Annotated in this window: 98 protein-coding genes, 2 pseudogenes, 3 riboswitches and 3 other annotated features (1 of these 106 running past the window's edge); of the genes and pseudogenes, 79 read left to right on the forward strand and 21 right to left on the reverse strand. The window is 29.2% G+C overall.

The annotated features are described in order from the left end of the window. Positions 1-16 precede the first annotated feature (16 nt). The gene (locus AAT22_RS00370) at positions 17-394 is read right to left on the reverse strand and encodes a hypothetical protein (protein ID WP_046999899.1); all 378 of its coding nucleotides are present in this window, start codon (positions 392-394) and stop codon (positions 17-19) included. 519 nt (positions 395-913) lie between these two features. Here AAT22_RS00370 and AAT22_RS00375 point away from each other — a divergent pair. The 3 genes from AAT22_RS00375 (at position 914) to AAT22_RS00385 (ending at position 3594) form a co-directional block, all read left to right on the forward strand. After that, positions 914-2308, forward strand: a complete 1395-nt coding sequence (locus tag AAT22_RS00375) for an NCS2 family permease (protein ID WP_046999900.1) — start codon at positions 914-916, stop codon at positions 2306-2308. Between the two features lie 203 nt (positions 2309-2511). Then, on the forward strand, positions 2512-3297 hold the full coding sequence (locus tag AAT22_RS00380) for an SDR family oxidoreductase (protein ID WP_046999901.1): 786 nt from the start codon (positions 2512-2514) through the stop codon (positions 3295-3297). 9 nt (positions 3298-3306) lie between these two features. After that, positions 3307-3594, forward strand: a complete 288-nt coding sequence (locus AAT22_RS00385) for a hypothetical protein (protein ID WP_046999902.1) — start codon at positions 3307-3309, stop codon at positions 3592-3594. Between the two features lie 70 nt (positions 3595-3664). Here AAT22_RS00385 and AAT22_RS00390 read toward each other — a convergent pair whose 3' ends face one another. Genes AAT22_RS00390 through AAT22_RS00400 form a run of 3 tightly spaced genes read right to left on the reverse strand, consistent with a single transcriptional unit; the run spans position 3665 to position 5812 of the window. After that, positions 3665-3859: a hypothetical protein gene (locus AAT22_RS00390; protein ID WP_016206947.1), complete on the reverse strand. Its 195-nt coding sequence runs from the start codon at positions 3857-3859 to the stop codon at positions 3665-3667. A gap of 44 nt (positions 3860-3903) precedes the next feature. Then, on the reverse strand, positions 3904-5088 hold the full coding sequence (locus AAT22_RS00395; RefSeq protein WP_046999903.1) for an ABC transporter permease: 1185 nt from the start codon (positions 5086-5088) through the stop codon (positions 3904-3906). Beyond that, the gene (locus tag AAT22_RS00400) at positions 5081-5812 is read right to left on the reverse strand and encodes an ATP-binding cassette domain-containing protein (protein ID WP_016206945.1); all 732 of its coding nucleotides are present in this window, start codon (positions 5810-5812) and stop codon (positions 5081-5083) included. The genes AAT22_RS00395 and AAT22_RS00400 overlap by 8 nt, the downstream gene beginning before the upstream one ends. A 798-nt stretch (positions 5813-6610) precedes the next feature. On the opposite strand from AAT22_RS00400, the gene AAT22_RS00405 reads away from it, so the two are divergent. From AAT22_RS00405 to AAT22_RS00415, 3 genes are all read left to right on the forward strand, one after another. Beyond that, entirely contained in the window at positions 6611-7660 is a 1050-nt protein-coding gene (locus tag AAT22_RS00405; RefSeq protein WP_046999904.1) for a carbamoyl phosphate synthase small subunit, read from the forward strand. Positions 7661-7672: 12 nt separating this feature from the next. Next, positions 7673-10879 (forward strand): carbamoyl-phosphate synthase large subunit, encoded by a 3207-nt coding sequence (carB, locus tag AAT22_RS00410; RefSeq protein WP_046999905.1) that lies wholly within the window; start codon positions 7673-7675, stop codon positions 10877-10879. A 372-nt stretch (positions 10880-11251) separates the two neighbouring features. Next, complete coding sequence (locus tag AAT22_RS00415; RefSeq protein WP_016206942.1) at positions 11252-11542, forward strand: hypothetical protein; 291 nt, start codon at positions 11252-11254, stop codon at positions 11540-11542. A 223-nt stretch (positions 11543-11765) separates the two neighbouring features. On the opposite strand, the gene AAT22_RS00420 is transcribed toward AAT22_RS00415, so the two are convergent. Both AAT22_RS00420 and AAT22_RS00425 read right to left on the reverse strand, forming a co-directional pair. Then, positions 11766-12839 (reverse strand): HD domain-containing phosphohydrolase, encoded by a 1074-nt coding sequence (locus AAT22_RS00420; protein ID WP_046999906.1) that lies wholly within the window; start codon positions 12837-12839, stop codon positions 11766-11768. 121 nt (positions 12840-12960) lie between these two features. After that, the gene (locus AAT22_RS00425; protein WP_016206940.1) at positions 12961-14856 is read right to left on the reverse strand and encodes a glutamine synthetase; all 1896 of its coding nucleotides are present in this window, start codon (positions 14854-14856) and stop codon (positions 12961-12963) included. Positions 14857-15136: 280 nt separating this feature from the next. Between AAT22_RS00425 and murI the strand changes: the two genes are divergently transcribed. The 8 genes from murI (at position 15137) to AAT22_RS00465 (ending at position 25474) form a co-directional block, all read left to right on the forward strand. Next, entirely contained in the window at positions 15137-15910 is a 774-nt protein-coding gene (gene murI, locus AAT22_RS00430; RefSeq protein ID WP_016206939.1) for a glutamate racemase, read from the forward strand. Between the two features lie 149 nt (positions 15911-16059). After that, entirely contained in the window at positions 16060-16329 is a 270-nt protein-coding gene (locus tag AAT22_RS00435; protein WP_016206938.1) for an STAS-like domain-containing protein, read from the forward strand. A 136-nt stretch (positions 16330-16465) separates the two neighbouring features. After that, entirely contained in the window at positions 16466-16990 is a 525-nt protein-coding gene (locus AAT22_RS00440) for a peptidylprolyl isomerase (RefSeq protein WP_046999907.1), read from the forward strand. A gap of 24 nt (positions 16991-17014) precedes the next feature. Further along, the gene (locus AAT22_RS00445; RefSeq protein WP_046999908.1) at positions 17015-17392 is read left to right on the forward strand and encodes a DUF3783 domain-containing protein; all 378 of its coding nucleotides are present in this window, start codon (positions 17015-17017) and stop codon (positions 17390-17392) included. Further along, positions 17385-18065 (forward strand): helix-turn-helix transcriptional regulator, encoded by a 681-nt coding sequence (locus AAT22_RS00450; protein WP_046999909.1) that lies wholly within the window; start codon positions 17385-17387, stop codon positions 18063-18065. The genes AAT22_RS00445 and AAT22_RS00450 overlap by 8 nt, the downstream gene beginning before the upstream one ends. A gap of 205 nt (positions 18066-18270) precedes the next feature. Next, complete coding sequence (locus AAT22_RS00455; RefSeq protein WP_046999910.1) at positions 18271-21975, forward strand: S8 family peptidase; 3705 nt, start codon at positions 18271-18273, stop codon at positions 21973-21975. Between the two features lie 62 nt (positions 21976-22037). Continuing rightward, on the forward strand, positions 22038-23465 hold the full coding sequence (locus AAT22_RS00460; RefSeq protein WP_046999911.1) for a peptidoglycan-binding domain-containing protein: 1428 nt from the start codon (positions 22038-22040) through the stop codon (positions 23463-23465). A gap of 233 nt (positions 23466-23698) precedes the next feature. Next, entirely contained in the window at positions 23699-25474 is a 1776-nt protein-coding gene (locus AAT22_RS00465; protein WP_016206932.1) for a heme NO-binding domain-containing protein, read from the forward strand. 76 nt (positions 25475-25550) lie between these two features. Here AAT22_RS00465 and AAT22_RS00470 read toward each other — a convergent pair whose 3' ends face one another. Beyond that, complete coding sequence (locus AAT22_RS00470) at positions 25551-26609, reverse strand: transporter (protein ID WP_046999912.1); 1059 nt, start codon at positions 26607-26609, stop codon at positions 25551-25553. Positions 26610-26741: 132 nt separating this feature from the next. Between AAT22_RS00470 and AAT22_RS00475 the strand changes: the two genes are divergently transcribed. The 4 genes from AAT22_RS00475 to AAT22_RS00490 all read left to right on the forward strand — a co-directional run bounded on the left by AAT22_RS00475 (position 26742) and on the right by AAT22_RS00490 (position 30855). Further along, a complete protein-coding gene (locus AAT22_RS00475) occupies positions 26742-27851 on the forward strand; it encodes a hypothetical protein (protein ID WP_046999913.1) in 1110 nt (369 codons plus the stop codon). Between the two features lie 83 nt (positions 27852-27934). Continuing rightward, a complete protein-coding gene (locus AAT22_RS00480; RefSeq protein ID WP_046999914.1) occupies positions 27935-28861 on the forward strand; it encodes a TIGR01212 family radical SAM protein in 927 nt (308 codons plus the stop codon). A 31-nt stretch (positions 28862-28892) separates the two neighbouring features. Continuing rightward, entirely contained in the window at positions 28893-29624 is a 732-nt protein-coding gene (locus AAT22_RS00485; RefSeq protein WP_016206928.1) for a 2-phosphosulfolactate phosphatase family protein, read from the forward strand. A gap of 418 nt (positions 29625-30042) precedes the next feature. Next, the gene (locus tag AAT22_RS00490) at positions 30043-30855 is read left to right on the forward strand and encodes a CAP domain-containing protein (protein ID WP_046999915.1); all 813 of its coding nucleotides are present in this window, start codon (positions 30043-30045) and stop codon (positions 30853-30855) included. Between the two features lie 87 nt (positions 30856-30942). Here the strand turns inward: AAT22_RS00490 and AAT22_RS00495 are convergent, their stop codons facing one another. After that, complete coding sequence (locus AAT22_RS00495; RefSeq protein ID WP_046999916.1) at positions 30943-32118, reverse strand: class I SAM-dependent rRNA methyltransferase; 1176 nt, start codon at positions 32116-32118, stop codon at positions 30943-30945. Positions 32119-32231: 113 nt separating this feature from the next. Then, positions 32232-32420, reverse strand: a complete 189-nt coding sequence (locus tag AAT22_RS18705) for a transposase (protein WP_083935675.1) — start codon at positions 32418-32420, stop codon at positions 32232-32234. Positions 32421-32567: 147 nt separating this feature from the next. Here AAT22_RS18705 and AAT22_RS00500 point away from each other — a divergent pair, with 147 nt between their 5' ends. From AAT22_RS00500 to AAT22_RS00520, 4 genes and pseudogenes are all read left to right on the forward strand, one after another. Then, complete coding sequence (locus AAT22_RS00500; RefSeq protein WP_046999917.1) at positions 32568-33194, forward strand: hypothetical protein; 627 nt, start codon at positions 32568-32570, stop codon at positions 33192-33194. A gap of 673 nt (positions 33195-33867) precedes the next feature. Then, positions 33868-34364, forward strand: a pseudogene (locus AAT22_RS19385) (DUF4355 domain-containing protein). A gap of 45 nt (positions 34365-34409) precedes the next feature. Beyond that, complete coding sequence (locus tag AAT22_RS00515; RefSeq protein WP_052953881.1) at positions 34410-34628, forward strand: hypothetical protein; 219 nt, start codon at positions 34410-34412, stop codon at positions 34626-34628. Between the two features lie 161 nt (positions 34629-34789). Further along, on the forward strand, positions 34790-34972 hold the full coding sequence (locus tag AAT22_RS00520) for a hypothetical protein (RefSeq protein ID WP_046999919.1): 183 nt from the start codon (positions 34790-34792) through the stop codon (positions 34970-34972). A 170-nt stretch (positions 34973-35142) separates the two neighbouring features. Here the strand turns inward: AAT22_RS00520 and AAT22_RS00525 are convergent, their stop codons facing one another. After that, positions 35143-35361: a (2Fe-2S)-binding protein gene (locus tag AAT22_RS00525; protein WP_046999920.1), complete on the reverse strand. Its 219-nt coding sequence runs from the start codon at positions 35359-35361 to the stop codon at positions 35143-35145. Between the two features lie 292 nt (positions 35362-35653). Then, positions 35654-35904 (forward strand) — a binding site (T-box leader). A gap of 166 nt (positions 35905-36070) precedes the next feature. On the opposite strand from AAT22_RS00525, the gene ileS reads away from it, so the two are divergent. Next, positions 36071-39181: an isoleucine--tRNA ligase gene (gene ileS, locus AAT22_RS00530; RefSeq protein ID WP_046999921.1), complete on the forward strand. Its 3111-nt coding sequence runs from the start codon at positions 36071-36073 to the stop codon at positions 39179-39181. A gap of 182 nt (positions 39182-39363) precedes the next feature. Beyond that, positions 39364-40362: a LacI family DNA-binding transcriptional regulator gene (locus AAT22_RS00535; protein ID WP_046999922.1), complete on the forward strand. Its 999-nt coding sequence runs from the start codon at positions 39364-39366 to the stop codon at positions 40360-40362. A 261-nt stretch (positions 40363-40623) separates the two neighbouring features. On the opposite strand, the gene AAT22_RS00540 is transcribed toward AAT22_RS00535, so the two are convergent. Then, positions 40624-40809 carry a hypothetical protein gene (locus AAT22_RS00540; protein WP_016206919.1) on the reverse strand — a complete coding sequence of 62 codons (186 nt, stop codon included), beginning with the start codon at positions 40807-40809 and terminating at the stop codon, positions 40624-40626. A 185-nt stretch (positions 40810-40994) separates the two neighbouring features. Here AAT22_RS00540 and AAT22_RS00545 point away from each other — a divergent pair, with 185 nt between their 5' ends. From AAT22_RS00545 to AAT22_RS00570, 6 genes are all read left to right on the forward strand, one after another. Then, the gene (locus AAT22_RS00545) at positions 40995-41570 is read left to right on the forward strand and encodes a nucleoside recognition domain-containing protein (protein WP_046999923.1); all 576 of its coding nucleotides are present in this window, start codon (positions 40995-40997) and stop codon (positions 41568-41570) included. An 18-nt stretch (positions 41571-41588) separates the two neighbouring features. Continuing rightward, positions 41589-42113, forward strand: coding sequence for a nucleoside recognition domain-containing protein (locus AAT22_RS00550; protein ID WP_016206917.1), 525 nt, complete (start codon positions 41589-41591; stop codon positions 42111-42113). 118 nt (positions 42114-42231) lie between these two features. Continuing rightward, entirely contained in the window at positions 42232-42444 is a 213-nt protein-coding gene (locus tag AAT22_RS00555) for a hypothetical protein (RefSeq protein ID WP_016206916.1), read from the forward strand. Between the two features lie 261 nt (positions 42445-42705). Then, the gene (locus AAT22_RS00560; RefSeq protein ID WP_016206915.1) at positions 42706-43146 is read left to right on the forward strand and encodes an ACT domain-containing protein; all 441 of its coding nucleotides are present in this window, start codon (positions 42706-42708) and stop codon (positions 43144-43146) included. Between the two features lie 15 nt (positions 43147-43161). Continuing rightward, positions 43162-44394 carry an aminopeptidase P family protein gene (locus AAT22_RS00565; protein ID WP_046999924.1) on the forward strand — a complete coding sequence of 411 codons (1233 nt, stop codon included), beginning with the start codon at positions 43162-43164 and terminating at the stop codon, positions 44392-44394. A 78-nt stretch (positions 44395-44472) separates the two neighbouring features. Continuing rightward, a riboswitch (Lysine riboswitch) is annotated at positions 44473-44650 on the forward strand. Positions 44651-44757: 107 nt separating this feature from the next. Then, on the forward strand, positions 44758-46485 hold the full coding sequence (locus AAT22_RS00570) for a Na+/H+ antiporter NhaC family protein (protein ID WP_046999925.1): 1728 nt from the start codon (positions 44758-44760) through the stop codon (positions 46483-46485). Between the two features lie 72 nt (positions 46486-46557). Here AAT22_RS00570 and AAT22_RS00575 read toward each other — a convergent pair whose 3' ends face one another. Further along, complete coding sequence (locus AAT22_RS00575) at positions 46558-47013, reverse strand: DUF5680 domain-containing protein (protein ID WP_016206912.1); 456 nt, start codon at positions 47011-47013, stop codon at positions 46558-46560. A 236-nt stretch (positions 47014-47249) separates the two neighbouring features. Here AAT22_RS00575 and AAT22_RS00580 point away from each other — a divergent pair, with 236 nt between their 5' ends. Together AAT22_RS00580 and AAT22_RS00585 are read left to right on the forward strand one after the other, a co-directional pair. Continuing rightward, positions 47250-49016, forward strand: a complete 1767-nt coding sequence (locus AAT22_RS00580; protein WP_084820702.1) for an aminopeptidase P family protein — start codon at positions 47250-47252, stop codon at positions 49014-49016. Between the two features lie 78 nt (positions 49017-49094). Then, complete coding sequence (locus AAT22_RS00585) at positions 49095-49406, forward strand: hypothetical protein (protein ID WP_046999926.1); 312 nt, start codon at positions 49095-49097, stop codon at positions 49404-49406. Positions 49407-49430: 24 nt separating this feature from the next. Here the strand turns inward: AAT22_RS00585 and AAT22_RS00590 are convergent, their stop codons facing one another. Then, positions 49431-49934: an aromatic acid exporter family protein gene (locus AAT22_RS00590; RefSeq protein WP_046999927.1), complete on the reverse strand. Its 504-nt coding sequence runs from the start codon at positions 49932-49934 to the stop codon at positions 49431-49433. A gap of 129 nt (positions 49935-50063) precedes the next feature. Here AAT22_RS00590 and AAT22_RS00595 point away from each other — a divergent pair, with 129 nt between their 5' ends. From AAT22_RS00595 to AAT22_RS00655, 13 genes are all read left to right on the forward strand, one after another. Continuing rightward, complete coding sequence (locus AAT22_RS00595; RefSeq protein ID WP_040436630.1) at positions 50064-50405, forward strand: SdpI family protein; 342 nt, start codon at positions 50064-50066, stop codon at positions 50403-50405. Positions 50406-50459: 54 nt separating this feature from the next. Next, positions 50460-50696: a binding site (T-box leader), on the forward strand. A gap of 81 nt (positions 50697-50777) precedes the next feature. Further along, positions 50778-52721, forward strand: coding sequence for a methionine--tRNA ligase (gene metG / locus AAT22_RS00600; RefSeq protein ID WP_046999928.1), 1944 nt, complete (start codon positions 50778-50780; stop codon positions 52719-52721). A gap of 134 nt (positions 52722-52855) precedes the next feature. Next, a complete protein-coding gene (gene metG, locus AAT22_RS00605; RefSeq protein ID WP_046999929.1) occupies positions 52856-54484 on the forward strand; it encodes a methionine--tRNA ligase in 1629 nt (542 codons plus the stop codon). A 298-nt stretch (positions 54485-54782) separates the two neighbouring features. Then, positions 54783-56393, forward strand: coding sequence for a Na/Pi cotransporter family protein (locus tag AAT22_RS00610; protein WP_016206905.1), 1611 nt, complete (start codon positions 54783-54785; stop codon positions 56391-56393). 179 nt (positions 56394-56572) lie between these two features. Beyond that, the gene (locus AAT22_RS00615; protein ID WP_016206904.1) at positions 56573-57358 is read left to right on the forward strand and encodes a TatD family hydrolase; all 786 of its coding nucleotides are present in this window, start codon (positions 56573-56575) and stop codon (positions 57356-57358) included. A gap of 258 nt (positions 57359-57616) precedes the next feature. After that, positions 57617-58669: a 3D domain-containing protein gene (locus tag AAT22_RS00620; RefSeq protein WP_016206903.1), complete on the forward strand. Its 1053-nt coding sequence runs from the start codon at positions 57617-57619 to the stop codon at positions 58667-58669. A gap of 193 nt (positions 58670-58862) precedes the next feature. Further along, entirely contained in the window at positions 58863-59417 is a 555-nt protein-coding gene (rnmV, locus tag AAT22_RS00625; RefSeq protein ID WP_016206902.1) for a ribonuclease M5, read from the forward strand. Beyond that, entirely contained in the window at positions 59417-60262 is an 846-nt protein-coding gene (gene rsmA / locus AAT22_RS00630; RefSeq protein WP_046999930.1) for a 16S rRNA (adenine(1518)-N(6)/adenine(1519)-N(6))-dimethyltransferase RsmA, read from the forward strand. The genes rnmV and rsmA overlap by 1 nt, the downstream gene beginning before the upstream one ends. Positions 60263-60565: 303 nt before the next feature. Then, positions 60566-61930, forward strand: a complete 1365-nt coding sequence (locus AAT22_RS00635) for a hypothetical protein (protein WP_046999931.1) — start codon at positions 60566-60568, stop codon at positions 61928-61930. A gap of 89 nt (positions 61931-62019) precedes the next feature. Next, positions 62020-62487: a hypothetical protein gene (locus AAT22_RS00640; RefSeq protein ID WP_242849766.1), complete on the forward strand. Its 468-nt coding sequence runs from the start codon at positions 62020-62022 to the stop codon at positions 62485-62487. A gap of 136 nt (positions 62488-62623) precedes the next feature. After that, positions 62624-63463, forward strand: a complete 840-nt coding sequence (locus AAT22_RS00645; protein ID WP_016206898.1) for a hypothetical protein — start codon at positions 62624-62626, stop codon at positions 63461-63463. A 12-nt stretch (positions 63464-63475) separates the two neighbouring features. Then, entirely contained in the window at positions 63476-64318 is an 843-nt protein-coding gene (locus tag AAT22_RS00650) for an Mrp/NBP35 family ATP-binding protein (RefSeq protein ID WP_016206897.1), read from the forward strand. Between the two features lie 71 nt (positions 64319-64389). Further along, the gene (locus AAT22_RS00655) at positions 64390-64578 is read left to right on the forward strand and encodes a ferredoxin (protein ID WP_016206896.1); all 189 of its coding nucleotides are present in this window, start codon (positions 64390-64392) and stop codon (positions 64576-64578) included. A gap of 33 nt (positions 64579-64611) precedes the next feature. Here the strand turns inward: AAT22_RS00655 and AAT22_RS00660 are convergent, their stop codons facing one another. From AAT22_RS00660 to AAT22_RS00670, 3 genes are all read right to left on the reverse strand, one after another. After that, positions 64612-64812, reverse strand: coding sequence for a hypothetical protein (locus AAT22_RS00660; protein ID WP_016206895.1), 201 nt, complete (start codon positions 64810-64812; stop codon positions 64612-64614). A gap of 77 nt (positions 64813-64889) precedes the next feature. After that, complete coding sequence (locus tag AAT22_RS00665) at positions 64890-65351, reverse strand: PadR family transcriptional regulator (protein WP_016206894.1); 462 nt, start codon at positions 65349-65351, stop codon at positions 64890-64892. Between the two features lies 1 nt (position 65352). Continuing rightward, positions 65353-66198: a DegV family protein gene (locus tag AAT22_RS00670; RefSeq protein WP_016206893.1), complete on the reverse strand. Its 846-nt coding sequence runs from the start codon at positions 66196-66198 to the stop codon at positions 65353-65355. Between the two features lie 328 nt (positions 66199-66526). On the opposite strand from AAT22_RS00670, the gene AAT22_RS00675 reads away from it, so the two are divergent. The 6 genes from AAT22_RS00675 (at position 66527) to AAT22_RS00700 (ending at position 75250) form a co-directional block, all read left to right on the forward strand. Continuing rightward, positions 66527-68644 (forward strand): anaerobic ribonucleoside triphosphate reductase, encoded by a 2118-nt coding sequence (locus tag AAT22_RS00675; RefSeq protein WP_046999932.1) that lies wholly within the window; start codon positions 66527-66529, stop codon positions 68642-68644. A gap of 297 nt (positions 68645-68941) precedes the next feature. Next, a complete protein-coding gene (gene nifV, locus AAT22_RS00680; RefSeq protein WP_046999933.1) occupies positions 68942-70105 on the forward strand; it encodes a homocitrate synthase in 1164 nt (387 codons plus the stop codon). Positions 70106-70127: 22 nt separating this feature from the next. Continuing rightward, the gene (locus AAT22_RS00685; RefSeq protein ID WP_016206890.1) at positions 70128-72047 is read left to right on the forward strand and encodes an aconitate hydratase; all 1920 of its coding nucleotides are present in this window, start codon (positions 70128-70130) and stop codon (positions 72045-72047) included. Between the two features lie 137 nt (positions 72048-72184). Next, positions 72185-73489, forward strand: a complete 1305-nt coding sequence (locus AAT22_RS00690; protein ID WP_046999934.1) for a CapA family protein — start codon at positions 72185-72187, stop codon at positions 73487-73489. 148 nt (positions 73490-73637) lie between these two features. Further along, complete coding sequence (gene nrdG, locus AAT22_RS00695; RefSeq protein WP_046999935.1) at positions 73638-74147, forward strand: anaerobic ribonucleoside-triphosphate reductase activating protein; 510 nt, start codon at positions 73638-73640, stop codon at positions 74145-74147. A 336-nt stretch (positions 74148-74483) separates the two neighbouring features. Continuing rightward, positions 74484-74585: riboswitch (purine riboswitch) on the forward strand. Between the two features lie 92 nt (positions 74586-74677). Next, positions 74678-75250 carry a xanthine phosphoribosyltransferase gene (locus tag AAT22_RS00700; RefSeq protein ID WP_046999936.1) on the forward strand — a complete coding sequence of 191 codons (573 nt, stop codon included), beginning with the start codon at positions 74678-74680 and terminating at the stop codon, positions 75248-75250. A gap of 223 nt (positions 75251-75473) precedes the next feature. Here the strand turns inward: AAT22_RS00700 and AAT22_RS00705 are convergent, their stop codons facing one another. Further along, positions 75474-77486, reverse strand: a complete 2013-nt coding sequence (locus AAT22_RS00705) for a penicillin-binding transpeptidase domain-containing protein (protein ID WP_046999937.1) — start codon at positions 77484-77486, stop codon at positions 75474-75476. Between the two features lie 413 nt (positions 77487-77899). Here AAT22_RS00705 and AAT22_RS00710 point away from each other — a divergent pair, with 413 nt between their 5' ends. The 17 genes and pseudogenes from AAT22_RS00710 to AAT22_RS00790 all read left to right on the forward strand — a co-directional run bounded on the left by AAT22_RS00710 (position 77900) and on the right by AAT22_RS00790 (position 98486). Further along, on the forward strand, positions 77900-79375 hold the full coding sequence (locus tag AAT22_RS00710) for a leucyl aminopeptidase (RefSeq protein WP_046999938.1): 1476 nt from the start codon (positions 77900-77902) through the stop codon (positions 79373-79375). A gap of 259 nt (positions 79376-79634) precedes the next feature. Next, entirely contained in the window at positions 79635-80228 is a 594-nt protein-coding gene (locus AAT22_RS00715; protein WP_046999939.1) for a hydrolase, read from the forward strand. A gap of 173 nt (positions 80229-80401) precedes the next feature. Next, positions 80402-81466: an SIR2 family protein gene (locus tag AAT22_RS00720; RefSeq protein WP_046999940.1), complete on the forward strand. Its 1065-nt coding sequence runs from the start codon at positions 80402-80404 to the stop codon at positions 81464-81466. 100 nt (positions 81467-81566) lie between these two features. Further along, positions 81567-81648: riboswitch (cyclic di-GMP riboswitch) on the forward strand. Between the two features lie 48 nt (positions 81649-81696). Next, the gene (locus tag AAT22_RS00725; RefSeq protein ID WP_046999941.1) at positions 81697-86394 is read left to right on the forward strand and encodes a SpaA isopeptide-forming pilin-related protein; all 4698 of its coding nucleotides are present in this window, start codon (positions 81697-81699) and stop codon (positions 86392-86394) included. A 162-nt stretch (positions 86395-86556) separates the two neighbouring features. After that, the gene (locus tag AAT22_RS00730; RefSeq protein ID WP_046999942.1) at positions 86557-87432 is read left to right on the forward strand and encodes a hydrogenase small subunit; all 876 of its coding nucleotides are present in this window, start codon (positions 86557-86559) and stop codon (positions 87430-87432) included. A gap of 9 nt (positions 87433-87441) precedes the next feature. Then, entirely contained in the window at positions 87442-88833 is a 1392-nt protein-coding gene (locus tag AAT22_RS00735; protein WP_046999943.1) for a nickel-dependent hydrogenase large subunit, read from the forward strand. Next, positions 88830-89273, forward strand: a complete 444-nt coding sequence (locus AAT22_RS00740; RefSeq protein WP_046999944.1) for a hydrogenase maturation protease — start codon at positions 88830-88832, stop codon at positions 89271-89273. The genes AAT22_RS00735 and AAT22_RS00740 overlap by 4 nt, the downstream gene beginning before the upstream one ends. Positions 89274-89287: 14 nt before the next feature. Beyond that, entirely contained in the window at positions 89288-91621 is a 2334-nt protein-coding gene (gene hypF, locus AAT22_RS00745) for a carbamoyltransferase HypF (RefSeq protein ID WP_156174260.1), read from the forward strand. A 33-nt stretch (positions 91622-91654) separates the two neighbouring features. Further along, entirely contained in the window at positions 91655-91900 is a 246-nt protein-coding gene (locus tag AAT22_RS00750; protein ID WP_046999945.1) for a HypC/HybG/HupF family hydrogenase formation chaperone, read from the forward strand. After that, positions 91878-92954, forward strand: a complete 1077-nt coding sequence (hypD, locus tag AAT22_RS00755; RefSeq protein ID WP_046999946.1) for a hydrogenase formation protein HypD — start codon at positions 91878-91880, stop codon at positions 92952-92954. Before AAT22_RS00750 ends, hypD begins: the two co-directional genes overlap by 23 nt. Next, positions 92947-93948, forward strand: coding sequence for a hydrogenase expression/formation protein HypE (gene hypE / locus AAT22_RS00760; RefSeq protein WP_046999947.1), 1002 nt, complete (start codon positions 92947-92949; stop codon positions 93946-93948). Before hypD ends, hypE begins: the two co-directional genes overlap by 8 nt. Positions 93949-94262: 314 nt before the next feature. Continuing rightward, positions 94263-94589, forward strand: coding sequence for a metalloregulator ArsR/SmtB family transcription factor (locus AAT22_RS00765; protein WP_016206875.1), 327 nt, complete (start codon positions 94263-94265; stop codon positions 94587-94589). Between the two features lie 23 nt (positions 94590-94612). Next, positions 94613-94980: pseudogene (gene arsD / locus AAT22_RS00770) on the forward strand (arsenite efflux transporter metallochaperone ArsD). A gap of 20 nt (positions 94981-95000) precedes the next feature. Then, on the forward strand, positions 95001-96746 hold the full coding sequence (arsA, locus tag AAT22_RS00775) for an arsenical pump-driving ATPase (protein WP_046999948.1): 1746 nt from the start codon (positions 95001-95003) through the stop codon (positions 96744-96746). Between the two features lie 15 nt (positions 96747-96761). Continuing rightward, positions 96762-97166, forward strand: a complete 405-nt coding sequence (locus AAT22_RS00780; protein WP_016206872.1) for an arsenate reductase ArsC — start codon at positions 96762-96764, stop codon at positions 97164-97166. A 9-nt stretch (positions 97167-97175) separates the two neighbouring features. Further along, entirely contained in the window at positions 97176-98231 is a 1056-nt protein-coding gene (gene arsB / locus AAT22_RS00785) for an ACR3 family arsenite efflux transporter (protein ID WP_046999949.1), read from the forward strand. A 57-nt stretch (positions 98232-98288) separates the two neighbouring features. Beyond that, positions 98289-98486, forward strand: a complete 198-nt coding sequence (locus AAT22_RS00790) for a DUF4177 domain-containing protein (RefSeq protein ID WP_046999950.1) — start codon at positions 98289-98291, stop codon at positions 98484-98486. 85 nt (positions 98487-98571) lie between these two features. On the opposite strand, the gene asnS is transcribed toward AAT22_RS00790, so the two are convergent. Continuing rightward, the gene (gene asnS, locus AAT22_RS00795; RefSeq protein WP_016206869.1) at positions 98572-99966 is read right to left on the reverse strand and encodes an asparagine--tRNA ligase; all 1395 of its coding nucleotides are present in this window, start codon (positions 99964-99966) and stop codon (positions 98572-98574) included. 53 nt (positions 99967-100019) lie between these two features. Beyond that, positions 100020-100325 (reverse strand) — a binding site (T-box leader). A 93-nt stretch (positions 100326-100418) separates the two neighbouring features. Between asnS and AAT22_RS00800 the strand changes: the two genes are divergently transcribed. Then, entirely contained in the window at positions 100419-100853 is a 435-nt protein-coding gene (locus AAT22_RS00800; RefSeq protein WP_016206868.1) for a cytochrome b5 domain-containing protein, read from the forward strand. Between the two features lie 37 nt (positions 100854-100890). On the opposite strand, the gene AAT22_RS00805 is transcribed toward AAT22_RS00800, so the two are convergent. Then, positions 100891-101589, reverse strand: coding sequence for a metallophosphoesterase family protein (locus AAT22_RS00805; RefSeq protein ID WP_046999951.1), 699 nt, complete (start codon positions 101587-101589; stop codon positions 100891-100893). 169 nt (positions 101590-101758) lie between these two features. Here AAT22_RS00805 and AAT22_RS00810 point away from each other — a divergent pair, with 169 nt between their 5' ends. Further along, positions 101759-102838 (forward strand): Xaa-Pro peptidase family protein, encoded by a 1080-nt coding sequence (locus AAT22_RS00810; RefSeq protein WP_016206866.1) that lies wholly within the window; start codon positions 101759-101761, stop codon positions 102836-102838. A gap of 440 nt (positions 102839-103278) precedes the next feature. On the opposite strand, the gene AAT22_RS00815 is transcribed toward AAT22_RS00810, so the two are convergent. Both AAT22_RS00815 and murC read right to left on the reverse strand, forming a co-directional pair. Further along, the gene (locus tag AAT22_RS00815; RefSeq protein ID WP_046999952.1) at positions 103279-104097 is read right to left on the reverse strand and encodes a purine-nucleoside phosphorylase; all 819 of its coding nucleotides are present in this window, start codon (positions 104095-104097) and stop codon (positions 103279-103281) included. 259 nt (positions 104098-104356) lie between these two features. Next, on the reverse strand, positions 104357-105733 hold the full coding sequence (gene murC, locus AAT22_RS00820) for a UDP-N-acetylmuramate--L-alanine ligase (protein ID WP_046999953.1): 1377 nt from the start codon (positions 105731-105733) through the stop codon (positions 104357-104359). A gap of 280 nt (positions 105734-106013) precedes the next feature. Between murC and purR the strand changes: the two genes are divergently transcribed. From purR to mfd, 9 genes are all read left to right on the forward strand, one after another. Then, positions 106014-106829 carry a pur operon repressor gene (gene purR, locus AAT22_RS00825; protein ID WP_016206863.1) on the forward strand — a complete coding sequence of 272 codons (816 nt, stop codon included), beginning with the start codon at positions 106014-106016 and terminating at the stop codon, positions 106827-106829. A 141-nt stretch (positions 106830-106970) separates the two neighbouring features. Continuing rightward, entirely contained in the window at positions 106971-107255 is a 285-nt protein-coding gene (spoVG, locus tag AAT22_RS00830) for a septation regulator SpoVG (RefSeq protein WP_016206862.1), read from the forward strand. A gap of 224 nt (positions 107256-107479) precedes the next feature. Then, positions 107480-108850, forward strand: coding sequence for a bifunctional UDP-N-acetylglucosamine diphosphorylase/glucosamine-1-phosphate N-acetyltransferase GlmU (glmU, locus tag AAT22_RS00835; protein WP_046999954.1), 1371 nt, complete (start codon positions 107480-107482; stop codon positions 108848-108850). Between the two features lie 49 nt (positions 108851-108899). Then, the gene (locus tag AAT22_RS00840) at positions 108900-109859 is read left to right on the forward strand and encodes a ribose-phosphate diphosphokinase (protein ID WP_016206860.1); all 960 of its coding nucleotides are present in this window, start codon (positions 108900-108902) and stop codon (positions 109857-109859) included. 156 nt (positions 109860-110015) lie between these two features. After that, entirely contained in the window at positions 110016-110702 is a 687-nt protein-coding gene (locus AAT22_RS00845; protein WP_016206859.1) for a response regulator transcription factor, read from the forward strand. Continuing rightward, the gene (locus AAT22_RS00850) at positions 110702-112114 is read left to right on the forward strand and encodes a HAMP domain-containing sensor histidine kinase (RefSeq protein WP_046999955.1); all 1413 of its coding nucleotides are present in this window, start codon (positions 110702-110704) and stop codon (positions 112112-112114) included. The genes AAT22_RS00845 and AAT22_RS00850 overlap by 1 nt, the downstream gene beginning before the upstream one ends. A gap of 39 nt (positions 112115-112153) precedes the next feature. Next, entirely contained in the window at positions 112154-113281 is a 1128-nt protein-coding gene (locus AAT22_RS00855) for a trypsin-like peptidase domain-containing protein (protein WP_046999956.1), read from the forward strand. Positions 113282-113398: 117 nt separating this feature from the next. After that, positions 113399-113974 carry an aminoacyl-tRNA hydrolase gene (gene pth, locus AAT22_RS00860; protein ID WP_016206855.1) on the forward strand — a complete coding sequence of 192 codons (576 nt, stop codon included), beginning with the start codon at positions 113399-113401 and terminating at the stop codon, positions 113972-113974. Between the two features lie 18 nt (positions 113975-113992). Further along, positions 113993-115343, forward strand: partial view of a transcription-repair coupling factor gene (gene mfd, locus AAT22_RS00865; RefSeq protein WP_046999957.1) — the start only. Its footprint extends 2159 nt past the window's final position; 1351 of the gene's 3510 nt are visible here — the first part of the coding sequence; its start codon is at positions 113993-113995; the stop codon falls past the right edge of the window.

Raw genomic sequence — 115343 nt, forward strand, 5'->3', positions numbered from 1 at the left:
AATATTAGCTTGATGGCTATGGCGTTATACGTGTTGCTGAAAAAATTAATTCTCCATTTTCTTCAATTATATCAATAACTAAGGGTCTTATATCAGTAAGCACTATATTACCGTGTATAACAGAACTATGGTTTTCACCATTTAATACGTAATTTAAGATTAAATCTGATTTTTCCATAGTTGGTGAAGGATATATTTCTTCGGCGATATCAGAACTCATTGCTTTTATAGTTCCTAATTTAATAGGATGTCCCCCGGTACCAGTTCTTTCAATAGTAGAATTTTCTAGGTTATAACCTGTGTGATTCTTTATATATATATTTGTATTGTGTCTATTAAAGTCACTACCAAAAATTAATAAAGGAACAGGTATTTTTTGAACTTCTCTTTTCATTATAAGTCCTCCTATATAAATATTTAATAAATGAAATTACTAGGTATTGGTTTTAAATTTAATACTAAACCAGCCTCTTTTTCTGTTAGTTCGACAACTAAAGATCATATAGTGATTATTATAAAACATTATAAATAATTAAAATATAGATAGTTTTATCTAATGAAGCTGTCCCATAGAAAGCTTCAATTGTGATTTATTAGAATATTTATCTTCATGTATATGAATACAGTGTAGTTATATACATATTATACCTGTTCGAAACTTTATTGTAAATATATAGAATAATTCTTGAAATATTATATCAAGCAAAAAGCTGATAATACTAAAAACCATATTGAAGACAAATTATAAATATATATCTTGCATTGAAATGTTCGTGTTGATGAACAGTGAATAAGATGAATCCACCTTAAAAAGCAATATTATATATAAAAAATCAAAAGTAAAAATAAAAATATTGATTAAATACGAATAAAATGATAAAATGAATATGAAATATTCGAAACGGGGGTTATTATGAATAAGTTTTTTAAATTAAAAGAAAACGGAACAAATGTAAAGACAGAATTAATGGCAGGACTAACTACATTTTTAACTATGGCATATATATTATTCGTAAATCCAGCAATGTTATCTATAACAGGAATGGACAAGGGCGCAGTCTTTGTAGCAACAATTCTTGCATCAGCTATTGGTACTTTAGTTATGGGATTAGTAGCAAATGTTCCTTTTGCACAAGCACCAGGAATGGGATTAAATGCATTATTTACATTTACAGTAGTATTAGGTCTTGGTTTTACATGGAACCAAGCATTAGCCATGGTATTTATATGCGGAATTATAAACATAATTATAACTACTACTAAAATAAGAAAAATGATAATACAGGCAATTCCACTATCTCTTCAATATGCTATATCTGGAGGAATAGGACTATTTATAGCTTACTTAGGAATTAAACAAGCTCATTTTATAAATTTTACTGGAGAGGCAGCAAATAAAATTTTAGATACAGGTGATTCTGCGGTATTTGCAGATATAGTACCATCTATTACTAACTTTAAAGATCCAGTAGCTATACTTGCACTAATAGGATTAGTAATAACTGTAGTATTAATGTTACTAAATGTTAAAGGTGCAATTTTAATTGGAATATTAGCAACAACTGTAATAGGTACTTTTAATGGAGTTACACACGTGGCGGATTTTTCAACTATGGATTTTAGTGTGCCAAGCTTAGCACCAACATTCTTTAAATTAGATATTAAGGGATTATTTAGTGATCCATCTAGGATATTATTAGTATTTACAACTATATTTGCTTTTTCATTATCTGATACATTTGATACAATAGGAACATTTTTAGGAACAGGAAGAAAAGCGGGTATATTTGATGAAAATGATGAAAAGTTATTTTCTGAAGGAAATGGTTCTAAATCAAAACTTGAAAGAGCTTTATTTGCAGATGCAATAGCAACTTCAACTGGAGCATTATTAGGTACTAGTAACACAACAACTTATGTGGAAAGTGCTGCAGGTATTGGACAAGGTGGAAGAACAGGATTAACATCTGTAACAGTTGCAGGATTATTCCTAATATCATTATTCTTTTCACCAGTAATGGGTATGGTTCCAGCAGCAGCAACAGCACCAGCTTTAATTGTTGTAGGGGTATTAATGGCAGAATCACTTAAGAATATTGAATGGGGTGATTTTGATATAGCTGTTCCAGCATTCTTTGTTATAGCATTTATGCCATTTACTTATAGCATAACAAACGGTATTGCAGCAGGATTTTTAGCTTATTGTTTAGTTAAGATAATAAAAAAACAAGCCAAAGATGTTCATCCAATAATGTACACTGTAAGCTTATTATTCTTATTAAACTTTGTTATTCAAGCACTAGGATAAGGTTATAATTACTAGCTAATTAAATAATGGGAGTTGTATTTTAAGTAATTAGGATACAGCTCTTATTTTTTACTTTAATGAAAATTATTTATTAATAATTAATATATTAGAGTGTTAATTAATATTTATATATTGAGAGGTATATGGTATATTTAGATATAAATTTATAAATAAAAAAGATTAAGTTTATATGGAGGATTTTTATGGGTAAACCGTATGGTAGGAGCTATGTATTAATAACTGGAGCAACTACTGGAATTGGGTATGAGTTAGCAAAGTTATATGCCAGTGATGGAAATAACTTAATTTTAGTTGCAAGGGATGAACAGAGATTAAGGGAAGTAAAAGAAGAGTTAAGCTTATATAGCATTAAGGTTTATACTATTGTTTTAGATTTATCTGAGGATAACTCTTGTGAAAAAGTATTAGATTTTGTGGATAAAAAAAATATATCTGTGGATATTTTAATTAATAATGCAGGACTAGGATCTTTTGGTTACATAAGCGAAATAGAAATGGAGAAGGAATTAAAATTAATAGATGTAAATATAAGAGCTTTAACGGAGCTAACTAAAACATTTCTACCTATTATGATAGAACATGGAGAGGGAGCTATTATGAATGTAGCTTCAACAGCTGCTTTTTGTGCTGGACCAAAGATGGCTGTTTATTATGCTTCAAAGGCTTATGTACTTAATTTTACGGAAGCTTTACACGAAGAAGTAAAGAATAGTGAAATAAAAATAAGCTGTCTATGTCCAGGGCCTGTAAAAACAAGTTTCCAAGAAAAATCAGGAATAAAGAAAAGTGAAGGAGCTAAAAATACATTAATGTCAGCTAAGGATGTTGCAGAAATAGCTTATAAGGATTTTAAAAAGGGAAAAGTAATAATAATTCCAGGATTTAAAAATAAATTAATAGTTACATTAAATAAATTTATTCCTAGAAGCTTATCTAGAAAGATAATATTAATGATGAACAAAGGATAGGTGAGATTAATGGAAGGGAATATTATAGATGATATTTTAGAGTTATATGAAGTCTTAGTTGAAAATGGAGTTATATTTTTTTATGGGGATGAGTCAATATCTGTAGGAGAGATAACAGAATTTAATATACTAAATACAGAAGTATTACAAATAGAATTAGATGGATCTGAAAAATATGAGGTTAGTATAGAAGATTTTATAGAATATTACTCTAAAGAAGGTGCTAATTATCATACATGGCCCGATATAAGAAAATTAGATAAAAAGCTTGGAGAGCTTTCTGTAATTAGTAATTAATAATGGGAAATGAATAATCAAGAAAAAAATAGCCTATGGGGTACCCCATAGGCTAAAAATATATCATTCTTTATTTAAATCTTTCTATCTTAGTTACTCTTGAATGTACAATACTTCCACATTCGGTACAAATAGTGTGTTCAATAGGGCATCCTAATTTCAATCCGAATGTCTGTGGATACATACTTCCTTGTGCAGTTTGATATCCCTTAGTAAATTCTGTCGCTCCACAATAAGGACAGTTATCTATTTTTATTTCTTTCATAATATAAGCCTCCAAGATAAATTATCAAGTATCCAAGTATAATATTAGTTTCTAAATATAACTTCTTCCTTTGAGAACATAGATTTAGCGAAGATTATGGAAGCAATTATATAAACTATATGCCATCCAACAACCAAAGCAATATGCTTAATATCAAATATACCAACTGTAAATTCCTTCATTAAACAAATTGCATTTGTTATAGGAATATTGAAGAATGCAGGATTTATACCTTTTGCATCCATCATATAAGGTATAAATGATAAAATCATAGTTGGCATAGTAATAGCAGCTAGATAAGAATTAGCTTCTTTAGTTGCCCTTGCATATATACTTACAGATATTTGTAATGCTGATAAAGTAACTAAAACTAGAGCTCCAATTACAAGCATTCCAAGGATTGTTTCAGGAGTAAGTTTAAAATTAACTTCTTCACCAATAACCATAAACTTTTGCATGGATATTACCATTGCTGTAAGGTTGGCTATTAGTGCTATAAATGAGACAGTACATAAAGCAGCTATTTTACCCCAAAGTAATGAAGATCTTTTAGCTGATGTTGATAAAAGTGGTTCAAATGTAAATCTTTCTTTTTCACCAGCACCAAGATCAGCTGCCATACCAACTGTAGAAGATACCATAAGAATAACAATTAGTGTAGGAATCATAGTAAGAAGCATTGTAGCCCCAGCATTAATATCCTCATTATCAGTGTTTATTCCTGATTTAATATTAACTTCAAAAGGTGTTAATATAGATGAATCAATTCCTTTGTCAGCCAAGCGTTGTTCAACTATAGAATTTTTATAGTTTTCATATATTTCACTAATCATACTACTTGCAATCATAGACTTGTTAGATTCTTCATCTATTAAAAGTTCAATAGTATCGTTTTTACCTTGTGCTATATTTGTATCAAAGCTATCAGGAATTTTTACTATAATTTGAATATCTCCATTTTTTAATGATTCACTTGGTGATGATATATCAGGCGTTTTAATATTATCTAAAGATGTTATAGCTTTTGCCATAGCAGAATCCTTATTTCCATCTATATAAATGTTAATTTCCTTTTGAACATCTGATTGAGTTTTTTCCATAGCAGAAGACATAAATTTAAACATTATAGGATATATAAGTATAGGAAGTATTAGAGTGAATACTAATGTTTTTTTATCTCTTACAATGTCTAATAATTCCTTTTTTAATACAGTTAAAAAATTATTCATTACTATGACCTCCTATAAGACCTAAGAAAGTTTCTTCTAAATCATCATTGTTATACTTTTCTTTTAAATGACTTAATGTACAATCTTCCAGTAATCTTCCTTTATTTATAATTACAACTCTATCACAAAGTTTTTCAACTTCTTTCATAGAATGACTAGAGAATAATATGATTTTATTTTCAGCTTTACATTGAAGTATAAAATCTTGAACTATCCTGGCAGCACTTACATCCAATCCAGTAGTAGGTTCATCAAAAAGCATAACGGATGGATTATGAACTATTGACCTAGCAATTGAGATTTTTTGTTTCATACCTCTAGAATATTTACCAACAGGTTTATTTATATAGTCTTCCATTTCAAAGCTTTTTGCCAATTCATCAATTCGCTTGTCAGCTGTTTTCTTGTCCATTCCATAAAGATTGGCAAAGTAACGTATGTTTTCTCTACCACTTAGTCTATCATAAAGCCCAACATCTCCGCCAAACAGTATTCCTATTTCTTTTCTTACTTTTTCAGAATTGGATTTAACATCAATGTCATTTACGTTAATTTCACCTTCAGTTATCTGTAACATAGTAGAAATCATTCTTAATGTTGTTGTCTTTCCAGCACCATTTTCTCCAAGCAGTCCAACAATTTCACCTTTATCTACTGAAAAAGATAAATTATCAACTACCTTTGATTTTTTAAAACTTTTACTTACATTTTTTAATTTAAGCACTTAGTTACCCCTTTCTACAACGGTATAAATTATTTTATTAAGAGTTAATATATACTATATTATATCATTAAAAAGAATAATATCAATATTAATTATGAAAATATTTCCTAATATATTTTTATTATAAGATAATATTTTAAATTTTTATATTGAAATAAGTCACTGTTAGAGTGACTTAAGTAACTATTTAATAATAAGTATATTGATGCTAAATATGATAGGATTATACTATTTAAGGAAAGACAAATTACTTTACAATGCATGAATAAAAATTAGATATTAATGAATTTTTATTCATAATATATATATTTATTTTATATTATAGTGTATTATAGATAGTAGATAATTATTAAATAAATCTACTATCTATAATACAAGTATCAGTAATGTACTAGCCTAAGCTTATGATGAGCAGATTATATTTTAATAGCTATGAATATTTATTTAGATATAATATATATCTATTTATTGCATAATTATTAATATTGTTTAAAAACATTGACATATAGTTATATAAAATATAAAATATTATCAAAAAGATAATTAATTTTGAGTGAAGTTAAAATGTACACTTTAAATTGGTCCTGTGAGGCCAGAAAGGGAGTATGATTATGTTATATTTATATTCACAAAATAATTGCATAACTATGTCAGTAAGGGCATTTTCTAATACTGATACTAAATATATAAGGATAGTAGGAAGAGAACTATAATTTGTTGTCTTCTTATTATCCTTTTGTTTTTGTTTTATGAAGTGTATTTTTAGCTAAATATGTTTAATTTTAAGGAGGGCTAAATATGAAAGCAAAGCTAATATTAGAAAATGGCATGGTTTTTGAAGGAAAAGCTTTTGGTTATTTAAAGGACAGCATAGGGGAAGTAGTATTTACTACTGGTATGACAGGATACCAAGAGGTGTTAACTGATCCATCTTATTACGGTCAAATAGTTACAATGACTTATCCTCTTGTGGGGAATTATGGGATTAACTTAGAGGATATGGAATCAAAGTCTCCAAAGGTTAGGGGATTCATAGTTAGAGAAAAATGTAATCATCCTAATAATTTCAGATGTGAAATAAATTTAGAAGATTACTTAAAACAAAATAAAATAATAGGACTAGAAGGAATAGATACTAGAGCCTTAACAAAGGTTTTGAGAAATCATGGAACAATGAAGGGGATTATTACCTTAGAAGATGTAACTTTAGAAGAAGTTAAAGATAGAATAGCATTATTTACAAATAAAAAAGCAGTTAGCATGGTAAGCACTGAAAAGAAGTATGAAATAGATGGAACTGGAAAGCATGTTGCAATTATAGATTTTGGTATAAAAGAAAATATAATAAGAAATTTTAAAAATAGAAATTGTAAATTAACTATTTTTCCTATGAAAGTAACAGCAGAGGAACTTTTAAAAGTAAATCCTGACTTAGTATTTTTATCAAATGGACCTGGAGATCCAGAAGATTTACCAGATGTGATAGAAAATATAAAGAAGTTAGTGGGAAAGAAACCATTAGTGGGAATATGTCTAGGCCATCAACTTTTAGCATTAACACTAGGTGGTAAGACCGCTAAATTAAAATTTGGACACAGAGGATGTAACCATCCAGTTAAGGATTTAGAAGAAAATAAAGTTCATATTACATCACAAAATCATGGGTATGTAGTTGAAACACTCCCAGAAGATGTTGTAGCAACACATATAAATATAAATGATGGAACTATTGAAGGAATGAAGCATAATAAGCTTCCAATATTTTCAGTTCAATTCCATCCGGAAGCTGCAGCAGGCCCACAAGATAGCGAATATATCTTTGATAAATTTATAAAGTATGCATTATAGGAGGGGTTAGATATGCCGTTAAATAAAGATATAAAAAAAGTTTTAGTAATAGGATCAGGCCCAATTGTTATAGGGCAAGCAGCTGAATTTGATTATTCAGGAACTCAAGCATGCCAAGCACTTAAAGAAGAAGGCATAGAAGTAGTTTTGGTTAATTCTAACCCAGCAACTATAATGACTGATGCAGAGGTTGCGGACAAAGTATATATTGAACCATTAACAATTGAGTTTCTAGAAAAGGTGATAGAAAAAGAAAGACCAGATAGTTTGCTTACAGGAATGGGAGGACAAACAGGACTTAACCTTGCAGTAGATTTACATGAAGCAGGAATACTTGAAAAGTACAGTGTGAAAGTAATTGGAACATCTATTCAATCTATTAAAGAAGGTGAAGACAGAGAGCTTTTTAGAAATATGATGAATAGGATAAATGAGCCAGTTATACAAAGTGAAATAATAACTGAAATGGAAGCTGGAATTAGATATGCAGAACGAATAGGATATCCAGTAATAGTTAGACCTGCTTATACATTAGGAGGAACTGGTGGTGGAATAGCTGATAATGAAGCACAATTAAGAGAAATATTAGCATCAGGATTACAATTAAGCACAATAGGACAAGTGTTGTTAGAAAAATCAGTTAAGGGTTGGAAGGAAATAGAGTACGAAGTAATGAGGGACTCTTATGGAAATTGCATAACTGTATGTAATATGGAAAATATCGATCCAGTTGGTATTCATACTGGAGATAGTATAGTTGTAGCACCATCTCAAACTTTATCAGATAAAGAATATCAGATGCTTAGAACTTCAGCTATAAAGATAATAAATGCAGTAGGAATAGAGGGCGGATGTAATGTTCAATTTGCATTAAATCCAAATTCATTTCAATATGCAGTAATAGAAATTAATCCAAGAGTATCGAGGTCATCAGCATTAGCATCAAAGGCAACAGGATACCCAATAGCTAAACTTGCAGCAAAGATAGCATTAGGATATGGATTAGATGAAATTAAAAATGCAGTAACTCAAAAGACTTATGCTTGCTTTGAGCCAACATTAGATTATGTAGTAGTAAAAATTCCAAAGTGGCCTTTTGATAAATTCTATACAGCAGATAGAACTTTAGGAACTAAAATGATGGCAACTGGAGAAGTAATGGCTATAGGATCTAATTTAGAGGCAGCGCTTTTAAAGGGAATAAGAAGCTTAGAAATAGGTAAGTATTCTTTAGATCACCCTAAGTTCAAAGAATTAAGCATACAAGAATTAAAAACTATAGTAATGAAGCCTGATGATGAAAGACTATTTGCTCTTGCAGAAATGATAAGAAGAGATTATAGAATAGAAAGTATATCTAAAATAACAGGAATAGATATATTTTTCCTAGAGAAGTTTAAATGGATAGTGGAAGAAGAAACTAGATTAAAGCTAAATAAAGTAGATGATTTAGATAAGGAATGGTTATTAGAATTAAAGAAAAAGGGGTTTTCAGATAAAGCGATAGCTGATATGCTGAAGGTTAATCCAGATGATATATATAAGTTGAGAAGTATTTGGAATATAAAGCCTTCATACAAGATGGTTGATACTTGTGGAGGGGAATTTGAAGCATTATCACCATATTATTATTCAACTTATGAACAATATGATGAAGTTCAGGTATCTGATAAGAAAAAGGTATTAGTTATAGGATCAGGGCCAATTAGAATAGGGCAAGGAATAGAATTTGATTATGCTTCAGTACATTGTGTAATGGCATTAAGAAAAATGGGAATTGAAACTATAATAGTAAATAATAATCCAGAAACAGTAAGTACGGATTTTAATATATCAGATAAACTATACTTTGAACCACTTACAGAAGAAGATGTATTAAATATAATAGAAAAAGAAAATCCATATGGAGTTATCCTTCAATTTGGTGGACAGACAGCTATAAAACTTGCGAACTTCTTAAAAGAAAAAGGAATAAAAACTTTAGGAACAACAGCAGATCAAATAGATATGGCAGAAGATAGAGAGAAGTTTGATGAATTACTTGAAAGCTTAGGGATTGATAGGCCAAAAGGCAAAGGGGTTTGGACTGTAGAAGAAGGGTTAGAAGAAGCTGAAAGGTTAGGTTTTCCTGTACTTGTAAGACCTTCATATGTCTTAGGGGGACAAGGAATGGAAATAACTTTTGATGAAGAAGAGTTAAAGTATTATTTAAAGAATGCTTTTTCAAAAGATAAGAAGAATCCTATATTAGTAGATAAATATTTAATGGGTAGAGAAATTGAAGTAGATGCTATATCTGATGGAGAAAATATTCTTATACCAGGAGTAATGGAGCACTTAGAAAGAGCTGGGGTACACTCTGGAGATTCAGTAACAATGTATCCGAGCCCAAATATAAGCAATAAAATAAAAAGTAAAGTTTTAAATTATACAAAAAAGATTGCAACATCAATTGGTATTAAGGGTATGATAAATATTCAGTTTATAGAGTTTGAAGGAAATCTTTATATAATAGAAGTAAATCCAAGAGCCTCAAGAACCGTACCATATATAAGTAAAGTAAGTAAGGTACCTATAGTAGATTTGGCTACAAAAGTAATGCTTGGATACAAGTTAAAAGATTTAGGATACGGAGTAGATATATATAAAGAGCCAGATTTAGTTTCAGTAAAGGTTCCTGTATTCTCAACTCAAAAATTACCTAAGGTTGAAGTATCCTTAGGGCCAGAAATGAGATCTACAGGAGAAGTACTAGGAGTAGGAAGAACTATAAGAGAAGCATTATATAAAGGATTTGTAGCAGCTAGTATGTATCCTTCAAATAAAGAAAAGAAGATATTGGCTACAATAAATAATCATGATAAAAAGGAATTCTTGCCTATAGCTAAAATGTTATCAGAAATAGGATATAAATTTATTGCAACAGAAGGAACAGCTAATCTTTTAAAGGAAGTTGATATAGAAGTTGAAACAGTAAGAAAGCTTCATGAAGATAAGCCTAATATATTAGACATAATAAAAAGTAAGGCAGTTGATTTAGTAATAAATACTCCAACAAAGGGTAATGATTCAAAAAGAGACGGATTTATAATAAGAAGAGCGGCAGTAGAAAGAAATATAGAAGTTATAACATCGTTAGATACATTAAGAGCAATAGCAGAAGTTAAATACTTTGGAATAGAAAATGAGAACTTAGAGGTATTTAATATAGCAGAATAGTTTTAAAATGCGAAGCATTTTTCAGTTTACAGTTCACAAGGCACAGTGCACAGTTATTAATTAGTTGAGAGTTGAAAGTTGAAAGTTATGGATGAAACTACTACGTAGTTTCTAAGATTAGGATATATAAAAACTCTAAGAGTTTTTAATAATAGTTTTCTTAATTCAGCAAAGCTGAATTATTTCCATAACTGTGAACTGTGCACTGTGAACTGTGCACTAAAAAATGCTTCGCAATTTATTATTTTCGACAACAAATAATATATTTATACAAAAAAATAAATTTTTAAATAAAAGTTTATACAAGTATTGACATAAAACGTACGTTCGTATATATTAATATTATAGAACTTATGTTTGGTGGAGGTCAATATGAACAATGATATTTTTGTAAAATTAAATTATAAAACAATAGGTGAATTTAAAAGTTTAATAGTAGATAGACAACATATAAGTAATGTAACAGAAAAGTATTTAATGTGTACAGGAAAATATGATAAAGATGGATGGACGTTTATATTTAAAGCAAATAGTATGAAGGAAGCTGAAGAATTTATAAATAGTAATTCATTAAATAAAAGTAAAAGTATTATAAAAAACGTAATAGGGAATAAATCTTCTATTATTGATAATGAAAAGATAAGTATTCCAGCATGGATATAAAAAAGTCGTCAAGGCGAGCTTGCCGAGCAGTCGACTTTTTTTCGCGCATGTGCATTTCCGAAGCTTGTCTGAGGGAAATCTTGCACGCGCACTTTATTCTATTTTTTTACTCTATAGGAATAACTTTAATAACTTATATTCTATAAACAACGATTTATCCACAGATTTTTAAAATATAATTTCCTATAGAGTAAAAAGGCAGAGATATTCTCTACCTTAAGCTTCATACAACTTTTTCTATATGTGATATAACTATCGATAATTCATTTATTAAACTTATAGTTGTTCCTTCATTTTCTTTTATATTACTTTTTATTATTTTGATATTAGGTCTTAAGGGAAAGTTTGAAAAGGTCTCTTTAACAATACCTAAATCACCATTACTTAACCTAACAACTGTCCCGTATGGGAAAGGAACAATAACTTTAGAAAAGACTTTAACTATATTGAAATCAAAGATAGTACCTGCATGACTCATTATATATTCCAAAGCATCACTGGCGCACATTGATTGTATATAATATTTCTGTGATGTTAACATATCATAAATATCTGCAATTGAAACTATTTTAGCAAGTTTATTTATTTGATTTCCAAATAATCCATTAGGATACCCTAAACCATCAATTCTTTCATGATGCTGTAATACTATCATTTTAATATCATTATTGATAAAAGCATTATTCTCTATATAATTATACCCTTTCTGACAATGATTTTTCATTAATTCAAATTCATCATAAGTTAGTGGAGCATCTTTCATAACTAAACCTTTATATATAAAAGCTTTACCTATATCATGTATCAGTGCACCTGTAGCCAGGTTTAAAAGCTCAGTTCTATTAAGCTTTAAATTTATTCCAACTACTAAGGATATAATAGCAACATTTACACAGTGATTATAAGTATTTAAATTCAGATTTCGTATATCTACTAAATAAGGTAATAAATCATCATTAGACAGTATAGCATCTAGAAGCTCTTCTGCTAATAAATAAACAGATTTCAAATATTCATCATTATCATTAGATAAGCCTGAGATTTCTGCATTTTTAAATGTACTATTTATTAATTCTAAAGCTTTATTCCTAAGATCAGGTTTTATTATATTTTTAATATCATCATTACTTAAATCATCAATAATATATAATAAGTCTATATTGAAACTTCTTAGTTTTTCTATTAAGGCAGTATTGATTTTAGTACCTTCATTTAGTAAAACTCTTCCTTCAATATCGTATAAGGTTTTAGCAAGATATGAATTAATTCGAACACTTTCTAAAGGAACAAGTCTCATATTTTATACCTCTACTTTTTATTTATATTATAACAATTTATGTAATATATTACTAGCAGTCACATATTAATTTATACATAATTAAAGGATTAAGATGTTAATCCTAATCCTTTAATTAAATTTATATATCTAATAAATTTTTAGTGTAGTTATTGTAAAGCTTTCTTAATGAGCTCATTTTATCTTCTAACTCAATTAGTAAGTCGGAAGCAACAGCATAGTTTTCATTAGTTAAAGCTTCTTTTATTCGAGTGAATAACCCCTTATTTGTATAAGTATCTTTCATTATATAATGTCTAAGGTTATCTATAGTCATCCAATTTGATATATCTAAATCTAATGCATTATCAGAATGTAATTTTTTAAATGATCTAACTTCAGAAGCATGGTTTAATATTATTCTGTGAATAATATCTGTAGTCCATCTTTGAATAGTTGCAAGTTTAAAACTATTTATTAATTTATCACTAAAGACATCATTTCTTTTTAATACATTTAGCTTATCAGGATATTTATCTAACTGAAGAAGATTTTCGTACACTGTAGCTGGAGCCTTACTAAAGTATTCATCTCTCTCTAGATCGGAGTAGAACTCAAATACATCTTCTTCACTTCTATAAGCTCTTGTCTTTTCTAAATATTTAGCATCTTCCCCAGGTTTCTTCGATAATTCAACCAAAAGCTCTTCTTCAGTTTTATTATTTTCAAGAGCATATATTATTCCATCAAGCATTGACATATATGAAACTGAAAGAGCTAGATATATATTTGTATGAGGATTAGGTGATCTAAGCTCAAATCTAGTTGCTAACGGATTCATTAAGTCTCTTATTAAACCTATTAATATAGTTCTATTTCTTGATGGATTATCAGGAGATACTCCAAGAGATGTAACTATACATATAGGGGCTTCAAAACCAGGTTTTAATCTTTTAAATGCACCACTAGTTGTAGAAATAAATGGATTCATAATTTCATAATTTTTTAATACTCCCATTATAGCTCCATATCCGATGCAGCTTAAGAAATCCTCCTTAGTTGCGTGGAATAAGTTTATTCTCTTTCCATCCTTAAGTTTTAAGCTAACACCTAGATGGACATGCATTCCAGATCCTGCAACATCATCGATAGGTTTTGCTTTAAAAGAAACATCTAAACCATGTCTTCTAAAGGTTTCTTGAGTAAGGATCTTAACAAAAATTTCATTATCAGCAGCTTGAACAGCATCTGAGTATTTCCAATCAATTTCAAGCTGTTCCATTATATGATTAAATTGTCCATTACTATCTAATTTGGATTTAACTCCTCCAACTTCTTTATGCCCCATTTCAGGCTCAAATCCATATGCTTCCATAAGAAGTAAGGTTTCTTCTAGTGCAGTTCTTACTGTTCCTTTAGTTCTAGTCCAGTATTGCTCTTGTAATACTTGAGATGTAGATAATTCTTCTATATGAGCTTGTTCATTTGGAGTCTTAACCCAAAATTCTAGTTCTGTAGCTGAAGTAATTATAATTTTATCTATATCATCATATTTAATTCCAAATGGATCTAAAGTTTCAGGTTTATTCTTAAAAATATCTAAAAGAGTTGATTTAAAAGTATTTATTGCAGAAGTAAGTATATTTCTTGAACATACTGCCTTATTGTTATGAATTAAAAATGAAGGGATTCTAAGAGTACCAACTGGTTTGTTAGTAATTGGATCAATATAATCGAAGTTATAGTCAACAAACCAATTTGCATTAAGATCTGCCACCATATCAACTTTTGCATCATTTAATGTTGCTATTCCAGGAAGTACAACTGAAGAACCATCTGTCTGAATTGCAACTCCGTTTAAAAATGAGTCAATATCGTCTAGAAATAATCTTGTAGGAATTTTTTCATCGGTGTCATTACCGGATAAGTCTATTCCAACAATAGATACAAATTTTATTTCAGGATGCTCTTTAAGTATTTTAGATAAGTCTTCTTTATTGTGTTTTGATTTAGAAATTGTAAAAATTAAATCTTTCATAAAAAAGTTCCCTTGCGAAAAATAACAAGGAAAATTCACTTCCTTTCTGTTGAAACTCGAATATTTAAGTGGTATAGACATCATAATATTCGTAAATTTTTTTATTTATAAAGCAATTCTATTATATACATCTTATGATGTCAATAATTAATTTGATGAAATAGTATTGGTAAATTATTTCTAATATAAGTAAGTATGAATAAGAATATAAATTTGTAGATTTATATTAAATAAAGGTATAAAATAAAATATAGAATTAAAGAAAATGGAGTGAGAGTAATTGGACAACAAAAATAGGCCAATAGGTTTTTTTGATTCAGGGGTAGGCGGACTAAGTGTAATGAAAGAGGCAATAAAAATAATGCCAAATGAGAACTATATATATTTTGGAGATTCTAAAAATGCACCGTATGGAGTCAAAAGCGTTAGTGAAGTTAGGGATCTAACTTTTAAAGCTGTAGAAATTCTATTAAATAAGGGAGTAAAAGGAATTGCAATTGCATGTAATACAGCAACTAGTGCTGCTGTTGCAGAATTAAGAAAGGTGTACCCAGAACTACCTTTAGTTGGAATAGAGCCTGCATTAAAACCAGCTGTAGAGCTTAATATACAAGGAAATATATTAATAATGGCAACAACAATGACATTAAAAGAAGAAAAGTTTAATAAACTAATGGGGAAATATAAAGATAAGGCATCGATAATTCCAATACCGTGTCCTGGTCTTGTAGAATTTATAGAAAGTGGTAAACTTCAAGGCGAAGAAATTGAAGAGTACTTAAGAAATAAAATAAATACATATAATAAAGGGAAAATAGCTTCTATTGTATTAGGGTGTACGCACTATCCATTTATAACAGATACATTATCAAAAATAGTTGGAAAAGATGTTATTATAATGGATGGGGGATTAGGAACGGTAAAAGAGTTAAGACGAAGATTAGAAAATAAAAACCTATTAACAGAACGTAATAAAAAAGGAGAAATAGAAGTTATAAATTCATATGGTAAAAATGAATTTATAGATTTAAGCAATAAACTTTTAAATATGTAGAAAAGAATTAAGCTTATAATAATATTATTATAAGCTTAATTTAAAAAAATATTTGTTAAATTGTTGACAAAAAAACTAATAATTGATATATTATAGTAAAGAGAGTTTTCAGAAAATTTAAACAATTAATAGATTTGGGGGTATTATATATGGAAATCAGAATAAAAGACGTATTAGGAGAAGATATAACTATAGAAGATGCTATTTTGCTAAGAGAAATTATTAGAAACAATATAAATTTAGGAGTAGTTCTTGATTTTCAGGGATTTAAAAGAATTCCTACAACTTTTTTAAATGTTCTTCTTGGAGATTTAATTAATAAGTTTGGAAGAGAGTTTATTTTTAAGCAAATAAATGTTAAAAATTTATCAAATTATAAAGATTATTCTAGAGTAGTGTTAGGAACTACTTTTCAATAAAGCATAGAGAAATCTATGCTTTTTTTATTAAATAATATATAATTACCATTAAGAAATAATTTATATATCATAATTTTGAATTCAATTATTCAAATATGATAATACTAATAAAAATGAAATCGAAGGGAGATTTATTATGCAAAATCCAATAGTAACTATAAGCATAGAAAATGGAGGAATTATAAAAGCTGAATTATATCCAGAAATAGCACCAAATACAGTAAGAAACTTTATAGATTTAATTAATAAAGGATTTTATGATGGAATTATATTTCACAGAGTAATACCAGGTTTTATGATCCAAGGGGGATGCCCAGATGGAACAGGAATGGGAGGCCCTGGCTATAGTATAAAAGGTGAATTCTCAAGAAATGGATTCAAAAACGATTTAAAACATTCAAGAGGAGTTCTTTCAATGGCTAGAACAATGATACCTGATTCAGCAGGAAGTCAATTTTTTATAATGGTTGCTGATTCTCCACATCTAGATGGACAATATGCATCTTTCGGAAAAGTTATAGAAGGAATGGAAGTAGCAGATAAAATAGTAAATTCAAAGAGAGATTATAATGATAAGCCATATGAAGATCAAAAGATTCTAAAAATGACAGTAGAAACATTTGGAGAAACTTATGCTTCACCAGAAATAATAAAAAATTAGTAATAAAGATTTAGGAGGGGTTATATGCTTGATAATAACAAATGTATCTTAGCTTATAATGTACCGGAGAGGGAAATAAATATATTAAAGGAAGAAGGATTTAAGGTTATATTAATATCTTCTGAAATGACAGAAATGACCATTAGGGATATTTTAGATGGCTTGAAATTTGAAACTTTCAATTCAAGCCTAAGAAATGAGTCTGTTATTCTTTTTAATAATTTTTCAGATGAAGAGCTTAGAGAGACTATAAGAAGTATTAGGCAAAATATCAAAGGTGGAATATTGGCAACAGTAACACCAGTTTCAATTGAATGGAAATTTAATTATTTAGTAGAACATTTAGTTGAAGAAAGAGAATGGTATTTAAAACAACAGAAGGGAAGATCTCAAAGTGAGTAGAGTTGGGGAAAAGATAAAGGAAGCTAGACTGAAAAGTGGAATGAGTCAGAAAGTATTAGCTAAAAAATTAGGTGTAGCTGAAAAGTTTATAAATGAAGTTGAAATGGGAAGAAGAGTAGCTCAGGAATCTTTAATTGAAAAAGCATCAAAGATATTAAATGCTGATTTTAATGATGTTAGCATGGTTGTTACTGATGAAGCTTTAATTGAAGAAAGAAAATCTATGAGTGAAGTTAAGAGTAAGGGATCTAAAGTCAAGGTAGAAAAGGATGAAGTTTGGACAAATGCATTTTCATCTGTACTTAAAAATGTCCCTATATTAGATTATTCTTTAAAAGGTAATAGAGGGTTTAAGGAATTACCTATACATTCAAATAAAGTTGAAGGATATTCCCAAGATAAGGTTATATACTTAGAAATTCAAGATGATGATATGTCTGGATTTAGAATGCTAAAGGGTGATTTAGCTTTTGCTACTTTAGTAAAAGAAGTAAGTAATAATGGAATATTTTTAGTTGAATATAAAGGAAAAAGAGCAATAAGACAAATAAAGAATCTAGGAAATTCTAAAGTTTTATTAGTAAGCAATGCAGGAAGTTTATTAACTGAAACTATGAATCTTAATGAAATCTCTGTCTTAGCTAAGTTAGAAAGAATAGAAATAAAATTATAATAAAGAAAGTTGTTTTGAATTTATTAAGTTCAAAACAACTTTTTTTTTACTCTTTAGGAAATTATAAAAAGTTTTCCTTTTGGATAACTTTGAGTAATTTCCTTTCTTTTTATCAAGAAAGATTATTAATATATAGTACAAATTACAAATTAAGTTCCCACTTTATCAAAAAAATACATATATTGATATAAACAAAATTTGAGAGGTGATAACTATAGAGAACATAAATCCAAATAAAGTAGATGCAGGATTAGGGCTTATACAAAATGTACCAAAGAATATATTGAGTAAATTAGGAATAAGTTACGGTGCTGATTTTTCTGAAGGTAACACTATAGAAGTTACTATAATATCTGGAGATAGTGCTGAAAATGTAGCTAAGATTGTAGAGGATTTAGGTGGGAAATATGAGAATTTAGGTTTTGGATTTGGAATAGTTAATATACCTGTTGAGAACTTATGGAGGTTAGCAAATAGTAATTCAATACAATATATAGAATTACCTAAAAGCTTATATACTACAGATGCTCAAAGTAATAGAGCAGCTTGTGTAAACACAGCTAGGGAGAACTATGGTATTCAAGGTGAAGGTGTTCTAATTGGATTTATAGATTCAGGTATAGATTTTACTCATCCAGCATTTAGAAATGAGGATGGAACAACAAGGATAGATTATATATATGACTTAAGCAATGAAGGGCAGATCTATAATCGTGACAATATAAATACAGCTCTTCAAAGTCCAGACCCATATGCAATAGTTCCCTCTTATGATAATACAGAACATGGAACTCATGTAGCTGGGATTGCTTGTGCAGGAGGGAATATTAATCCATCTTTTTATGGGGTAGCTCCTAAAAGTTCAATTGCCATGGTTAAAAGTACTAGAGGGAGGTTTGCACTTAGCTCTAATATAATGAGAGGGTTGAAGTTTCTAGTTGATATAGGAAAGGAGCTTAATAAACCATTAGTAGTTAATATAAGTTTAAGTACTAATGATGGAGCTCATAATGGCACAAGTTTGCTAGAGCAATATATATCTACTGTAGCGACTTTAGAAAGAATCACTATTGCAATTGCAGCTGGAAATGAGGGGGATGCGGCTCATCATATTGGAGGAGAGTTATCAGGAGAAAAAAGAATATCTATAAATGTAGCAGAGGATGAGCAAGCGGTAGTATTAAATTTATATAAATCGGTTTTATCTAATATAGCTATAAGGATAACAAGTCCTACAGCAGCTACAAGTGGAGAAATAATAATAAGAGAGGGATATACTGAAGGAATAATAGGAAGAGATAGATATCAAGTTTTTTATACTGGGCCTAAGCCTTTTGATTTGATAGGAGAAATATCAATTGCATTATTAACAAATGGTCAATATATATCAGCAGGACAGTGGGAAATCAGGATATCATTACAAAACGAATATAAAGGTATATTTGATATGTGGTTACCTATATCTGAAGGGCTTAATATTAATACAAAGTTTTTACAACCAACAGTTTTAAATACACTTGGAATTCCTGCAACAGTAAGCAATATAATTGCAGTTGGAAGTTACAATTATGTTACTAATAATATATCTTCCTTTAGTGGACGAGGAAGACCGGTAGTATTTAAAGCAGTAAGACCTGATTTAGTTGCACCAGGAGAAAATATTTCAGCACCAACTCCAAATAGATCATTTGATACAAGGAGTGGCACATCTATGGCGACGCCACATGTAGCTGGTATTGCAGCATTGATGATGGAGTGGGGGATTTTAAAAAGAAATGATCCTTATTTGTTTGGTGAAAGGTTGAAATATTACTTAGTAATTTCAGCAAAAAGGCCTAGGACAGATGTAACTTATCCAGATCCAAGTTGGGGGTATGGAGAGGTATGTCTAAGTTCTGCTATAGAAAGTATAATAAATAATATAGGGTTTATTGGTACTAGAAATAGTGGGAATTATAGATATGATGAAGAAAAACAAAGCGATAGCAATGGAATTAATTATAAAGATATCACGGCTGAGGAAAATAACGTTTTTATTAAATTGGAGGAAAAGGAAGTGGATATCAAAAATAATAAGTATAGACAAATGAGTATATACAAGGATCTTCAAAGTGAAGCACTTCAAAATTATCAGAATTACTCAGAGGTTGTAGGTTTTTTAATTGAATATAGTTCTAGGGAGCAAGCGCTAAAAGTAAATGATATACCAGGTGCATCAATTGTGTTAGTAGATAATAACTTTGGAATCGCTTTTATACCATTTAATAGAGTACTAGAACTTGAGCCATATGTTAAAGATGTAGTTTCAATAGAAATACCTGTAATTTATACATTAGAGCAATCTTCACCTGTAGAAGCAAGTGGGGCTCCGTTATTTCATAACAATCCATTTATACAGTTAAATGGTAGAGGAGTTGTAGTAGGAATCATAGATACTGGAATAGATTATTTAAACAATGAATTCATGAGAGAGGATGAGACTACGCGAGTAGTTAGGATATGGGATCAAAGTTTAAATGGAGAGGATAGAATTTATGATGTAAAGTTAGGGATAGAGTATAACAGTGATCAAATAAATCAAGCTATACAAGCAAATAAAAGAGGAGAAGATCCTTATGCTATAGTACAGACTAAAGATGATATAGGGCATGGGACTATGGTAGCTAGTTTAGTTGGTGCTAGAGGAATAAATCCAGAAGTTATGGGAATAGCTCCAGATTGTGAGTTTGCAATAGTTAAATTGAAACAAGCTCCAAGTGTGATATTAGATTATGCAGGTGTTAGTACACCAGGAAGTGGAAGATATACAAGTATAGAACTATCTTTAGCAATACGGTATTTGAATATGTTAGCAAGTGACTTAGGGAAGCCTATGGTTATATGCCTCCCTGTAGGAAGCAATATAGGATCACATGATGGGACCAATGTAGTTGAGGCATATATATCACAAATAAGTATTCAACTAGGAGTAGTATGTGTTACGGGTACTGGAAATGAAGGTGATACAGACACACATACAGAAGGAAGGTTTGATAGACCAGGGCAAATAAGAACTTTAGAAATCAGAATTGGAAAGGGACAAAGAGATTTAAATTTTCAAATATATATTCAACAACCTGATAAGGTTTCAATAGGAGTAGTATCGCCCTCTGGAGAAGTCGTTGAAAGAATACCAGTAAGACTAAATAAAGTTGAAAAGGTAAATTTTATTTATGAAGGAACAAGAATGAGAATTTCATATATATATCCAGATCTTTTTACAGGAGACCAGATAATAAGTATAGAAGCAAGAGGGTTAAAGGAAGGAATATGGCAATTTAGATTATATGGAGATTATGTAGTGGATGGACGATACTGGAGTTGGCTACCACAAAGAAGTTTACTTGATCCAGATACCAAGTTCTTAAGTCCAAGTCAATATACGACACTAACAATTCCTGCAACAGCAAGAAGTGTAATAGCAGCAGCATTTTATAATCAAAACAACAATGCTACTATAGGACAATCTGGTAGAGGATTCACAAGAGATGGGAGAATAAAGCCAGATATTGCAGCAGGAGGAATAAATGCAATAGTTACAACACCAGGCGGAGGAACTAGGATAGTTAGTGGCTCATCTGTGGGGACCTCCATTACAGCAGGATGTTGTGCACTTTTAATGCAATGGGGAATAGTTAATGGTAATGATCCGAGTTTATATGCAACGGAAATAAGAACTTATTTAATAAGAGGAACTAGTATGAGAGTTGGAGATATATATCCAAATGAGCAGTGGGGATATGGAACAATTAACATGAAAGGAGTATTTGATGCTATAAGGGAAAATTTAGCAGGTGGAGTTGATCAAACAAGATCAAATGATGACTATGAGGATAATGATTTTTTTGTAAGTAAGCCTGAAGAAATATAATAGAACTATTTTAACTATAAAAGCATATATTAATTAGAGGAAAAATATTAAAGGAGAAATATATGGCTCAGAAAGGCAGATTAAAGGTACAATGTTTTGTTAATGAAACTTATTTACCTGTTGAAAATTCAAAGATAACTATAAGACCATCATTTGGTGGGCCAGAGACAAAAGATATAGTTTTATCTACCGATTCTATGGGAGAATCCGAAATAATAGAATTAGATGCACCTCCCTTGGAATACTCACAACAACCAACAGGACAGGTGCCTTATAGTATGTATGATGTAAGGGTAGAGAAGGAAGGGTTCCAAAGTATATTAGTAAATAGATGTCAGATTTTCCCTGAGGAATTAGCTATACAGCAATGCAATCTTATTGAATCTTTAAATAGAGCATATAGAACTGAAACTATAAATGTTCCACCGAATACATCAAATATTTCACCAACTGCTCCCAATGCATCGCCAACTGCAGTACAAGGAAATATAGTGGAAATCATAAATATTGGACCAAATGTTTTAAATGGAAATTATCCAGAAAAGATTCCAGAGGAAGAAGATAAGCCATTGCCACCTCCAACAAGTGGAGTTGTTTTACAAAGACCAGTAGTACCTGAGTTTATAGTTGTTCATGCTGGGGGTCCCAATAATGCATCGGCACCTAATTATAGAGTCCCTTATAAAGATTATATAAAGAATGTTGCATCATGTGAAATATATTCAACTTGGCCAGAAAATACAATACGATCAAATGTTTATGCTATAGTATCATTTACATTAAATAGAATATATACAGAATGGTATAGGGGTAAGGGAAAGAACTTTGATATAACAAATTCAACAGCTTATGATCATGCATTTACTTTTGGAAGAAATATATTTGAAAGCATTAGTGCGGTAGTAGATGATATATTTGCAACTTATGTAAGAAGAATAGGAAGAAAGCAACCGTTATTAACACAATATTGTGATGGTAAAAATGTATCTTGTCCAGGATGGATGACTCAGTGGGGAAGTAAATACTTAGGGGATCAAGGCAAGACTCCATATGAAATACTAACGAGCTTTTATGGAAGTGATATAGAATTAGTAACTGCAGATCAGGTTAAAGGTGTACCAAAATCATATCCAGGATATGATTTAATAGTAGGATCATCAGGAGATGCGGTTAGGACTGTACAAGAATTTTTAAATAGAATAGCTCAAAACTATCCATTAATTCCTAAGGTTGCTCAAGATGGGATATATGGTGCGAAAACTGCTGAGGCGGTAAGAGTATTCCAAGGAGTATTTAATTTACCGCAAACAGGAATAGTAGATTATGCAACTTGGTATAAAATATCAGATATTTATGTAGGTGTAACAAGAATAGCAGAATTAAGAAGTAGCACTAGAAATGTTCAAAGGATATTTATACCTCCTAGGTCTTTTGATAACCATTACGATTCAACAGTTCCTAAATTTAATTATATGGATGACATGATATAGTATAAATAAATTAACAATTAAAAATGATTTGATTTTTAAAACTCCTACGGGAGTTTTTTTGTTAAGTTTCCATCTTGTATTATTAATTTTTTATCATGAATAGGTATTTATAAAAAAAATATACATCCTTCGACAGTACTTCTTTTTTTATTATAATAGAGGTATAATAGATATAAATATGTGATAATCTTAACGGTGTTATTATAAATTAAATAAAATTAGGGAGGTAGGTTATGAAAGGCACAGTTGTTTCTACATGGATAAGAACATGTAGAGATTTGTATGGAAATGATATTATAAATAAAAGTTTAAAATCTGTAGATTGGTCGGAAGATATAGTATTTACACCTTTAGAAGATGTAGATGATACTAAAATATTTAAACTTATAGAAATTATAGCTAATAATGTAGATACTCCAATAAATAAATTATGGCAAATTATTGGGGAAAATAATTTAAATAAGTTTTTAGAGGACTATCCTGTATTCTTTAAAAGGGTAAATTTATATAAATTTTTAAATTCCCTTAACTTTATACATGCAATAATAATGAAGAAGATAAAGGGAGCAAAACCACCTAAAATGGTATTGGAACCGGTAACAAATGATAGCATATATTTTACATATAGATCAGATAGAGAACTATTTGATTATTTTTTAGGGTTATTACATGGAAGTGCTAAATATTTTGGAGAAAAAATCGAAGTAAAAGAGATAGAGAGAAAAAAGGGAGAACTTAAAGTACACATAAAATTTGAAAATACTATTCAACATAGTAAAAAGTATAATTTTAGTAAAGCTTTATCAAGTATAGGCTTAAAAAGCTTAGAGTTAAAGATGACTATGCCTATATTTATAATTATGACTTGTGTTGGTATAGCACTTTCAGGATTGGCTAAGGGTCTATTAATTGGGGGCATATCAGGAGTCATTTCAGCTATTGTATCATATATGACAGTGAAGCCTTTAAATGACATAATAGAAAATATAGAAAATAGAAATTTTGAAGATATTGATAGAAGCATTAAAACTAATGATAAGCTTGAAAAAATATATTTAGGAATATCAAAATTAAAAGATAGCATAGGTAAGGATTCAACATCTGCTAATCTTGCAATAAATGAGTTGTCAGTATTTACTAACAATATGTACAATACTACAGAAAAAATGAAGGAAGCAACTAGAGAAATAGCAGAGTACTCCGAACAGGTTTCACAATTAGCTACTCAACAAGAAATAAGCACTGAAACTCTTGTGAAACAAACCAATGAAAATATGGTAGCTTTAAAAGAACTTGTACAATCTGAAAATAAAAATAAAGTAGAGCTAGATAAATCAGTAGAAAAGATAAATCAAAGTCATATTAATGTAGATAAGTCAAGTGAAGCTATAAAGGAATCCTTAAAATCATTTATGAATGTAAAAGAAAAAGGTAAAAATCTTAAAAATAAAACTGAGGATATAACTAATATAGTATCATTAGTTTCAGGAATCGCAGCACAAACAAATCTTTTAGCATTAAATGCTTCAATAGAAGCAGCAAGAGCAGGCGAACAAGGTAGAGGCTTTGCTGTAGTTGCAGAAGAGGTTAGAAAACTTGCTGAGCAATCTCAACAAGCGGTAAAGGATATTAATAGTAATTTATTATATTTTGCAGATGAAATAAATTCATTAGTAGGTAGCATAGAAAGTCAATATAGCGTATTAGAATTAGAAACTACTAACTTAGAAAATGTAAGAAAAATAAGTTCAGAAGCCAATGACCTAATTAAAGTTGTATCAGATGAAACTAATAAATCAATAACTCAATTAAATAGTGAAGTGGAGTCTGTAGAAGAAATGTTTAAAACTATTGATTCATTGGCAGCAATTGCAACAGAGAACGCATCATCATCACAAGAAGTTAACAGGAATATAGAAGAATTTACCAATAATATTCAAGATATGATTGAAACACTTCAAAAGGTTAAGGATGTTGGAGATAACTTTGCAAATGATATAGAAATATAATTGGAAAAAATTACACCTCAGGGGTCCAAAAAATTGGAACTTAGGTGTAATTTTTTTGTTTTATTATTTAGGACTTTTAATTTAACTCATGTTTATGTTTAAAATAAAAATAAATAGTTTGGATTATAAATACTAAACTAAGTAATCCAAAAAAAGGATATAGAGATCCTATTAACTTAGAAAATCCAATTCTTGATATAGGAAAGGCAATAATTATAACTAAGAAAATTGCTTTCTTAAAGTCTATGTTTAAAGTATTATCTAATGTCTTACTTATAGAGTAAACATCAGAAACTTCAGTCGAAAACATTTCCAACCAAATTACAACTAGTAACAATGCTTGAATTATGTTTCCAAAACGCTGAGCCACAAATAACAAAGGTACTTCATATTGATGTATATATGGTTGATTTATCATTAGCAAGAAGTTTATTGCAAAGCTTAAAGCAGCTAAACCTAAAGCTCCTAAAGCTATTCCATAGAACATGGTTTTAGGCTTTCTAACTTGATTACTTAAAGGAACTAAGACTCCTAAACAACAAAGTGTATTATAACCTGAGTATAAAATAGTAGATAAGGTTATCCCTGTTTTTTTAGGCTCAAACTTAGTCAAAAATTCTAATGAAATCATATCTTTGCAAAACATAAAATATAGTATGGTTATTGTAGTGATAGTTATTACCAAAGTTGGAACAATAAAGGAATTTATCTCTATTAATCCATCAGTATCTCTTAAAAGGAAAAATATAGCTAAGGCTATCATTATAAGAGAACCGATTATCTTAGGTATTCCAAAAAATTGATTTATTAAAGCTCCGCTACCAGCTAAAATAATTGATGCACTAGAAATGAGATAAAGAGTAGTGATAACACCAGTTATTTTACCAAGAAGATTTGGGCTAACTACTTTAATTACATCTCCATAAGAGTTTAACTTATACTTAATACTTATTTTGGAAACCATAGTACCCATGATTACATAAAATATGCCACAAGCTATAATTCCTACAAAACTAGATATTCCATATGAAGTAAAAAACTCCTTAATCTCTTGTCCAGAAGCAAGTCCAGCCCCAACTATTGTTCCTATGAAAACAACAGCTATTTGAAAAATTTTAGAAAGTTCCCGTTTCATTTATATATCCCCCTAATTTCTATCTATTAACAAATATATATGTATTGAGTTACTTTTATTCTTCAAAAATGAATAAGGTATATATTCTTAGGGAAAATAAGTTTAAGGACAATATGTAAGGAGGTATTATAAATGAAGAATAGAAAAATAATAATGTGTTATTTATTAGTAATTATGAATCTTTTTTTATTATCATGTTCTAAAAAAGAAATTAACGAAGAAGCTAACATAGATTTATTTAACCCTAAAGCAGCATCAGAAGTAGCAAAGGATTATTTAAGCTATGTGAAAGAGAATAATATTAAAGAAGCAAATAATTTATGTACAGATCAACTTATAAGTAAAAATAAAGAAATATCTATGGGAGGAACAAGAATAATATCTTATGCACCTGATAATTTAATAGAATCCTCAGGATCTGCATATATATTATTTAATGTAGTTAGGAATTCAGAATCAGAATCAAGATGTGATTTAGATAATTATGCAATAAAGGTAGTTAAGATTGGTGATGAATACAAAATAGATGAAATTAAATCTATAAACAAAAAACAAGTTTTTGTTAGAGATAGATCATTAAGAGTTATTGGAGAGGATGGGGGAAAAAGTGATTTAATATTAACATTAAACAACTTACCGAGAGATATTTATTTAAGTGAAAATAAAGTAATGCTTTATAAAGAACAAACACCAAATGAAAAATTTGGGCCTATATCAATAGGATATAGGGGCCAAAAGGTAGCAATTTCAACAATAGGTGATAATAAATCATTTATATCAATTGCATATATGGAAGAAAGTAAGGAAGCCCAAGCCCAAGCACAATCAGAAGAAGCGGGTGGATCAGCAGATAAGGGGATTACAGGAAGTACCAATTTAGAAGAAGTATTAGATAAGCCTATAGCAAAAAAAGTAATATCACTAGATATTTTAGATAACATAAAGTTACAAGACTTGATTTTCTCAAAGGAAGAGGAATATTTAATAGTAAGTTATTTAAATTCTAATTCATTAAATAGAATGAATGTTTATAGCACATCAAAAGGTGATCTTATTAAGCTAAAATTTAATGAGATGTTTCCAGAAGATAAGTATAACATAGCATTAAAGGAATTTGATAAAAATACAATTACCATTGAAGTAACAGGAAAGGCTAAATTAGATAATATAAACAAAGAAGTTATAGGTAATTATAAAGTAAATATGGAAGAGGAAGAAATTGAAAAAATATTTAATTCATAAAAGGCTTAACATATAAAAATATTGTAGTAGAATAAAAGTACAACTTAAAATAAAGTTGTACTTTTACTTTTTAGGAGGAACTTATGAAAACATGGAATGGTAAGAGATATCATAGTTTAAACTATTATCTTAGAAATAAATTTAATGAAAAAGTGTATAAAATATCACTAGATGGAGGATTTACATGCCCTAATAGGGATGGGAAAGTTGCTACGGGGGGATGTACTTTTTGTAGCGCAAGAGGTTCTGGAGATTTTGCAGGAAGTAGAATTTTATCAATAACAAAGCAGTTTGAAGATAGAAAAGATATGATGGAGAAAAAGTGGAAGGATGGAAAGTTAATTGCATATTTTCAAGCTTACACAAATACATATGCTCCAGTAGACGAACTTAGAGAAAAGTATGAGGAAGCTTTAAAGCAAAAAAATGTAGTAGCAATATCAATAGCAACAAGACCAGATTGCATCGATAATGATGTTTTGGAGTTCTTAACAGAGCTAAATAAAAAAACTTATTTAATTATAGAGTTAGGCCTACAAACTATAAATGATGAAACGGCAAGAGACTTTAATAGAGGATATGATTTTGAAGTCTTTGATAATACTTTAAAAAGGCTATTAGAAAGAAATATAGAAGTTGTAGCTCATACAATTTTTGGACTACCAGGAGAAACAAAAGAGGATATGCTAAAGACTGTTGATTATATAGCACATTCAGGAGCCAAAGGTATAAAATTTCATTTGCTTCATTTAATGGAGGGAACAAAGATGGTTAAACAGTATGAAAGCGGAGAGTTAAAATTGTTAAGCCAAGAAGAATATATAGCTTTAATATGTGAAGGAGTCTCTATGTTGCCAGAAGAAATGGTTGTTCATAGGCTAACAGGAGATGCCCCAAGAGAATTATTAATAGGTCCTATGTGGAGTTTAAAAAAATGGGAAGTGTTAAATGCTATAGATAAAGCATTAGAAGATAATGATATTTGGCAAGGGAAAACTTATATCAATTAACAATCAACAATTAATAAGGAGGGGGGTTTTTATGAATATAGATGTTATTATATCAGCGGATCATATTAAGGAAGAATATCTAGAAAATAAAACTGTGGTAGTGATAGATATGCTAAGAGCAACATCTGTTATTATTACAGCCTTAGCCAATGGAGCGAAGGAAGTCATTCCAATGTTGACCGTAGAGGAATCTTTTAAGAAGAAAATGGAACTTTCAAAATTAGGAATACCATCTTTACTTGGAGGAGAAAGAAGAGCGGTAAAAATAGAAGGATTTGACTTCACAAATTCACCATTAGAATATACTAAAGAAAAGATAGACCAAAAGGTAATTATATTAAGCACTACTAATGGGACAAGGGCTATTAATTTGAGTTTAAAGGCAAAGAAAATATTAATAGGAGCAATGATAAACGCTAATGCTGTTGTTGAATTATTAAAAAATCAAGAAGAGGATATAGTATTTATAAATTCAGGAACCAATGGTGAATTTTCTATGGATGATTTTATATGTTCAGGATATATGATAAATTTATTGTGCCAAAGTCATGAACATAACTTATCAGATATAGCAAAGACGGCTAGATATATATATGCTAATAATAGTGATGTGGTACAGTATATAAAAAATGCTAGGCATTATAATGTATTGAAAGCTTTAAATTTAGAAGAGGATTTAAAATATTGTTGTAAAAAAAGTATTGTTGATATAGTTCCCATAGTCAATAAAAGTAGCAAAACTATATCTATAATTAGTAAATGATAATAAATTTCAATTATTTTAAATTTTCTATTGACAATAATGTGAAAAGATTATATTATAATATTAGATTGATAATGAATATCAATTAAGCGGAAAAAATACTATTAAAAGCTCCACACTTTTAATAGTATGGATTATATACAAACAAACTAAACTCCTATAATTATAGAATTTATTTCAATAAAAGATGACTAAGCATTACACTTAGTCATCTTTTATTTTGTTTGAAAATAATTGTAATATCCTTTATAGGAAAAGATTTAATTGTTCTTAATTTTTAAAATTTATCAATAGTAAATAATTTTATCCTTTTATTAAAACATTTTCATTAATTACAAGGTAACTCATATTTAGTGTAATCTATTATTATGATATTATTAATATTGTACATAAGATTAAATTAAAGGAGGAAATTCCTATGAGCAAATCTAGAATAATTACTCTTATAATTTCGGGATTATTAGCCATAGCAGTGGCTGGTGGAGTATACTATACATATTCTAAAAATGAAGTTGGTGATAATAACACAACTAATATTGAAGAAAACAAAAAACTTGCATCTGATAAAAATAAGAATGATAATGATAAAAATAAAGAGACTGAGATACCAGATAATAGTGATGGAGAACCAAATATTAATGAAGAAAATAATGATGGAAGTCCTGATTTAGGTGGTAATGTTCCAAATAATAATGATAATTCTAATAACGAAACTGTACCTCCGAGTCAACCAGAACAAGCGCCTAAAGCTCCACAAGGAGGTAGTGTTAATCCTAATACTATTACGCCAGAGGTTCCACAACAACCATCAACCTCAGATGATAGTAATTATATAGCAGAAATTGAGCAAGCTATTTTTCAAAGAGTAAATAAAGAAAGAGCAGCAGCGGGACTTACAGCTCTAAGTTATAATACAACTATGGAATACTATGCTAGAATAAAATCAAAAGATATGGGAGATAAAGGATACTTTGATCATAAAGACCCACAAGGTAGATTAATTACAGAACAAATGAAAGCAGATGGAGTATCATATAATGCTTGGGGAGAAAATATTGCTTATATCCAAGGTGCTAGAGGAGATTCTGCTTTAGCAACACAATTTATGGATAATTGGATGAATTCACCAGGACATAGAGCTAATATATTATCATCAAATTTTAGTAGTATAGGCATTGGTGTTTTTAAGATAGGAGATACTTATTATGCAACACAAGAATTCTATAGATAATAAATAATAATTAAAAATTAAAAAGCTATTATTTCACAATTATAATTTTATGAAATAATAGCTTTTTAAATGAATTTGTTTAAATTACTATATAACTTGGAATATAAAGAATTTTAGATAATAAGATTCATCAGAGTTCCATAAAATTGGATGGTCTGCACTTTGAGTTCTTATTTCCACTTGTCTTAATGTTCTTCTAGCATCATGAGCTGCTTCTTGAACTGTTTTCTTTAATTGTTCTTCACTCATATAATGAGAGCAAGAGCAAGTTGCAAAGTATCCACCTGATTTAACCATTTTTAACCCTCTAAGGTTTATTTCCTTATAGCCTCTAATTGCAGAGTTAACTGTGTTTCTTGACTTTGTAAATGCTGGAGGATCAAGAATAACAACATCAAATTGTTTTCCTTCTCTTGACCAATCTCCAAGTATATTAAAGGCATTATGACATTCAAATTTAACAGTATCTTGAAGATTGTTAAGTTCTGAATTTTTTCTAGCACAATCAATAGCATGTTGAGATACATCAATACCTAATACTGATTTAGCTCCTGCAATACCAGCATTTAAAGCAAAGGAACCTGTATGAGTAAAGCAGTCTAATACATCCTTATCTTTGCAGATTCTGTGTATAGCAGCTCTATTTTCCTTTTGATCTAAAAAGAATCCAGTTTTTTGGCCATTTTCTAGATCAACTATGTATTTAACTCCATTTTCTATTATTTCAACATTTGTATCAAAAGCTTCAGTTAAGAATCCCTTAGTTTGTTCAAGACCTTCTATTTCTCTTGTCTTGATATCACTTCTTTCATAAACACCTTTAGCTGCGTACTCATCAACTAAAACCTTAACTATTATATCTCTATACTTATCCATACCTAAGGTAGAAATTTGAATTACATAATAATCTTCAAATTTATCAACAGTAAGACCAGGTAAAAAATCTGCTTCGCCAAAAATAAATCTGCAAGATGATGTATCTATAACAGTTTTTCTGTATTCAAAGGCATTAGCAAATCTCTTTTTAAAGAAATTATAATCTATTTCCTCGTCAATATCTGTTGTCATTATTCTTATAGTAATTTTACTTTTATCATTAATATAACCCTTACCTATAAAAAATCCTTTATGATTATATACTTCAACTATATCGCCGTTTTCATAATCACCATCATATTCATTTATTTCATCAATATATATCCAAGGTCTACCTTGCTCAGCTCTTTTATTCTTTCCCTTATGTAAATAGAACTTACTTGCCATAACTTATCCTATCTCCTTTTTAAATTAAATCTTATAAAATTATAACATATATATAATTAAATCAATATTATAAAGTTAAATAGTACAAGTTTAATATAATAACTTTATGTGAATTAATAGGTAGTAGAGACAAATTCACCAGTTAATCCATCAAATGCAACTAATGGATGATATCCATTTGCGGAATAATGAAAATTGTACCTAAAACCATATTGATTCCTATAGGTTTCACAATTAATTGAATCTAAATCAATCAATACTTGTTTAGGTTTTTTGATAGAGTAAACTTTATCTTGATCTATAGGATATCAGCATTAAATTTTAGAACTATAGCCCACTAAAATATTAAATATTTATTAAGAATTGAAATTAATACAATATTAGACAAAAATATACATTTAATTATAGTAAAATATTCATGTATTATAAATAAATTATGAGGTGATTTTATGAAAGCTAAAACAAAACAATTGCTAACATTACTTATGGCAGGGTTACTGTCTATTTCTGTTCCATTTACTACTTATGCAAGTACTTCAGCAAAAAATTCACTTGTGAATGTTATTGTTTCTGAGAGTGATGAACAAACTATAATTGCTCAAGTACCAAAAGAATATGTTGATGAATATAAAGAAAAATTAAAAGATCCAGTTTTTAAACAAGAGCAAATTAACATGATGAGTGGTAATAATAGTGATCTTTCAGAAGGAAGAATTGTTGCACAAAGTCTTCCTGAAGGAAAAATGATTGCACAAAGATATTTGTATAGGTCTGATATAAAAAGGATATATGAATCTGCTACGGCACCGAATGCATTGGAAAATCTTATTCTTAATTTTGGGCCAAGCGCTGCTGTTTCAAAGATAATAGCAACTTTAGGGCTAGGTAGTCCATGGGGTCTTGTAGGTGCATTAGGAACTTGGGCAGTTGAGTATATAAGAGTTAAGCCAGAGGACTGGTGGACGCAATCGTATATAATGATTTTAGAAAAGAGTATTAGTTGTGTAAGAGTATCACATATTCAAAATCTAAAGCCAACATATCCTGCAGCTTGGTTAATTTTAGAAAGATTGTAAGTTTATTAATATATGAAAACTAATTATTTTATAAGAAATATTAAAGTTTTATGTAATAAAAAGATATTTATATATTTTGTTCGAGGGATTGGATGGATAGTTTTACCCATTGCAATTCACATAGGATTATTTCACAAGGGAGTTTTGGATGAATATCCAATTTTATCTTTAGTTTTTGTTTTAATATTTCTTCTTACAGATTATAAAGTTAACTATAAAGATATGAAAGCTTCAAAACGAGTGATTATAATTTTATCATACCTTGTTGCTTGTATTATATGTGGATATGTTGTTTATATTATAGGTTGCAAATTCTAAAAAATATTATTATAAAGAATAAAGAAAAAGATTATGTCTTATATAAATTAAGATATAATCTTTTTAAATACTAAATAATTAAAGTCTTAGAAAACTAAGGCTTTTTATTTTGCTTGAAAATCGTCCTATGTGCTTTAGATGTGTAGGGGAAAATACTATTGTTAAACAAAATAATTTTGTGTCACAAGGCTCATAGAGGTTTGTGGGATAAGGAGGATATATGTTAAAGAAAGAACTATTAAAATTAATAGAAAAAGCTGGTGATGGTGAAAATATAGATTCATTGCTAGAAAATAGTGATTTAGCTAAATCACTACAAGCTAATGGACTTACCTTAGATGCATTTAAGGAGAAAATGAAAAATGATAAAGATTTTAAAACTTTTATTGATAGTGAAAATGACAAGTATCATTCAAAAATCTTAAAAACTTGGAGGGAAAATAACTTGGAAAAGGAACTTGAACCTTTTATAAAAGGAAAGTACCCAGAATTAGTTACTTATCCAGCACAAAAGAAGGTGCTAGAACTTGAAAAAGAATTAGAGAAAGACAAGTTAATACTAGAAAAGACCTTTTAAATCAGGATATAAAGTATGTTGCAGATAAAAAGTTATCTGCTAGTATAATTGAAAAGTGTTTAGGTAAAGATTTGGATAAGACTAAAGAAGTTATAGATTCTATAGCAAAAGATTGGTCTGATGGATTAGAAACTATAACTACAGAAAAAATGAAACAGTCTAGTTATGTACCGGGTAAAGGTAGTGCTGGAGATCCAATCTCTATTGGTGCATCAATTGCATCACAGTTAAACAATTCAAGTAAAGTCCAAAATAATCCTTGGGAAAATGAATAGGAGGAATGAAAGAATGAATTTTATAAAACAACTTATACAAATAAAATGGAGATTTTAACAACTCCAGTAAATTTAGTTACTTTTAGTGGTACAGTTTTAGATTCAGGAGTTGCAGCTAATGAAGAAGGTAAAAAAATAGTTTTATCAGGTAGCTTAATTGATGCTGATGGGAACGTAGTAAAACAAACTGGAGCTACAGGCTCAGAAACTTTGAGCACTACTCCAGTTAGAATTTTATATAAAAATATATGGATTAACTGCTGAAGAAGTCAAGTTAATTGGTGATGGTAAAATGGATGAAGCTTAGTTTTCTTTAACAATTTTTCTATATTAAATTCATTCATAAATTTATACCATTAAGTTATGAATATAAAATTCAAATACAAATATAATTATAGTATAAAGCAATTATTTGGGGGATTTAGATGATATTTAAGGCAATTGTTATACCAACTCCAAGAAGAATACGAAGGTTTGTGGAGAAGAAAATAGATGAATTTACAAGTGAGAGCATAACAGCAAATGAAACTGTGAATAAGGAATTAGAACATATTGATATAACAAAAGATACTTTTAAAAATTATGGATTATCAGTTAGACTTTTTTAAATGAAATATTAGACATATGTAAGGTTAATTTATTATGGTGTCCTTTTTAGGTCAGCACAAACTTACATATGTCTATTTTAAATTTAAACAAAATATAAGCCACCTGTTTCCATAACAGGTGGCTTAGGGGAGATATAATCTATATGCTAATATAGTTTGGGGGAACTATATTAGTTACTTTCCAGATGTTTATCAATCAAATTTTGGATTGTAGGGGTACATCTGTAGCCTCTGCATCCACCTGTACAAGCTCCAGTTGCCTTTGAAACTTGTTCTACGGTGTGAGCTCCGGCTTTGATTGCATCTTTTATTTTGGATCTTGGTATTGCCTTGCAAATACAAACTTTAGTAATTTTATCAAGGACTTGTTCATTTAAGCTATTTTCCATTTAGTTTTCCTCCTAATGTATTAAGAAATAGACTAAGGAAAATAAAGGGGATAAAAAATAATTATTGTTTATTCTTTATGATTACATTATATAGTTATCGATAAAGAAAGTCAATACTAACAGATAAAAATTATTAGATAATTATAAATTTGTTAGCTTAGTATTGATAATACTATTTTGTGAAAATTATATTTAAATATTCCTAAATATAATCTTTTATATTATTCTACTTTGTAGTAGAATATAATTATTATTAACATAATGATTATATTTATATTAGCTTATTCAATAATTAAAGACTGTGATTAGGAAAAGTACTTAGTTGGATACTTTAAGAGAGTGGCTGTTTGGTGGAAAGTCATAGAGAAGATTAAGGAAAATCACCTAGGAGTTTGAGACTGAAAGGTAAATTTACTAATTAAGTTTTCACGTTAGCCAGCGTTAAAGGATAGAGTATGATTGTACTCGAAATAGAAAGTTTTTCATAATTTTATGATAAACTTATGACCTTAGGTGGTATAGCGAATTATCTTCGTCCTATTGGGCGAAGTTTTTTTTATTTAATTTATGTTTAGTAGCAATCAGCTTGTGAATAATTACTAGTCTATAGTTAATAATGTAAAATATAGATTAAGGGTTATGATAAAGATAAGTATAGTCTTAAACTAGTATATTTAATATAAATTGATCAAAAGAAGGGAGTTTATATATGTACAAAAAAGTTGAACTGTCAAAGGGCTTTGTTGGCATGGAAAAGGAAGTAGCAAACCTTTGGAAAGAAAATAATGTTATTAAAAAGAATTTTGATATGAATCAAGATGGTGAGTATTTTACATTTTATGATGGACCTCCAACAGCAAATGGAAGACCTCACGTAGGACACGTTTTAACAAGAGTTATGAAGGATATTATCCCAAGATACAAAGTTATGAAGGGATACAAAGTTATAAGAAAAGCAGGTTGGGATACTCATGGATTACCAGTTGAACTTGAGATTGAAAAGAAACTTGGAATTTCAGGGAAAGAGCAAATCGAAAGTTATGGAGTAGAGAAGTTTGTTACAGAGTGTAAGGAATCAGTATTTACTTATGTAAACATGTGGGAAAAAATGACTAATCAAATAGGATACTGGGTAGATATGGAACAGCCTTATGTTACATATCATAACTCATATATAGAATCTGTTTGGTGGGCATTAAGCCAAATGTGGGAAAAAGGACTTTTATATAAAGGTCATAAAGTAATGCCATATTGTCCAAGATGTGGAACAGGACTTTCTTCACATGAAGTTTCACAAGGATATAAGGATGTTAAGGATTTAACTGCTATAGTTAAATTTAAAGTTGAAGGAGAAGAAAATAAATATATATTAGCATGGACAACAACTCCATGGACATTACCTTCAAACTTAGCGTTATGTGTAAATAAAGCTTATGATTATATTGAAGCGAAAGTTGGAGATGAAACATTAGTACTTGCTAAAGATTTAGCTTCAAAGGTATTAGGCGAAGACTATGAAGTAATTAAAGAGTTTAAAGGAACTGAATTATTAGGAACTAAATATGAAAGATTACTTCCTTTTGGTGAAGTTGAAGGAAAGGCATTTGAAGTTATTCATGGAGACTATGTAACTTTATCAGATGGTACAGGGATAGTTCATATAGCTCCTGCATATGGTGAAGATGATAGTTTTGTTGCAAAGAAAAATGGAATAGGCTTCATAAACCTAGTAGATGCTAGTGGTAATTTTGTAGATGAAGTAACTCCATGGGCAGGAAAGTTTGTTAAAAAGTGTGATGAAAGCATAGTTAAATACTTAGATGAAAATAACAAGTTATTTAAAGCTGAAAAGCATACACACTCATATCCACACTGTTGGAGATGTGACACACCACTTCTTTATTATCCAAGGGAAAGTTGGTTTGTTGCAATGACTAAGCTTAGAGATAAGCTATTAGAAAATAATAATAAAATTAATTGGTATCCAGATAACATAAGAACAGGTAGGTTTGGTAAGTTCTTAGAAAATGTTATTGACTGGGGAATATCAAGAGATAGATATTGGGGTACTCCACTTCCTATCTGGGAATGTGAATGTGGCCATAAAGAATGTATAGGAAGTATAGAAGAATTAAAAAGAAAGGGAATTAATGTTCCTGAAGATATAGAGCTGCATAAGCCATATATAGATAATGTTCACTTAAAGTGCCCTAAGTGTAGTAAGGAAATGACAAGAACAGCTGAAGTTATTGACTGTTGGTTTGATTCAGGATCAATGCCTTTTGCACAATTACATTATCCATTTGAGAATAAAGAAGTATTTGAAAATAACTTCCCAGCTCAATTTATTTCAGAGGCTGTTGACCAAACAAGAGGTTGGTTCTATACTTTATTAGCTATTTCTACAGCTATATTTGATACGAATTCATTTGAAAATTGTATAGTTTTAGGCCACGTGTTAGATAAGAAAGGCTTAAAGATGTCAAAGTCAAAAGGAAATGTTGTAGATCCATTTGAGGTTTTAGATTCACAAGGAGCGGATGCAACAAGATGGCATTTCTATACAGCAAGTGCGCCATGGCTTCCAACAAGATTTTCTATTGATGATGTTCAAGAAGCACAAAGAAAGTTCTTAAGTACTTTCTGGAATGTATATTCATTTTATGTTTTATATGCAGATTTAGATAAGTTTAATCCATTAGAATATAAAGATTTTAAATCAAAAAATGTAATGGATAAATGGATAATGTCAAAGCTTAATACATTAATTAAAGATGTTGATGACAATTTAAATTCATATAATATAACTCAAGCTGCATTAATTATTGAAGAGTTTACAGATGAACTTTCAAATTGGTATGTAAGAAGAAATAGAGCAAGATACTGGTCAGAAGACTTAACTGAAGACAAGATTGGTGCTTATGTTACTTTATATAGAGTCTTAACTACTTTAGTTAAAGTTGCAGCTCCGTTTGTACCATTTATAACAGAAGAAATTTATCAAAATTTAGTTGTAGGCTTAGATGAATCAGCTGTGGAAAGTGTACATTTATGCACATGGCCAACTTATGATGAAAATGCTATTGATGAAAAGTTAGAAAAAGAAATGGATTTAGCTTATACAATAGTTAAACTTGGAAGAAGTGCTAGAAATGGTGCTAACATAAAAAATAGACAGCCGCTTTCAAAGATGCTTTTATCAACAGCAGTAATACCAGAATATTATGGTGATATAATAAAAGATGAACTTAATATAAAAGTCGTAGAATTCGGTGCTGATTTATCACAATATGTTAATTTTGAAATTAAGCCTAATTTACCTGTATTAGGAAAGGCGTATGGTAAGTTAATTCCAGGAATAAGAAAAGAAATAGCTTCAAGAAATCAAATGGAATTAGCACAAAAACTTCAAAATGGTGGAACCGAAACTATAATAGTGAATGAAACTGAAATAGTTTTAAATAGTGAAAGCGTCCTAGTAACAATGCAAGGTTTAGAAGGATATGCTTTTGCTGGAGAAGGTCAAATAGGAATAGTTCTTGATACTACTATTACAGAAGAATTAAGAGAAGAAGGACATTTAAGAGAAGTAATCTCAAAGATTCAAAATATGAGAAAAGAGAAAGGCTTTGAGGTTGCAGATAAAATTAAATTATTTATTTCAGATAATGATATGTTAATAGGCGTAATTAATAAATATTCTGATGTAATAAAAAGAGAAACTTTAACGCAAGAGATTGCAGTAAATGAAAAGGCAGATTATACAGAAACAATCATAAATGGCGAAAAGCTAAATATGACAGTAGAAGTTATAAAATAGGTAAAGATTTTATTAAAAGGTTAGAAGTTTCTACTAAACTTCTAACTTTTTAACTCTATTATAGTAAATTATTATAAAGAGAAAGCTTGAATATTGTATTAATTATTTGTAAATAGTATAATATATAGATAATATATAGTAGAATAAGGAAAAGATTATAATAAAAATGGAGTGATGTTGGTATGGCTACTTCTATAAAAGATGTTGCTAAAGAAGCGGGCGTCTCAATTGCTACTGTTTCTAGAGTTTTAAATGACATAGATGTTGTAAACGAGGATACGAAAAAAAAGGTCTTAGATGCAATAAAAAAACTAGGATATAGACCTAATATAGTAGCAAGAAGCTTAAAGACGCAAAAAACAAAAACTGTAGGTATTTTAGTTCCTGATATTTCAAGTGGTTTTTATCCTGAAATAGTTAGAGGAGCAGAAGATGTTGCTAATATTTACGATTATAACGTAATATTATGTAATTCAGACTTTGATGATGAAAAGGAAAAAGAATATTTAAGAGTACTTAAAGAGAAAATGGTTGATGGAGTTATATATATGAGTTCATCACTGCAAGAAGAAACTTTACAGATAATAAATGAATTAGATTTAACTACAGTATTAGTTGAAACTAAAGATAAGGATGAAAGCTTACCAAGTGTAATAATAGATAACATAAAAGCTTCAGAAGAAGCTACAAATTATCTTATAAACAAAGGTTTAAAAAATATAGCATATGCTGGTGCTAAAAAGGATAGTATGAATGCTTGGGGTGATAGATACATAGGTTATGAAAATGCCCTAAGAGATAAAAATATCAGTATAGATGAAGATTTAATATATACAAAAGGATTAAAAGTTAAGACTGGGTATGAGGCCGTAGAATATTTCGAAAATAGCAATAAAGCTTATGAAGCAGTAGTATGTGGATCCGATGAAATTGCTATGGGTGTAATAAATGCACTAAGAGAGCGTGGAAAAAAAGTTCCAGAAGATGTAAGCGTTATAGGATTTAATGACAATGCTGTTTCTTCAGTTTTCTATCCTAAAATAACTACTATAAGACAACCAAGTTATGATATGGGATCAGTAGCTATGAGAATGCTTATAAAAATGTTAAACAAAAAGGAATTAGATGAATCACAGTTTATTCTTGAATATGAGCTTATAGAAAGAGAAAGCTGTAAATAGTATTAGTAAGGGGATATCGTAGATATCCCCTTAATTGTAAACTTTATACTTTTTTGTTCTGAAGTATTGCTAGCGGATGAAAATCATGGTATAATTATGACAATATATTATTAAACGTTTTCAAATTTCGACTGTGTGTAAGAGAAAGTATGATAGTGTATGGTCTTAAGATTAGAAGTGGGTTATCTAATCAAAAAAATGTGAGTTATAAGTCATAAAAAAACAACTTCGTTATCGAAGTTGTTTTTTTTATAATAAATATTAAAGAATTCCTTCAGTTTTTAAAATACTTTCCAATTCTTGAACCTTTTCTGTTAATGTAAGAAACTTTTCCTTTAAGATATCTTTAGAAAGGTCATCTCCATCGATGACGCTTACCATATCATCTACTGTTTTTAATGCATCATCTATATCTTGTTGAGCTAGTTTTAAGTTTGCTTCTTTCATAATTTGTCTCCTTTAAGCATATAAACATAATTAATATTACATATATTTATCCTATCACTAATAAATACCTTATGCAAGGCATATATTGTATAAGGCAAAATCAAATAAATGATAGACCAATAGTAAAATATCTTTAGTCTATTATTCATTTTAATATGCCTAAGCAATTTATAAGAGGTGAGATTTTGATAAACTATATTTGGTTTGGAATGATATTTTTAGGGGTATTAATTGGATTGTTAACAGGTAATGGAGAGGTAATATCAAAAGCTATAATATCTTCTGCTGATTCAACTGTTTCATTAATTTTAGGGCTAGTAGGACTTATGTGTTTTTGGTGTGGGGTAATGAAAGTAGCAGAAAAAAGTGGTTTTACGAATAAACTTGCAAAGATTTTAAGACCAATATTAAAGCTTATTTTTAAAGAGGCTGCTAAGGATGAAAAGGCATTAGGAGCAATAGTTATGAACATAACAGCAAATATGATGGGGCTGGGTAATGCAGCAACACCATTTGGTATAAAAGCTATGCAAGAAATGGACAGGTTAAATAATGAAAAAGGAACAGCATCAGATGACATGTCATTATTTTTAGTGCTAAATGCAGCTTGTATACAATTAGTACCTTCAACAGTAATATCAATAAGAGCTGCTTGTGGCTCAAGTAATCCAGGCTCAATAATACTTCCAGCAGTACTAGCAAGTACTATTGCTGCTATAATGGGAGTTATTTGTTGTAAAGTATTACAAAGATATTTTTAATAGGAGGTGTATAATAAAATGTTTCAATATTTAACCAAAAGTATAATTCCTATAATAGTTATTATAATCATTACTTATGGAATGTTTAAAGGACGAAAAGTCTACGAATGGTTTATAGAAGGAGCAAAAGATGGGTTGAAGGTTTGTTTAAACATATTTCCATATTTATTAGCTATGATAATAGCCGTGAACATATTTAGGGAAGCAAAATTATTAGATATATTAAATAATATGGTAGCACCAATTGGTGGGTTAATTGGATTGCCAAAGGAGGTAGTTCCACTAGTATTAGTAAAGCCCTTATCAGGCAGTGGAGCTATAGGAATTCTTACTGATATACTAAAAACACATGGACCGGATACACCAATAGGATTAATTTCCTCAGTTATTATGGGAACAACAGAAACAATATTCTACACAATAACAGTTTACTTTGGAGCAGTTCAAATTAAGAAGATAAGGCATACATTATGGGCTGCTATATTAGCTGATTTAACAGCTATAATAGCTGCAATTTTCTTGGTGAATAAATTTATAATGTAGTGAATTTATTAAATAAATAATTAACAAATTTTAATCAATACGTAATAATTTTGTAACTAGTTATTAATGAAAGTATCTTATAATAAAAATATAGAAAGAAGGAGGGAAGTGTATAAACATGGAATGGAATGACAAATTATTTTTGTCAGAAGAGGAATTGAAATTACTAACTATGTTTCTTGCTTATGGAGTAGGACTTGGAGTTTTAGCAGGGTTATTTACAGGAAACATTCAACTGTGTTTTGCATTAGGGGGAGTTATATCTATATTGATTTCGCTTTTAAAGATATTTATAAATAGAATAAAGAAATCAAATAAGATTCATATATAAATAATAGTAGATATCTAAGTATATTTATTATAAATTTAATTATACTTTAAATTTATGATATTATGTAGAGTCTCAAAAACTTATATAAAAGTTTCAACAATGTATGTTTTGAATTTTGCTTAAGTAGTAATGTTAACTTGTAATAGTATTACTTAGTAATGATGTAGATTATTAATTGAAACATATATATTTTATTTTAAATAAGCTATATAATTATTAATTATATAGCTTATTTAATTTTAATATAAGGTAGGTGACTTTATGTCTTCGGAAAAGTTTTATATAGTTAGTGGGAGAGTATTGCCGGAGGTTTTTAAAAAAGTTTTAGAAGTTAAGGAAAACCTTATTACTGGAAAGGCAAAGGATATAAGTGATGCTGTGAAACAAACAGGGATAAGTAGAAGTACCTTTTATAAATATAAAGATTATGTTTTTCCAATGACAGAAGGGATACATAGTAAGAAAATAACATTAGTTGTATTACTATCTCATGAAACTGGAACTTTATCTAAGGTTTTAGATTGTATTGCTTTTAATAAGGGAAATATATTAACAATAAGTCAAGATATACCCATAAATATGGCTGCAAATGTCACTATAACACTTGACATATCTAATGTAAAAAAAGATTTAAAACATTTAGTAAATACTTTAAGAGCACTACCTAATGTAATTAGCGTTAAGGTATTAGCAATGGAATAAGGAGGACATTAATTTATGAATAAGAAATTTTATAAAAGTAATAGAAATAAGGTTTTAAATAAAATTAAAGATAATTCCTTATTAATATTATTTGCTGGAAATGCCCCAAAAAAAACTGCTGATGAAAAATACCAATTTACACCAAATAGAAACTTTTATTATTTAACTGGGATAGATGAAGAAAATCATATTTTAGTCTTATCAAAATTTAGTGGTAAGATAAAGGAATATTTATTTATAAAAGAGGTTGACCCAATTGTAGAAAAATGGGAAGGTAAAACTATAAGAAAAGAAGAGGTACCTGGAATTTGTGATATAGAAGATGTGAGATATTTAGGTGAATTTAATAATTTTATAGATAAGATAATTTCGGATAATGAAGAAATAAATATTTATTTAGACCTAGAAAAAGAAAATAGTTCATATAATTATGTGAATGAAATTAAGAGTAAGTATCATAACTTAAATATAAAAAATGCTTTTAAGCTTATAGGTGATTTAAGACTTATAAAAAGTGAAGAAGAAATTGAAAGAATTAGAAAAGCTATAGAAATTACCATAGAAGGTATAGAAATATTGATGAAAAATTCTAAATCTGGAATCAAGGAATATGAACTAGAGGCATATTTTGATTTTATATGTAAGAAAAGTGGGGTAAAGGATTTTGCTTTTAAAACTATTGCAGCTGCTGGGAAAAATGCAACGGTTTTGCATTATGTAACCAATGACTCAGAATTGAATGATGGAGATTTGATATTATTTGATTTGGGAGCTCAATATAAATATTATAATGGAGATATATCAAGGACATTCCCTGTTAATGGTAAGTTTACGGAAAGGCAAAAAGAAGTATATAATGCGGTTCTTAGAGTAAATGAAAAAGTTATTAAAGAAATGAGACCAGGAGTAAGCTTTTTAGAGTTAAATAGTAAAGCAAGAGAATGGATTGCTGAAGAGTGTATTTCACTTGGATTAATGACCAATAAAGATGAAGTTTCAAAGTTTTATTATCATAGTATAGGGCATAGTTTAGGCATGGACACACATGATATAGAATTAGAAAATAGGGATGTTATATTCGAAGCTGGGATGGTATATACTGTTGAACCAGGAATATATATAGAAGAAGAGAATATAGGAGTAAGAATAGAAGATGATATTCTTATTACTGAGAATGGTAATGAGGTATTAACTAAAAATATGATTAAAACTATAGAAGAAATAGAAAAATTTATGGCAAAAATATAAAGTAATACAGTAAATGTTAATAGTTGATTTAGTCAGTTAATGATTATATAATATGTGTATAAAATAAATATAAATAAAGACAAGGGTAGAGGAGCGATACTTAAAAGTACTATTAATGAGGTAAGCACTTAGATTTAGTAGGAAAGGAATTATCGCCGAAGTGTATGATTGATGCTTTAAGATCATGTTACTGGGGTTGCATAAAATATGTGTAACACTGTCACAAATTTTGTTATTGTGATGAGCTATCGCTTGAGGAATTTTACTTTTTGAATTTAGAGTATATTAGAGCCTTGAGTGAAACTCAAGGCTTTTTTTTGTTCTGCTCTTTAATTATTTATTTAAACATTGAAGGAGAAAAATATGAATAATAAAAGAAACTTAAAAATATTATTGATTACAATAATATTAACATTACAATCAACATCTATAGTTTTTGCAACGGAGGTAGATACAGCTACATCTAATGCTAATCATTATGGATTCTTAACTTTAATACCACCAGTTATTGCAATAGTATTAGCCTTTTTAACCAAGAATGTTATTATATCTTTATTCATAGGAACACTATCAGGAGCCTTTTTAGTACAGTTAGTAGATAAATCTTTTTTTACTGCTGTTATTCATTCATTTTTAGATTTAGTATCTAGATCTTTAAATTCTCTAGCAGATCCTTGGAATGCAGGAATAATACTACAGGTTTTAGTAATAGGTGGAGTTATTCATTTAGTTGCTAAAATGGGTGGTGCTAAAGCTGTTGCAGAAGCATTAGCCAAAAAGGCTAAAACTGCAAGAAGTACTCAAGTAGTAACTCTTTTATTAGGGATAGCTGTGTTTTTTGATGACTATGCTAATTCATTAATTGTTGGACCTATTATGAAACCAGTTGCAGATAAAATGAAAATATCAAGAGAAAGATTAGCATTTATAATAGATGCAACAGCAGCGCCTATTGCAGGATTAGCTATTGTGTCTACTTGGATAGGGTTAGAGGTTGGATTAATAAAGGATGCTTTTTTAAATGGGATAGGGAAAGAAGTTGATGCATTTGGAATCTTCTTACAAACTATACCGTATAGATTTTATAATATATTAATACTAGTTTTTGTATTTATCACTTCAATATTATTAAAAGAGTTTGGGCCAATGTATAAAGCAGAAGTGGCTGCAAGAAGAAGTTTAAATTCGGAGAATGATAGTGAGGTCGCAGTGGACTCTAATATGGAGCATGATGATCTTGAACCAAAGGAAGGAGTAGAGTTAAGTATATGGAATGCAATAATTCCTATAGGAACATTAGTTATTACAGCTTTAATATGTTTTTATTTTAGTGGATATTCTGCAATAATGGGTGGAGACGATAGTGCTCTTCAGCAAATAATGAACAGCTCACCACTATCATTCAAAGCTATACAAGAGGCATTTAGTGCATCGGATGCATCAATTGCATTATTCCAATCAGCTTTAATAGCAAGTATTGTATCTATAATAATGGGAGTATCTAAGAAAATATTTACTATTTCAGAAGCTATAGACACATGGATAGATGGTATGAAACCTCTATTAATAACAGGTGTAATATTATTATTAGCATGGTCATTAAGCTCTGTAATAAAGGATTTAGGAACAGCTAAATATTTAGTTTCGTTACTTTCAGGTTCATTACCTAACTTTTTACTTCCAAGCTTAATATTTATATTAGGAGCAGTTATTTCATTTGCTACAGGAACTGCATATGGAACTATGGGAATATTAATGCCTCTAGCAATACCATTAGCGTATTCTATGAATCCAGATATGAGTTACGTGATTGTTAGTACAAGTGCTGTATTAACGGGTGCTATTTTTGGGGATCATTGTTCGCCAATATCAGATACAACAATCCTTTCATCAATGGGATCTGGATGCAATCATATTGCTCATGTAAATACGCAAATATGGTACTCACTGTTTATAGCAGTAATAACTATTTTGTTTGGATATATTCCAGCAGGATTTGGAATAAAGTGGTATGTAGTACTTCCAATAGCTGTGATAGCGGTTTATTTAGGAATTCAAGTCTTAGGTAAAAAGGTTGAGGAATCAGTGTAAATAAGTTTTACAAAATAAAGAGGAAGTTTTGCAAGTAGATATACTTGCAAAACTTCCTAAATTTTTTTGCTATTATTTAAGATTTCCTCCATGAAAATAAAGTTTAAATATTTGTGTTCCTTTATGATATATTGCTTCAACACCATTAAAAGAAGCAATATCACCATCCCAAGTACATTCATAAACAAAATCTTCATCCTCAAAATGTCTAGGTCCTCTAAATGGACAATCATCAGATACTTTTTTTAAAGCATCTTTTAAGAATTTACTAAATCCAGAAGGAGTTTCTTTAACAAGAACTTGTCCTTTATAATTCATCCCCCAACAAATTTTTTCATTATCCCAAACCAATTCTTCACCTATAAAATCTTTGTTTCCAACAAAACTATCAAGATAGTAATAATTAAATTTTTTGTAAGCATAGTCTTTAGAATTTGGTCTAGAAGATTCTTCTTTTTTTGCTCCTGAAGCATATGTATTTCTTTTAGCCTCTACAATAAAGCTCTTAAATTTAGATTGGTCTCCCATATAAGCCTTCCCCCCTTGTATACGTTACATAAATTATATACGAAAAACTTAATCGAATCAATAAATTTTCAGAAAATACAATATATTAAGAATTTTCGATTTAACTATATAAGCTGAAGATAGAGTTATATTATATTAATTATGTAGATTATTAACTAAAACATATATATAATATTGAATATAAAAATAAAGAAGTGATAGAAAATAATTTATCATTTTAATTAGGGGGCACTAACGTGAGTAATTTAGAAAAAATTAGATACATTATGAAAAAAAATAATATAAATTATTATATTATTCCAAGTAGTGATTCACATCAAAGTGAATATGTAGCAGATTATTTTAAAGGAAGAGAGTTCATATCAGGTTTTACTGGCTCAGCAGGAACTCTATTAATAGGACATCAGGATGCTTATTTATGGACTGACGGAAGGTATTTTATTCAAGCTGAGAAAGAACTTAGAGGAACTGGAATTTCACTTATGAAAATGAGAACTTCAGGATATCCAACTATTGAGGAATGGATTAAGCAAAATATTAAAGAAGAAGAAACTTTGGGATTTGATGGTAAGTTGTTTTCTGTTAATCAATATAAAGGTTTTTTACATATAGCTAATGAAAATAAGTTTAGATTAAATATGAATAATGATTTATTAGAGGAATTTTGGGCTACAAGAAGCGAACTTCCTAAAAGTAAAATATTTATACATGAAGAAGTATATTCTGGTAAATCTGCTTTAGAAAAATTAAGTGAAGTCAGATACCATATGAAAGAAAAAAAAGCTGCAAATTATATAATATCATCATTAGACGATATAGCATGGCTATGTAACATAAGAGGAAACGATATAAAGTTTAATCCTGTTGCTCTTGCTTATGTAATTGTTACTGAAAAGGATACAAATCTTTATATAAATAATAATAAGATAGATAACGAAACCAGAATCAAATTAAATAGCCAAGGCATTAACATATATGAATATGATGAAATAGAGGAGCACGTTAAATTAATAAATGAAGCTACTATAATAGATGCAAGTAAGTTAAATGCTAAAATATATTCACTATTAAGTAAAGATATAGAAATAATAGATGAAATTAATATAACAACAAGACTAAAAGCAGTTAAAAATGATATTGAAATTTCTAACATAGAAAAATCTCAAATTAGAGATGGAGTAGCTATGGTTAGATTTATTAAGTGGTTAAAAGAATCAATAAAGAAAGAAAAAATAACTGAGATATCAGCAAGTAAGAAATTGACAGAGCTTAGAGCGATGGGTGAAAATTATAAAGGTGATAGTTTTAATACTATAGCCGGCTATAAAGACCATGCAGCAATGATGCACTATTCAGCTACAGAGGCAACAGACTATGAATTAAAAGCAGAAGGAATGTTTCTTGTAGACTCAGGAGCTCAATATCTTGATGGAACAACAGATATAACAAGGACTTTTGTTTTAGGAAAGCTAACTTCTGAAGAAAAAAGAGATTTTACTCTTGTGTTAAAGGGACATATAGCTTTAGCAACAGCCAAATTCCTAAAAGGAACAACTGGGATGAATTTAGATATATTAGCAAGAAGACCTCTCTGGAACTATAGAATTGACTATAAGTGTGGAACAGGTCATGGTGTAGGATATTTTTTAAATGTCCATGAAGGGCCTCAAGGAATAAGACCAGAAGGAAATACTACAGCTTTAGAAAAAGGTATGATAATAACCAATGAACCAGGAGTCTACAAGGAAGGAAAACATGGAATAAGAATAGAAAATACACTTTTAGTGGTAGAAGATATGAAGTCAGAAGAGTTTGGAGAGTTTTATAAGTTTAATACAATATCATATTGTCCAATAGATTTAAACGGTGTAGATATATATATGCTTACAAATGAAGAAAAAGAATGGTTAAACAACTATCATAAAACTGTATTTGAAAAATTAAGTCCATATCTAAGTGAAGAAGAAGTTAAGTTCTTAGAAGGTGAAACTAGAGAAATTTAAATTTATTTATGTATTCAATGGCTAGAGGAATATTTAATATTAATCTAGCCAAAATAACCATGAAGGGTGGTTAGAATAATGAAGAAATTTATTACTATTAGTTTGGTTTCCTTATTTTTATCATTTATTATATTTACTCAATCAGTATATGCAGTAAATATATTTGAGGAAGGAGTATATAAGGTTTCTGACTTAAACTTTTCAAATGAAAGATATACAGTACAAAATGTATCTGAAACAGATAGCATTTATTTACAAGTATTTGATGAAAATCAAATAATTCTCCAATCTATTAGACTTCCGGCTAAATCAGATAAGTTTAATTTAACTTTTTTATTACCAGATTATAGGATTGTAATAGTCGGCAAAGGAAATGTTTATATTTCTTAAAAATTGCGGAGGAATTTTTTTATATTATTTATTTTCATTTGGTTCATCCATTTTTTCAAGTTTTTCTTCTGGAGGATTTATATATCTATTTATTAATATTCCGATAATAACTCCTATGGCAGTTTCGCCTGTCCTTCTTATAGAATACATGATAGGATTAGCAACGGCAGAATCTACCAAAATACTTAAAACAACTATTGATGCAATGACACAAGCAGCAGGTTTTTTTATTACATTACAAATATAAATAATTAGACAAACATTTACTGCAGATATAATTGTAGAAAATGAATGTAAATTAAGTTTGCTTATAGCAAGTAACATAACAATACCAAGAATACCACCAAGAAAAGTACCAATTAATCTATTAATTCCGGTATGCACCGAATTTTCTATGGTACTTTGCATACAGATAATTGCTGCAATTGGTGGGTTTAAGGCACCTGGAAATAATAATAAACATATTAAAACGGCTATACCAGTTTTTATGTTTCTAGAGCCTATATTAGGTACATTTAAATTATTCATACTTAAACACCTCCATACAAAATTATTATATCATATAAATTTAATTAAATATAATATATGACATATTTGGTAAATAAGTATATAATTATGACTATAAATAAAAAAGATAAAGAGTTAGGATATTATAATATGAATTTTTGGATTTATTTAATATTGATAGAACTAATACCAATAGCGCTATTTGTTATAGGTGGAATTTATGAAACTAAATCTACGAATTATCCAGATACTAAAATTGGGTATAAGACTGAATATTCGATTAAAGATAAGTTTTCTTGGGAATATTCTAATAAAGTGGCTGCTAAGATTTATGGAACAGTAGGAACGATATTATTTATAATTAATGCAATAGTATTACTTATAATAGGGGAAAAGTCATTCAATTTTTTATTATTAGTTAATTCATTTATGGTTATTTTAGATAAATTAATAATAGATAAATTATTAAAGAAAAAATTTGAAAAAAGATGATATGATAAAAATAATTGACAGTAAAATTAATATAGAATATCATAATAATAAATAAAGAATGCAATGAAGAGAAGAGTAGTAAAGGAGAATGTCTAAAGAGAGCTAGGTTAGGTGAAAGCTAGTGGCATAAAGCTTTATGAAGATGGCCTTGGAGCATATTTTCTGAGCAATATAGCTAGGAAAATACGGGAGCAACCGTTATATTGCAAGGTGATGGCATGTCACCTATTGAGATATTTATCGCAAGATAAATATGAATTAGAGTGGTAACACGTATAATACGTCTCTATGTAGGTTTTAATATACCTATATAGGGACTTTTTTATTATTCAAGAATTTATAAAGAAGAAACGATTAAGGGAGGAAAATGGTATGTGTAAGAAGACATATTATATTACTACACCAATTTATTATCCATCAACTAAACTTCATATTGGAAACACTTATACTACTGTAGCAGCAGATGCTTTAGCAAGATATAAGAGATTAACAGGGTATGATGTGATGTTTTTAACAGGAACAGATGAGCATGGACAAAAAATACAAAGAATAGCAGAAGAAAAGGGAATAACACCTAAGAAACATGTAGATGAAATAGTAGCAGGAATTAAAGATTTATGGAAGATGATGAATATCAGCTATGATAAATTTATAAGAACAACTGATGATTATCATATTAAAGCTGTTCAAGATATATTCAAAAAGCTATATGATAATGGAGATATATATAAGTCATCTTATGAAGGTTTATACTGTACTCCTTGTGAATCCTTCTGGACAGAAACTCAATTAGTTAATGGAAATTGTCCAGACTGTGGAAGACCAGTAGAAAAATCAAAGGAAGAAGCTTATTTCTTTAAGATGAGTAAATATGCTGACAAGTTAATGGAATACATTGAAACTCATCCAGAGTTTATTCAACCAGAATCAAGAAAAAATGAAATGGTTAATAACTTCTTAAAGCCAGGATTACAAGATCTTTGCGTTTCAAGAACAAGCTTCAATTGGGGAGTTCCAGTTACTTTTGATGAAGGACACGTAGTTTATGTTTGGATAGATGCCCTTTCAAACTATATAACAGCTTTAGGATATGGAAGCGACAACAAAGAGCTTTATGAAAAATACTGGCCAGCAGATGTTCATTTAATAGGTAAGGACATATTAAGATTCCATACTATTTATTGGCCAATTATGTTAATGGCTTTAGATTTACCACTACCAAAGCAAGTATTCGGACACGGATGGTTACTTGTTGATGGTGGAAAGATGTCTAAATCTAAAGGTAATGTAGTTGATCCAGTAACTTTAGTTGAAAACTTTGGAGTGGATGCAGTTAGATACTATTTATTAAGAGAAATTCCATTTGGAGCAGATGGATTATTCAATAATGAAATATTTATAAAGAAAATAAACTCTGATTTATGCAATGATTTAGGGAACCTATTATCTAGAACTGTAGCAATGATAGAAAAATACTTTGATGGAGTAGTTCCAAATAATAATGTTAAAGAAGCTATAGATAATGAATTAATTAATTTAGCTTTAGAAACTCCTAAGAAGGTTAATGATGCAATAGATAAATTAAGAATACCAGAAGCATTAGAATATATATTTGATTTAATAGGAAGAGCAAATAAATATATAGATGAAACTACACCATGGATATTAGCTAAGGATGAAGAAAAGAAAGAAAGACTTGGAACAGTTTTATACAACTTAGTTGAGAGCTTAAGATTTGCTTCAGTACTACTATCTGCTTTCTTACCAGATACAAGCAAGAAGATAAATGAACAAATAACTGCAAGCAATGTTACTTTTGAATCATTAAATAGTTTTGATGGAACAGTAGTTGGAACTAAGGTCCAAAAGGGAGAAGCACTATTCCCAAGAATAGATGTAGATAAGAAATTAGCAGAATTAGACGCTTTAAGAGAAGCTCAATTAGCTGCTAATAAACCAGAAGAAAAAAGAGAAATAACTCCAATTAAAGAAGAAATAACTATAGAGGATTTCGAAAAAATAGACTTAAGAGTAGTAAAAGTATTAGCTTGTGAGCCAATAAAGAAGGCTAAGAAATTATTAAAACTAACTGTAGACTTAAATGGGGAAGAAAGACAAGTGGTTTCAGGAATAGCACAATACTATAAGCCGGAAGAGCTAGTTGGTAAATATGTAGTATTAGTAGCAAACTTAAAACCAGTAACACTAAGAGGGGAACTATCACAAGGAATGATATTAGCAGCATCAACTGATGGCGATAGTTTACTAAAGGTAGTAAATCCAGGGGAACTACCAACAGGAAGCGTAGTAAGATAAATTAAAAATTAAGAATAAAGAATGTAAAATCGAGGAAACAATTCAGCCTTTATGAATTATAAAAATATAAGACTCAGCCTAAGCTGAGTCTTCTCCTTAATTCTACATTCTTAATTCAAACAAGGGGGTTTTTTATGAATATAATAGTAGGAAATGCATGGCCTTATGCAAATGGACCATTACATCTAGGAAGAATAGCAGTATTACTACCTGGTGATATAATTGCTAGGTATCATAGACTTATGGGTGATGAAGTTATATTTTTATCTGGAACTGACTGTCATGGTACACCAGTAACTATGAAGGCTAAGGAAGAAGGAATAACTCCATTAGAAGCAACAAAAAAGTACCATAATGAATTTAAAGAATGCTTTGATAAGTTAGGATTTTCTTTTGATATATTTGCAAGGACTCATTCAGAGTATCACGAGGAAAGGGTTAAGAAATTTATACTCGAGTTATATAATAAGGGATATATATATGAAAAGGAAATAGAACAAACTTATTGTGAAAGTTGCAATGAGTTTTTATCCGATAGATATATAGAAGGAAAGTGTCCGCATTGTGGAGAAATAGTATCTGGAGATGAATGTGAAAGTTGTTCTGAGATAATTGAAGCAGAAGACCTTTTAGATAAAAAGTGTAAACTTTGTGGAAATGAAACAGTAGTTAAACAAACAAAACATTTATTTTTCTCTCTTTCAAGTTTTGAAAATGATGTTAGAAGACTTTTAATTAGACAAAAGGGTTGGAGAGAAAATGCTGAAAAAATAGTAAAGAGATATTTAGATGAAGGATTAAGGGATAGAGCAGTTACAAGAGATTTTAATTGGGGGGTAGATGTACCTTTAGAAGGATACGAAGATAAAAGGATATTTGTTTGGATTGAGGCAGTTATGGGATATTTAACTGCGAGTATGAAGTGTTTAGAAGAAAAAAATGAGGACTGGAAGGAATATTGGCAAGGAGATGATTCAAGAGTTTATTTTGTTCATGGCAAAGATAATATACCTTTCCACACAGTTATATTTCCAGCTATTCTAGCAGGACTTGGAATAAAAAATCCTAATTTAAGAGTTATATCAAGTGAATATATGAAATTAGAAGGGAAAAATTTCTCATCAGTAAAAAATTGGGCTATATGGGCAGATTATATAGTTGATAATTATAATGTGGATGAGTTCAGATATTATTTAGCTTTAAATTCTCCAGAGATTAAGGATACAGATTTCACTTGGAGGGATTTTATAAATGTAGTAAATAGGGACTTAGTAAGTTCCTTAGAAGGTTTTGTTAAGAAAATCATAGATTTTATAAATAAATACTATGAAAGGGAAGTACCAGTAGGAATTACATCAAATGATTTTAGAAATGAAATACTTAACCTATATTTCGAAGTAGGAGATAATATAGAAGAAGGTAAATTTAAAGTTGCAATTTTAGGTATAATGAATTTTATAAAAAAAATGAATAAGTCTTTTGATGAAGAATATCAAGCTATATACACAGAGGTAAATAGAAAAGGAAATAAAAATAAAATATATGAGTATATTCAAGCTGTTGTAAATATATCAAATTTATTAGAACCATTTATGCCATATACTTGTAAAAAGATAAGACTTTCATTAAGACTATATGACCCTATTTGGAGTTATTCAGAAAAGAAAACTGGTAAAATTTTAGAATTAGAGAATTTATTTAATAAAATTGATAGAAAAAGGGCTTCAGAAGAAGTAAAAAGATTAAAAGAAGAAAGAAATTAATTTAATAAAGGAAAAACCCTAGATTAAATCACTTTGGGGAATAATTTAATCTAGGGACCATTAGATGGTTTTAGGGGTAAATAATAATGCTTTAACTACTTTACAAATATTATAATACAGCAATAATATGACAATACCGTGACAAAAGTATAAAAAAATTGTGAATACTTATCAAGTTATTAGTTTTAACAAGAATTTAACATTCTATCTATATTTACAACTACGAATATTAATTGTATATTAAGTTTGGTAATTAATAATTTTAATATATAAATTATAAATTTATAAGGAGAGAGTCATGGATAAGTTTGCTATTTTTACAGGTTTGCTAGGAGGATTAGGACTATTTTTATATGGAATGAAGCTTATGGGAGATGGTCTAGAAAATGCTGCTGGTGAGGGCTTAAAATCCATATTAGAGAAATTAACAAGTAATAAGTACATAGGAGTATTGGTTGGAGCAGCAGTTACAGCAATAATACAAAGTTCAAGTGCAACTACTGTAATGATTGTTAGTTTTGTAAATGCAGGATTAATGAATTTACTTCAAGCTGCAGGAGTAATAATGGGAGCTAATATAGGAACAACTATTACAGCTCAAATGGTATCATTCAAGTTAGATGCAATTGCACCAATATTTATAGGTGTAGGGGCAATAATATTACTTGTAGCTAAAAAGAAAAGAGTTAGAGATATAGCTAGTATAGCTTTAGGTTTTGGAATTCTATTTATGGGAATGGGTGTAATGTCAGATGCAATGAAGCCAATAGCAGAAGCAAGCTGGTTTAAAGAATTTGTAATAGTAGTTGCAGATAATAGCATATTAGGACTACTTGCAGGACTGGGAATGACTGCTGTTGTTCAAAGTTCATCAGCAACAACAGGTATTTTAGTTGCATTAGCGACAACAGGAGCAATAGATATGCGATTAGCATTTCCGGTAATACTAGGTTGCAATATAGGTACATGCGTTACTGCAATATTAGCTTCATTAGGGGCAAATAGAACTGCAAAAAAAGCAGCATTAATACATTTATTATTTAATTCAATGGGAGCATTAATTTTCTTGCCATTTATAGGTCCATTTATAAGATTAGTAGAATCAACTGATCCATCAAGCGTGGCAAGGCAAGTTGCAAATGCACATACTATATTTAATGTTACAGTTACTGTATTATTACTACCATTATCAGCATACTTAGTTAAAATAGTTAATAGAATACTTCCAGGAGATGCGGAGATAGAAAAAGAAGGAGCTATTTATTTGGATAAAAGTTTATTAGAAACTCCAATAGTAGCAAATGGCCAAGTTTTTAAAGAAACTTTAAGAATGGCTACAAAAGCAAAAGAAAATGTAGCATTAGCTATGGAAGCATTTACAAATAGTAATATGGATTCTGCAGATAAAGTATATAAAAATGAGAAAATAATAAATGCATTAGAGAAAGACATAACAGATTATTTAGTTGAGTTATCTCAATTAGAGTTACCTGAGGAAGATATTAAGCTATTTAGTTCAACATATCATGTAATTAATGATATAGAAAGAATTGGGGATCATGCAGAAAATATAGCTGATTTAGCAGTAGAAAAAATAAATAAAAACATACATCTTGGAAGTAGTGCTAAAGAGGAGTTAACAATTATTTTTGATAAAACTATGAAAGCCATGGAAATTGCTATTGAAAGTTATAATAATAAAAAAATAATGGCTCCAATTGAAATAGAGCAAATAGAGGATGAGATAGACGAACTAGAAAAGAAGTTTAGAGAAAATAATATAAAGAGATTAAATGAAAAGTCTTGTTCAGCTGCATCAAGTGTAATCTTCTTAGATTTATTAAGCAACTTAGAAAGAATAGGGGATCATGCAAATAATATCGGAACTTCAGGAAAAAAGAATAAATAATAAAAATAAAATGTGATAAAAAATTAAGCCCATCTACTTTGGAAAATCCTTAGTGGATGGGCTTGTATATTAGATTCAGCAATTTCTTCATTGTTTCATTTTTAATTATTTTAATTTGAAAAATTCTACTTATGGTATAATACTTATAATAAATTAATATATACGATGGAGGAATTGAAATGGAAAATAAATACGTAATATTTGATACACACGCGCATTATGATGATGAAGCATTTGATGAAGATAGAGAAACTATTCTTAAGCAAATTAAGGATAATGGTGTTATAGGAATATTAAATTGTGCATCAAGCTACAAGAGTATAGAAAAAACAAATAAATTAACAATAGAAAATGATTTTATATATGGAGCATTAGGAATACATCCTGAGAATGCAAATGAATTTAACAGTAATGTAGAAATAGAAATTATTGATTTAATTGAAAAAAATAAAAAAATAATTGCAATAGGGGAGATAGGATTAGATTACTATTGGGATGAAAATCCTTCAAAAGATATACAAAAGCAGGTATTTAGAGAACAGATGAGGTTAGCAGAAAAATTAAAATTACCAGTTATTATCCATGATAGAGAAGCTCATGGAGATACCTTAGAGATTATAAAGGAGTTTCCAAATGTTAATGGTATAGTTCATTGTTTTTCTGGAAGTGTTGAATTTGCAATGGAATGTATAAAACTTGGATACTACATAGGCATAACAGGAGTAGTAACTTTTAAGAATGCTAAAAAAATAATAGAGGTAGTAAAGCATGTCCCACTAGAAAAATTGCTAGTTGAGACAGATTGTCCATATATGGCCCCTGCACCAAACCGAGGAAAAAGGAATAAATCAGACTATATAGCTTATATAATAGAACAAATTGCTTTAATAAAGGAATTGGAACCGAAAGAGGTAAATTTAGCTGTAAATGACAATTTTAAAAGGTTGATTCAAAATAATATATAAAGTACAATTAAAAAGTAACAATTTGAAAAATTTAACAGTAACAATTGTTTATCAATATATAGGATGAACTGTTTAAAGAACAAATCTACTTTAGAAAAATTATAAACTGCAAATTTGCTATTATTTATAAATTATATTTTAATTATGCATATGATGCATTCATCCGCAGTTTTATTAATGCGAGAGGTCTTAAATTTGACAAAAGCGCTTAATTCCATTATAATTCAAAAGACGCTCTTGCCAAGGGAGGTAAAGTAGATGGTAGAAAAATGTAAAAAATATCTAAAAAATAATTTTTCTAACGGTCCAAAGGCAAAAATACTGATAGGAACAATAGCAGTTGCTATTATTTTATCAGCGACGTTCATAAATATGCGAAAGACAATAACAATGAAGATAGACGATAAAGAAGAGACTTTTGTCACATATAAAGGGACTGTTGAAGATGTGTTGAATTCTAAGGGAGTAGAGGTTAGTCCTAAGGATAAAATTCAACCAGCTTTAAATAGTAAGGTATCTGAAGGAGATACAATATCTATTAAGAGAGCTGTTTCAATAGAATTAACTGTAGGAGATAAACAAATAGAAGTTTACACTGCAGAAGATACTATTGAAGAAATGCTAGAAGTAGAAAAGGAAGAACTTAAGAATCAAGGGATTGAATTTAATGAAGGATTAGATGAAATAACTCCTACATTAAATACAGAAATTACATCTGATTTAAAAGTTAACCTTGTTAAGGTTGAGGTAAAAAAAGAATTAGCTAAAGAAGCTATAGATTTTGATGTAGTAGTTGAATCTGACTCTAACCTTGATAGTGGACTAGAAGAAATAAGACAAGATGGAGCTTCAGGAGAAAAGGAAGTTACTTATGAAATAGTTTACAAAAATGGTAAGGAATTTTCTAAATCTATAAAAAGCTCAAAAGTATTAGCAGAACCAGTTAACAAAATAGTTGTACAAGGAACAAGGAAGACCCTTGCAAGTAGAGATGGCCAGCTATTAAATTATAAGAGCGTAATATATTGTGAATCTACAGCATATAGCGGAGGTGGAACTACTGCAACAGGAACTGTACCAGTTAGAGATCCTAATGGTATAAGCACAATAGCAGTTGATCCAAGAGTTATTCCTCTAGGAAGCTTAGTATATGTAGAAGGATATGGCAGGGCTGTAGCTGCAGATACTGGTGGAGCTATACAAGGAAATATTGTTGATGTATATGTTAATTCTCAAGAAGAAGCATATAATAGCTGGGGAAGGAAATATAACGTTGCTGTTTATATTTTAGCGTATCCAGGAGAATGGTAAAATAAAAATGGGCACGGCTTAGGCTGTGCCTTTTTTATGGACAATTATTGAGTAGATTTAGACTAATAAATATTTATCATAATACTTATTTTAATTCTTATTTCGTTTGACATAATAAGTATATAAGGATAAATTAATATTTAGATGTGAAAGATAAAGGAATTTCTTAATTAATAGAAAGGAAGTTAATATTTTGATTAAAGAAGTTATAGTTGTTGAAGGAAGAGATGATATAACCGCTGTAAAACAAGCTGTAGATGCCGAAGTTATAGCTGTAGGAGGATTTGGAATAAATGCTAGAGTTATAGAAAGGATAAAGGAAGCACAAAGAAGAAAAGGCGTAATAGTATTAACAGATCCTGATTTTGCTGGAGAAAAGATTAGAAGTATAATTGCTAAAAGGGTAAAGGGAATAAAACATGCATATATAGCTCAAGAAGACGGAATAAAAGGCGATGATATAGGCGTTGAAAATGCATCTCCAGAAGTAATTATAGAAGCTTTAAATAGAGCAAAGATATCAGAAGAAATAATTGAAGAAATATATACATCAGAAGATATGTTTCATTTTAAGCTTACAGGCGATGCTGATTCAAAGAAAAGAAGAATTATTCTAGGAAAAGAATTAGGAATTGGTTACGGAAATTCAAATCAAATGTTAAGCAGATTAAATAAATACTCTATAACAAAAGAAGAGTTTATTACTGCTATAGAAAAAATTGAAAAATTTTTAGAGGTGAAAGAATAATGGAAATACAGGATATAAAAACAGCAGAATTAGTTAAGAAATATAATTTTAAATTTTCTAAAAGTTTAGGGCAAAATTTCTTAATAGATGATTCAGTTCCAAAAGATATTGTGGCAGGGGCTGAGGTTAATGAAGATGACCTAGTTATAGAAATAGGTCCAGGAGTGGGGACGTTAACAGCTCAATTACTAAATAAAGCTAAAAGGGTAGTTGCAATAGAATTAGATAGTGATCTTATACCTATTTTAAATAAAGAAATAGGTGATAATCCTAAATTTACATTAATACATAATGATGCTTTAAAAGTTAATTTTAATGAAATAATAGGAGATGAAGAAAGTGTAAAGTTAGTAGCTAATTTACCTTATTATGTTACAACTCCTATAATACTAAAATTATTAAAAGAAGACTATAAATTTAAATCTTTAACTATAATGATACAAAAGGAAGTAGCAGAAAGGATGAATGCAGAACCAGGTAATAAAGATTATGGTTCACTTTCATTATTAGTTCAATATTATTGTGATACCAAGATAGTAAGAAAAGTAGCACCGCAATGCTTTATACCAAGGCCTAAGGTAGATTCAATAGTGATAAGATTAGATAAGCTTACAGAACCTAAGGTAAGTGTTAAAAGTGAAAAGCTATTTTTTGATATAATAAGAAGTTCATTTAATATGAGAAGAAAAACTCTTTGGAATGGTGTGAAAAATATCGGGTTAAGCAAAGAAAAACTAGAACTAGCCTTTAATGAAGCAGACATAGATCCAAAAAGAAGAGGAGAAACATTATCTATACAAGAGTTTGCAGTTTTATCAGACAAAATTTATGAAAAAATGGAATAAGATTAGAGGTGATTTTATTCAGTTCACAATTCACGGTTATTTAAGTTAAAGGTAACAGGGATTAGGGACCAGGTAACAAGTAACAGAGAGTATAGTAATTTAATTTTTTGGAGAAAAATTAAACTGGTGTAGAACTTAAAGCATACACTATTAACCATTCATTAGTAATTGCTTTGCAATTTATTTAAACTCGTGAGAAATTTGGTGTAATATCAAATAATCTCACGAGTTTTATTTTTAACATATTTGGATATATTAAGCATATAATGTATTGAATTAATGTAAAGTGGAGGTTCTAAAGGTTTGTCACAGTTAAATAAATTGTATAGAAATTTTATTATTTTACAAGAAGATGAAAGAGGCTATTCTAGTTCTAACGACAAAACCTTATCAGGATATTCAAAGATAGAAGCAAAGGGGGATACTTGCAAAATTTCCTTTTATGCTCAAAATCTAAGAAATGATGGTGATGATTATTGCATTATGGCTATATGCAATAAAAAGGATACTAAGAAAATGTTGGACTTAGGAAAAATCACCGTATCAGATGGGGGAAAAGCTGAAATAACAAAGGAGTATTCTGTTGACGATATAGCAGGATTAGGAATATCTTATGACAAAATTTCAGGAGCTGCAATAGCTAAAATGAAAGATGAAATTCCTATAATTATTATGTGTGGATTTATAAATGGTGAACAACCAAGTGATAATTGGAAAAACTATAAAATAATTAAATCTACTAGTGATAAATCAAAAGATAAAGTTGAATATTTCAAAAAAGAAGATAAAATGAAAAAAGATTATGACAAAAAGAAAGAATCTGATAAGAAAAAAGATGATGATAAAAAGTACTATGATAAAAAGAAAGATGAAGCTAAAAAGAAGGATGAAGATAAGAATAAGGATGAAGATAAGAAGAAGGATGAAAACAATTGTAAATGTTCAGAACATAGAGAGGAAGATCTTAGAAGTGATGAAAGACCTATTATGGAAGAAGGCATTGGGCCAATAGATATAGAAGAACAAGATGTAGAAGCAATTCCAGAAGATGGAGCTGATGTTAAAAAGAATATTGATGATAAGGACAATCCGTTTACTAATTTAAACGGAGTAAATGCGGCTCAAAATCCTTTTGTTAATAGTTCAGGAGAAATTAATTATTATGGTTCAAATTCATTAAATAGAGCAAGTAAAAAGAATAAATTTGATGAATATGAAGAAGAAATAGAAAAAAAATCTGATGTATTCTCTATAAAAGGAAGCGTAGGAGAATATTTTGAAGGGATTGCCAATGGTTTTGAACATTGTAGAAATGAATATAGGGAAATAAAATATTGTAAGTGGTATAAGATACCTGTTCATGACTTACATGAAATGTGTAATATGTCAAATTACAATAGATATACAGTGGCATACTATCCAATGCTTAACTATTATCCATATATAAGAAAATATGGACACTTTATGCTAGGCTATAAATGTGATAAGGACGGAAATTTAAGATATATAGTTTATGGAATTCCGGGAAGAAAAAATAGGGACGAACAGCCTTATGAGGGGAAAACTGGATTTGTAACTTGGATTAGTAATGAAACTAGGGATGGAGTAGGATGTTGGTTAATGTTCTATGATTTTAGAAATTCAACTGTTGTTGTACCTATGAAATAAAGTGCAGCAATAAAATGTACTTATAATCCTAATGAGTATATGAGATGAATAAGAAAAAAATCTATATAATAGCCCTACTGGTAATCCTAATGTTTATTATAGTTTGTATGAAAAACCTATTTATACAAGATATAAAAGAAGTTGCAATTTCAAATAATAATATAAAAAATTTTGATGAATATTTATTGGGAGAGGGAGAATATAAAGTTTCACTGCCAGAAGGATGGGAAATAGATAAAAAAATAAAAAGCTTTAATGGTGATATTAATATCAATTTTAGTGATAATGATAATATTGAAGGTAATATTTCTATAGAAAAAGGAAATATAGAAGATATTTCCAATAGTATTACTAATAGTAAAGAGAATATTAAAATAATAGAAGATAATTATATATGGCATATAATAAATGTGGTAAATAATAAAACTATTAATAAATATTATCTTAGAAGTTACTCAGAGGGAAAAGTTCTTATAATTAAGTATTCCTATATTAAGGAGAAAGAAAAAAATAGTATTAATGTAGTTTTTGATAGTATATCAATGAGTTTTAAGTGATGCTTCAAAAAATTTGCTATTGAAGAATTAAAGTATTATAATTTATTTATAATTAGGAGAAGCTAATGCTTCTCCTAATTAACTATTAAGCATTGTAGGGAAAATATTGACTTTTTAATAGAGGGGAAGGATACAATTGAAAAAGCCAATAAAAAGTATAATAACTATATTAGTAATAATATTATCTTTCAACTTAACATCTTGTACATTAATTGATAATATAAAAGGTAAATTTAAAAAAGATAATGGATATTTTGATTATTTGCTAAGCGGTAAGGTTGATGTTATAAGTATACAAAGTGTTAGAGATAAGTCTTTTAAATTTCTTGTTACAGATGAAAAAGCTATACAAAGTATGCATGAGCTTTTATCTAAAGCTAAAGTGAGCGAAGAAAAATCAGATTTGCAACCAGATTATATATTTGAAATAAAAATGGGGAGCGAAATTAAACAATTCAACTATATAGTTGGAGCATATGAAGGTAATTTCTATGATGAAAATGAGAATTTTACAGTATCTAAGAGATTAGATGAAAGTATAATTCAAAACTTATCAATAATAAGAAAGCCTAGAGACTTTGAGTACATATATTATAATTCTATACTAGATGTTATGAATTTGAAGAAAGAAGTTCTTAATAATGGGAATAATAAAATTGGTATTGATGTAGAAAATGATATAGATTGTCTTAAATATATATTTTCTACAGATATAGAAGATTTTCTATCAAGGGCCAGAAAGATAACTTCTAATGTTGAAATTGTAAATAATAATGAAGAAGATTTTGACATTGTTATAAAAGTAAAAAATAGGGGACATAACACAACTGTTTATAAAAGTAATATAACTGTTGAAGACAAGAAAAATAAGGTTGAATATTACTATTATATAGTTGGTGAAAATGAATTTAAAGAATGGAACATAGATATTTATACGAAAGATAATGTTCCAAAAGAAGTAGAAAAGAACTGGTAGGAGGTAATTAATATGTCAGATTGTTCAACTTGTCCAAGTAAAAATAAATGTAGCTCTAAAGATACTGTTGGATCTCAAGGATGTGGTAAGTTATTACCTAAGTATGGAACAATAAAAAATGTTATTGGAATAATAAGCGGAAAAGGTGGAGTTGGTAAATCTACTGTTACTGGTATATTAGCTAGTACATTAAGAAAAAAGGGATATAAGGTTGGTGTGCTTGATGCGGATATAACAGGACCATCAATGCCAAGATTCTTTGGAATAAATGATAAAAGAGCTGTTATAGAGCCAATAGATGAAAATAACTTTAAATATAATCCAGTAGAATCTAAGGGTGGAACAAAAGTATTGTCAATGAATCTATTAATACCTAAAGAAGATGATCCGGTTGTATGGAGGGGACCTATAGTAACAAGCGTTTTAACTCAATTATTTACTGATACAGTTTGGGGAGAACTTGATTACTTATTAATAGATATGCCACCTGGAACATCAGATATAACATTAACAGTAATGCAAAGCTTCCCTATTACTGAGCTTATTATTGTTTCTACTCCACAAGATATGGTTTCTATGATAGTTAAAAAAGTAATAACCATGGCAAAAAAAATGCCTTTACAAATAAGAGGAGTAGTAGAAAATATGTCTTATATAGTGTGTCCAGGTTGTGATACAAAAATGAGAGTATTTAGCAAAAAGTCTGCAGAAGAGCATGCAGAATATCTAGGAATACCCCTATTAGGAGAACTTCCTATAAATGTTGATTTAACAGAAGCATTAGAGCAAGGAATAGCAGAACAGTATGTAATGGATAATGATTTATACTCATTAATTTTCGAAGGTCTATATTAATAGTAGAATACATAAAATCTATATTGGTGGTAATAATATTATTGAGTTTAATAAAGAAAGGAAGAAACAATATGGAGGCTTATGTAGATAAAGATACTTGTATTGGATGTGGATTATGTCCATCAATTTGTGAGGCAGTATTTGAAATGGATGATGATGGTAAAGCAATTGCAAGAAATCCTAATGTACCTAGTGACGTAGAAGATGAGGCAAAGGATGCAGAAGCAAGTTGTCCAGTAAACGCAATTAGTGTATCCTAATAAAAAGATGCTTGAAAACTTCAAGCATCTTTTTTAAAAAAAATCAATTACTTTATCTTGATGTATTTTAGGCTGATTGCTGGTATTGTAGCTTAGATTATTGGAGTCAATATTAACAACATAACCTATTCCTAAATAATCATTTACTTGAGTGAGTGGCACCTTAACAATAGTATCATCTTCTAATGCTACGAATGCTTCAAAATAATTATAGTCTATAATTTTTCCTTTCAAAATAACACCACCTAAAAGTTAGTAGTATTATTTTGTACAAAATTAAAAATATAATACTATAAAAATTTAATATTAATCTATTTATACAGATCTTTATATATTATTTTAAAAACTTTTAAAGCTTCTTCGATCTTGGGTCTTAAAAGTCCTTTTCTAGCTTCATATTCTTTTTTGCCTTTTGGAGTTAATGAATAAATTTTTTGAAACTTTTTTTTAGGATCATCCCATTGTCCAATAACATATTCTTCTTTTTCTAATTTTTTTAAAAGAGGATATATACCTCCTGTACTAGGAATCCAGAGTCCATTAGTACGTTCACCTATTTTGGTTGCAATATCATTTCCATTTGAAGGTGATATACTAAGTATATGAAGAACATATATTGGAAGGAGTCCTTTAGTAAATACCTGACCTACTGATTCCTTTTCCTTTTGAATTTTTTTTAACTCAGCAAGTTTTCTTTTATACTCTTCGTGAAGTTTTTTCTCTTCTTCTTTTATATCTTCTATACTACTTAGATGAAGATTGTACTCATCCATATTAATAAACCTTTTGAATTGCTAGGCCAAGTAATCCAGGACCACCATGAACTCCTAAAGCTGGACTTATCTGAGACATATTAAGACTAACTATATTTTTTAAGTCTTTTATAGATTCCATAAATTTCTTAGCTTCCTCTAAAGCGCCACCTTGAAGTACCCAAACTTTGCAAGGACCTAAAGAAAGTTCATCTTTTAGTATGTTAGTAAGCTTTAATATAGATTGTTTTCTTCCTCTGGCCTTACAAACAGTATAGTAAACCCCGTCATCATCAACAGAAACAACAGGTTTTAAGTTTAACATTTCTCCTATAGTACCAGAAATTTTGCCTATTCTTCCGCCTTTTTTTAAGTATTCCAAAGTATTTATTGTAAAATATCCGCTAATACTCTTTCTTATTTTAGGGATAGCAGATACTATTTCTTCAAAACTTTTGCCACTATTAATTAAATCAGAAACCTCTAAAGCCATAATTCCTTCTGGCATAGCTAGAATCTTAGTATCAAAGACATAAGATGTTAATTTAGGGTGATCTTCTAATGCTAATCTTATTGAGTTGAAGGTTCCAGATAAGCCACTAGAAATAGTTATAGCAATAACATGAGTATATCCTTCATCTTCTAATGACATTAATATTTCTTCCATAATTTCAGCACTAGGCAATGAAGTTTTTGGAACTTCTTTTTCTAAGTTGTTATAAATCTCATCAGCAGAGATATCTATTTTATCTTTATACTCTTTATCTGAATAAGAAATTCTAAGTGGTAATAGTTTAATATTTCTTTCGTTAAGGGTTTCAAGAGATAGATCGCATGCGCTATCAACTATTAAGGCTATTTTTTGCATAAAAATCCTCCTAATATTTAATATATTTATATAATTTTATAATATCAATATCTTTAAATTCTATTCATCTAAATTATATCATAACAAGCATGTATATCAATACTGATAATCAAAAAAACCATATCACTATTGATATAGTTTTGTTTAAGTAAAAACTTATTTGTCAACTTTAATTTGCAATAAAAAAGTCCAAATATAGAATAGAATGCCATAAATCAATAATAAATCTAGCGATATCTATCCATCTTATAATTTGAAATGAATATTTTTAGAGTCTATAATAGATACTATGATTAATACAAGATATTGTGTAATGGGGGTTTTGTAAGTGCAATATGTAGTAAAAAGAGATGGCAGAGAAGTTTCTTTTAATTCAGTTAAGATAGCTACAGCTATAAAAAAGGCATCAGATGAAGTAGGGGAAAAGCTCAAAGAAAGTGAACTTTTAGATATAGTAAAAAAAGTTATAAATTACATAGAAGATTTAGAAAAAGAGAAAGTAACTGTTGAAGAAATTCAAAATTTAGTAGAAAAAGCATTATTAGTTAAGGGTTATGAAAATATAAAAATAGCATATTCTAGCTATAGAAAAGAAAGAACAAAGGTTAGAGAAATAAAGTCTGATTTAATGAGAGCAATAGAAAAAATAGGGATAGAAACAGATAGAGATAATGCTAATGTAGGGAATAATTTTAGTTCCAAGCTACTAAGAATAGCATCTGAATCTAACAAGTGGCATAATTTAGCCATGATGCCAAAACATTTAGCAAAGGCACATGAAAATGGTGATTTATATTATCATGATTTGGATAGTTATAATCTTACAACTAATTGTCTTCACATACCAACAAAGGAAATATTAGAAAGAGGATTTAATACTGGATATGGAACTATAAAAATACCTAAGAGGATAGAAACGGCAGCAGAACTATCCTGTATTTTATTACAATCAACTCAAAATGACATGTTTGGTGGCCAATCACATCCAGATTTTGATAATGATATGGCTGTATTTGTTGAGCCAACAAGAAAAGAAATAAAGCTTGAATTAGAAGAACTTGGTTTAGATAAAAACAAAATAGAAGAGTTGACAGAAAAAAAGCTAAGAAAAAAAGTACATCAGGCTATGCAGGGAGTAATTTATAATTTAAATACCATGCATTCTAGGGCAGGATCTCAAGTACCATTTAGTTCTATTAACTTAGGAATACCTTATTCAAAAGATGCAGCATTAATATGTGAAGTATTTTTATTAGAATATGAAAAAGGTTTAGGGAAAGGTGAACAACCAATATTCCCCAATATAATATTTAGAGTTAAAGAGGGGGTTAATAGAGAGCCAGAAGATAAATATTATTACTTATATAAATTAGCTTGTAGGGTAGCAGCGAAGAGAATGAATCCTACATTTATGAATATAGATGCTGACTTTAATAAGGAATATTATGACATGGGATATATGCCAGCAACCATGGGATGTAGAACATACCTAATGAAAAATGTAAATGGAGAACCTGGATGTAAAGGTAGAGGAAATATTGCTCCAGTAACAATTAACTTACCTAGAATAGGAATTCAAGCTAAAGGGGATATAAATGAATTTTTTAATATACTAGATAAAAGATTAAATCTAGCAAAAGAATCCTTAATGCATAGATATGATATATTAAAAAAACTAAAGGTTAAAGACTTACCATTTGTTGCAGGTCAAGGGTTAATGAAGGGCTCAGAGGGGCTTTCAAAGGAAGATTCTATAGAACCAATATTAAAACAAGGAACTTGGGGGATTGGATTTATAGGTCTTGCAGAAACTTTGATTTCATTAATTGGATATCATCATGGAGAAAATAATGAAGCAAAAGATTTAGGAGTAAAAATAGTAAGTCATATAAGAAAGTTTATTGATAGGGTAACAGAGGAAACTAAATTAAACTGGAGCTGTTATGCAACTCCGGCAGAAGGTCTTTCAGGTAAATTTATAAAGAAAGATAAAAAAGTTTTTGGTACTATTAAAGGTGTAACAGATAAGGATTATTATACTAATAGCTTTCATATACCTGTAAATTATCCTATATCAATAAAAGATAAAATAGATATAGAAGCAACTTATCACAAACTATGTAATGCTGGGCATATAAGTTACTTAGAAGTAGATGATCGTCCATCTGGCGAGGCTATAATGGATATTTTAAACTATGCATATAAAAATACTAATATCAGTTATATAGGAATAAATTTTCATATAAGATATTGTAAGAATTGTGGTAGTCATTTAAGTAGTAATGAAAGAAAATGTCCAGAATGTGGAAGCGGAGATATACAAGGGGTTTCAAGAGTAACAGGATATTTAAGCTTAGATGAAAGGTTTGGACCTGGAAAATATGAGGAAAGGGCAGATAGATTATCACATTTAGGGAATAGAAAAAATAATTATAAATTACTATAATTATGCATAAATATACGAATTTAAAAGTAGGAATATAAAAAATCCTACTTTTTTTATTTTAAAAATGGTGCAAGATTTTTAAAATTTATTGCAAATTTTCTATGCATTTCAATCAAATAAAACATAAAAGCATTTTAAACTGAAATAATTTTATAAAAACTTGCAATTTTTATAAAAATCAAACGCTTTTTACTTGTCTGTAATTACTTGATATGATAAAATTGTTATTAATTATTATAAAAAATATTTTACATTGGGGTTAATTAGCAATAAGTAATATTTTAAAGGGGGAGGCTTATGTCTATTAAAAATTTAAATAATGGCAAAGAGGTCTTTATTGTAGATACTACTTTAAGAGACGGAGAGCAAACAGCAGGAGTTGTTTTTGCAAATGAGGAAAAAATTGCAATAGCATCTATGCTAAGCGAACTTGGAGTTGATCAACTAGAAGTAGGTATTCCTACTATGGGTGGAGATGAAAAAGAAGCTATAAAACAAATTGTAAAAAGAAACCAAAAATCAAGCATTATGGCTTGGAATAGAGCAGTAATAAAAGATATAGAAGAATCTATAGATTGTGGAGTCGATGCTGTAGCTATATCAATATCAGTTTCAGATATTCATATACAACACAAACTAAAAACCTCTCGAGGATGGGTTCTAGAAAATATGGTTAAATCTGTGGAATTTGCGAAAAAAAATGGATTATATGTATCTGTAAATGGAGAAGATGCATCAAGAGCTGATAGAGAGTTTTTGATTCAATTCATAGAAGTAGCAAAGCAAGCAGGAGCAGATAGATTTAGATATTGTGATACTGTAGGTATAATGGAGCCTTTTAAAATTAATGAGGACATAAGATATTTACATGCTAAAACAAATTTTGATATTGAAATGCATACTCATAATGATTTTGGGATGGCAACTGCAAATGCAATAGCAGGAATTATGGGAGGAGCATCTCATGTTGGTGTAACTGTTAATGGTTTAGGTGAAAGAGCTGGAAATGCAGCCTTGGAAGAAGTTTTAATGGCATTAATGTTTGTTTATAATTATGGAGGTAATATAAGCACAACTATGTTTAGGGAGGTTTCAGAATATGTTTCTAGGGCCTCAGGAAGAATATTGCCAGCATGGAAGGCTATTGTTGGAGATAATATGTTTGCACATGAATCAGGTATTCATGCAGATGGGGCAATAAAAAATCCGAAGAACTATGAAGCTTTTGATCCAGGAATAGTTGGATTAGAAAGACAAATAGTTATAGGGAAACACTCTGGCAAAGCTGGAATTATAAATAAGTTTAAAGAATATGGAATAGATTTAGATAACAATTCAGCCAAAGATATATTAGAAATGGTAAGATCTACTTCAGTAAGACTTAAAAGAAGTTTATTTGATAAAGAGCTTGTTCAAATATATAAGGAATATTTAAGGTTGAGAGAAGAAAAGGTTAATTAGATAAAAAGGGGGCAATAAGTTAATGGGGGACAATTTAGTTTATAAAATATTAAAAAGTCATTTAATTGAAGGAACTATAGATATAGGAAAAGAAATAGGAATAAAAATAGATAGAACATTAACTCAAGATTCTACAGGTACTATGGCATATTTACAGTTAGAAGCAATGGGAATAGATAGAGTAAAAACTAAAAAGTCTATAGCTTTTATTGATCATAATATGCTTCAGCAAGGATTTGAAAATGCGGATGATCATAAATTTATACAAACCGTGGCTTCAAAATATGGAGTTTACTTTTCAAAGCCTGGTAATGGAATATGTCATCAAGTATTTCTAGAAAGATTTTCAGTTCCAGGAGAAACTCTTATAGGATCAGATAGTCATACTCCTACTGCTGGAGGAGTTGGAATGCTTGCAATGGGAGCAGGTGGACTTGATGTAGCATTAGCTATGGGCGGTGGAGCTTATTATATAGCAACCCCTAAAGTATGCAAAATCAACTTAATTGGAAAGCTAAAACCAATGGTTTCAGCTAAGGATATAATACTAGAAGTCCTTAGGAAATTAACTGTTAAAGGTGGAGTTTCTAGAGTTTTTGAATATGCAGGAGAAGGAGTTAAAACACTTTCAGTTCCTCAAAGAGCTACAATTACAAATATGGGAGCGGAACTTGGAGCAACAACTTCAATATTTCCAAGTGATGAAAAGACTTTAGAGTATTTTAAGGCTCAAGGAAGAGAAGATGATTGGATAGAATTTAAACCTGACGCAGATGCAGTATACGATGAAGAAATAATAATAAATTTAGATGAATTAAAGCCGCTAGCAGCTAAGCCACATAGTCCTGATAATGTTGAAGAAGTAGAAAGCATTGGGAAAATTAAGGTTGATCAAGTTGCTATAGGAAGTTGTACAAATTCTTCATATGAAGATTTGATGAAAGTAGCTAAAATCTTAAAAGATAATAAAGTTCATGAAGATGTAAGTTTAGTTATAGCTCCAGGATCGAGACAAGTTATGGAGATGTTAGCTAGAAATGGAGCTTTAGGAGATATAATAAGTGCAGGAGCAAGAATATTAGAAAACTCTTGTGGACCATGTATAGGTATGGGACAAGCTCCTGGAACAGATGGAGTATCATTAAGAACATTTAATAGAAACTTCTATGGTAGAAGTGGAACATTATCTGCCAAAGTGTATTTAGTCAGCCCAGAAACAGCAGCAGTTTCAGCAATAAGTGGGGTACTTACAGATCCAAGGGAGTTAGATTTAGATATTAAGGTAGAAATGCCAGAAAGATTCTTAATAGATGATTCTATGATAATTTCTCCGGCAAAAGAAGGAGAGGATGTAGAAGTTGTAAGAGGACCAAATATAAAGCCTTTCCCTGTAAATAAGGAATTAGGTGATAAGGTTGAAGGAAAGGTTCTTATTAAAGTTGAGGATAATATTACAACTGATCATATAATGCCATCTAATTCAAAACTTTTACCATTTAGATCTAATATACCTTACTTAGCAGAATATTGTTTCAATACAGTTGATGAAGAATTCCCAAGGAGAGCTAAGGAAAATAATGGAGGAATAATAGTTGCAGGCAATAATTACGGACAAGGATCTAGTAGGGAGCATGCAGCACTTGCACCATTATATTTAGGAGTTAAAGCAGTAATTGCAAAATCTTTTGCAAGAATTCACAAAGCTAATCTTATAAACAATGGTATTATACCAATGGAGTTTGAAGCGGAAGTGGATTATGATAAGATAGGCCTTCTAGACGAACTTGTAATAGAAGATATAAAATCAGCTTTAGTTAATGGAAAAACTATAGTAAAGAATTTAACTAATGGAAGCTTGTTTAATGTTTATATAAATCTAACAGAAAAAGAGATAAATGTAATAAAGTCTGGAGGAAGACTTAATTCAGTCCGCAAAGCATAGTTTTATATGGATGATTAAAAAGAGAGTTTGTTACTCTCTTTTTTCGTGCAGAGAAAAATAATAAAGTTATTATTTTACATATTACTTTTAAATCTAATAGTATATAATAAAAATAAAAACATTACATAGGGGGATTTATGAAAAGTAAAGGTAAGGGTAAAATGCTTATTCCATTATTATTAATATTAATCATAGCCGTTGTAGGCATATTTTATATTCCAAAGATAGAAAAATTATTATTAAATAGTAAACCTAAAGAAGAAAATTTGAACATTGATAATGTTGATAATGATACAAAAGAAAATGAAAATATTGAAATAGAAGATAAAAGCAATACAAAATCTATAGAAATAGTTGCGACTGGAGATTTCTTAATACATAAAGAAATATTAGATACTCAATATAACTCTGAAACTGATAGTTATGATTTTAAAAATACTGTTCAATATGTGAAAAGTTATTTAAGTGATGCAAGTTTAACTATTGCAAACTTAGAGGGAACACTTTCTGGTATAGAGAATTATGGTTATTCAGGATATCCAAGCTTTAATGCTCCAGATGATTTAGCAGATGCTATGAAATGGGTAGGAGTAGATGTAGTAAATAATATGAATAATCATTCATTAGACAGAGATGTAAGAGGTTTTAATAGAACAAGAAGTATTTTAGTTGAGAAGGGCTTTGATGTAATAGGAACAAGAGCAGATACTACAGAGGACAGATATATAATAAAAGAGGTTGAAGGAATAAAAATTGGGATAGTATCCTATAGCTATTCTATGACAGCAGAGGGTGGTGCAAGAGGATTAAATGGAGCAGTTATTCCACAAGAACTTTATCCACTTATGAATACATTTAGAGAAGATACTTTAGATTCAGATCTTCAAGAAATGAAAGAGCAAATAGCTGATATGAGAAATAAGGGTGCAGAAGTAGTTGTTTTTTATATGCATTGGGGAGATGAATATGAGCTAGAACCAAATGCAACTCAATTAAAAATGGCTAAGTTTTTAGCTAATGAAAAAGTTGATATAATCTTTGGTACTCATCCACATTCATTACAGCCAATAGATATTATAAAATCAGAGGATGGAAATAGTGAAACAGCAGTAATTTATTCCATGGGAAATTTTTTATCAAGTCAAAGAACTGAAAGAATACAGAATCCTTATACAGAAGATGGAGTCATAGTGTCAGTTAAACTAAGTAAAAATTTAGATACGAATGAGATAAAGGTAGATTATCCAACATATATACCAACTTGGGTTAACTGGTACGAGAAAGACGGAAAATTATTTTATGAAGTTGTTCCTGCAACAATAAGTGATGCTGATTACTTAACAGAAGAAGGAAAGATAAGGGTTGTAGAATCCTTTAACAGAACTAAAGGAATAATAGAACAATATAGTGATAAGATAAAACTATATAAGGAAAATTACTAGCATAAATCTTCTGTATTAGAATAATAAGCAAGTTTATAAAGGGGCGTTATGGACATATGGGGCTTATTAATAAGAAATTCAAAAATAAAGGAAATAAAAAAGTAAAGAGGATAAAAAAGTAGAGAAGATAATAAAGGGGATGTACTATATGGATAAAATGATAAGACTTTCAGGAATAGCTTACGAAAGTTTGGTTAATGGACCAGGAATAAGAAGAGTATTTTTTTCTCAAGGTTGTAGGCATAATTGCAAAGGTTGTTTTAATCCAGATACCCACGATTTTTCTGGTGGCGAAGATCGTAATATGGATGAACTTATTGAAGATGTTCTTAAAAATCCTATTATTAAAGGGGTTACCTTTAGTGGGGGGGATCCTTTTGAAAGGGCAGAAAAGTTTGCATATATGGCAAAAAAATTTAAAGAAGCTAATTTAAATATATGGAGTTATACAGGATATACCTTTGAATATATAATAAACAATTTAGATAAGATATTAGGCTGGAGAGACCTACTTAATAATATAGATGTTTTAGTAGATGGTAAATTTGAGAAAGATATGATGGAAGATGGATTAAGATTTAGAGGGTCAAGTAATCAAAGAATTATTGATGTGAGAAAGACTCTAAAAGAAAATAAAATATGCCAATTAGAATATTAGTTTTAAAATGCGAAGCATTTTTCAGTTCACAGCGCACAGTTCACAGTTTACGGTTTTTGGAATAAAGTAACAGGGAACAGGTTATGATATAAATTGCAAAGCAATTTATAAATGAAAGAATGAAAAAATTAAGGTTATTTTGCTACACAAAACTAACTACTGTCCCTAAGCTTACCTTGAAGTAGATGTTTCTTAATTTTTAATTATAGTTTACATCTAGTACTTGTTACCTGATACCTGTTACCTAAAAAAATAAAACAACTGTGCACTGTGCCTTGTGAACTGCAAACTAAAAATTTTGCTTCGCAAAATTTTACAATAGTGTTATAATAGATAAAAAAATAAACATATAGTATTCGTATATGCTTGAAGATATGGTTCAAGTGTCTCTACTAGGAAACCGTAAATGTCCTAACTACGAAGATTTAATTATTGCCATGTATTTAACTTTGGCTTTATTGCGTAGATTTGAGAGATAATCTTTTTAAGGAATACTATAAAATAATCAAAGTAATAAAGGGGATAATTATATGGAAAAGTTAAAAGAAAAAATAATAAATGAAGGAAGAGTTAGAGAAGGGAATATACTTAAGGTTGACTGTTTTCTAAATCATCAAATGGATATAAAGTTCTTAAATGAAGTTGGACAAGAGTTTAGAGAAAGATTTAATGAGCAAAAGGTAGATAAAATTCTTACAATTGAAGCTTCTGGAATTGGAATAGCAGCTATAGCATCTCAATACTTCGATTTTGCACCAGTAGTTTTTGCAAAGAAAACGGAAAGTTTAAACTTAGATAAAGAAGTATATGAATCGGAGGTTCATTCATTTACTAAAAAAAGAACTTACAAAGTTAGAGTAGGTAAACAATTTTTAAGTGAAGGTGAGAATGTACTAATAATAGATGACTTTTTAGCAATGGGTTGTGCAGCTAAGGGAATGATTGATATAGTTAAGCAATCAGGTGCAAATTTAGTTGGAATTGGAATAGTTATTGAAAAAGGTTTCCAAGAAGGAAGAAGTGTTTTAGAAGGCATGGGAGCTAGAGTTGAATCTTTAGCTATAATTGATAGGTTTGAAGATAATAAAGTAGTATTTAAGTAATAGAAAATTGATAATTAAGAATAGATGATTATTTATAAGACTTAGCTTAGGCTATGTCTTATTTTTAAGTGAAGGAACTATTAGAAATATAGTGCCTATAATAATGAGTAAGATAGGGGCTAAAAATAGGACTCAATTAAGTAACATAATTAATGAGTATGATTAAAAGATATAAAATAAGGAATCTCAAACAAATATTTGAGATTCCCCAATAATTCTTTAATTACTTATTAAGATAGTATTCCATAACATTTCTAACTTTAGGAACAGTTACATGACTATGTCCCCTATCTTTAACATCTTCTATAATCATGGCTAATGAAATCTTAGCTGTATCTGGATCAACAGATACAAACCATCCATTTTCAGTTCCATTAACATCATCTTGAGATTTTTTTATTTCAGCAGTACCTGTTTTACCAGCTACCCTATGTCCTGGAACAACACCATCAGAGATGGTAGCACCAGAATCATTAATTAATGCGGTGAAGGAATTTATTAATGCTGGTAAATCATCTTTTAATATAGCGCTTTGCTTCCAAATATTTGATTCAGAGTTTTCACTTATAACTAATCTAGGCTGCATTATATCTCCATTATTGGCTAGGGCACTATAAGATAAAGCCACATTTAAAGGAGTTACCATTATTTCTCCTTGTCCATATCCTGTATCTGCTAACAGTATTTCTCTACCTAAATCACCATCATTAGAAATTTGTGACTCTTCCATAGGATATTCAAATTTTAGTTCTTCTCCAATACCAAATTTTTTAATTCCTTCAATAAATTTATTATTCCCCAATTCTAGAGCGACTTGACCAAAATAAATATTATCTGAATGATTAACAGCATCCTTTAGATTTACAGGACTGCCAGGGTCAGTTACTCGAGTGATTTTAAAATCTCCCCAAGAGCTATCTTTCTGCCAAGATAGTCCTTTAATATCTCTTGTAGCGTTCGAATCAATAATTTTATTTTCTAACCCAATTGAAGACGTTAAAAGTTTCATAGTTGATCCAGGAGAATATGTTTTATTAAACCTATTTATTTCATCAGCATTATTTGTTTCTTCCCATTTTGACTTTTGAGTTTTAGTTACATAGGTTGTAAATACATTTGAATCAAAGGAAGGGGCACTTACCATAGCTAATACTTCTCCAGTTTTAGGGTTAACAGCTGTAGCAGCTCCTTTTTCTCCATTCATTTCACTGTATATTTTACTTTGAAGTGCTGAATCTATAGAGAGTTTAATATCATTTCCATCTTCTCCATCCTTTTTAGCAATAGTTATTTTTTCTTCGCCTCGTTCTATATAAATTTCAGCAGAATCTTTTCCCCTTAGAGTGTCTTCGTATACTTGCTCTAATCCAGCTTTACCTATAAGGCTTGTATCATTATATCCATTGTCTTTGTTATTTTCTAATTCTTCAGCAGTTATACTTCCAATATAGCCAATTAATCGTCCAAAGGCTTCACCACCAGTATATATTCTTCCGGCTTTTTCTTTTATAAGAATTCCGTCCTCAGCTCTACCTCTAAGCGAATTTAACTTCGAATCTGTTGGTAATATATCTACTAATGGAATAAAGTGTTCAGGATTTGTATTTGCATCAAGTTTGGTTTTTATGTTTTCTTCACTAATATCTAAAGTAGTGGCTATTTCAGCTATTTTAGCATCAATATTTGATAAATTAAATTTTGCTGGATAAATTCCTACAGTGTTTAAAATACCATCATTAGCTAATAAATTAGCATCTTTATCTAATATACTACCTCTCTTTGATGGAATTACATTAACTCTTACTTTATCGTCTTTAGTCATTTGAGGGAAGATTAAGCTTTCATCCCATTTAATCTTAAATTCTTTATCTTCTTTTATAATATTTAATTTATAATCTGAAATATTAACATCACCAGCAATTGTATTCATACTTAGCTTAAAAGGAATCGTAATAGTATCATCTTCTTTTACTTTATCGCCATTAATTTCTATTAATAAATTATTAGCTTCTATAGCAGAAAAGATATTAGTATATCTTGTTGTAAAATCTTCTTCTGAAATAATTGCCTTTGAATCATTATTTAACATTTGATACATGCCAGTATAATCATTTTGTGTCCACTTTTGGGAAAATGTTTCAAAAGCTTTTTCAGCCTTATTTAATTTAGAACAACCACTAATTAATAGCATAAATGATAATAATAAAGATATTAAAATTAATTTTTTATTTTTCATTTTAAATTATCTAACCTCCTAAAGTTATTATATATTTAATAATTCGAATAACCAAAACTAATAAGGCTTGGTTAAAAAATTCAATTTTAATTGTGTAGAAGAGCCTTATATAAATTATATCATTAATTAATTGTTTACATATTATAAATGATATAAAATTTTTAAAATTCAAAAATAAGTTTAAAAAACAAAAAAGCGCCGAAGCGCTTTATAAATAAATGGGGGATGGGACCTGTATTAAACAGGTTTTGTATCTACATTAGTATTATTTACAAAAATAAAGTTTTTATACAATAAATTAAAACAATTCTTAAAATAAAAAAATTTTTCAAACAAATAATAATTATTATCCATTGAATAGATTTTATAATAGTGTTATTATGATAAAAAGATATTTTAGATGAGGTGATTAAATGAAGGTATCATATAGAAGTTTTACTTGTTCGCAAGGAGATATTAAAGTAATTTATTTATTTGAAGATAATATTAATTTACCAAAGGAAGAGTTAAATAAACATATTTTATTAGCTCAAAGTAGAAACTTATTTAATGGAAAAAAAGGTGATTTATATACATTCACATTAGATGTAAATGAAACAATTCAAACTATTATATTGTTAGGTTTAGGAAAAGAAGAAGATTTAACAGTTGATACAATTAGAAAGGTGACTGCTAAAGCAATAAGAAAAGCAAATGAATTAAAAGTTAGCACAGTATTCTTGAGACTGCCAAAAACAGAAGTGCTACAAATAGAAGAAATGGTAAAAAATGCGACAATAGCAGCACAATTAGCTGGATATAAATTTGATAGATATAAAACAAATTCAAAGGAAGAAAATGATTTAACAGTTTCAATTGCAAGATGTGGATTAAAGGAAGCAACCCCAGAAATAGTATCAGCTATAGAAGAAGGAAATGAAGTTGCAAAGGGAATAATATTAGCAAGGGATTTAGTTAACGAACCTGCAAATGTTCTTTATCCAGAAACTTTAGCAGAAGAAGCAGTTAAAGCTGGAAAACAAAATGGATTTGAAGTAGAAGTTCATGGTGTTGAAAAGATAAAAGAACTAAAAATGGAAGCTTTTTATAGTGTAGCAAAGGCTTCAGAAAAAGAACCTAAACTTATAGTGATGAGATATTTCGGTAATCCAGAACAAAAAGGAGAAATATTAGGTCTTGTAGGAAAAGGCTTAACATATGATTCAGGTGGATATTCAATTAAGCCTACATCAGGAATGGTTGATATGAAATCAGATATGGGTGGAGCAGCTTCAGTTATAGGAGCAATGTCTATAATTTCTAATAGACAATTAAAAGTTAATGTTGTAGCAGTTGTGGCAGCTTGTGAAAACATGATTTCTGGAGGAGCTTATAAGCCAGGTGATATAATAGGAAGTATGGCTGGTAAGACTATAGAAATAAGAAATACAGATGCTGAAGGAAGATTGACTTTAGTAGATGCCGTTAATTATGTTATAGAAAAAGAAAATGCAAATGAAGTTATTGATTTAGCAACTTTAACAGGAGCAGCTTTAGTAGCTCTTGGAGATACAACAACAGCAGTTGTTACAAATAATGATAGATTTTATGGAGAGCTTAAGGAAGCTTCAACTTACACTGGTGAAAAGTTCTGGCAATTACCATCTTTTGAAGAATATTCTGAATTGGTGAAATCAGAGATAGCTGATTTAAATAATAGTCCAGGAAGAAATGCAGGTACTATTACAGCAGGATTATTTATAGGAGAGTTTGTTCAAAATAAGCCATGGTTACACTTAGATATAGCTGGAACAGCTTGGGCAGATAAGAAAACTGACTTAACTGTTAAAGGTGGAACAGGTGCTCCAGTTCATACATTATATGAGTTAGTTAAGAGAAGAAGTAAATAAAAAAATTATTTTAGTTAATAAGAAGAGGGTATGTATATATTATTATGCATACCCTCAAAATTTATAAGATTATTAATATAGTGTGTTTACAATTACTATTATATCAATAAATATCTATAATAAATATACAGTTATTTATATAAGTGTTATAATTATGAATAAATATAATAAGGGAAGTGAGCGGTTTATAAAAGTATTAGGTTATTTTTATAAAATTATCTGAAGTTTAAAATTATAAAATATAAAGGGAGGAAATGATATGATAACAAGAGAAGAAGCATGGAAATTGCTTACAGAATATAATAAGGAAGAATTTCATATCCAGCATGCTTTAACAGTTGAAGGTGCTATGAGATATTTTGCAATAAAGTTAGGATATGAAGAAGAATCTAATTTTTGGGCTAATGTAGGATTACTGCATGATTTAGATTTTGAAATGTATCCAGAAGAACATTGCAGTAAAACACAAGAAATTATGAGAGAGCGTGGAATAGATGAAAGATTAATTAGAGCTGCAGCCAGCCATGGATACGGTCTTTGTTCAAAGCCACAACCTAAACCTGAACATCAAATGGAAAAGGTTCTGTTTGCAGTTGATGAGCTTACAGGATTAATAGGTGCTGCTGCAAGAATGAGACCATCTAAAAGTGTTATGGATATGGAAATTTCAAGTATTAAAAAGAAATTTAAGGACAAAAAGTTTGCAGCTGGATGTTCTCGTGATGTAATTAGGCAAGGTGCAGAGAATTTAGGATGGGAGCTTGATAAGTTATTTGAAGAAACGATACTAGCTATGCGTTCTTGTGAAGAAGATATCAATAATAAAATGGTAGTATATAAAGAATCTAAGTAATTACTAATAGTCTATATAATGACATATATTATTAAGGCAAATAAGACCAAAATTATTACTGAAACTTACTCTAACTAAATTAGATTTAAAATAAATTTATTAATATGAAAATACTTATTTAACACTAAAGCATAAATTAATACTAAGCCTATTTAGAAAGAGAGTACTAAGCCATGAAAAGTGAAAGTGATACTAGAAGTTTAATTAAAGATGTATATAATCATGAATATACAGTAAATGATTTAGTTAATAAGGGATTAATACATGATAATGATAATTGGAAAGAGCTAAGAAAAGAAAGAATTAATGAGATAAAAAATATTTATAAAAAAGATGAACTAGTATTATTTTTAGGTGCTGGTATATCAAAAGATGCAGGCATAGGTGATTGGAATGATTTAATGTCTGACTTATTGATACTTATGATAATGAAGGAGTTAGAGCAAAAAAATATTAAAATAACTTCTCAGGAGGCAGACTTTATAATCAAGCAAATTAAAGAGGTAAATAATAAATCACCATTGCTTCAATCAGCATTTATAAAAGCTACATTGGGAGATTCTTTTGAAGAAAGTTTAGCTAACTTATTATATAAAAATATAAGCGGAGATAATGGAAACTCAAAATTATTAGATAGCATTTCAAAATTATGTTTAAAGAGAAAAGGTGGGGTAGGGGTTAAAGCTATTGTCACATATAATTTTGATGATTTATTAGAAGACAATTTTGATAAATATAACATTCAGTATCATTCCCTATATAGTGAACTGGATTATACGACCTCAGATAAATTAGGGATTTATCATGTGCATGGTTTTTTGCCACGTCACCCAAGTCAATATGAAAAGCTATATGAGAGCTTATTAGTATTCTCAGAAGATAGATATCATAGTTTATATAATGATCCTTATTCATGGACCAATATAACACAACTAAATTTTCTTAGAGAAAACACTACATTAATGATAGGATTATCATTAACAGATCCTAATTTAAGAAGAATTTTATCCATAGCTAATAGAAAGAATAAGATGAAAAAACATTATGCAATCATGAGAAGAAAAAACTTTAAATATGATTCAAATGATATAAATATAAATAATGATATCTTAAAAAAAGTAAATATTATAAATAATGATTTACACGAAAAATCCTTTGAACAATTAGGAATAAATATTATATGGGTAGAGGATTATAATGATATTTCTAATATAATAGAAGATATTATAGTTAAATAAAAATAAAATAATAAAATAAAAGTTTAACAACAACCCTTTCAAACAATTTACTAAAAATACAATTTATGGTAAAATTATTTTTAATAAATAAATTGTTCGAGATTTTTAAGGAGATGTTGATGTATATACTAATTTGGGCACTTGTATATACGGAGTCAGTAGTGCAACCGACCTTGATTAAATTAAGGTCGGTTTTTTTATTTTAAAAATAATTATGGAAGGGGTCTTTTATGAACAGAAAAAAACAGAAAGCTAAGCCAAGGAAAAAATTATTTAATTTTATAGCATTTATTGCTATGCTATTTCAATTCTTCTCGATCATTCCTACATTATCCGCGAATGCTACAGATATTACAGGGAAATTTAATTTTATAACTGAAGTAAGTTTAACAGATGAAAATGGAAAGCCAATAAATGATTCATCAAATCCTATAAGTAAAAATGCAGAGGTTAAATTGACCTATAAGTTTGCTATACCAAATGAAGAAGTAGTAAAAAAGGGTGATACCTATGTGATGCAAATACCTAAGGAAATCCAAATAATAGGTACACTAAATTTCCCTATCAATCTTGAAAATGGAGAAACTATTGCAAATGTTGTAATAAATACTGACGGAGCAGTTGTTATTACATTTAATGAATTTTCCGAAAAAAATTCTAATATATCAGGGTATTTTTATATAGATACTCAATTTAATATTGATGAAATTGGAAATAATAATCCAATACCTATTAAATTTGAAGTTGGAGGAAATTCAGAGCCTATAATAATTAACGTAGATTTTGAACAACCTGAAATTCCTAATGCTTCTATCAAAAAGGAAGGGTCATATGATGCTTCAAGAAATGAAATAACTTGGAAGGTAATAGTTAATCCAGAAAATGTTAAAGTATATGGTGCTCAAGTCATTGATGATATACGAAATGGTCAAGAATTCGTACCTAATTCAGTTAAAATAAATGGAGCTACCCCTCAAGAGGCAAATTACAATTATGATTTAAGTAGCAAAAAATTAACTTATAATTTTCCAAATGTTATAGAAACAACTCAAATAATTACCTTTAAGACGAAAGTAACAGATTCAAAACTTTCTGAAGATGAAGGAGCCACAATATATCAATATAACACAGCAATTTTTAAGCATGATGGAACTTCTGTAAACTCTAACGAAGCATCAGTTGGAATAAAAACTGATTTTGTCAGAAAAGATGGGAAGTATGATGCATTAACAAAAAGAATTAATTGGAGTATTTATGTAAACAATAATTCTCAAAATATACCAAATGCTGTAACTGTAGATGATATACCTGCCGGATTAACATTTGTGCCAGGAAGTGTTAAGGTAGATGGAATTGAAACAAATAGTAATTATAGTATAGACGGGCAAAAGTTTATATACACTTTCCCATGGGCTATCAATGAGCCACATAAAATAGAATTTTCTACAGAAGTAACAGATGAAGCAGCTTATAACTCTAACACAGGAAAAACTTATAACAATAAAGTAACCTTAACTGGAAGCGGTGTTCCAAGTAATGCATCAGATACTAAGGGGGTAGGAGTACCGAGTAGCATCATTAATAAACAAGGTATAGGATACAATGCAGCTACAGGTGAAATTACATGGAAAATTACTATAAATACTAATAAGATATTAATAAAAAATGCTATTATTAGCGATGAAATAAGAGTTGGTCAAGAATATGTAGAAGGATCAGCATCTATAGATAAAAGCACTCCAGGAGGAAGTTTTAATTATTTGAAGGCAGAGAGTGGAGACAAACAGAAAACAGGAACATTAACTTATAGTTTTAATAGTGATATTAATGAGCCCTATGTAATAACATTTAGGACGAGAGTAACAGATAGTAATGTGTATGCAGGAAATAAAGATCAGAATTATTATAATGAAGCTAAATTAACAGGAGATAATATTATAACTTCAAAATCCCAAGGAACTCAAAGGGTCCAAAGTGAAGTGATAAATAAGACTAGTCAAGATTATAATTATATTACAAGAGAAGTTACATGGAAGATTGTTGTTAATAAAAATAAGATGAAACTTCCTAATGCTAAAGTTTTAGATACTATAAATAAAGGGCAAGAGTTTGTTGTAGATTCTGTTATGCTTAATGGTGGTATTGCAGATAAATTAAATTATACCTATGATGAAAGTACTAGAACATTAACTTATAATTTTCCAAGTGAAATAAATAATGAGCAAGTAATAACTTTTAAAACTAAAATTACAGATACTTCTATATTTAATAATAATGGAGAAAAGGAAATAAGAAATACTGCAAAGCTAATAACAGATTTGGTGCCTAGTGGAGTAGAAAGTACGGGAATAGGAAAAATAAAGAATACTTTAATTGATAAAAAAGCTGACTATACTAGAGGAAATTCTTATATTGATTGGAATGTAACATTTAACTCTAATAAGGTTCCTATCACAGATATTGTTCTTACAGATAATCTTCAAGAGGGACTTGAATTAGATACCACCTCTGTAAAATTGTATAAGCAAGTTTTAAAACAAGATGGAAAGCTAGAAAGAGGAGAGGAAATCAGTTTAGGAAAAGATAATGTAAAGTATAATGTTTCCACAAGAGAATTTAACTTTATATTGCCAGGTAAGATAGAAGACGCTTATATATTAACTTTTAGAACTAATGTAGTAGATAAAAAGAAAACTCCATTTACTAACTCTATATCTTTCAAAGGAACTGGATTAATTGAATCATCAAGTTCAGGAAATGTTGAGGTTATATTTCAAGGCGCCGGTGGTGGCGGTATTGGTGAAACTGGGAGTATTAAAGTTATAAAGGTAAATAGTAATAATGAAAATATAAGATTACAAGGTGCAGTATTTGAATTACTTGATAGATATCAAAATGTAATAAGAACTTCACAACCAACAGAAGGTAATGGAGAAATAGTATTTGATAAATTAAAATTTGACATAGATTATTATGTTAGGGAAAAGCAAGCACCTACAGGATATATTTTAGGAAATGAAGTATATAGGTTCCAGATTAAAAATAGTGAAGATAAAAAGAATATATCCTATAATTATAAAAATAGAATTATTACAGGTGAAATTGAATTCTTTAAGTTTGGAGAAAATGGTAAAACCATTAAAGATGCTGAGTTTACGCTTTACAGTAAGTCAGATACTGATTACCAAAATCCATTGATGGTAGCTATAAGTAATGAAGCGGGAAAAGTGGAGTTTAAAAATGTTGAGTATGGCGACTATATTATTAAAGAAACAAAGGCACCAGAGGGATATGTTATTTCAAATAAAACATTAAATGCTAGTATAACTGAAGATGGAAAGGTGATTAAAGCAAATCCAGAAAGTATATCCAATACGAAGATAAGAGGAAATATAGAATTTACGAAGCTAGGAGAAGGCAATGAAGTATTGCAAGGAGCAACATTTACACTTTATAAAGCAACAGATATAAGGTATGAAAATCCTATAGCAGTAATTATAAGTGATGAAAGTGGAAGAGTGGAATTCAATAATATAGAATATGGTAAATATGCAATAAAAGAGACAAAAGCACCAGAAGGATATGTTCTTTCAGAAGAAATATTAACTGCTGAAATAAAAGAAAATGGAACAACTATAAAAGCAAATCCAAGAAGCATTTCTAATACAAAAATAAGAGGAAATATAGAATTTACAAAGCTAGGAGAAAGTAAGGAAGCATTACAAGGAGCTGAGTTTACACTTTATAATGAAGTTGATGAAGATTATAAAAATCCAATATCAGTAGTTGAAAGTGATGAAAGTGGAAAAGTAGAGTTTAAAAATATAGAGTACGGTAGGTATGTGATAAAAGAAACAAAGGCATCAGAGGGATATATTCTTTCAGAAGAAAAATTAACTGCTGAAATAAAAGAAAATGGAATAACCATAAAAGCAAATCCAGAAAGCATTTCTAATACAAAAATAAGAGGAAATATAGAATTCACAAAATTAGGAGAAAACAAAGAAATATTACAAGGGGCTGAGTTCACACTTTACAAATCAACAGATACAAATTATGAAAAGCCTATAGCAGTAAGTATAAGTAGTAAAGATGGGAAAGTAGAATTTAAGAATATAGAATATGGAAGATATATAATAAAAGAAACAAAAGCACCAGAAGGATATGTTCTTTCAGAAGAAGAATTAAAGGCGGAAATAAAAGAAAATGAAGTAACTGTAAAGGCAAATCCAGAAAGTATATCTAATAATAAAATAAGAGGTTCTGTTAAAATAATCAAATTAGATGATAATAAAAAGGTCCTTAAGGATTCAGAATTCACATTATATGATATGGAAGGCAAAGAAATTGATAAATTATCATCAGGAGAAGATGGGGTTGTTTTATTTGAAAATCTTATTTATGGTAAATATATAATAAAAGAAACAAAAGCACCAGAGGGATATATAGCTTCAAAAGGCGTAATAAATGTATTTATAGATAAAAATCAGAAAGTGTATGACTATGAAGTAATAAATAATAAGATTAAAGGAGTAGTTATAATAACTAAAACTGATATGAAGGAAAAACTTCTTAAAGGAGCAGAATTCACTTTATATGATAGAGAGGGTAATGTGATTTCTAAAGAAGTTTCTAAAGAAGATGGGCTTGTAACATTTAGTAATATAGATTACGGTGAGTATATTATTAAAGAAACAAAGGCTCCTAAGGGATATATTTTAGGTAATGAACAATTAGAAATTAAAGTGAAATCTCCAGAGACACAAAACTTTACAGTTAAAAATGAATCAGAAAAAATTATAGACAAGGTATTAAATGTTTTACCTAACACAGGAAATAAATTTGATCCAAGGGCTATAATTATAGTTGGAGTAATAACAGCATTAGGAGGAGTTTACCTATTCTTAAGAAGAAGTAAGATAAGTTAATCTATATACTTGTCTAATTAAGTTTAATAACAAAGTTTATATTGTTTAACAAAAATAGCGTCAGATGTTCTGGGGCTATTTTTATTAATATATTAATTTTTGCTTAATACTTATAATGATTTATGCATAGATTATAATTGAGCGATATAAAAGGGGAAAAGGATGAGTAGTAAAGGAGAGTGTTTTATTAAAAAAGATAAATTAAGTACAGCAAGAAGACTTCAAGAAGATGTATCACAAATGATTAAAAAACAAGAAAGTAAAAAAATAAATGCTATGTGGCTTGAAGTAACTGGATGTTCTGGTAATATAATATCCCTATTAAATAGTGAAAATCCAGGGTTGTATGATATTTTAACTAGTATAGTAAATTTTACTTTTAACAATACACTTATGGGTAATGAAGGAGATGCTGCTTTTGAGAAGTTTTTAGAGACACTTGATACAGAATTCATATTACTAGTAGATGGAGCTGTCTCAACAAAAGAAAAAGGAGCTTATAATATTATTGCAAATTATAATGGGAAGGCTATTACAGCTTTAGAAGCTATAGAATTAGCTGGTGCAAAAGCAAAGTATGTTGTAGCAGTAGGAACATGTGCTTCTCATGGAGGAATTTCAGCAGCAAAGCCAAATCCTTCAGAAAGCAAAAGTGTACAAGAAGTTTTAAATCGTCAGGTGATTAAGTTGCCAGGATGTCCATGTCATCCTGATTGGGTAGTGGGGACTTTAGCTCATTTAGTTGGATATGGTGTCCCAGAGTTAGATAGTGAGGGAAGACCACTTTTTTTTTATAGTTTTACAATTCATAATACTTGTACAAGAAGAGGCTTTTTTGAAGAAGGTATTTTTGCAAAAAACTTTGGGGAAGAGGGTTGTATGATTAAACTTGGTTGCAGAGGACCAAGCACAAAAACTGATTGCCCAAGGAGAAAATGGAATGGCTATGTTAATTGGCCTATTGGTGATAATACTAATTGCATAGGTTGTGCAAAATCAACTTTTCCAGATGGAAATGAGCCTTTTGTAAAATATTAAGGAGGAGTTATGATAAAAAGAATTACTATAGACCCAGTTACAAGAATAAGTGGTTTCTTAGATGTTAAAGCAGAAGTAGAAAAAGATACAATTGTACAGGCAACTGCTAGTGGCTTACTTTTTAGAGGATTTGAGGAAATGTTAAAGGGAAGACCAGCACTAGATTGTATATATTTTACAGAAAGAATTTGTGGAATATGTTCAGCGGCTCATTCTATGGCATCTACTTTAGCTTTAGAAGATGCATTAAAGGTTCAAGTTACCTTAAATGATAGCTATATAAGAGACATTATGCATGGTTTTGAATTTATTCAAAATCATTTAAGACATTTCTACCTACTTTCTATTCCTAGCTATGCAAAAATTTATAGCGTAAAATTAGCTGAAAATAGCCAATACAACGATTATAGACTTCCAAGCAAAATTAACAATATTATAGGAGAACATTATGTTAAAAGTATTGAATTAAGTAGATTAGCACATGAAGGTTTGGCAATATTGGGGGGAAAGGCACCGCATAATCATGGGATTTTTGTTGGAGGAGTTACAGTAGATATAGATGCGTACAAAATAGAGAAAGTTAAAAGTATTATAAGAAAAATTACTGATTTTGTATCAAATGAAATGATAGAAGATGTAGAGGTTATAGCTAAATATTATCCGGATTATTTTAAAAAGGGAATATCATATCCTAATTTTATGAGCTTTGGGGTTTTTGATAAGTATGAAGATCCAGAAATAACGTATGTCAAATCAGGAGTAATAGAAAATAATGTTAGGTACGCCTTTGAACCTAATAAAATTACTGAACAAGTTCATTATTCTTGGTACAAGAAAGAACAAGGTTTAGAAGAAGTAGATTTGACTAAGAGTAATGCTTATACCTTTATAAAGGCGCCACGATACAATGGATTGCCCATGGAAGTTGGACCATTAGCACGATTGATTATTAGTGGAGAATACACAAATGGACATTCTTGTATGGATAGGAATATAGCAAGGGTTTTAGAGACCAAAAAAATACTTAATATATTAGAGAACTTAGTAAAAAGAGTGGAATTAAAGTCTAATAATCAAAAGGTTTATTTAATTCCTGATAAGGCTTATGGTGTAGGACTTATAGATACCACTAGGGGAGCTCTAGGACATTGGATAGAAATAGAAAATAAAGTAATTAAGCATTATAATATCATAACACCAACAGTATGGAATCTTTCTCCTAAAGATGAGTTAAACAATCCAGGGCCAGTAGAAAAATCATTAATTGGCTCTAAAATAAATAATATTAGTGAGCCGGTAGAAATCGGAAGAATTGTAAGGTCTTTTGATCCCTGTGTATCTTGTGCAACTCATTTAATTGGAAGTAATGGAGATACTAATATAGTTGAGGTCTTAGCATGAGTTTCAAGCTTATTGCAATAGGAAATATTCTTATGAAAGATGATGCAATAGGAATTAAAGTGGCAGAGCAAATGGAAGATGAACTCTCAAGTATTGGAGTTGAGGTTATATATGGAGAAACAAACCTTCAACATATTATGGGAAATATAGAAAAAGAAGATTATATAATAATTTTAGATGCAGCTTACTATGGAAAAAATATAGGGGAAATAACAACTGTATCAATAGATAAATTTATTTCTAATAAGGTTGAGTCTTCTCAGCATAACTATAATTTTCTGGATTTAGTAAAACTTTATTATCCTAATATTAAAGGGGTAATTTATGGTATTGAGGTTAATAAAGTTGAATTTGGAATTGGACTAGATTGTATTTTACAGAAAAAGCTAAAATTAATTTCTCAAAATATTTTAAATGAAATAAAAAAAATCGTAAACTAGAGGGATACTCAAATATGGAAAATACTTTTTTATTAAATAAGACTTCAAAATACTATTATTTAAAGTATTATAAAAATCTTCAATATGAAATAAAAATAGAGGGAATAGTGCAGGGTGTTGGATTTAGGCCTTTTGTATATAAAAATGCCACTATTTACAATATTTCAGGATATGTTAAGAATGTAGGAGGAGCTGTGGAAATTTATTGCCAAGGAACAAGAGATAATTTGAAAAGATTTATACTAAGTATTTTAAATAATCCTCCTCCTATTGCTAAAATCGAAAAATTTCAATGTAAATTTATAAAAGGAGAATCTTCACATAGAAAGAATCTTTATAAAGATATTTTTCAGATTAAAGAAAGCGTCAATGAAAAAAATTTGTTAAAGTTTATTTCGCCAGATGTAGCAATTTGCGAAAAGTGTTTAGAGGAGATACAAAAAAGTGAAACTAATAGATATAAATATGTATTTACAAATTGTACTAATTGCGGGCCGAGATATTCTATAATTAAGGGTTTACCTTATGATAGAAACTATACAACTATGGAAAAATTCATAATGTGTAAAGATTGTAATGATGAATACAATAATCCATTAAGTAGAAGATTTCATACTGAGCCAAATTGTTGCAAAAAATGTGGGCCAAGTATTTCTTTAGTAGACAATGAAGGGAAAATAATTGAATGTAAGAATGTAATTGATGAAGCTAAAGAGTTGCTTAAGGCAGGAAAAATACTAGCAGTTAAAGGTATTGGAGGATTTCACTTAGTTTGTGATGCTAAAAATGAAGCTGTTATTAAACTTCTTAGAAATAAAAAGCAAAGACCACATAAACCATTAGCAATAATGGCAAAGGATATTAATGCTGTAAAAGAGGTTTGTCAATTATCAGCTAAAGAAGAAGAAACATTGAAAAGTAATAAAAGACCTATTGTAATTTTGAAAAAGAAACCCTCCTTTTTATTATCAAAAGCTATATCACCAAAACAAAACTCATTAGGAGTTATGCTGCCATATACAGGGTTACATCATCTACTATTAGATGAAGAATTACGTTTTTTAGTTATGACTAGTGGAAACATAAGTAATATGCTAATGGAATATGAAAATAATGAGGCATTAAATAATTTGAATAGAGTAGCTGATTATTTTTTAATGCATGATAGAGATATTTATATTGAAGAAGATGATTCTGTTGTGAAAGTTATAAATAATGATGAAAAGGTTATAAGGATAGGGAGGGGATACGCACCATATATATCAAAGGTTAATGAAAAATATGAAATTATAGCAGTTGGTGGTGAACAAAAAAATACAGTTTGTTTTTCAAAAAATGGCTATTCTTATTTGAGTCAATACTTAGGAAATTTGGAGGATTTTAATTGTTACAATAATTTTAAGTATGTGATTAATCACTTTATTAATTTACTTGATGTCAAAAAATATATATTAGTACATGATATGCACCCTTCATATATAAGTACTAATTATGTAAAGAGTCAAAAAATAAATAAAATAGAAGTTCAACATCATCATGCACATATGGTAAGTTGTATGGCAGAAAACTCAATATATGAAAATACAATTGGAGTTATTTTTGATGGAACTGGCTTTGGATTAGATGGAGCAGTATGGGGTGGAGAATTTTTTGTTGGAAATAGAAAGTCGTTTAGAAGAGTTGGTCAATTACAATATGTAAATATCCAAGGAGGATATAAGGCAATAAAAGAACCGTGGAGATGTGCAGTAAGCTATTTGAATTCTTTGGATTATAATCCTCTAGAAATAATTAATTATATAGATAAAGAAGAAATTGAAGCTGTTATACAAGCTTTGAAATCAGGAATAAATTGTTTTTTATCTTCTAGCATTGGAAGACTATTTGATTGTGTAGTCTCCCTTATAGGTATAAGAAATTATATATCCTACGACGGACAAGCCGCTATAGAATTAGAAAATATCATTAATGAGAATATAAATGAATGCTATTTATATGATATCAGAGAAAATGAGAAAGTTCTTCAGATAGAATATAAAAGAATAATAGAAGGTGTACTAAAGGATATAAAAGATGGAGAATCTCATTCAAATATATCCGCTAAATTTCATAACTCATTAATCTATGCAACTTGTGACTTACTTTATATTTTAAGGCAAAGGGAGAATATTAATAAAGTTGTTCTTAGTGGTGGAGTGTTTGAAAATGAATATTTATTAAAAAATATATATAAAAAACTAACTGAGAGGGGATTCGAAGTTTTTTATAATAAGCAAGTTCCTACAAATGATGGAGGATTATCTTTTGGACAACTTTATATAGCTAGTGCGTTATTAAAGGAAAATTAATTAGATTTATGATAATGAAGGGAATTGAGAAGGATGTGTCTTGCAATACCAGGTCAAATTGTAGAAATAAGTCAAGCTACTGCAAAAGTAAACATTATGGGAATGAAAAGTGAAGTAAATATTCAAATTATTGAAGAAGCCCAAATAGGTGATTATGTTTTAATACATGCTGGATGTGCTATTCAAAAGATTGATATGGAGTATTTTGAAGAATTAAATGATCTTCTTAAATTATTATCTAAAGTAGAGGAGAATAATGAACAAGAAATTTTTAATTAAAAGGTTTTTAAAGGAAATTAATAATTATCCTAATGGTGAAATTAATATTATGGAGGTTTGTGGAACTCATACTCAATCTATATCAAAATTTGGAATTAGGGAATTAGTTGAACCTAAGATAAATTTAATATCAGGACCCGGTTGTCCAGTTTGTGTTACTTCTGAGGAATATATAGATGCTGCTATAGAAATCCTTAAAGATGATAGAGTAGTTTTAGCTACCTTTGGAGATATGATGAAAGTTAAAGGAAGTAAGGAAAATTTAATTGAACAAAGAGAAAAAGGAAAGAATATTAGGATAATATATTCACCTTTAGATTCAATAAATCTGGCAGAAGAAAATAAAGATAAAGAAGTAGTTTTTTTAGCAGTTGGGTTTGAAACTACTGCACCAATAATTGCTTTAACTATTAAAACAGCTAAAAAAAGAAATATAAGAAATATTTCCTTTTTTATAGGAATAAAAAGGATGGAACCAATACTACATCATATCTTAAGGGATGATAAATTAAACATACAGGGACTTATTTGCCCAGGCCACGTAGCATCAGTAATGGGAGCAGATTATTTTGAGTTTATTGTAGAAGAATATAATATTCCAGCAGTAGTAGCAGGATTTAATGAGTTAGATATTATTGGAGCTATATATTTTTTAACCCAAGAGCAAAGTAAAAATAAGAAAACATTTAAAAATTTATACAAAAGTTGTGTAACTTCAAAAGGAAATTTAAAGGGAAACCAAATAATAAAGGAAGTATTTTCTTATTGTGATTCTGAATGGAGGGGAATAGGCAATATTGGCTCTTCAGGTTTTTTATTAAAGGAAGATTATAAATATTATGATGCAATAAAGAAATTTAAAATAAGTTTAAGAAAAGGTAATAGCAAAAATTGCGTTTGTAGTGAAATTTTATTAGGAAAAAAGAGACCTATTAATTGCGAATTTTTCGGAAGGCTTTGTACTCCAGAAAATCCAGTTGGGCCCTGTATGGTTTCTAATGAAGGAGCATGCTCAATTTTCTACAAATATAATGGGAGAATAATAAATGAATAATGTAATAAAGCTTAGTCATGGAGATGGAGGAAAGCATACTGAAGAATTAATCAAAAACATTTTTTATAAATATTTTAATAATGATCTGTTAGTAAAGGGCCAAGATGCAACAATATTTCAAGCTGCTAATAATAAGCTAGCATTTACAACAGATTCTTTTGTAGTGAAACCAGTATTTTTTTCTGGTGGAAACATAGGAAAACTTGCGGTTTGTGGAACAATTAATGATTTAATTGTATCAGGGGCAAGCCCCCTTTATTTAAGTGCTGGGTTTATAATTGAAGAAGGATTTTCATTGGAAAACCTAAATAAAATTGTGAAGTCTATGAGTGAAACTTGCTTAGAGTCAGGAGTAAGTATTATAACAGGAGATACAAAGGTAGTAGAAAAGGGAAAAGTAGATGGAATCTTTATTAATACTAGTGGAATAGGGATTGTTTTAGAAAGATATAAGCAAAAGCCAATTAAAGATGGGGATAAAATTATAGTAACAGGAAATATAGGAGATCATGGTACAACAATTGCAATAGAAAGATATGATATCAAAGTGAAAGATAAGATAAAAAGTGATTGTGCTTCTCTATACCCCTTTACAGAAATAATTAAAGATAACTATGATTCAATAAAAATAATGAGAGATCCAACTAGAGGGGGATTAGCAACTGTATTGCATGAGTTTTCTAATCTTTGTGAACTTGGAATACATTTAATGGAGGAAGATATTCCAATTGATAGAGGTGTTATAGCTGTAAATGAACTTTTAGGATTTGATCCCTTATATATGGCATGTGAGGGAAGAATGGTAATAGTTGTAGAAGAATCAGAAGCAGAAAATATATTGAAGAAAATTCAAGAATTTAATGGGGGAAAAAATGCAAAAATTATAGGTGAATTCATTAAAGAATCACGAAATACTATTTTTATAGAAAATTATTTTGGAGGTAAAAGAATATTGCCACCTTTAGAAGGAAATATGTTACCTAGGATATGCTAGAATAATATAATAAAGTCTAAAAATTAGAATTTTAACTTTAAGCTTTACTTGTTGATTTAAAGGAAACTTATGAAATAATGAAGAGTTGCGATTATGAAGTAAATATATATTAAAACTTTGACAATGAATATTTTATTTGCCAAAGTTTTTTTATTGTCTAAAATATTAGTAACAAATTGTGGTGCTAAGAATAATATATAGATATATATCTATAATAAATAATTGAAAGTATTATAATTAAAGATATATATTGACAACATATAGATAGTTATCTATATTGTATACAAGGAATAATTTATGCTGGGAGGATAAATATGAAAAATAATTATGAGGAAAATGCAAAAGTTTTAAAAGCATTAAGTGACCCTAATAGACTGAAAATAATAGATATCTTATCTTGTGGTGAAAAGTGTGCCTGTGATTTGCTAGAAAGTTTTAATTTTACTCAGCCAACATTATCTCATCACATGAAGGTTTTAATGGAATGTGGTTTAGTTTTATCAAGAAAAGAAGGGAATTGGAGCTATTATAAATTACATACAACTAATGCTAACAGATTAATTTTAAACTTAATGAATATTATCACTGACACGGAAGAGTGTATTTGTAAGCAAAAAGAATGTGTATGTAAAAATAATTAAAAATTTAAAGGAGTGTATTTATTATGAAAAAAATGATTATTTTTGATCCTGCAATGTGCTGTTCAACAGGGGTTTGTGGTCCATCTGTAAATCCAGAACTTTTAAGGGTTTCAACAGTAATAAATAATTTAAGGAATAAGGGGATATTAGTTGAAAGATATAATTTAACAAGCAATCCACAAATATTTGTTGATAACAAAACAATAAATGAAATATTGATGAAGCAAGGTGTTGATGTATTACCAGCAACAATGGTTGATGGGAAAATTGTAAAAGTAGGTAACTACCCTACTAATGATGAGTTTTGTAATTTACTAGAAATTTCTGCTGATTTATTAAAAGCTGAAGAAAAAAATCAAATAGTTGTTGTTGTAAGGGTGGTTGTTGTTAATTAGGGGGGAGTGATAGAAAATGTATAAAACATTTGATATAAAAGAAATAAACCTAACTAAATATTTATTTTTCACAGGTAAAGGAGGAGTGGGTAAGACTTCAGCAGCTTGTGCAACAGCAGTGTCTTTGGCAGATGAAGGAAAGAAGATAATGCTTATCAGTACAGATCCTGCTTCTAATCTTCAAGACGTTTTTAATACTGAATTAGATAATAAAGGTGTTCAAATAAAAGATGTGTCTAATTTGGTAGTGGCTAATTTTGACCCAGAACAAGCAGCAGCAGAATATAAAGAAAGTGTTATATCACCATATAGAGGAAAATTACCAGAAAATGTATTAAATAATATGGAAGAACAACTTTCAGGCTCATGTACTGTTGAGATTGCGGCCTTTAATGAGTTTTCATCTTTTATTACTGATGAAAAAGCAGCTAATGACTTTGATCATATAATTTTTGATACTGCACCAACTGGACATACATTAAGAATGCTTCAATTACCATCAGCATGGAGTAATTTTATAAGTGAAAATACTCATGGGGCATCATGTTTAGGACAGTTATCGGGACTTGAAAGTAAAAAGGAAGTTTACAAAAATGCAGTTTCTAATTTGGCAGATAAGACAAAGACTACTCTTATTCTTGTATCTAGACCAGAAGAGTCTCCATTAAAAGAAGCTGAAAGAGCATCAAATGAACTTAAGGAAATCGGTGTAGCAAATCAAATTTTGGTTGTAAATGGAGTACTAGAAAAGTATGATGATGATTTATCAACTGCATTATATAATAAACAACAAAAAGCCTTAAATGATATCCCAGTAGGATTAAAAGGGATTGAAAGGTACAAAATACCCTTAAGACCTTATAATATTACAGGGCTTGAAAATGTTAGAGCGTTATTAAAAGAGAGTAATATAAAAGTAAGTACAGATAAAATAAATACAACAACAATTCCTAAGTTAAATAATGTTATAGAAGACATATTTAATAGTAATAAGAAAGTTATATTCACAATGGGAAAAGGAGGAGTTGGAAAGACAACTATTGCAGCAGCTATTGCAATAGGACTCGCTAAGAAGGGTAAGAAAGTTCATTTAACTACTACAGATCCGGCAGCTCATTTAAAGTTTGTGGTTGATGAAAGCTATGGAATAACTTTAAGTAGCATTGATGAAAAGAAAGAACTAGAGAAGTATAAAGAAGAAGTTTTAAGTAAGGCAAGAGAAACAATGAGTGATGCTGATATTGAATATGTTGAAGAAGATTTGAGATCACCTTGTACTCAAGAAATTGCAGTATTTAGAGCTTTTGCAGAAATAGTTGGAAAATCAGAAAATGAGGTTGTAGTTATTGATACTGCACCAACTGGACATACGTTATTACTTTTAGATTCAACTCAAAGCTATCATAGAGAGATCCAGAGATCAGAAGGTGATATACCTGAATCAGTTAAAAAGCTTTTACCAAAACTAAGAAACGAAAATGAAACAGAAGTTATTATTGTTACTCTAGGAGAAACTACTCCTGTTTTTGAAGCAATTAGATTGCAAAAAGATTTAAATAGAGCAGGGATAAATAGTAAGTGGTGGGTAATAAATTCAAGCCTTTATGCAACTGAAACCACTAATGAAATATTAAGAGCAAAGGCAAGTAATGAAATTAAATGGATAAATAAGGTTGATAAAATATCAAAGGGAAATTTTTCAGTGATTGAATGGAAACCTAAAGAATTAAAAGGTAAAAATTTATTAGAAATAATTAAATAAAAGGAGAAACTAAAAATGAAAAAGAAGGTAGCATTTATATGTGTTCATAATTCTTGTAGATCACAAATGGCGGAGGCATTAGGAAAATTATATGGAAGTGAAGTTTTTGAAAGTTATTCAGCTGGAACTGAAACTAAACCACAAATAAATCAAGATGCAGTAAGAATAACTAAGCAATTATATAATATTGATATGAATGAAACTCAAAAATCTAAATTACTTACAGATATACCAGATGTTGATATTGCTATAAAAATGGGGTGCAATGTTGTGTGTCCTGTTATATCGGCTAGTCATGTTGAGGACTGGGGCTTAGAAGATCCTACTGGTAAAAGTGATGAGGAGTTCATTAAAGTTGCAAAAGTGATAGAAGAAAAAATAAAAGATTTAGCAAAAAGAATTAAGAATAACGAGATATAGGAGGGAATTATGGGGGAAGAAAGTAAAGGAAAGGGATTAGGAGTCTTTGAACGATATTTAACAATATGGGTTGCTGCTTGTATTGTGATAGGAATATCCATTGGTCAATTGCTTCCTATTATACCTGAAACATTAAATAAGTTTGAATATTATAATGTATCAATACCTGTAGCTATCTTAATATGGCTTATGATATATCCAATGATGTTAAAAATAGATTTTACAAGTATTCTAAATGCTACTAAAAAGCCAAAAGGACTTATTGTAACTTGCACAACTAATTGGCTAATAAAGCCATTTACTATGTATGCAATAGCAGCATTTTTCTTATTTGTAGTCTTTAAAGGGATTATTACACCAGATTTAGCTAAAGAATATTTAGCGGGGGCAGTTTTGTTAGGGGCAGCACCTTGTACAGCTATGGTATTTGTATGGAGTCACTTAACAAAAGGAGATCCAGCATATACTTTAGTTCAAGTAGCAGTAAATGATTTAATTATTTTAATTGCATTCACACCTATAGTAGCATTTTTACTAGGAGTTAGTGATGTATCTATACCGTTTGGAACTTTAATATTATCAACTATATTATTTGTTGTAGTTCCTTTAGCATTAGGATATATTACAAGAACCTTAGTAATAAAAAATAAGGGGAAAGAGTATTTTGAAAATATATTTTTAAAAAAGTTTGATAATATAACAATAATAGGGCTACTTTTAACATTGATAATATTATTTTCATTTCAAGGAGATACTATAATAAACAATCCAACTCACATATTGCTGATTGCAATACCACTTACAATTCAAACATTTTTTATATTTGGATTTGCATATATTTGGGCAAAGCTTTGGAAGTTGCCACATAATATTGCAGCACCAGCAGGGATGATAGGAGCAAGTAACTTCTTTGAACTTGCTGTAGCAGTAGCTATTTCTCTTTTTGGACTACAATCAGGAGCAGCACTTGCAACAGTAGTAGGCGTTTTAGTTGAAGTTCCAGTAATGCTTACACTAGTTAAGATTGCAAATAAAACAAGAGGATGGTTCACATCAGAAAAATAATTCAAATTTTATTATTATATTTTTATTAAAAATCAGTATCAAGGAGGGTTATCTCATATGAAATGGGAATATAAGGTCATTGAAATTAATTCTATAAAAAACTTAGGAGATCCAGATAAGCTGCAAGAGGAACTTAATAATTATGGTAGTGAGGGATGGGAGCTCATAGGTGACTTAACTAAGCCTCATGAGGGAGTAGGGTGGAATCCAAAACCAGATGATGGCTCAGTAATATTCAAAAGAGAATTAAAATAGGCATAAAAATATTAGATTGAAATTAAAATATAATAAATAAAATTAATCCCCCATAGGCAATAAGTAATTGCTATGGGGGATTTTATTAGAATTCAGATTGTCCTGTAGTTCTTGGGAATGGAATTACGTCTCTGATATTTGGCATACCTGTAATATACATAATAAGTCTTTCAAAACCTAATCCAAATCCAGCATGCTTAGTTTCTCCATATTTTCTAAGCTCTAAATACCACCAGTAATCTTCTTCTTTAAGGCCAAGTTCAGCCATTCTCTTAGTTAGGATATCTAATCTTTCTTCTCTTTGGCTTCCACCTATAAGTTCTCCTATACCTGGAACTAAAAGATCTGTTGCAGCAACTGTTTTTCCATCATCATTTAATCTCATATAAAATGCTTTTATATCTTTTGGATAATCTGTTACAAACACAGGTCTCTTGAAATGTTCTTCTGTTAAATATCTTTCATGCTCTGTTTGTAGGTCAATTCCCCATTCAACTGGATATTCAAACTTTTTATTAGCTTTCTTTAATATTTCAACAGCTTCAGTATAAGTTACTTTTCCAAAGTCAGAAGTCATAACGTGAGTTAATCTATCTAAGATTCCTTTATCAACAAATTGATTAAAGAAGGCCATTTCTTCTGGACACTCTGCTAAAACATATTCTAAAACATATTTAAGCATATCTTCAGCTAATTCCATATCATCTTGTAAATCTGCAAATGCTATTTCAGGTTCTATCATCCAGAACTCTGCAGCATGTCTTGCTGTATTTGAGTTTTCGGCTCTAAAAGTAGGACCAAAAGTGTAAATATTTCTAAATGCTAAAGCATAACATTCACCATTTAATTGTCCTGATACTGTTAGGTTACTTTCTTTACCAAAGAAATCTTGACTAAAGTCAATAGTACCCTCTTCAGTTTTTGGAACATTGTGTAAGTCTAATGTAGTAACTTTAAACATTTCTCCAGCACCTTCAGCATCACTTCCAGTTATTAGAGGTGTATGAGTATAAACAAATCCTCTTTCTTGGAAGAACTTGTGAATAGCGAAAGCTGCCACTGAACGTACTCTAAATACAGCTGAAAAGGCATTACTTCTTGGTCTTAAGTGAGCTATTGTTCTTAAATACTCATAAGAATGTCTTTTCTTTTGTAGTGGATAATCAGAGTTTGACATGCCTTCTACTATTACTTCTTTTGCTTGAATTTCAAAGGGTTGCTTAGCTTCAGGTGTAGCAACTAAAGTACCTATAACTGATATTGAAGAGCTTATAGGTAGCTTTGAGATTTCTGTAAAGTTTGAAAGTTCATTTGAAAATACAACTTGAATATTTTTAAAGAAACTACCATCATTAACTTCTATAAATCCAAAAGCATTAGATGCTCTTAATGTTCTTATCCATCCAGAAATTTTTATTTCTTTGCTTAAATATTCTTCTTGATTTCTGTAAAGTGATTTTATTAAAACTACTTTATCCATTTGTAATCCTCCTAAAAATTATTTTATAAAATAAAAAAACCTTTCAATCCCTAAAAAGGGACGAAAGGATAAATTTCGCGGTACCACCCAAATTGCTATAAATAGCCACTCAATTGACACTATAATGTCATTCAAATTATAACGGTTTGAATCCGTCTAAGTCTACTTAAGTGAAACTAACGGTTTGAATTTTGTTAATCTAGATTACACCTTTAACATAATGAAAAGGTAATAATTTTCCACTTGTTCGGTTAGAAACTCAGAGATGTTCTTCACTAAAGGCTTCGTATAAGGCTTACACCATTCCTTACTCGCTAAAACTACTTCCATATAGTTACTCTTCTCATCACAGTAATAAAAAATATAATGTTTATTACGATTTTACACCAATTCACTAACATTTGCAACTTTAAATCATAATATAATTTTAGGAACATTTTATGGAGGATATTATGGATAATAAGGAGTTTTTAGAAAAGAAATTTATTGAATTAAATGAGTTGAAAAGCATGTTAGTAACATATCCAGAAGATTATAAGGAAAATATATTACATGTTATGGAAAGAGTTTGTAATCAAATTAATTCTTATCTTAATGATATAGGCTTTCATAATAAAAAAAGAGATAATGAATTACTTCAACTTACCTTAGAAGAGTTAAGTGAATATAATGGAGAAAGTGGAAGACCTTCTTATATTGCTGTAAATGGAACTATTTATGATATTATAGATGTAGATAACTGGAGTGAGGAAAACTTTTGTGGAATGAAACCAGGAACAGATCAAACTAAAACATTTGAAAATTGTAGCAAAGAACAACTAGAAGCTTTGGAAAAGTTACGAGTAGTAGGACATTTAAATTACACAAAAAAATGTACATGGGAATAATAAAAAATTGCTACGGTTAAATCGTAGCAATTTTTTATTATTCGTTTCCGCTTTCATAAGATGAAATTAATTGATTTGGAAAGTGAAGCATTTGAGTATCTTTAACAATTCTTTTAAATTCATATTCCAACTCTCTAAATTTTACGTCTATTTTTTTATTAGCATCAATATTAATTATGCAATAAGTAGCATTTGGACGACCTATTTTAGGCTTTCCTACACTTCCTACATTAATAAACATTTTATTGTTAAATTTTTTATATGAAGGAATATGAGTATGTGCACAAACTAAAATATCTTCTTCTAAATTATTCATTACTTCTTCTGTATTTTCTTTATCTTCAAATAAATACTCACTTATAGAATTAGGACTACCGTGTGTAAATTTAAGCTTTACTCCATTAATATCATAGTTTAAAAATAGAGGAAGCTGTGATAAATAGTATTTATTTGAAGCCCTAACTTCATCACAAGCCCAAGGAAGTGCAAAGGAGTTAATTGACGTATCTCTTATAAATGTAAAACCTCCATCTACAACAGAAGCATCATAATTTCCTTTAATACAAGGAATTTCTCTTCTTTTGATTAAAGCCACAACTTCATTAGGATGAGGTCCATAACCAACTAAATCACCAAGACAAATTGTTAAGTCAACTTTTTGATCATCTATATCTTCTAATACCTTCATTAAGGCATATATATTTCCATGAATATCTGAGATAGCAGCTATTTTCATAAGTATTCCTCCATAAGTTCAAAATAAAGTTAAAGTATAGATTTTAATAAATATATTATATCACTTTAAATATTTAGTATAAATAAAATTAATAATATTATAAATAGATATTATTTAATTGTTGATGTATATTATATTTATATATAAGTTGTTATGAGGAGGAAAATAAATGAAGTTAAATAGGCTGCAAAATATATTAAAATCAATGGAGGGCAAAAACTTAAGTCAAATGTTAATATCATCACCTCCAGCTATCTTTTATTTAACAGGAAAGTGGTTTTCACCAGGAGAAAGAATGATTGCTTTATACTTAAATATAAATGGTAATCACAAATTTATAGTTAATAAATTATTTCCTATATATGAGGATTTAGGCGTAGATTTAATATGGTATTCGGATACGGAAGATCCAATAAACATATTATCAACAATTGTTGATAAAAATGATGTTCTAGGTGTGGATAAAAATTGGCCCGCACATTTCTTAATAAAACTTATGAATAATAATGGAGCGAAAGCTTTTGTTAATGCATCTCCTATAATTGATAGGTTAAGAATGATAAAAGATGAAGAAGAAATAGCTTTAATGAAAAAATCTTCAGAGATTAATGATAATGTTATGCTAGAGCTTTTAAATAATTTACAAGAAGGGAAAGCAGAAAAGTACTATGCTAGCCTTTTAACTGAAATTTACGAGAAGTATGATGTAAATAAATTTTCTTTTTCACCAATAATTGCAGTAAGTCCTAATGGAGCAGACCCACATCACCATTCTGGAAATGATATTATAAGAAAAGGTCATAGTATAGTTATAGATATTGGTGGAGTGTATAATTCTTATTGTTCTGATATGACAAGAACAGTATTTTTTAGAGAAAGCCCAAATGAAAGGCATGAAAAAATATATAATGTCGTAAAGGAAGCAAATTTAAATGCTATAAGTAAAGTAAAAGAAGGCATGAAATTTTCAGATATAGATAAAGCAGCAAGAGATTATATAATAGATGCTGGTTATGGTGAATATTTTACTCATAGAACAGGTCATAGTATAGGGATAGAAGATCATGATTTTGGAGATGTCAGTTCATCTAACCATGAAGAAATTAAGGCTGGCATGATATTTTCTATTGAACCTGGAATTTATTTAAAAGATGATTTTGGAGTAAGAATTGAAGACTTAGTCTTAGTTACTAAGGATGGGTGTGAAGTTTTAAATAAAGTAAGCAAGGAGATAACTGTAATTAAGTAATAAATTGCGAAGCATTTATTTAGTTCACGGTGCACAATTCACAATTCACAGTTTTTGGAATAAAGTAACAGAAAACAAGATCAATTATAGTCTGCTACATTTAACTAAGTTTTTAATATACCTCACCAATTATTTTTTACCAATAACTTAATTTGTTATTAATTTAAATTCTTAATATAAGTTGGCGAAGGTAAATAGAATATGTGAAATAAGCATATAGCGAGAAATTAGAAGTACTTGGTGAAGGAAGAACTACTACGCCTTAGTGTTGTTGGTTTGTCTGAGCGCAGCGAGTTTAACCAAAACTCTTGCATAGTAGTTCTCCGAACCTAGTACTTCTTTTCGTAGTTATTTAGCTTATGAAACATATCTATTTATCGTAGCCTTTATATTTGAATTTTATTACAAATGTGAACTGTGCCTTGTGAACTGCAACCTGATTAAATTTCTTTAATTATTTCGTTCATAAGTTTAGTAAATGTTTCTTTTACTTTAGCTGAAGTTTCCATAACCTCTTCATGATTTAATGGTTGATCTAGTATACCAGCTGCCATGTTAGTTAAGCATGATATTCCAAGAACCTTCATTCCACAATGAGCAGCAACGATTACTTCAGGAACAGTTGACATACCAACAGCATCTGCTCCAAAAACTCTAGACATTCTAATTTCAGCTGGTGTTTCATAAGTTGGACCACTAAACATCATATAAACTCCAGTTTTAATATCGATGTTTAATTTATTTGAAATTTCTTTAGCCTTCTCAACTAAATCCTTTGAATAAGCACTTGAAAGATCAGGGAATCTTGGGCCAAATTCATCTAGGTTTTTACCTATTAAAGGATTATCTCCAGAAAAGTTAATTTGATCTGTTATAATCATTAAGTCTCCAGGCTTAAAGCTTTCATTAACAGCTCCACAAGCATTTGTAACAATAAGCTTTTCAACTCCAATTGATTTCATTACTCTAACTGGGAAAGTTACCTCATTGAAAGCATACCCTTCATAGTAATGGAATCTTCCTTGCATAGCAACAACGCACTTGCCGTTTAACATACCAACAACTAGTCTTCCAGCATGACCTTCAACTGTTGATACTGGAAAGTGTGGAAGGTCTTCATAAGGATAAAATTCAGGATTTTCTATAGAATCGGCTAATGATCCTAATCCAGATCCTAAAATTAAACCGATTTCAGGTTTGTATTTAGATTTTTTCATTATAAAGTCTGCAGCGTTTTTAATCTTATTTGATAAATCCATAAAATCACCTCTACTCTAATATTTGCTTTTTATAAAAATTATAAAACCAAAAAATTTATATAATAAAATTTAATAGTTCCTGTAAATTATAAGATAAACTTATTTAAAAATAAATATAAAAAGAGAATAATATCAATATTCTTAGTATATTAGTCAAAAGATGGCAAAGAAAAGCAAAAGAAAAACCATAAGGAGTTAATATTTATGTAAATATTAACTCCTTATAGTATTTACTAAGAAAAAAATAATATAAGTTTTATTATTGTTTTAAAATTATATCAGCAACTTTTACTACATCTCCAGCTCCTATAGTTAGAACAATATCATCATTTGAGATCTTATCTTTTAAATAATTTGCAACCTCATCATGGCTATGAAAATTGGTACATTTAATACCTTTAGATCTTATTGCATCTCCAAGATCATTTGAGCTTACAAGTCCTGTATCTTTTTCTCTTGCTGCGTATATATCCATAAGAATTAATTCGTCAGCATGAGAGAAGCATTCTGTAAATTCATTAAATAAAGTTTTAGTTCTTGTGTAGGTATGTGGCTGAAATACAGCATAAATATTTTTATGAGGAATTATATTAGCTGTATCTAATGTAGCTTTTATTTCAACAGGATGATGAGCATAATCATCAATTATTGTTGCTCCATTGAATTCACCCTTGTATTCAAATCTCTTGTGTGCACCCTTACATTCAGCTAGTCCTTCGATTATTGAAGAATAAGGTATATTAAAGATTAAGCCAACACAAATAGTTGATAAAGCATTTAATATATTGTGTTTACCAGTAGTGTTCAAAGTCACGTTAAATAGCTCAGTACTATCTTTAAGTACAGTAAAGCTAGCACATCCCTTGTTATCAAAGGAAATATTAGTTGCTCTTACATCACCTTTATTTATACCATAGCTAATTGTATTACATTTAGCTTTACTCAATATCTCATTTACATTTTCATCTTCACAATATCCAATTAAGTATCCATTAGTAGGTATTATGTTAGAGAATTTTTCGAAGGTTTCTTTTATATGGTTTAAATCTCTATAGTAATCTAAATGATCAGCATCTATATTTAAAATAACACCTATATAAGGATAAAATTTTAAAAATGATTCTTTATACTCACAAGCTTCAGTTAAGAAGTATTCACTATTTCCTATCTTGAAGTTACCATCTATTACATCTAATTCGCCACCTACCAATATTGTAGGATCTAAATTTGCCTTTAAGGTTACATGAGAAAGCATTGATGTGCAAGTAGTTTTTCCATGAGTACCAGAGATAGCAACATTATATTTATGACCTTTCATTATTAATCCTAAAAATTCAGCTCTATCCATAAGGTCTATTTGTTTATTTTTAGCCTCTACTATTTCAGGATTATCACATGGTATAGCAGCTGTATAAACTACTAAGTCAACATCTTTTAAGTTGTTTTTATCATGACCTATGTAAATTTCAGCGCCTTCAGATTTTAATTTATCAGTAATTTCAGATTCCTTAAAATCAGAACCGGATACCTTAAACCCCTTTGTTAATAAAACTGCAGCAAGCCCGCTCATACTAATACCGCCAATACCTATAAAATGAACTTTTTTATTTATATCTTTATTAAGATCAAAAGACAAAAAAATCAACCCCTTTTTTTATTAAGAATTATTTTATAAAATTACTGCAAATAGTTTTCACTTTATAATTATATACAAATTTAAGAAAATGAACACATAAAAAAGCTGTAAATTCAAGAAATTACTAAAATTTTATTGAAAAATCAATAATTATAAGTAAATTAAAAATATAAGTGATTAAAATCTATTGATATTGAGAAAAATATAGAATAAAATATGAATATTAGAGGACTAAAATTAACGAATAATTCGGAAAATAATAAAATGTAGGTGATATATATTGGAAAAATTAAGTAGAAATAGTAGGGTAGTAGCTATTACAAAGATTCTAACTGAAAATCCTAATAAGGTTATAGGTTTAAATAGATTTTCAGATCTGTTAAATGCAGCAAAATCAACCATAAGTGAAGATATAGTAATAGTAAGAGAAATTTTAGAAAAATTGGAAATGGGAAAAGTTGAAACTATAGCAGGGGCAGCAGGAGGAATAAAGTATATTCCAGGTATAGAAAATGAAAGCAGAAGAAAATTTGCAGAAGATATTTGCGAAATGTTGAAGGATGAAAGTAGAATAGTTCCTGGCAATTTCATATATATGACGGATTTAATGTATAATCCTCAGATTATAAGCAAAGCTGGAGTTATTTTATCTTCAGTATTTTATAATAAAGAAGTGGATTATGTTGTAACTGTAGAAACTAAAGGGATACCACTTGCATATGAAGTTGCAAGAAATTTAGGAATTCCATTAGTTATAATAAGAAGAGATAATAAGGTAACGGAAGGATCTACTGTTACAATAAACTATGTATCTGGTACTAGCGGCAGAATTCAACAAATGTCACTTTCAAAGAAATCAATGAAAGCGAAGAGTAAGTGCATATTCATAGATGACTTTTTAAGAGGTGGAGGAACTGCACAAGGTATAAAGGATTTATTAAAGGAATTTGAAAGTGAATTAGTAGGAATAGGGGTATTAGTAGATAATATAGGAGTTACACAAAAAAGAGTTGATGATTATATATCTATAGTAGATTTAAGACATTTAGGCGAATCTAAGGACCTAGAAGTTAGACCTTCCAATTTAATAAAATAGGCAAAAAATTCACAAATAGTAAATTGTAAATGATAACTTTTAAAAAAATATAGAAAATTTAAAAAAATTTATAATAAAAAAGAGGATTTCTACGATTTTTATAGAATTCTATATCTATCATAGCAACGGAGGTGTAGTGCAATGACAATAACCGATGTAAGGATTAGAAAAATAGCTTCCGATGGAAAAATGAAGGCTATAGTTTCTGTTACATTTGACAACGAATTTGTAGTTCATGACATCAAGGTAATCGAAGGACAAAATGGATTATTTATAGCTATGCCAAGTAGAAAGACACCAGATGGGGAGTTTAAGGATATAGCACATCCTATTAACACAGACACTAGAGAGAAGATTCAGACATCAATACTTGAAGCTTATGAAAAAGCAAAGCTTGAGGATGAATCAGAGGCAATAGTTGGTTAATTTGTATTGTTTAAAAATAAAAGGGATAACCCTTTTATTTTTTTTGCAATTTTTTAATATAACTCTGAGAATAATGCTCAAATATTAAGATTATATGTATATATATAAGAGATTTAAGGTTGAAATACTTATTCCAATACAATATAATAGAATGAGATGTTTACGAACATTTTTTAAATTAATTATAAATTTGTCCTTAATATTTCAAATAAAGAGGTGTTTTTATGTATAAGTGTGCATTAATTTTGGCTGCTGGGCAAGGAACAAGAATAAAATCAGACTTACCAAAAGTTTTACATAAAATTTGTGGCAAGGAAATGGTGAATCATGTAATAGATACTATGAGAAAAGCTGATATAGAAGATATAAATGTAATAGTAGGAAAAGGGGCAGAATTAGTAAAAGAAAAAACTGCTTCAAGAAATATTAGCTATTCAGTACAAGAGGAGCAATTAGGAACAGGCCATGCTGTAAAATGTGCTATAGATTTTCTTAAAGGGAAAAAAGGTGTTGTGGGAGTTTTTTGTGGTGATGCACCATTAATTAAAGCGGAAACAGTTAATAATTTATTTAAATCACATATAGAAAACAATAATAGTGCAACTTTATTAAGTTCAATACTAGAAGATCCAACTGGATACGGAAGAGTAGTAAGAAAAGATAATGAAGTTTTAAAAATTGTTGAGCATAAAGATTGTGATGAAAAAGATTTGAAGATAAAAGAAATGAATGCTGCAATATATTGCTTTGATATAGAAGAATTAGTAAGTTCATTAGATAAATTATCTAACAATAATAATCAAGGAGAATATTATCTAACAGATGTTATTGGAATACTAAAAGAAGAAGGAAAAAGCGTAGGAGCAGTTGTAATAGATTATGATGAAACAATAGGTGTTAATTCAAGGGTACAGCTAGCAGAAGCAGAAGAAATATTAAGAAAAAGAATTAATTTAAAGCATATGATAAATGGAGTAACGTTAATAGATCCTAATTCTACATACATAGGAGACGATGTAGAAATAGGTAGAGATACAATAATATATCCAGGAAACGTTATAGAGGGAAATACTAAAATTGGAGAAGGAGTTATATTATACCCAAATTCAAGAATATCAAATAGTATAATTTCTAATAATGTAGAAATTCAGTCTTCTGTTATAATAGATAGTAAAATTGGAGAAAAAACTACAGTTGGTCCTTTTGCATATATACGACCAGAATCAATAATTGGAAACAATGCAAGAATAGGAGATTTTGTAGAAATTAAAAAATCTACTATAGGGAACAATACAAAGGTATCACATTTAACTTATATAGGAGATGCTTCTGTTGGTGAAAATTGCAATTTTGGATGTGGAACAGTTGTAGTTAATTATGATGGAAGTAAGAAGCATAAAACTATAATTGGAAATAATAGTTTTATAGGTTGCAATACAAATTTAGTGTCACCAGTTAAAGTAGAAGATAACACGTATATAGCCGCAGGCTCAACAATAGTTAATGACGTGAAAGAAGGAGAACTAGCAGTAGCTAGGGCAAAACAAAGAAACATAGAAGGTTGGGTAGCTAAAAAAGGTCTTACTAACAAATAGTTATTTAGATAAACAAAAGTGCCAAAAATTTTAAGGAGGTCTTCACATAATGATAACCCATGGAAAAAATATAAAGATATTTACTGGAAACTCACATCCAGAATTAGCCAAAGAAATAGCTGATATTTTAGGATTACCACTAGGTAAAGCTAAAGTTTCAACCTTTAGCGATGGAGAGATATCAGTTGATATAGCGGAAACTGTAAGAGGAACAGATGTGTTCTTAGTTCAATCAACTAGTTCACCAGTTAACAATAATTTAATGGAACTTTTAATAATGATAGATGCATTTAAGAGAGCTTCAGCAGGTAGAATTACAGTAGTTATGCCTTACTATGGTTATGCTAGACAAGATAGAAAAGCTAAATCAAGAGATCCAATTACAGCAAAGCTAGTAGCTGATCTTTTAACTGCAGCAGGAGCTCATAGAGTTTTAACAATGGATTTACACGCATCTCAAATTCAAGGATATTTTAATATACCAGTTGATCATTTATTAGGATCACCAATATTAGCTAAGTATTTCGTTGAAAAAGGCTTTGATGAAGATGAAGATGTAGTAGTTGTTTCCCCAGACTTAGGAAGCGTTACTAGAGCTAGAAAATTTGCTGATAGATTACATGCACCAATAGCAATTATAGATAAGAGAAGACCAAAAGCAAATGTATCAGAAATAATGAATATTATAGGTGATATAAAAGGCAAAAGATGTATACTTATAGACGATATGATTGATACAGCAGGCACTATTGCAAATGCTGCAAATGCATTAAAGGACTTAGGTGCTAAAAATGTTTATGCATGTTGTACCCATGGAGTTTTATCAGGACCAGCTTTTGAAAGAATAACTAATTCAGCAATCGAAGAATTAGTTATGTTAAATACTATAAAGCTGCCAGAAAGAGATGGATTAGTTAAATTTAAGGCATTATCAGTAGCTCCACTATTTGCAGAAGCAATAAAGAGAATATATGATGATGAACCAATAAGTAAATTATTTGAAGTTTAATACATAATAGGATAATAAGCCCCTAAGAAGCACAAACTTTTTAGGGGCTTATTAAATTAATAATTTGTAACAAATGTAAATTATTATTTATAATTAGCTAAGAAGTATTAATATAACGATTAAATCAATTATAATAAGAATAAGGAAGGTGTTATTATGGATAATAGATTAGGTAAGGTATTAGTAGTAGATGATGATGAAAATATATGCGAAGTTATAAATATGTACTTACTAAGTGCAGGGTATGAAACAAGAAAATGTCATAATGGAAGAGAAGCCTATGGAATGTTTGAGGACTTTAAACCAGATTTGGTTCTTTTAGATATAATGTTACCAGGAATGGATGGAGTAGAAGTATTAAAGCTAATTAGAAAAAATAGCGAGATTCCTATAATTATGTTAACAGCAAAGGGAGATACATTTGATAAAGTTCTAACTTTGGAATTAGGAGCAGATGATTATGTTGTAAAACCTTTTGAACCAAAGGAGTTATTAGCAAGAGTAAAAGCTGTTATGAGAAGATATAATTATGATGAAAAGGATAGTGAAGTAATTAATTATTCAGATCTTACTATAGATGCTAGTTCATATAATGTTACTTATAAAGGAATGGAGATAAAAATGCCTCCAAAAGAATTCGAATTACTTCATTACCTGGCAAGTAATAAAAATAAGGTCTTTACAAGAGAACAATTACTTTGTGAAGTGTGGGGATATGATTATCCAGGAGATTCAAGAACCGTGGATGTTCATATTAAAAGATTAAGAGAAAAGATTAGTGGTGGAGAGAACTGGCAGATAGAAACAGTTTGGGGAGTTGGATATAAATTTGAGGTGAAGTAATGAAGGGAAAAAGTGTTATATATAGACTTTTAGTTGCTTTTTCATCAATAACATCAATAATATTGATATTAGTAGGAATGATTTTGACAGCATGGATTAACAAAGAATATTCATCTCAAAGAATTGAACGTATAGATAGTTATATGGCAATGATTCAAGAACTTACATCTGAATTTTTAAATGGTAATGGTGAAACAGGATATGATGATTTAAAAAAAATGATGAATATAGTTAAAACTTCTGTCAATAAAGACTCTATAATTTTAGACAATCAAGGATATGTTTATGCTGTATCGGATGATAAATTTAATTATTTAATGTATAGTAAATTAAGCATATCAGATTCAGATATAGATTTATTAAAGCAAGGGAAAATTATAGAAAGAAAATTTGTTGATAATTATAATGGTACATATAGATGCTACTATAAGCCTTTGGTAAATGGAGGAAGTTTTAGTGGAGCTGTAGCTCTTATTGAAAGTACTAATGGTATTACTTTGTGGAGAAATATATATGGTGTTATATGGATATCGGTAATAGGTGCTGTTGTTTTATCTAGTATAATAGCTTACTACCTAGCTAGAAGAATATTACTAACACCTTTATTAGAAATTACTAATGCAGCCAAAAGGTTAGCTAAAGGAGAAGTTGAAAAAAGAATTTATATAAATTCTCAAGATGAAATAGGCGAATTAGCGGATTCTATAAATGCAATGGCTGAATCTTTAGAAAAAGTGGATAATATAAGACGTGAATTTATATCAAATGTCTCTCATGAGTTAAGATCCCCTATAACCTCTATTAAAGGATTTATAACTGGAATAATAGATGGGGTTATTCCAAAGGATAAGGAAAGTTATTATTTAAATATAGTAAATGATGAAATATGTAGGTTATCCAGATTAGTAAATGATCTTTTAGATATATCTTCTATGGAATCAGGGAAGTTTAAGCTAAATATTATTAATATGGATATAAATGAAATTATAACATTATGTATATTAAATTTAGAAGGAAAAATAAAAGAAAAGAAAATAAATGTTGAAATTATATTTAGTAATAGTCATGAGTATTGTAATGGTGATAGAGATAGAATAATACAAGTTGTTACCAATTTGCTTGAAAATGCTATAAAGTATGGACATGAAGGTGGAAAGATATTAGTAGAAACATATACTAGAGGAGAATTTGTGTATGTAAGTATATTTAATAATGGACCGAATATATCCAGGGAAGATATAAATAAGATATGGGAGAGATTTTATAAGATGGATAAGTCCAGGACTAATAAAATAAGTACAGGACTTGGATTACCTATTGTTAGGCTAATATTATCTCAACATAATCAAGATATTTGGGTGAAGAATATTGATGGAAAAGGCGTTAAATTTACATTTACTCTATCTAGATAGAATGTATAATTATATATTACTTAGGAAGGAGTGGATTCTATGGATAAAAAAATAAAAGATGAATTTGAAAATGAAGAAAAATTTATGTGCGAATACCTTCCTTCAATACAATTTAAAAGAAGAAAAATTAAATCTAATATTAAATTAATTAGTAAGATAATTAGTTTATTAGTGGTGGCAGGGATATCAGGAGCGGTATTTTCTAATTTAGCCATACAAAATAAGTACAAAAACTTAATTGACAAGTTTGATGAAAGGATAGAAAAAAGTGCCATTATTTTAAATTATTCTAAAATAATAGAAAAAGTAAAGCAATCTTTAGTAACTATAAGTGATAATGAAGAAAATTTAAGCAAGAACAAGTATTTTGAAAATAATGTTACTGGTATAATAGTAGAAAGTAATGGCAAAATACTAACAAATTATTCGAAAATAGAAAATTTAAAAGATATATATGTTAAGTTACCCATGGTTGGAGTTAAGCCTGTTAAAGCAAAGTTAATTGTAGGAAACGAAGATATGGATATGGCAATTATACAAGTTGAATATAATGAAGAATTAAAGCCAATTAAGCTTGCTGAAAAGTCAGATATAGTAGAGGGAATAGAAGTCGCTCTAATAAGTAATTCTACAGGTGACGAATATATTGATAGTATAATACCAGGAATTATAACTTCTACCAATAGAATTTTAAACTCTAACCATCATGAATATAAGATATTGGAAACTAATATACCTATAACTCCTATAAATACAGGCGGAGTTATAAGTAATTCTAATGGAGAGCTTGTAGGATTATCTAGTTATAAAGTAACAAAGAATATAAATCAAAATGGATTATATTATGCAAATAATTTAAACTCAATAGAAGAAATCATAAATTCTACAAATGAAATAGGAGAAAAACTTGGTATTTTAGAAGGTGGATTCCTAAAATCAAATGTTGTTGGATTTTATGTAGCTGAAATTAAACAAGATAGTAATGGGTATGAATCTGGGCTAAGGCCAACTGATATAATAATGAGTATTGATGGTAACCCGATAAATAGTATGAGCCAGTTGACGGAAGTATTAAAAGCAAAGAAAACTGGGGATACTTTAAAGTGTAAGGTTATGAGATCTGGAAAAGTTGAAGATTTAGAAATAAAACTATATATCAATAAATAAATATTTCAGTATTTGCAGCCTATTAAGAGGCTGCATTTTTATTTTAAAGTACTTTTATTATCGCAAAAAACTAGTATAATAATAAATATGCTAATAGCTATTAGGAGGTTGCATAATATGTTTTTAATTGTTGGATTAGGAAATCCAGGAAAAGAATATAATGGTACTAGACATAATATAGGATTTGATGCTATAGACTATCTTTCAGATAAGTATAATATAGATGTTAATAGGATAAAATTTAAAGGTATATATGGAGAGGGTTTTATAAATAATAATAAGGTTATTTTGTTAAAACCAACTACTTATATGAATTTAAGTGGAGAAAGTATAAGAGAGGTAGTAAACTTTTATAAATTAAAAAATGAAGAAGTTATAGTAATATATGATGATGTTAGTTTAGAAATTGGAAAGCTTAGAATTAGAGAAAAGGGAAGTGCTGGTGGGCATAATGGAATTAAAAGTATAATAGCTAATATAAACACAGAGGTTTTTCCAAGAATTAAGATAGGTGTAGGACAACCTAAAGGAGATTTGGTTTCACATGTATTAGGTAGATTCACAAAGAAGGAGTCGGAAGACTTATTGGAAGTTATAGAAGCTTCTGCAAATGCAGTAGAGATAATGATAAAAGAAGGAACAAAAGAAGCGATGAATAAATTTAATGGGTTTAAATTATCCCAAAAAGAATAAATAAGGACGGTGCATATAATGAGATTAAAGGGGGTACTACAACCTTTAAGAGAAAGCTCTACTTTTAACGAAATAATATCTAGTATAAATAATAAAAAATATCCAATTAATATAAATGGGTTATCAGATTCAGGAAAAAGCTATAGTATTTTTGGGATTTATGAAAATATAAATTCACCAATGATAATATTAACGCATAGTGATATGGAAGCTAAAAATATATATGAAGATTTAAGTTTTTATACAAATGATGTTTATTATTTTCCGGCAAAAGAAGTAGTATTTTATAATATAGATGCTATTTCAGGAGATTTAAGGTGGGCTAGGCTAAAGGTAATTAAAAAAATATTAGATAATAATAAAAAAATTATAGTGACTTCGATAGATTCACTAACATCTGTGTACACGCCAAAAGAGTTATTTTTAAAATATACTTTTAAGCTAAATATAGATGATGAAGTTGATTTTAAAGACTTATCTAAGAAATTATTAGAAAGTGGTTATGAGAGAGTAGAGTCAGTAGAAGGAAAAGGAGAATTTTCTTTAAGAGGAGGAATATTAGACGTATTTCCACCAACTACTACATATCCTTATAGAATAGAATTATTTGGAGACTCTATAGATTCAATAAGAACATTTAATACTGAATCACAAAGAAGTATTGAAAAGGTTGACAGTGTAGAGATATTTCCAGCTAAGGAAGTCATTTTAAGTGAAGAGGCTTTAGGAAGAGGAAAAGAGAATATACTTAATGAATTAGAGGATATAAAAGCTAAGGCTAAAAAGGATGAAGAAAGAGTTCAGAAATTAGAAAACATGGTGAGAGCTAATATAGAATCCTTAACAGAAACCCTAACATTTGAAACATTAGATAGCTATTTACCTTATTTCTACCATAAGTCAGATAGCTTTTTTGACTATGTAAAAAATTATGCATATATAATTGATGATGTTAAAAAATGTGAAGGAAAGTTAGAAAGTTGTTATTTTGAATTTAATGAAAATTATGAAGCTTTCTTACAGAGAGGTGGAATTTTACCTAAACAAAGTGAGCTTTTATTAGAAAAAGAAGATTTAATAGAGCTTTTAGAACTTCAAAAAGTAATAACTTTAGATATATTTGGAGTTAGTAGTAATATATTAAGACCTATATACAGTTATTCTCTAAAAGAAGTAACTCTTAATAGTTATCAGGGGCAATTAGATTTATTAATAGAAGATATTAAAGAAAAGAAATTAAAGGGATATAAAACTTTAATATTATCAGGAACAAGAGCAAGAGGAGAAAGACTTGTAAATACATTAAGAGATAGGGAAATAGAAAGTTCTTATAGAGAAGATATAACTTCTATAGAATTTGGAGAAGTGG

Source organism: Clostridium sp. C8 (genome assembly GCF_001010885.1).
Taxonomy (GTDB): Bacteria; Bacillota; Clostridia; order Clostridiales; family Clostridiaceae; genus Clostridium; species Clostridium sartagoforme.

Excerpts from the sequence above, each read along its gene's own strand:
- AAT22_RS00370 (WP_046999899.1), bottom strand. The coding sequence starts at position 394 with ATGAAAAGAGAAGTTCAAAAAATACCTGTTCCTTTATTAATTTTTGGT.
- AAT22_RS00375 (WP_046999900.1), top strand. The coding sequence starts at position 914 with ATGAATAAGTTTTTTAAATTAAAAGAAAACGGAACAAATGTAAAGACA.
- AAT22_RS00380 (WP_046999901.1), top strand. The coding sequence starts at position 2,512 with ATGGGTAAACCGTATGGTAGGAGCTATGTATTAATAACTGGAGCAACT.
- AAT22_RS00385 (WP_046999902.1), top strand. The coding sequence starts at position 3,307 with ATGGAAGGGAATATTATAGATGATATTTTAGAGTTATATGAAGTCTTA.
- AAT22_RS00390 (WP_016206947.1), bottom strand. The coding sequence starts at position 3,859 with ATGAAAGAAATAAAAATAGATAACTGTCCTTATTGTGGAGCGACAGAA.
- AAT22_RS00395 (WP_046999903.1), bottom strand. The coding sequence starts at position 5,088 with ATGAATAATTTTTTAACTGTATTAAAAAAGGAATTATTAGACATTGTA.
- AAT22_RS00405 (WP_046999904.1), top strand. The coding sequence starts at position 6,611 with ATGAAAGCAAAGCTAATATTAGAAAATGGCATGGTTTTTGAAGGAAAA.
- carB (WP_046999905.1), top strand. The coding sequence starts at position 7,673 with ATGCCGTTAAATAAAGATATAAAAAAAGTTTTAGTAATAGGATCAGGC.
- AAT22_RS00415 (WP_016206942.1), top strand. The coding sequence starts at position 11,252 with ATGAACAATGATATTTTTGTAAAATTAAATTATAAAACAATAGGTGAA.
- AAT22_RS00420 (WP_046999906.1), bottom strand. The coding sequence starts at position 12,839 with ATGAGACTTGTTCCTTTAGAAAGTGTTCGAATTAATTCATATCTTGCT.
- AAT22_RS00425 (WP_016206940.1), bottom strand. The coding sequence starts at position 14,856 with ATGAAAGATTTAATTTTTACAATTTCTAAATCAAAACACAATAAAGAA.
- AAT22_RS00435 (WP_016206938.1), top strand. The coding sequence starts at position 16,060 with ATGGAAATCAGAATAAAAGACGTATTAGGAGAAGATATAACTATAGAA.
- AAT22_RS00440 (WP_046999907.1), top strand. The coding sequence starts at position 16,466 with ATGCAAAATCCAATAGTAACTATAAGCATAGAAAATGGAGGAATTATA.
- AAT22_RS00445 (WP_046999908.1), top strand. The coding sequence starts at position 17,015 with ATGCTTGATAATAACAAATGTATCTTAGCTTATAATGTACCGGAGAGG.
- AAT22_RS00460 (WP_046999911.1), top strand. The coding sequence starts at position 22,038 with ATGGCTCAGAAAGGCAGATTAAAGGTACAATGTTTTGTTAATGAAACT.
- AAT22_RS00465 (WP_016206932.1), top strand. The coding sequence starts at position 23,699 with ATGAAAGGCACAGTTGTTTCTACATGGATAAGAACATGTAGAGATTTG.
- AAT22_RS00470 (WP_046999912.1), bottom strand. The coding sequence starts at position 26,609 with ATGAAACGGGAACTTTCTAAAATTTTTCAAATAGCTGTTGTTTTCATA.
- AAT22_RS00475 (WP_046999913.1), top strand. The coding sequence starts at position 26,742 with ATGAAGAATAGAAAAATAATAATGTGTTATTTATTAGTAATTATGAAT.
- AAT22_RS00480 (WP_046999914.1), top strand. The coding sequence starts at position 27,935 with ATGAAAACATGGAATGGTAAGAGATATCATAGTTTAAACTATTATCTT.
- AAT22_RS00485 (WP_016206928.1), top strand. The coding sequence starts at position 28,893 with ATGAATATAGATGTTATTATATCAGCGGATCATATTAAGGAAGAATAT.
- AAT22_RS00490 (WP_046999915.1), top strand. The coding sequence starts at position 30,043 with ATGAGCAAATCTAGAATAATTACTCTTATAATTTCGGGATTATTAGCC.
- AAT22_RS00495 (WP_046999916.1), bottom strand. The coding sequence starts at position 32,118 with ATGGCAAGTAAGTTCTATTTACATAAGGGAAAGAATAAAAGAGCTGAG.
- AAT22_RS00500 (WP_046999917.1), top strand. The coding sequence starts at position 32,568 with ATGAAAGCTAAAACAAAACAATTGCTAACATTACTTATGGCAGGGTTA.
- AAT22_RS00515 (WP_052953881.1), top strand. The coding sequence starts at position 34,410 with ATGGAGATTTTAACAACTCCAGTAAATTTAGTTACTTTTAGTGGTACA.
- AAT22_RS00520 (WP_046999919.1), top strand. The coding sequence starts at position 34,790 with ATGATATTTAAGGCAATTGTTATACCAACTCCAAGAAGAATACGAAGG.
- AAT22_RS00525 (WP_046999920.1), bottom strand. The coding sequence starts at position 35,361 with ATGGAAAATAGCTTAAATGAACAAGTCCTTGATAAAATTACTAAAGTT.
- ileS (WP_046999921.1), top strand. The coding sequence starts at position 36,071 with ATGTACAAAAAAGTTGAACTGTCAAAGGGCTTTGTTGGCATGGAAAAG.
- AAT22_RS00535 (WP_046999922.1), top strand. The coding sequence starts at position 39,364 with ATGGCTACTTCTATAAAAGATGTTGCTAAAGAAGCGGGCGTCTCAATT.
- AAT22_RS00540 (WP_016206919.1), bottom strand. The coding sequence starts at position 40,809 with ATGAAAGAAGCAAACTTAAAACTAGCTCAACAAGATATAGATGATGCA.
- AAT22_RS00550 (WP_016206917.1), top strand. The coding sequence starts at position 41,589 with ATGTTTCAATATTTAACCAAAAGTATAATTCCTATAATAGTTATTATA.
- AAT22_RS00555 (WP_016206916.1), top strand. The coding sequence starts at position 42,232 with ATGGAATGGAATGACAAATTATTTTTGTCAGAAGAGGAATTGAAATTA.
- AAT22_RS00560 (WP_016206915.1), top strand. The coding sequence starts at position 42,706 with ATGTCTTCGGAAAAGTTTTATATAGTTAGTGGGAGAGTATTGCCGGAG.
- AAT22_RS00565 (WP_046999924.1), top strand. The coding sequence starts at position 43,162 with ATGAATAAGAAATTTTATAAAAGTAATAGAAATAAGGTTTTAAATAAA.
- AAT22_RS00570 (WP_046999925.1), top strand. The coding sequence starts at position 44,758 with ATGAATAATAAAAGAAACTTAAAAATATTATTGATTACAATAATATTA.
- AAT22_RS00575 (WP_016206912.1), bottom strand. The coding sequence starts at position 47,013 with ATGGGAGACCAATCTAAATTTAAGAGCTTTATTGTAGAGGCTAAAAGA.
- AAT22_RS00585 (WP_046999926.1), top strand. The coding sequence starts at position 49,095 with ATGAAGAAATTTATTACTATTAGTTTGGTTTCCTTATTTTTATCATTT.
- AAT22_RS00590 (WP_046999927.1), bottom strand. The coding sequence starts at position 49,934 with ATGAATAATTTAAATGTACCTAATATAGGCTCTAGAAACATAAAAACT.
- AAT22_RS00595 (WP_040436630.1), top strand. The coding sequence starts at position 50,064 with ATGAATTTTTGGATTTATTTAATATTGATAGAACTAATACCAATAGCG.
- metG (WP_046999928.1), top strand. The coding sequence starts at position 50,778 with ATGTGTAAGAAGACATATTATATTACTACACCAATTTATTATCCATCA.
- metG (WP_046999929.1), top strand. The coding sequence starts at position 52,856 with ATGAATATAATAGTAGGAAATGCATGGCCTTATGCAAATGGACCATTA.
- AAT22_RS00610 (WP_016206905.1), top strand. The coding sequence starts at position 54,783 with ATGGATAAGTTTGCTATTTTTACAGGTTTGCTAGGAGGATTAGGACTA.
- AAT22_RS00615 (WP_016206904.1), top strand. The coding sequence starts at position 56,573 with ATGGAAAATAAATACGTAATATTTGATACACACGCGCATTATGATGAT.
- AAT22_RS00620 (WP_016206903.1), top strand. The coding sequence starts at position 57,617 with ATGGTAGAAAAATGTAAAAAATATCTAAAAAATAATTTTTCTAACGGT.
- rsmA (WP_046999930.1), top strand. The coding sequence starts at position 59,417 with ATGGAAATACAGGATATAAAAACAGCAGAATTAGTTAAGAAATATAAT.
- AAT22_RS00640 (WP_242849766.1), top strand. The coding sequence starts at position 62,020 with ATGTTTATTATAGTTTGTATGAAAAACCTATTTATACAAGATATAAAA.
- AAT22_RS00650 (WP_016206897.1), top strand. The coding sequence starts at position 63,476 with ATGTCAGATTGTTCAACTTGTCCAAGTAAAAATAAATGTAGCTCTAAA.
- AAT22_RS00655 (WP_016206896.1), top strand. The coding sequence starts at position 64,390 with ATGGAGGCTTATGTAGATAAAGATACTTGTATTGGATGTGGATTATGT.
- AAT22_RS00665 (WP_016206894.1), bottom strand. The coding sequence starts at position 65,351 with ATGGATGAGTACAATCTTCATCTAAGTAGTATAGAAGATATAAAAGAA.
- AAT22_RS00670 (WP_016206893.1), bottom strand. The coding sequence starts at position 66,198 with ATGCAAAAAATAGCCTTAATAGTTGATAGCGCATGCGATCTATCTCTT.
- nifV (WP_046999933.1), top strand. The coding sequence starts at position 68,942 with ATGTCTATTAAAAATTTAAATAATGGCAAAGAGGTCTTTATTGTAGAT.
- AAT22_RS00685 (WP_016206890.1), top strand. The coding sequence starts at position 70,128 with ATGGGGGACAATTTAGTTTATAAAATATTAAAAAGTCATTTAATTGAA.
- AAT22_RS00690 (WP_046999934.1), top strand. The coding sequence starts at position 72,185 with ATGAAAAGTAAAGGTAAGGGTAAAATGCTTATTCCATTATTATTAATA.
- nrdG (WP_046999935.1), top strand. The coding sequence starts at position 73,638 with ATGGATAAAATGATAAGACTTTCAGGAATAGCTTACGAAAGTTTGGTT.
- AAT22_RS00700 (WP_046999936.1), top strand. The coding sequence starts at position 74,678 with ATGGAAAAGTTAAAAGAAAAAATAATAAATGAAGGAAGAGTTAGAGAA.
- AAT22_RS00705 (WP_046999937.1), bottom strand. The coding sequence starts at position 77,486 with ATGAAAAATAAAAAATTAATTTTAATATCTTTATTATTATCATTTATG.
- AAT22_RS00710 (WP_046999938.1), top strand. The coding sequence starts at position 77,900 with ATGAAGGTATCATATAGAAGTTTTACTTGTTCGCAAGGAGATATTAAA.
- AAT22_RS00715 (WP_046999939.1), top strand. The coding sequence starts at position 79,635 with ATGATAACAAGAGAAGAAGCATGGAAATTGCTTACAGAATATAATAAG.
- AAT22_RS00720 (WP_046999940.1), top strand. The coding sequence starts at position 80,402 with ATGAAAAGTGAAAGTGATACTAGAAGTTTAATTAAAGATGTATATAAT.
- AAT22_RS00725 (WP_046999941.1), top strand. The coding sequence starts at position 81,697 with ATGAACAGAAAAAAACAGAAAGCTAAGCCAAGGAAAAAATTATTTAAT.
- AAT22_RS00730 (WP_046999942.1), top strand. The coding sequence starts at position 86,557 with ATGAGTAGTAAAGGAGAGTGTTTTATTAAAAAAGATAAATTAAGTACA.
- AAT22_RS00735 (WP_046999943.1), top strand. The coding sequence starts at position 87,442 with ATGATAAAAAGAATTACTATAGACCCAGTTACAAGAATAAGTGGTTTC.
- AAT22_RS00740 (WP_046999944.1), top strand. The coding sequence starts at position 88,830 with ATGAGTTTCAAGCTTATTGCAATAGGAAATATTCTTATGAAAGATGAT.
- hypF (WP_156174260.1), top strand. The coding sequence starts at position 89,288 with ATGGAAAATACTTTTTTATTAAATAAGACTTCAAAATACTATTATTTA.
- AAT22_RS00750 (WP_046999945.1), top strand. The coding sequence starts at position 91,655 with ATGTGTCTTGCAATACCAGGTCAAATTGTAGAAATAAGTCAAGCTACT.
- hypD (WP_046999946.1), top strand. The coding sequence starts at position 91,878 with ATGAACAAGAAATTTTTAATTAAAAGGTTTTTAAAGGAAATTAATAAT.
- hypE (WP_046999947.1), top strand. The coding sequence starts at position 92,947 with ATGAATAATGTAATAAAGCTTAGTCATGGAGATGGAGGAAAGCATACT.
- AAT22_RS00765 (WP_016206875.1), top strand. The coding sequence starts at position 94,263 with ATGAAAAATAATTATGAGGAAAATGCAAAAGTTTTAAAAGCATTAAGT.
- arsA (WP_046999948.1), top strand. The coding sequence starts at position 95,001 with ATGTATAAAACATTTGATATAAAAGAAATAAACCTAACTAAATATTTA.
- AAT22_RS00780 (WP_016206872.1), top strand. The coding sequence starts at position 96,762 with ATGAAAAAGAAGGTAGCATTTATATGTGTTCATAATTCTTGTAGATCA.
- arsB (WP_046999949.1), top strand. The coding sequence starts at position 97,176 with ATGGGGGAAGAAAGTAAAGGAAAGGGATTAGGAGTCTTTGAACGATAT.
- AAT22_RS00790 (WP_046999950.1), top strand. The coding sequence starts at position 98,289 with ATGAAATGGGAATATAAGGTCATTGAAATTAATTCTATAAAAAACTTA.
- asnS (WP_016206869.1), bottom strand. The coding sequence starts at position 99,966 with ATGGATAAAGTAGTTTTAATAAAATCACTTTACAGAAATCAAGAAGAA.
- AAT22_RS00800 (WP_016206868.1), top strand. The coding sequence starts at position 100,419 with ATGGATAATAAGGAGTTTTTAGAAAAGAAATTTATTGAATTAAATGAG.
- AAT22_RS00805 (WP_046999951.1), bottom strand. The coding sequence starts at position 101,589 with ATGAAAATAGCTGCTATCTCAGATATTCATGGAAATATATATGCCTTA.
- AAT22_RS00810 (WP_016206866.1), top strand. The coding sequence starts at position 101,759 with ATGAAGTTAAATAGGCTGCAAAATATATTAAAATCAATGGAGGGCAAA.
- AAT22_RS00815 (WP_046999952.1), bottom strand. The coding sequence starts at position 104,097 with ATGGATTTATCAAATAAGATTAAAAACGCTGCAGACTTTATAATGAAA.
- spoVG (WP_016206862.1), top strand. The coding sequence starts at position 106,971 with ATGACAATAACCGATGTAAGGATTAGAAAAATAGCTTCCGATGGAAAA.
- glmU (WP_046999954.1), top strand. The coding sequence starts at position 107,480 with ATGTATAAGTGTGCATTAATTTTGGCTGCTGGGCAAGGAACAAGAATA.
- AAT22_RS00840 (WP_016206860.1), top strand. The coding sequence starts at position 108,900 with ATGATAACCCATGGAAAAAATATAAAGATATTTACTGGAAACTCACAT.
- AAT22_RS00845 (WP_016206859.1), top strand. The coding sequence starts at position 110,016 with ATGGATAATAGATTAGGTAAGGTATTAGTAGTAGATGATGATGAAAAT.
- AAT22_RS00850 (WP_046999955.1), top strand. The coding sequence starts at position 110,702 with ATGAAGGGAAAAAGTGTTATATATAGACTTTTAGTTGCTTTTTCATCA.
- AAT22_RS00855 (WP_046999956.1), top strand. The coding sequence starts at position 112,154 with ATGGATAAAAAAATAAAAGATGAATTTGAAAATGAAGAAAAATTTATG.
- pth (WP_016206855.1), top strand. The coding sequence starts at position 113,399 with ATGTTTTTAATTGTTGGATTAGGAAATCCAGGAAAAGAATATAATGGT.